The organism is Parapedobacter sp. (genome assembly GCF_035556095.1).
Taxonomy (GTDB): Bacteria; Bacteroidota; Bacteroidia; order Sphingobacteriales; family Sphingobacteriaceae; genus Parapedobacter.
In genome coordinates, this window is record NZ_DATMFT010000021.1 from 115,343 (window position 1) to 230,685 (window position 115,343).

Annotated in this window: 93 protein-coding genes (2 of these 93 running past the window's edge); 58 read left to right on the forward strand and 35 right to left on the reverse strand. The window is 48.5% G+C overall.

Annotated elements, in window-relative coordinates; genetic code table 11:
- Positions 1 to 281: the start of a TonB-dependent receptor gene (locus tag VNQ80_RS11030; protein ID WP_325638474.1), read on the reverse strand. 2,182 nt of this gene lie to the left of the window's left edge; 281 of the gene's 2,463 nt are visible here — the first part of the coding sequence; it begins with the start codon at positions 279 to 281; its stop codon lies beyond the left edge, outside the window.
- Positions 282 to 372: 91 nt separating this feature from the next.
- Between VNQ80_RS11030 and VNQ80_RS11035 the strand changes: the two genes are divergently transcribed.
- A complete protein-coding gene (locus VNQ80_RS11035) occupies positions 373 to 1,374 on the forward strand; it encodes an AraC family transcriptional regulator (RefSeq protein WP_325638476.1) in 1,002 nt (333 codons plus the stop codon).
- Here the strand turns inward: VNQ80_RS11035 and VNQ80_RS11040 are convergent.
- A complete protein-coding gene (locus VNQ80_RS11040) occupies positions 1,371 to 1,664 on the reverse strand; it encodes a DUF2218 domain-containing protein (RefSeq protein WP_325638478.1) in 294 nt (97 codons plus the stop codon). The genes VNQ80_RS11035 and VNQ80_RS11040 overlap by 4 nt on opposite strands.
- A 10-nt stretch (positions 1,665 to 1,674) precedes the next feature.
- Positions 1,675 to 2,688, reverse strand: coding sequence for an AraC family transcriptional regulator (locus VNQ80_RS11045; RefSeq protein ID WP_325638479.1), 1,014 nt, complete (start codon positions 2,686 to 2,688; stop codon positions 1,675 to 1,677).
- A gap of 118 nt (positions 2,689 to 2,806) precedes the next feature.
- Here VNQ80_RS11045 and VNQ80_RS11050 point away from each other — a divergent pair, with 118 nt between their 5' ends.
- The 3 genes from VNQ80_RS11050 to VNQ80_RS11060 all read left to right on the forward strand — a co-directional run bounded on the left by VNQ80_RS11050 (position 2,807) and on the right by VNQ80_RS11060 (position 7,536).
- A complete protein-coding gene (locus VNQ80_RS11050; protein ID WP_325638481.1) occupies positions 2,807 to 5,224 on the forward strand; it encodes a TonB-dependent receptor in 2,418 nt (805 codons plus the stop codon).
- Between the two features lie 31 nt (positions 5,225 to 5,255).
- Positions 5,256 to 6,521, forward strand: coding sequence for a DUF4374 domain-containing protein (locus VNQ80_RS11055; RefSeq protein WP_325638483.1), 1,266 nt, complete (start codon positions 5,256 to 5,258; stop codon positions 6,519 to 6,521).
- Positions 6,522 to 6,588: 67 nt separating this feature from the next.
- Positions 6,589 to 7,536 carry a siderophore ABC transporter substrate-binding protein gene (locus tag VNQ80_RS11060; RefSeq protein ID WP_325638485.1) on the forward strand — a complete coding sequence of 316 codons (948 nt, stop codon included), beginning with the start codon at positions 6,589 to 6,591 and terminating at the stop codon, positions 7,534 to 7,536.
- 69 nt (positions 7,537 to 7,605) lie between these two features.
- On the opposite strand, the gene VNQ80_RS11065 is transcribed toward VNQ80_RS11060, so the two are convergent.
- From VNQ80_RS11065 to VNQ80_RS11115, 11 genes are all read right to left on the reverse strand, one after another.
- Positions 7,606 to 8,385: an ABC transporter ATP-binding protein gene (locus VNQ80_RS11065; RefSeq protein ID WP_325638487.1), complete on the reverse strand. Its 780-nt coding sequence runs from the start codon at positions 8,383 to 8,385 to the stop codon at positions 7,606 to 7,608.
- 12 nt (positions 8,386 to 8,397) lie between these two features.
- The gene (locus VNQ80_RS11070) at positions 8,398 to 9,444 is read right to left on the reverse strand and encodes an iron ABC transporter permease (RefSeq protein ID WP_325638489.1); all 1,047 of its coding nucleotides are present in this window, start codon (positions 9,442 to 9,444) and stop codon (positions 8,398 to 8,400) included.
- 10 nt (positions 9,445 to 9,454) lie between these two features.
- A complete protein-coding gene (locus VNQ80_RS11075; RefSeq protein ID WP_325638490.1) occupies positions 9,455 to 10,567 on the reverse strand; it encodes an ABC transporter substrate-binding protein in 1,113 nt (370 codons plus the stop codon).
- 3 nt (positions 10,568 to 10,570) lie between these two features.
- The gene (locus VNQ80_RS11080) at positions 10,571 to 11,623 is read right to left on the reverse strand and encodes a YncE family protein (RefSeq protein WP_325638492.1); all 1,053 of its coding nucleotides are present in this window, start codon (positions 11,621 to 11,623) and stop codon (positions 10,571 to 10,573) included.
- 52 nt (positions 11,624 to 11,675) lie between these two features.
- Positions 11,676 to 12,728 carry a YncE family protein gene (locus tag VNQ80_RS11085; protein ID WP_325638494.1) on the reverse strand — a complete coding sequence of 351 codons (1,053 nt, stop codon included), beginning with the start codon at positions 12,726 to 12,728 and terminating at the stop codon, positions 11,676 to 11,678.
- 27 nt (positions 12,729 to 12,755) lie between these two features.
- On the reverse strand, positions 12,756 to 13,949 hold the full coding sequence (locus VNQ80_RS11090) for an alpha/beta hydrolase (protein ID WP_325638496.1): 1,194 nt from the start codon (positions 13,947 to 13,949) through the stop codon (positions 12,756 to 12,758).
- Positions 13,949 to 15,223, reverse strand: coding sequence for a hypothetical protein (locus tag VNQ80_RS11095; protein ID WP_325638498.1), 1,275 nt, complete (start codon positions 15,221 to 15,223; stop codon positions 13,949 to 13,951). Before VNQ80_RS11095 ends, VNQ80_RS11090 begins: the two co-directional genes overlap by 1 nt.
- Before the next feature lie 4 nt (positions 15,224 to 15,227).
- Positions 15,228 to 17,633 carry a TonB-dependent receptor gene (locus VNQ80_RS11100; protein ID WP_325638500.1) on the reverse strand — a complete coding sequence of 802 codons (2,406 nt, stop codon included), beginning with the start codon at positions 17,631 to 17,633 and terminating at the stop codon, positions 15,228 to 15,230.
- A gap of 281 nt (positions 17,634 to 17,914) precedes the next feature.
- Entirely contained in the window at positions 17,915 to 18,163 is a 249-nt protein-coding gene (locus tag VNQ80_RS11105; RefSeq protein ID WP_325638502.1) for an AtpZ/AtpI family protein, read from the reverse strand.
- Between the two features lie 186 nt (positions 18,164 to 18,349).
- Positions 18,350 to 18,763, reverse strand: coding sequence for a polymer-forming cytoskeletal protein (locus VNQ80_RS11110; protein WP_325638504.1), 414 nt, complete (start codon positions 18,761 to 18,763; stop codon positions 18,350 to 18,352).
- Positions 18,764 to 18,786: 23 nt separating this feature from the next.
- Positions 18,787 to 19,671, reverse strand: a complete 885-nt coding sequence (locus VNQ80_RS11115) for a M23 family metallopeptidase (RefSeq protein WP_325638506.1) — start codon at positions 19,669 to 19,671, stop codon at positions 18,787 to 18,789.
- 419 nt (positions 19,672 to 20,090) lie between these two features.
- On the opposite strand from VNQ80_RS11115, the gene VNQ80_RS11120 reads away from it, so the two are divergent.
- The 3 genes from VNQ80_RS11120 to uvrC all read left to right on the forward strand — a co-directional run bounded on the left by VNQ80_RS11120 (position 20,091) and on the right by uvrC (position 27,001).
- On the forward strand, positions 20,091 to 22,832 hold the full coding sequence (locus VNQ80_RS11120) for a tetratricopeptide repeat protein (RefSeq protein ID WP_325638508.1): 2,742 nt from the start codon (positions 20,091 to 20,093) through the stop codon (positions 22,830 to 22,832).
- A 108-nt stretch (positions 22,833 to 22,940) separates the two neighbouring features.
- On the forward strand, positions 22,941 to 25,187 hold the full coding sequence (locus tag VNQ80_RS11125; protein WP_325638510.1) for a transglycosylase domain-containing protein: 2,247 nt from the start codon (positions 22,941 to 22,943) through the stop codon (positions 25,185 to 25,187).
- A 2-nt stretch (positions 25,188 to 25,189) separates the two neighbouring features.
- A complete protein-coding gene (gene uvrC / locus VNQ80_RS11130) occupies positions 25,190 to 27,001 on the forward strand; it encodes an excinuclease ABC subunit UvrC (RefSeq protein ID WP_325638512.1) in 1,812 nt (603 codons plus the stop codon).
- Here uvrC and VNQ80_RS11135 read toward each other — a convergent pair.
- From VNQ80_RS11135 to VNQ80_RS11150, 4 genes are all read right to left on the reverse strand, one after another.
- Positions 26,998 to 27,357: a DUF4260 domain-containing protein gene (locus VNQ80_RS11135; protein WP_325638514.1), complete on the reverse strand. Its 360-nt coding sequence runs from the start codon at positions 27,355 to 27,357 to the stop codon at positions 26,998 to 27,000. The two genes, uvrC and VNQ80_RS11135, sit on opposite strands and share 4 nt — an antisense overlap.
- A gap of 127 nt (positions 27,358 to 27,484) precedes the next feature.
- Positions 27,485 to 27,964: a hypothetical protein gene (locus tag VNQ80_RS11140; protein WP_325638516.1), complete on the reverse strand. Its 480-nt coding sequence runs from the start codon at positions 27,962 to 27,964 to the stop codon at positions 27,485 to 27,487.
- Positions 27,965 to 28,055: 91 nt separating this feature from the next.
- Positions 28,056 to 29,813: a DUF4091 domain-containing protein gene (locus VNQ80_RS11145; protein WP_325638518.1), complete on the reverse strand. Its 1,758-nt coding sequence runs from the start codon at positions 29,811 to 29,813 to the stop codon at positions 28,056 to 28,058.
- Between the two features lie 81 nt (positions 29,814 to 29,894).
- Positions 29,895 to 31,379, reverse strand: a complete 1,485-nt coding sequence (locus tag VNQ80_RS11150) for an NAD(P)H-hydrate dehydratase (protein WP_325638520.1) — start codon at positions 31,377 to 31,379, stop codon at positions 29,895 to 29,897.
- 120 nt (positions 31,380 to 31,499) lie between these two features.
- Here VNQ80_RS11150 and VNQ80_RS11155 point away from each other — a divergent pair, with 120 nt between their 5' ends.
- Complete coding sequence (locus tag VNQ80_RS11155) at positions 31,500 to 31,820, forward strand: iron-sulfur cluster assembly protein (RefSeq protein ID WP_325638522.1); 321 nt, start codon at positions 31,500 to 31,502, stop codon at positions 31,818 to 31,820.
- A 43-nt stretch (positions 31,821 to 31,863) separates the two neighbouring features.
- Here VNQ80_RS11155 and VNQ80_RS11160 read toward each other — a convergent pair whose 3' ends face one another.
- From VNQ80_RS11160 to VNQ80_RS11180, 5 genes are read right to left on the reverse strand one after another with little or no spacing between them, the layout of a single operon-like run.
- Complete coding sequence (locus VNQ80_RS11160) at positions 31,864 to 32,475, reverse strand: hypothetical protein (RefSeq protein ID WP_325638524.1); 612 nt, start codon at positions 32,473 to 32,475, stop codon at positions 31,864 to 31,866.
- Positions 32,472 to 33,731 (reverse strand): cation:proton antiporter, encoded by a 1,260-nt coding sequence (locus VNQ80_RS11165; protein WP_325638526.1) that lies wholly within the window; start codon positions 33,729 to 33,731, stop codon positions 32,472 to 32,474. Before VNQ80_RS11165 ends, VNQ80_RS11160 begins: the two co-directional genes overlap by 4 nt.
- Before the next feature lie 15 nt (positions 33,732 to 33,746).
- A complete protein-coding gene (locus tag VNQ80_RS11170; RefSeq protein ID WP_325638528.1) occupies positions 33,747 to 34,223 on the reverse strand; it encodes a cation:proton antiporter regulatory subunit in 477 nt (158 codons plus the stop codon).
- Positions 34,224 to 34,272: 49 nt separating this feature from the next.
- Complete coding sequence (locus tag VNQ80_RS11175; RefSeq protein WP_325638530.1) at positions 34,273 to 34,737, reverse strand: SRPBCC domain-containing protein; 465 nt, start codon at positions 34,735 to 34,737, stop codon at positions 34,273 to 34,275.
- Position 34,738: 1 nt separating this feature from the next.
- On the reverse strand, positions 34,739 to 35,062 hold the full coding sequence (locus VNQ80_RS11180; protein WP_325638532.1) for a metalloregulator ArsR/SmtB family transcription factor: 324 nt from the start codon (positions 35,060 to 35,062) through the stop codon (positions 34,739 to 34,741).
- Between the two features lie 440 nt (positions 35,063 to 35,502).
- Between VNQ80_RS11180 and VNQ80_RS11185 the strand changes: the two genes are divergently transcribed.
- The gene (locus VNQ80_RS11185) at positions 35,503 to 36,261 is read left to right on the forward strand and encodes a formylglycine-generating enzyme family protein (protein ID WP_325638534.1); all 759 of its coding nucleotides are present in this window, start codon (positions 35,503 to 35,505) and stop codon (positions 36,259 to 36,261) included.
- 17 nt (positions 36,262 to 36,278) lie between these two features.
- Here VNQ80_RS11185 and VNQ80_RS11190 read toward each other — a convergent pair whose 3' ends face one another.
- Positions 36,279 to 40,598 (reverse strand): translocation/assembly module TamB domain-containing protein, encoded by a 4,320-nt coding sequence (locus VNQ80_RS11190; RefSeq protein ID WP_325638538.1) that lies wholly within the window; start codon positions 40,596 to 40,598, stop codon positions 36,279 to 36,281.
- A 163-nt stretch (positions 40,599 to 40,761) separates the two neighbouring features.
- Here VNQ80_RS11190 and tsaD point away from each other — a divergent pair, with 163 nt between their 5' ends.
- The gene (gene tsaD, locus VNQ80_RS11195) at positions 40,762 to 41,763 is read left to right on the forward strand and encodes a tRNA (adenosine(37)-N6)-threonylcarbamoyltransferase complex transferase subunit TsaD (RefSeq protein ID WP_325638540.1); all 1,002 of its coding nucleotides are present in this window, start codon (positions 40,762 to 40,764) and stop codon (positions 41,761 to 41,763) included.
- A 67-nt stretch (positions 41,764 to 41,830) separates the two neighbouring features.
- A complete protein-coding gene (mgrA, locus tag VNQ80_RS11200) occupies positions 41,831 to 42,862 on the forward strand; it encodes an L-glyceraldehyde 3-phosphate reductase (protein WP_325638542.1) in 1,032 nt (343 codons plus the stop codon).
- Here the strand turns inward: mgrA and VNQ80_RS11205 are convergent, their stop codons facing one another.
- From VNQ80_RS11205 to VNQ80_RS11220, 4 genes are all read right to left on the reverse strand, one after another.
- The gene (locus VNQ80_RS11205) at positions 42,863 to 44,242 is read right to left on the reverse strand and encodes a lactate utilization protein B (protein ID WP_325638543.1); all 1,380 of its coding nucleotides are present in this window, start codon (positions 44,240 to 44,242) and stop codon (positions 42,863 to 42,865) included.
- Positions 44,243 to 44,294: 52 nt separating this feature from the next.
- Positions 44,295 to 46,037, reverse strand: coding sequence for an aspartate--tRNA ligase (gene aspS / locus VNQ80_RS11210; RefSeq protein WP_325638545.1), 1,743 nt, complete (start codon positions 46,035 to 46,037; stop codon positions 44,295 to 44,297).
- 84 nt (positions 46,038 to 46,121) lie between these two features.
- Complete coding sequence (locus VNQ80_RS11215; protein ID WP_325638547.1) at positions 46,122 to 46,805, reverse strand: response regulator; 684 nt, start codon at positions 46,803 to 46,805, stop codon at positions 46,122 to 46,124.
- A 162-nt stretch (positions 46,806 to 46,967) separates the two neighbouring features.
- Positions 46,968 to 47,378 (reverse strand): hypothetical protein, encoded by a 411-nt coding sequence (locus VNQ80_RS11220; protein WP_325638549.1) that lies wholly within the window; start codon positions 47,376 to 47,378, stop codon positions 46,968 to 46,970.
- A gap of 270 nt (positions 47,379 to 47,648) precedes the next feature.
- On the opposite strand from VNQ80_RS11220, the gene mraZ reads away from it, so the two are divergent.
- From mraZ to VNQ80_RS11310, 18 genes are all read left to right on the forward strand, one after another.
- Complete coding sequence (mraZ, locus tag VNQ80_RS11225; RefSeq protein WP_325638551.1) at positions 47,649 to 48,119, forward strand: division/cell wall cluster transcriptional repressor MraZ; 471 nt, start codon at positions 47,649 to 47,651, stop codon at positions 48,117 to 48,119.
- Positions 48,112 to 49,017, forward strand: coding sequence for a 16S rRNA (cytosine(1402)-N(4))-methyltransferase RsmH (gene rsmH, locus VNQ80_RS11230; RefSeq protein WP_325638553.1), 906 nt, complete (start codon positions 48,112 to 48,114; stop codon positions 49,015 to 49,017). Before mraZ ends, rsmH begins: the two co-directional genes overlap by 8 nt.
- Positions 49,018 to 49,023: 6 nt before the next feature.
- Positions 49,024 to 49,431, forward strand: coding sequence for an FtsL-like putative cell division protein (locus VNQ80_RS11235; RefSeq protein WP_325638555.1), 408 nt, complete (start codon positions 49,024 to 49,026; stop codon positions 49,429 to 49,431).
- Between the two features lie 27 nt (positions 49,432 to 49,458).
- Positions 49,459 to 51,552 (forward strand): penicillin-binding protein, encoded by a 2,094-nt coding sequence (locus VNQ80_RS11240; protein ID WP_325638557.1) that lies wholly within the window; start codon positions 49,459 to 49,461, stop codon positions 51,550 to 51,552.
- Complete coding sequence (locus VNQ80_RS11245) at positions 51,549 to 53,006, forward strand: UDP-N-acetylmuramoyl-L-alanyl-D-glutamate--2,6-diaminopimelate ligase (RefSeq protein ID WP_325638559.1); 1,458 nt, start codon at positions 51,549 to 51,551, stop codon at positions 53,004 to 53,006. The genes VNQ80_RS11240 and VNQ80_RS11245 overlap by 4 nt, the downstream gene beginning before the upstream one ends.
- A 6-nt stretch (positions 53,007 to 53,012) precedes the next feature.
- Positions 53,013 to 54,257 (forward strand): phospho-N-acetylmuramoyl-pentapeptide-transferase, encoded by a 1,245-nt coding sequence (gene mraY / locus VNQ80_RS11250; protein ID WP_325638561.1) that lies wholly within the window; start codon positions 53,013 to 53,015, stop codon positions 54,255 to 54,257.
- Between the two features lie 4 nt (positions 54,258 to 54,261).
- Positions 54,262 to 55,635 (forward strand): UDP-N-acetylmuramoyl-L-alanine--D-glutamate ligase, encoded by a 1,374-nt coding sequence (murD, locus tag VNQ80_RS11255; protein ID WP_325638563.1) that lies wholly within the window; start codon positions 54,262 to 54,264, stop codon positions 55,633 to 55,635.
- A gap of 94 nt (positions 55,636 to 55,729) precedes the next feature.
- Positions 55,730 to 56,908, forward strand: coding sequence for an FtsW/RodA/SpoVE family cell cycle protein (locus tag VNQ80_RS11260; RefSeq protein ID WP_325638565.1), 1,179 nt, complete (start codon positions 55,730 to 55,732; stop codon positions 56,906 to 56,908).
- A 34-nt stretch (positions 56,909 to 56,942) separates the two neighbouring features.
- Positions 56,943 to 58,049 (forward strand): undecaprenyldiphospho-muramoylpentapeptide beta-N-acetylglucosaminyltransferase, encoded by a 1,107-nt coding sequence (gene murG, locus VNQ80_RS11265; RefSeq protein WP_325638567.1) that lies wholly within the window; start codon positions 56,943 to 56,945, stop codon positions 58,047 to 58,049.
- A 55-nt stretch (positions 58,050 to 58,104) separates the two neighbouring features.
- Positions 58,105 to 59,460 carry a UDP-N-acetylmuramate--L-alanine ligase gene (murC, locus tag VNQ80_RS11270; RefSeq protein WP_325638569.1) on the forward strand — a complete coding sequence of 452 codons (1,356 nt, stop codon included), beginning with the start codon at positions 58,105 to 58,107 and terminating at the stop codon, positions 59,458 to 59,460.
- On the forward strand, positions 59,453 to 60,319 hold the full coding sequence (locus VNQ80_RS11275; protein ID WP_325638571.1) for a cell division protein FtsQ: 867 nt from the start codon (positions 59,453 to 59,455) through the stop codon (positions 60,317 to 60,319). The genes murC and VNQ80_RS11275 overlap by 8 nt, the downstream gene beginning before the upstream one ends.
- A complete protein-coding gene (ftsA, locus tag VNQ80_RS11280) occupies positions 60,316 to 61,662 on the forward strand; it encodes a cell division protein FtsA (protein ID WP_325638573.1) in 1,347 nt (448 codons plus the stop codon). The genes VNQ80_RS11275 and ftsA overlap by 4 nt, the downstream gene beginning before the upstream one ends.
- A 139-nt stretch (positions 61,663 to 61,801) precedes the next feature.
- Entirely contained in the window at positions 61,802 to 63,514 is a 1,713-nt protein-coding gene (gene ftsZ, locus VNQ80_RS11285; RefSeq protein ID WP_325638575.1) for a cell division protein FtsZ, read from the forward strand.
- A gap of 219 nt (positions 63,515 to 63,733) precedes the next feature.
- Positions 63,734 to 64,978, forward strand: coding sequence for an aminotransferase class I/II-fold pyridoxal phosphate-dependent enzyme (locus VNQ80_RS11290; protein WP_325638577.1), 1,245 nt, complete (start codon positions 63,734 to 63,736; stop codon positions 64,976 to 64,978).
- A gap of 277 nt (positions 64,979 to 65,255) precedes the next feature.
- A complete protein-coding gene (locus tag VNQ80_RS11295) occupies positions 65,256 to 65,441 on the forward strand; it encodes a histone H1 (protein WP_188752434.1) in 186 nt (61 codons plus the stop codon).
- Positions 65,442 to 65,547: 106 nt separating this feature from the next.
- Positions 65,548 to 66,483, forward strand: coding sequence for a type IX secretion system membrane protein PorP/SprF (locus VNQ80_RS11300; protein ID WP_325638582.1), 936 nt, complete (start codon positions 65,548 to 65,550; stop codon positions 66,481 to 66,483).
- Positions 66,462 to 68,477, forward strand: coding sequence for a gliding motility-associated C-terminal domain-containing protein (locus VNQ80_RS11305; RefSeq protein ID WP_325638584.1), 2,016 nt, complete (start codon positions 66,462 to 66,464; stop codon positions 68,475 to 68,477). The genes VNQ80_RS11300 and VNQ80_RS11305 overlap by 22 nt, the downstream gene beginning before the upstream one ends.
- A 56-nt stretch (positions 68,478 to 68,533) precedes the next feature.
- On the forward strand, positions 68,534 to 69,676 hold the full coding sequence (locus tag VNQ80_RS11310) for a sugar phosphate isomerase/epimerase (RefSeq protein ID WP_325638585.1): 1,143 nt from the start codon (positions 68,534 to 68,536) through the stop codon (positions 69,674 to 69,676).
- A 4-nt stretch (positions 69,677 to 69,680) separates the two neighbouring features.
- Here VNQ80_RS11310 and VNQ80_RS11315 read toward each other — a convergent pair whose 3' ends face one another.
- Positions 69,681 to 70,322 (reverse strand): response regulator transcription factor, encoded by a 642-nt coding sequence (locus VNQ80_RS11315; RefSeq protein WP_325638586.1) that lies wholly within the window; start codon positions 70,320 to 70,322, stop codon positions 69,681 to 69,683.
- A 280-nt stretch (positions 70,323 to 70,602) separates the two neighbouring features.
- Here VNQ80_RS11315 and mscL point away from each other — a divergent pair, with 280 nt between their 5' ends.
- Positions 70,603 to 71,010: a large-conductance mechanosensitive channel protein MscL gene (gene mscL, locus VNQ80_RS11320; protein WP_325638587.1), complete on the forward strand. Its 408-nt coding sequence runs from the start codon at positions 70,603 to 70,605 to the stop codon at positions 71,008 to 71,010.
- Between the two features lie 36 nt (positions 71,011 to 71,046).
- Here the strand turns inward: mscL and VNQ80_RS11325 are convergent, their stop codons facing one another.
- Positions 71,047 to 71,934, reverse strand: coding sequence for a ChaN family lipoprotein (locus VNQ80_RS11325; RefSeq protein WP_325638589.1), 888 nt, complete (start codon positions 71,932 to 71,934; stop codon positions 71,047 to 71,049).
- Positions 71,935 to 72,109: 175 nt separating this feature from the next.
- On the opposite strand from VNQ80_RS11325, the gene rpmH reads away from it, so the two are divergent.
- The 4 genes from rpmH (at position 72,110) to tsaB (ending at position 73,717) form a co-directional block, all read left to right on the forward strand.
- Positions 72,110 to 72,268, forward strand: a complete 159-nt coding sequence (gene rpmH / locus VNQ80_RS11330; protein WP_325638591.1) for a 50S ribosomal protein L34 — start codon at positions 72,110 to 72,112, stop codon at positions 72,266 to 72,268.
- Between the two features lie 68 nt (positions 72,269 to 72,336).
- Positions 72,337 to 72,720, forward strand: coding sequence for a ribonuclease P protein component (locus VNQ80_RS11335; RefSeq protein WP_325638593.1), 384 nt, complete (start codon positions 72,337 to 72,339; stop codon positions 72,718 to 72,720).
- Positions 72,717 to 72,971, forward strand: coding sequence for a membrane protein insertion efficiency factor YidD (yidD, locus tag VNQ80_RS11340; protein ID WP_325638595.1), 255 nt, complete (start codon positions 72,717 to 72,719; stop codon positions 72,969 to 72,971). The genes VNQ80_RS11335 and yidD overlap by 4 nt, the downstream gene beginning before the upstream one ends.
- 47 nt (positions 72,972 to 73,018) lie before the next feature.
- Complete coding sequence (tsaB, locus tag VNQ80_RS11345) at positions 73,019 to 73,717, forward strand: tRNA (adenosine(37)-N6)-threonylcarbamoyltransferase complex dimerization subunit type 1 TsaB (RefSeq protein ID WP_325638597.1); 699 nt, start codon at positions 73,019 to 73,021, stop codon at positions 73,715 to 73,717.
- A gap of 3 nt (positions 73,718 to 73,720) precedes the next feature.
- Here tsaB and VNQ80_RS11350 read toward each other — a convergent pair whose 3' ends face one another.
- Entirely contained in the window at positions 73,721 to 74,623 is a 903-nt protein-coding gene (locus VNQ80_RS11350; protein WP_325638601.1) for a CorA family divalent cation transporter, read from the reverse strand.
- 18 nt (positions 74,624 to 74,641) lie between these two features.
- Positions 74,642 to 75,238, reverse strand: coding sequence for an OmpH family outer membrane protein (locus VNQ80_RS11355; RefSeq protein WP_325638603.1), 597 nt, complete (start codon positions 75,236 to 75,238; stop codon positions 74,642 to 74,644).
- A 124-nt stretch (positions 75,239 to 75,362) separates the two neighbouring features.
- Here VNQ80_RS11355 and gyrB point away from each other — a divergent pair, with 124 nt between their 5' ends.
- Entirely contained in the window at positions 75,363 to 77,321 is a 1,959-nt protein-coding gene (gene gyrB / locus VNQ80_RS11360; RefSeq protein ID WP_325638605.1) for a DNA topoisomerase (ATP-hydrolyzing) subunit B, read from the forward strand.
- A gap of 1 nt (position 77,322) precedes the next feature.
- Here gyrB and VNQ80_RS11365 read toward each other — a convergent pair whose 3' ends face one another.
- Complete coding sequence (locus VNQ80_RS11365) at positions 77,323 to 78,210, reverse strand: AraC family transcriptional regulator (RefSeq protein ID WP_325638607.1); 888 nt, start codon at positions 78,208 to 78,210, stop codon at positions 77,323 to 77,325.
- A gap of 304 nt (positions 78,211 to 78,514) precedes the next feature.
- Between VNQ80_RS11365 and VNQ80_RS11370 the strand changes: the two genes are divergently transcribed.
- Positions 78,515 to 80,074 carry a sodium:solute symporter gene (locus VNQ80_RS11370; protein WP_325638609.1) on the forward strand — a complete coding sequence of 520 codons (1,560 nt, stop codon included), beginning with the start codon at positions 78,515 to 78,517 and terminating at the stop codon, positions 80,072 to 80,074.
- A gap of 2 nt (positions 80,075 to 80,076) precedes the next feature.
- Here VNQ80_RS11370 and VNQ80_RS11375 read toward each other — a convergent pair whose 3' ends face one another.
- Positions 80,077 to 80,946 (reverse strand): hypothetical protein, encoded by an 870-nt coding sequence (locus tag VNQ80_RS11375; protein ID WP_325638611.1) that lies wholly within the window; start codon positions 80,944 to 80,946, stop codon positions 80,077 to 80,079.
- Positions 80,947 to 81,423: 477 nt separating this feature from the next.
- Between VNQ80_RS11375 and VNQ80_RS11380 the strand changes: the two genes are divergently transcribed.
- The 22 genes from VNQ80_RS11380 (at position 81,424) to VNQ80_RS11485 (ending at position 114,577) form a co-directional block, all read left to right on the forward strand.
- On the forward strand, positions 81,424 to 82,749 hold the full coding sequence (locus VNQ80_RS11380; protein WP_325638612.1) for a metallophosphoesterase family protein: 1,326 nt from the start codon (positions 81,424 to 81,426) through the stop codon (positions 82,747 to 82,749).
- Positions 82,750 to 82,996: 247 nt separating this feature from the next.
- The gene (locus tag VNQ80_RS11385; RefSeq protein ID WP_325638614.1) at positions 82,997 to 83,728 is read left to right on the forward strand and encodes an orotidine 5'-phosphate decarboxylase / HUMPS family protein; all 732 of its coding nucleotides are present in this window, start codon (positions 82,997 to 82,999) and stop codon (positions 83,726 to 83,728) included.
- Entirely contained in the window at positions 83,707 to 84,732 is a 1,026-nt protein-coding gene (locus VNQ80_RS11390; RefSeq protein WP_325638616.1) for a zinc-binding dehydrogenase, read from the forward strand. Before VNQ80_RS11385 ends, VNQ80_RS11390 begins: the two co-directional genes overlap by 22 nt.
- 15 nt (positions 84,733 to 84,747) lie before the next feature.
- Entirely contained in the window at positions 84,748 to 85,557 is an 810-nt protein-coding gene (locus VNQ80_RS11395; protein ID WP_325638618.1) for an SDR family NAD(P)-dependent oxidoreductase, read from the forward strand.
- Position 85,558: 1 nt separating this feature from the next.
- On the forward strand, positions 85,559 to 86,440 hold the full coding sequence (locus tag VNQ80_RS11400) for a sugar phosphate isomerase/epimerase family protein (RefSeq protein WP_325638620.1): 882 nt from the start codon (positions 85,559 to 85,561) through the stop codon (positions 86,438 to 86,440).
- A 108-nt stretch (positions 86,441 to 86,548) separates the two neighbouring features.
- A complete protein-coding gene (locus tag VNQ80_RS11405) occupies positions 86,549 to 87,496 on the forward strand; it encodes a dihydrodipicolinate synthase family protein (protein WP_325638622.1) in 948 nt (315 codons plus the stop codon).
- Positions 87,497 to 87,574: 78 nt separating this feature from the next.
- Entirely contained in the window at positions 87,575 to 88,768 is a 1,194-nt protein-coding gene (locus VNQ80_RS11410) for an exo-alpha-sialidase (protein ID WP_325638624.1), read from the forward strand.
- A 21-nt stretch (positions 88,769 to 88,789) separates the two neighbouring features.
- On the forward strand, positions 88,790 to 89,917 hold the full coding sequence (locus tag VNQ80_RS11415; RefSeq protein WP_325638626.1) for a sialidase family protein: 1,128 nt from the start codon (positions 88,790 to 88,792) through the stop codon (positions 89,915 to 89,917).
- Positions 89,918 to 90,015: 98 nt separating this feature from the next.
- The gene (locus VNQ80_RS11420) at positions 90,016 to 91,419 is read left to right on the forward strand and encodes a PhoPQ-activated pathogenicity-related family protein (RefSeq protein ID WP_325638628.1); all 1,404 of its coding nucleotides are present in this window, start codon (positions 90,016 to 90,018) and stop codon (positions 91,417 to 91,419) included.
- A 42-nt stretch (positions 91,420 to 91,461) separates the two neighbouring features.
- Positions 91,462 to 92,343 carry a glycerophosphodiester phosphodiesterase family protein gene (locus tag VNQ80_RS11425; RefSeq protein ID WP_325638630.1) on the forward strand — a complete coding sequence of 294 codons (882 nt, stop codon included), beginning with the start codon at positions 91,462 to 91,464 and terminating at the stop codon, positions 92,341 to 92,343.
- Positions 92,344 to 92,350: 7 nt separating this feature from the next.
- Positions 92,351 to 94,132, forward strand: coding sequence for a metallophosphoesterase family protein (locus VNQ80_RS11430; RefSeq protein WP_325638632.1), 1,782 nt, complete (start codon positions 92,351 to 92,353; stop codon positions 94,130 to 94,132).
- 24 nt (positions 94,133 to 94,156) lie between these two features.
- Complete coding sequence (locus VNQ80_RS11435) at positions 94,157 to 95,332, forward strand: sialidase family protein (RefSeq protein ID WP_325638634.1); 1,176 nt, start codon at positions 94,157 to 94,159, stop codon at positions 95,330 to 95,332.
- A 49-nt stretch (positions 95,333 to 95,381) separates the two neighbouring features.
- Complete coding sequence (locus tag VNQ80_RS11440) at positions 95,382 to 97,622, forward strand: hypothetical protein (RefSeq protein ID WP_325638636.1); 2,241 nt, start codon at positions 95,382 to 95,384, stop codon at positions 97,620 to 97,622.
- Positions 97,623 to 97,875: 253 nt separating this feature from the next.
- Positions 97,876 to 98,961 carry an acyltransferase family protein gene (locus VNQ80_RS11445; protein WP_325638638.1) on the forward strand — a complete coding sequence of 362 codons (1,086 nt, stop codon included), beginning with the start codon at positions 97,876 to 97,878 and terminating at the stop codon, positions 98,959 to 98,961.
- 88 nt (positions 98,962 to 99,049) lie between these two features.
- Positions 99,050 to 102,373 carry a SusC/RagA family TonB-linked outer membrane protein gene (locus VNQ80_RS11450; RefSeq protein WP_325638640.1) on the forward strand — a complete coding sequence of 1,108 codons (3,324 nt, stop codon included), beginning with the start codon at positions 99,050 to 99,052 and terminating at the stop codon, positions 102,371 to 102,373.
- A 20-nt stretch (positions 102,374 to 102,393) separates the two neighbouring features.
- Entirely contained in the window at positions 102,394 to 104,085 is a 1,692-nt protein-coding gene (locus VNQ80_RS11455; RefSeq protein WP_325638642.1) for a SusD/RagB family nutrient-binding outer membrane lipoprotein, read from the forward strand.
- Positions 104,086 to 104,234: 149 nt separating this feature from the next.
- Positions 104,235 to 104,792 (forward strand): hypothetical protein, encoded by a 558-nt coding sequence (locus tag VNQ80_RS11460; protein ID WP_325638644.1) that lies wholly within the window; start codon positions 104,235 to 104,237, stop codon positions 104,790 to 104,792.
- Positions 104,793 to 104,812: 20 nt separating this feature from the next.
- Positions 104,813 to 108,223, forward strand: coding sequence for a SusC/RagA family TonB-linked outer membrane protein (locus VNQ80_RS11465; protein WP_325638648.1), 3,411 nt, complete (start codon positions 104,813 to 104,815; stop codon positions 108,221 to 108,223).
- A 10-nt stretch (positions 108,224 to 108,233) separates the two neighbouring features.
- The gene (locus VNQ80_RS11470; RefSeq protein ID WP_325638650.1) at positions 108,234 to 109,865 is read left to right on the forward strand and encodes a SusD/RagB family nutrient-binding outer membrane lipoprotein; all 1,632 of its coding nucleotides are present in this window, start codon (positions 108,234 to 108,236) and stop codon (positions 109,863 to 109,865) included.
- 175 nt (positions 109,866 to 110,040) lie between these two features.
- Entirely contained in the window at positions 110,041 to 111,405 is a 1,365-nt protein-coding gene (locus tag VNQ80_RS11475) for a PhoPQ-activated pathogenicity-related family protein (RefSeq protein WP_325638652.1), read from the forward strand.
- Positions 111,406 to 111,465: 60 nt separating this feature from the next.
- Entirely contained in the window at positions 111,466 to 112,875 is a 1,410-nt protein-coding gene (locus VNQ80_RS11480) for a DUF3748 domain-containing protein (protein WP_325638654.1), read from the forward strand.
- 58 nt (positions 112,876 to 112,933) lie between these two features.
- Positions 112,934 to 114,577, forward strand: coding sequence for an FMN-binding glutamate synthase family protein (locus tag VNQ80_RS11485; RefSeq protein WP_325638656.1), 1,644 nt, complete (start codon positions 112,934 to 112,936; stop codon positions 114,575 to 114,577).
- 8 nt (positions 114,578 to 114,585) lie between these two features.
- Here VNQ80_RS11485 and VNQ80_RS11490 read toward each other — a convergent pair whose 3' ends face one another.
- A protein-coding gene (locus tag VNQ80_RS11490; RefSeq protein WP_325638658.1) for a M20/M25/M40 family metallo-hydrolase crosses the window boundary here: on the reverse strand, positions 114,586 to 115,343 show its final stretch. It continues 853 nt past the right edge of the window; only the last 758 of its 1,611 coding nucleotides appear in the window; the start codon falls outside the window, past its right edge; it ends in the stop codon at positions 114,586 to 114,588.

Consider the following 115,343-nt stretch of genomic DNA (forward strand, 5'->3'; position numbering starts at 1 on the left):
CGGTCCAATACCACCCGTGTTTCGATCGGTTGTATCTCCAGTGAAGTGACCATCAAAATGTATGTTCCGAAAGGAACATCAGTAAATGTATACCTGCCCTTTTCGTCCGTCATCGTAGCCCAATTGCCAGGTTTCAGCATGACCGAAGCGCTCTCTACAGGCTGCCCTGAAGAGACGGTAACAGCACCCGAGAGTACGCCGTTTTGCGCAAAGGCAGCCGTGGTGGTAAGGATAAGCAATGCGACGGATAAAAAGCGAGATATATTATTTCCAGGGGACATTATTTATATGTAGTCTAAATAACTTATATTTGGCGCAAATATAGGGTTACGTATGACCTGCAAATTATAGATAACGGAATATCACTTATAAATGGCGGAATTTTCTATGGAGTGTGATGATTTCACCCACGGCATGTTGATCGATGGAGAAACCCGTACAAAGACGTTAAGGAATGGGCATGCATCGATAAGTCGGTTTGGAACATTTAGTTACTATCAACTTCACACATCGGATGCTTATCGCGGCCGAGTCTCGGCCCAGCCCAGATCGGAGATCCGCTTAGTTTTCGTCTCGAAAGGGCAGGGTATACAGGTTGGCTGTGAGGGAATGATGCAAGCATTTTCAGTAGGTGAAAGCAATTGCTTCTTTGTGAAGGAAGGTTGCACACAGGACATCATTATTCGTAGTGATGGGGCTTGTGAACTGTTCATGTTGGTTGTAGGCGTTTCTGATATCTCATTACCAATCGCTGACAGTCAGCCGGATCTCCATCGCTTTCTGAATGCCGATAAGTGCATCTGGCTGTTCGATGGCTCAAATATGGTATTGGGAGTTCGTAAGATTACCGTTATTCAACAAATACTCCATGAAAGGAAGCCAGCGTATTTACAACGTGCCTACACCCAGTTAAAACTGACTGAATTGTTTGTGCTTTTTTTGGAAAAGGCGGACAGGTTTGGTAACAGGGGAATGGCAACGCAACTGCGCCCTGACGATTTGGAACGCGTGCGGAAGGTAAGGGACTTACTGCATGAACAGCCGGCCCAATCCTATTCATTAGTCGGATTGGCCCGTGCAGTAGGCACCAACGAATCCACGCTGAAGAAAAACTTCAAAGCCGTGTACGGAATTACCGTCTTTGGGTATCTTACTGCGCGGCGTATGGAGCTGGCAAAAGCCCTGTTGCTTGAAAAAGAACTGAAGGTGGCGGCAATCGCACAAGAAGTAGGGTATAAATATGCATCGCATTTCACCGCCGCTTTCCGGAAGCATTTTGGCGTTCTTCCCAATAAGTTACTACGCATGGTCATACCGGTATTTCCCGTGTTGGGTGAGTTCGAGGCGATCTACGCGTTTTTACTCGTTGTTTAGCCCCGACTTCCATCCTGCCACTCCACGATGAGCTGCTCCTTGTAAGCAAATTTATCCAGGTGCCTTACGAGTACACCCTTTATTTTTTCTACACTTTCGGCATTATCAGCTGCGATATCAAATGTGAGGTGGGTCGGTGTCGCCGTCATGTTGCAGGTTCCGAACGGAAATGTCGCCAGGCCGGTAGTAGGCGTATATTCAGTTTCGATTTTATGTCGGAAATGGCGACATAATTTGCCGATGTACTGGCTTGCTGCAAGCGTAGCGATTGTCGTTGTTGATTGTTTCATGTACTTCATTTTAGAGCGATCCCGGACGATAAGCAATCGCCTTCGGTCGATGGCCATAATATTTTAGAAAGGCATTGGAAAAATGGGAAATATCCCGGTACCCTACTTTATACGCCACTTCACTAACGGTGTGACCACCATCTTTCAACAAAGATAGTGCTAATTTCATTCGCTTTTGGATGACGTATTGGTAAACTGTTTGGTTGTAGAGGGATTTAAACCCTACCTTTAACTTGTATTCATTCAACGTCACCATTCTGGCCAACTCGGCGATGAGTGGTGGTTTAGCAAATCGCTCATCTAAAATACGCTTTGCCTCGCTGAGTTTGTCCATATCGGAAGGCTGCAACAGTGAACCTGCCTTTTTCGTGTGTTCTTGGTCGTGATATAAGAAATGTTCCAGTTGAATGACTAACAGCTCCTTGATTTTCGTTTCGAGCAGGAGCCGGGGTAGTAGGCCCGACCGGTTGGAGGTAATGATTTCAGCCAAAACACGCTTAATAGCCGGTGTGACGGCTAAACGGTCGGGCGAAAAATATGTATGTTCTCTTTTGCGTACCTGGTTTACAAACTCTTTGTGGAGGGTTGATTCCCGACTGATTAATTGAAAATAGAAGCTTTCTGACAGAATAACGCAAACATAATGAATTTGCTGGCCGGCTGGCATCAGGTATCGACCATCGAAATTTGGTGTATAAGAAATGGCATGGGTGGATAGCTTGGCTGGGTGTAACGGTGTGAGATTGTCCACTTCAAATGCGATGGAACCGCCCAAACCGAAATTAAGCATGATATTGCTCCCCTCGACGCGGAAAATGTCTTCGGTATCTTCCGTAAAGCTCATCCGGCAATCGGCAATGATGAGTCCCGAGGTGGTTAGGTAGTGGGCCTCCATGTATTGGACAAACGGATGCGGTAGGGTATTGATGCCTTCATCAAGAGCACTGTCGACAGCATAATCGTCTGCCACCTCCACGTTGTAAATCCAACCGGGCAATGTGGTGATGCGGGATGTGAGTTTCATTGCTTGGCTTAATATTTCCTTTTTTACAAATAATAATACCAATTGCGCAACCTTCGAGAGGTGTGAGCATGTACTTTTGCGCAAAAGTATTTAAAATTAGTCTAAATAGTAAATGAATATGGGAGAATGTTACGTGGGCTGGCGTTTATCGCACTTGTTGGTTGTCGGATGGGTCTGCGTGGTTGGACTGATGCCCGTTTTGACCCATGGGCAACAGCATGATGTTACGTTAAGTGGTGCCGTTGTTAATGAAGCTGGCGATGCATTGCCTGGGGCTACCATCTATATCAAAGGGAGCTCGTTTTCGGCAACTACGGCGGAAGACGGCGGGTTCCACCTTCGGCTACCTCAGGGCGCCCACCGTATTATCTGCTCGATGGTGGGCTATCGGCAGCAGGTGCACGTGTTGACGCTCGAACGGGACCAGCGGCTTGAGCTGGTGCTGGTCCCTGCTGAAGACTATCGGCTGGATGAAGTGGAAGTCACCGGTAAATCGGCCATCACTGAAGTTAGGGAGTCACCATTCAATGTGGTGGCGTTGGATGCCAAATCGTTGTATAACTCCACGTTGGACTTAGGGAAAATGCTCGACCGCGCGTCTGGCGTGAAGATTCGCGAAACGGGGGGTGTCGGCTCCAACATGTCCATTTCACTGAACGGTTTTACGGGCAGGCACATTAAATTGTTTATGGATGGCGTGCCCATGGAGGGGTTCGGGTCGGCATTCCAACTCAATAATATCCCGGTGAATGTGGCAGACCGTATTGAAGTGTATAAAGGCGTCGTCCCGATTGAATTCGGTGCCGACGCCATGGGCGGTGTGATTAACATCGTCACCAACCAAAGCGCCAACAGCTACCTCGACGTATCGTATTCCTATGGTTCATTCAATACGCATAAGACGAATATAAGCCTCGGGCATACCACCCGCGGTGGATTTACTTTCCAGTTGAATGCGTTCCAGAATTATTCGGACAACGATTATAAGGTGCGAACAAGTGTATTGGATGTCCAAACGGGGAATTTCTCATGGGAGGAATATTGGGTCCGTCGCTTCAATGACGCCTACCAGAACGAGACCGTGATGGCCAAAGTGGGGTTCGTTGGTAAACCTTGGGCCGACCGTCTCTTGCTTGGTATTACATTGGGGCAGGAGCGCGCTGAAATCCAACATTCGAATCTGATGAAAATCGTATTCGGTAAACGCGAGCGCAGCGGTACTACGGTGCTCCCGTCGCTGTCATACGAGAAGAAGGACCTGTTTGTGGATAACCTGCACGTTCGGCTAACGGCCAACTACAATCGGAACTACAATCACAATATTGATACAGCTGCTCGGCAATACAATTGGTTCGGCGACTTCCGGGCTACCCGCTATCTCGGCGAGTCAAGTTATACCCTTGGCGAATTCTATAATGACAATGTTTCCACCACGGCAAACATCACTTATGATATCAATGAAAAACATGCATTCGCTGTGAACAATGTGATTACCGGCTATGAGCGGAAAAATGCGGATAACGTAGCGGTGCAGGATGTGTATTCGGCCATTGATACCATGCGACGGGCGAATCTGAAAAATGTATTGGGGGCTTCTTACCGCTACCGGCATAACGCAGCGTGGAATACCAATCTTTTCGGTAAGCATTATTACCAACGTGTTGTTGGTCCCGTCGATACTTCTACCGTTGCAGGTAACACGGCCTATGCAGAGCGTATAGAGTCGTTCGGAACCACGGGATACGGCGTGGCCACCACTTATTTTTGGGATGATTTCCAATTTAAGGCGTCTATAGAAAAAGCATTCCGGTTACCGACAGACAATGAGCTTTTTGGCGATGAGGTGCTCGAAACCGGCAACACCACCCTCCGTGCCGAAAATTCCCTGAACTATAATCTCGGAATCAACATGAACAAGACCATCAGGGATGCCCATACATTATACGTCGATGTGAATGGATATTATCGAGATATCAAGGATTACATCCAACGGCTGGTGGAGCAGCGGTATGGTACCGCGGGCTACAGCAACCACGGCCAAGTGCGCAATATTGGAATAGATGCGGAGGCGCGCTATTATTATCGAAACCGGTTCATGGTCGGCGGGAATGTAACCTATCAGGATATGCGAAATAAAGAACGTTATGCGTCGTCTACTGGCAACAGGCCGAGTGTTACCTACGACAACCGGATGCGTAATGTACCGTATTTCTTCGGCAATGCCGACGCCGCTTATTATGTGCACGACCTGTGGGGCAATGGCAATGTGCTGAGCCTATCGTATACATTCAATTTTGTCGGTGAATTTTTCCTCGATTGGGAGAGCCTCGGGAATCAAAATACCAAAGCAACACTTCCCCAGCAGATTTATCACGATTTCAGTATGTCCTATATGCTTCAAGGTGGGCGCTATAACATCGCTTTTGAGGCGAGGAATTTTACCAATACAATACTCTACGATAATTTCAGCCTACAGAAGCCCGGACGGAGTTTTGCGCTCAAGTTGCGCTATTTTTTGAGGAAAAGGAATGGATAAATCAATGTACTAATATAAATAAAGAATGAATATGAAACACGTTAGAACGAAGTATGGAACTGCTTGTATACTCAGTGCCGCCCTCTTGGCGATGGTTGGATGCAGTAAAAGTGAGAACCCCGGACCGGGCGATGGTAACGGAGAAGAACACGGTGAAAAATATTTTATTGCGGCTACGGCTGGCAGCAGCACGTATTTGCTTACGGCCAATGATCTCGGCGCTGGCACGGCAACGATTGTCGGAAATGGTGTTGAAATCCCACGTACCTACAACATGTGGGTCAATAATGGCACTACTGCATCTGTAGGGCTTATCTACGCGCAAGGCGACCCCGGTATCGGTATTTCGTATGGATTGGATGCCAATGGTGTCTTGGCCCCGGTGGGCAACGAGTTCCAGATTACTTCGCGGTTTACTACCTACGGTGCATTTGACAAGTATGTTATCACCGGTGTTAGCGGGCAGACGCTGACCGATGGCAAAACCGGTTCTGTCTTTAATTTCATCGATCTGGAGAACCATAACTCGATGACACAAAAAACGGTTGTGACGGAGAATTTCACGGGCAACGGCCAACAGGCAACGTTTTCGGGTATCGTCGATTTGGGCAACGGGGAGTTCCTTACCGGATTAGTCGTTTCGGAACCTAAGGACCCCAGCCAGGGTGGTGGCGGCAGTACCGGCCCAGTTACCCATCCAGACAGCGTATGGGTCGCCGCACTTGATGCGGACCTCAATGTGAAGCGGATTTATCGTGATGATCGGATCAGCTACGCTTCTGGGCGGTTCAAGTCACAGTATTATTCGCAGATTGCGAAGGCAGGGGATGGTATGGTATACGTGTTTTCGGGTGCTTATGATGGCAATACCACCAAACCTGCAGGTGCACTGCGCATCAAAGGGGGCGCTACGGAGTTCGATGCCGATTATTATTTCAATATCGAGGCGGAATCCGGGGGCTACCGTTTCCGTAAAGTGTGGCATATTACGGAAGATTATTTTCTGTTAGAGGTTTACAACGATGTTGAGTATGGCTCGTCTACGCCAGCAACGCAATATGCGGTCGTGAAGATGAAAGAAAAAACCCTCAAATGGGTTACACAAGGGTTTCCAGCGAAAAACGACATTACCGCTACTGGGCTCCCCTTTGCCGACAATGGAAAGATTTACTTCCCTGTAACCACTGCCTCAGCACAGCCTACCGTGTATGTAATCGATCCGGCAACGGCAACAGCAAAAGCAGGGTTGGTAGTAGAAGCTGAAGGCATTGCGTCTTTATCTAGGTTTACGTATTAACTGAAAATAATTGGCCGATTAACCATCAAAGGCTCCATCTGATGACTGAAAATAAAAAAATAAACAGATGAAACGATATATATCTTATTTGTGCACCGCGGCTGTAATGCTCACAGCACTGTTTACACTCTCCGTATTCGAGGCTGCGGCCAATAACGATGAGCTCATCACCATCAAACATCGCCTCGGCGAAACCAAGGTGAAAAAGAATCCCGAAAAGGTTGTTATATTTGATATCGGCTCTTTGGAGACCTATCATGAACTAGGCATACCGGTTGCCGGTGTGACCAACAGCGTGCCAGCCTATCTGTCGGAATATAAAAGCGACAAATACGCCAAATTGGGAAGCATCAAAGGGCCGGATATCGAAGCACTTACCGCTTTTGCACCCGATTTGATTATCATCTCCGGTCGGCAGTCGAGTGCTTATGACCCGTTAGCCATGATTGCACCGACGATTTTCTTGGGCGTTGACACAAAAGATTATTGGAGTAGCTTCGAGACCAATGTGCGCCATATTGCGAAGATACATGGCAAAGAGGCGATGGCAGAGCAAAAGCTCGCTACCTTGCGTCAAAAGCGGGACTTGGTGACTGAAAAGACGAAAGATGATACCAACAAAGGTTTCACGATCCTGCACGTGCGTGGCGGCCATACATCGTACGGCAGCGGGTCGCGCTTCGGTTTCATCCACGACGTGTTGGGCGTACGCCAAGCGTTAACGGACTTGGATGACACCACGCATACGGGTCATCGGTTTAAAGTAGGCGATGGGCTGGTGGAAAAAGCGAACCCCGATTACCTCTTCCTAATTGACCGTGATTCGGCAGTGGGGGGTGAAAAGAAACCCACCGATGAGCTGCTGAGTGCCGAGCTGAAAGCAACGCCTGCTTACAAAAACGGTAAGGTGGTTACCCTGCCCGGGAATATCTGGTACGTATCTGGCGGAGGATTGATTTCCGTGGATAAGAAGATAACCGACGTTGGTGAGCAGCTTTACGGGCTGCGTTTTTAAGTTAGCGGTACGGAAGCCATATTTGGGGATGTCGTCAGTCGGCATCCCCTTTTTTTGTTCGGTTGTTTTTCAGCACTCCCCATCCACGATCAGGTTCGGCTGGCCCTGGCTGCAATCTTCTACGCGAACACGTACGCCGTAAACCGATTCGATAACTGCCGGTGTAATTGCTTCTGTAGGGGCGCCTTGACTCACAAGCTCACCGTGATGCATCACCACCACTCGATCTGCCCAGCGCATGGCCAGATTAAGATCGTGTAAGACCATCACGACGATACGCCCGTCTTGGGCAAACGAACGGGCCAAACGCATCACCTTCAATTGATGCCGCAGATCGAGCGCACTCGTCGGTTCATCCAGCAGCAGGATGTGTGGTTCGCGCACTACACTCCGTGCTAGGCTAGCCATCTGCCGCTGGCCGCCGGACAGTTGGTTAAGGGGCTCAAGGGCGAGGTGGGCTATCCCGATACGCTCCAGTACCGAGATGGCACGGTGGTGAAGGTGTTCGTTATTAACTGTTGCGGCATCAAGGGGCGACGCTTTCAGGGCACTGATAACGGCCTCCATCACCGAGAGGTTGATGTCGGTTGGCACGCTCTGCGGCATAAAGCTGACATACAATGCCCGTTTTTGGGGAGAAAGTGTGGTTAGCTCGTGTCCTTCGTACCGAACGGACCCACGGGCATGCAATAGACCGGCTATTGCCCGTAGCAGCGTTGATTTGCCCGCCGCATTGGGGCCCGTAAGCACGGTTACTTCACCGCTTACCAATGGTGGGAGCGTGAGGCCATCAATCACCTTTTTCTTGGGGTAGCCCGTATGGATATCGTTAACTTGGAGTGTTGCCATGCGCCGGTCCTCCTAACGTCTTCTTTTGTTCAAAATCAAAGCTACAAATACGGGTACGCCGATCAGTGAGGTCACAATGCCCACAGGCACGATGGCGCCCGATAGGATAGCCTTGCTGATAATCGATGCCAATGACATGATCAGGGCTCCCGATAAAATACTTGCGGGGAGTGAAAACCGATGGTCTTCGCCGATAAGCAGCTTAGCGATATGTGGACCTACCAAGCCGATGAACCCGATGGTACCTACGAAAGCGGTGGCTCCCGCTGTGAGTAAACTGATACGTATCAAGGAAAGGAAGCGCAGCCGTTTCACAGCAACGCCGAAACTTCGGGCACTTTCCTCACCGAGTCGCAATGCCGTGAGCTGCCATGCCGATGCCAATGAAAATGGGGCGATTACAGCGAACAATCCGAAGAGGAGTGGGATATTGTCCCAATTCGCTTTCGTCAACGAGCCAAGGCTCCAGAAAATAAACTGTTGCAAGGCTTCGGCACTGGCTAGGTACTGCATGATGCCTGTGAATGCATTGAACAGGAACACCAGTGCAATGCCGAAAAGCACCAAGCCTTCGGGGCCTGTGCCGCGCAACGAAGACAACGCCTGCAATAGGAGCGTTGCCCCGAAGGCGAACAGAAAAGCGTTGACGACAATCATCCAGTCGCCACTGGCCCCGGGTATGCTGAACCCGATTACGATGGCCAGCGCGGCACCAAACGACGCTGCGGCAGATACGCCCAGTGTAAACGGGCTAGCCATGGCGTTATTCATGATGGTCTGCATCTCGCATCCGGCCAGCGATAGGGCAGCGCCCACCAATAATGCCATGATGGCATAGGGCATCCGGACTTCCCAAACGATTACCCGGGTGGAGAGGTCAACGCTTTCCGGCGAAAAAATAGCCTGCAATACACCGGCGAATTCGAGTGTCGATGGGCCAACAGCGATGTCAACGAGAAAGGACAGAACAGTGGCTACAGCCAGTGTGGCCAGTAATGTTCCGCGTTTAATAAATTGTTTGCGATACCCTTTTTCAATGACCGCGGTTGATGGATACAAATCTTACTCCCTATGGTTTCAATTCCGCAAAGTAAACACCTTTAAGCGGTACAGCCAAAAATCTTTCGTTTATTTCTTTAAGTACCCCGTGCGGTTTCAACTTACCGAATAACTCGGGGTGTGTCCATTTAGCTAGGGCTTCGACAGCAGCGATATTAAGCGGGGAGTCGTAGAAAAGATGCCACATGGCGTAAACTCTGTTTTCTTTGATGGCACTGAGCGGGCTGACCACAGGGCGTGTTGCCAACTTGGCAAGGCTTTCCTGTGTTTGGTAGGTGAACACATTTTGGCCGATCACAAGCCCTTCTTCGCCGGGCGTAGCGATTCCCGTTGCAATGTAGACATCGGGCTGCTCACTGATGACATATTCCATGTTCAGCGTACCCACCTCACCCGGCAGGATGGTGCCGATGTTATTGCCGCCGACAAATTCGATATACTCACCCAGGTTGCCTTTGCCTGGCGAACCTGGAGGTACAGCACCACGAATCATCTCCATGTACACCTTGGGTCTTTTCAAGTCCTTGTGTCTGGCTAATGTACCTTGGATGTGGTTCATCCGCCGGTTATAGAATTCCACGAAAGCATTTGCTTGTGTTTCCCGCCCCAGCACCTTGCCCAGTAGTTCCATGCTCGGTACCGTGTTTTTGAAGGGGTGGAGCCGGAAGTCGATAAATACGATGGGGATGCCTGCGGCTTCTAATTGGCGGATGATGTCCGCGGATTTAGCATCGGGTCCATGCGAGCCGGCACCAAATATGGCCAGATCGGGTTTTAATGAAATAATCTGTTCGGTAGAGACCGTTTCTTTACCCGAGGTACCAATAAGAGGTATGTTGTCCAGCGCGGGGAAGTGCTTGCGGTAATCCTCATATAGCAATCCACCCGACTTAGCAAAGTCGCCCGTCCAACCTGCGGTAATCGCTACCGGGTCTGGCACGAGCAGGCTGAGGGTAATTAGTTGGCGCCCTTCACCGAGGATAACCCGTTTTGCCGGCTGTGGGATAGTCACTTCTCGGCCGACTACATCGGTAACGGTGATGGGCTGAGCCTGAAGTTGTAAAAAGCAGGCAACCCCTACAAGGAGGGCTGCCGCTTTTAACGTTATTGGATGTTTTCCCATGGTTTAAAGCTTAATCAAACTGATGGAGTCTGCATTCGGGGCTGGTACCGGTTCGGGTGCGTTTTCCCCGCGTTCGCTCACAGCCTGTTTATTAGTTACGTAAACATCGCCTGTTTTATGGTTGATGGCTACGGTATTAGGCAAAGCGCCGATTTCAAATGTCTTGATCACTTCAAGCGATTTGTCGTCAATTACGTTTACCGTACGTCCATGACGGTTCGCGACGTAGATCTTTCCGCGCTTTGGATCATGGTTTACACCCAATGCACCCTTGCCGGTGGGGATGGCTTTGATGAGCTCGCCCGTTTCGGCATCCAGCACGGTGATATTTTCGGTTGCTTGGTTGGCTACGTACAACCGTTTGTTTTTCGTATCGTGGTGTACATTAGTGGGGCGCTCGCCGTGAGCCGCAAATTTCTTCAGCACCTTGCCCGTCGCGCCGTCTACCACAACAACCTCGTTATCGCGCATGGCAGTAGCGTAGATGACATTGTTTTTTTCATCGATGTAATGACCTGTGATGGCACCGCCTAGGTCGCCGTAGAATTTCACGAACTTGTTGGTCTTGGCGTCGATGACCCAAAGACCACCACCGCGCACGCTGCTGGCGTATACGAGGTTGCGTTTTTCATCCACGCGGATTTCGCGGGGCGCTTGGCCCTCATTGCCCGTGGTGATATGCGTCTGCTCGCCCGTTTTCAAATTGATGGCGGTAACAATACCCGACCGGCTGTTGGTAGTATATAAGGTTTGCGTATTCACGCTGATACCGATGCCCATTGGTGCTGATTCGGGCACCGCAATGCTGTCGACGGTTTGCAGGGTTTTGGCGTCAATCTTGTATACCTTGCCGGTATTTCCTTGTCCATGGGCGGCTGATACATATACGAAGCCGTCTTTCGGGTTAAAGGCAGGTTGGTACACGTTGGAATTGGAGCTGATTTTTTCGGTCTTTACCAGCTCTTGGGCCAGCGCATCATTGGCGGCGATGCCGACCACGCCGATTGCTGCAAATGCGACAGCAGTTAGTTTTTGAAGGCTATTTCTTGTGTTCATGGCTTTTTTTAAGTTAAAAGTCAACAATATAATATATGAATTGCTTGATTATTTACGGCGTTATCAAACTTACCGTGTCGCCGTTTGGCAGTGGGGTGGGGGGTGTCTGCCCTTCCCGCACGCGGGTACCTACCTGTTTGTTGGTTACGTAGGCAGCGCCGGTTTTCGGGTTTACGGCTACGGTATTTGAAAGCCCATCGGTGGGTATGTCTTTGATGACCGCGTACGTTTTCCCGTCTACAACCGTAAGCGATTTGCCTTGCCTATTGGCAGTGTAAATCCGGTTGTGCTTCGCATCGAAGCTTACCCCAATGGGGTTTTCACCCACGGTTATTTTTTGCAATAGCTCGCCTGTTGTCGCATTCAAGGCAGTAAGCACGCTGTTTTTCGAATCAGTGATAAACAGACGGTTACCCTTTTTGTCGAATGTGATATTGATTGGACTTTCCGAGCCTGAGGGGAAGGATTTTACTTTTTCGCGGGTCTTGGTATTGTACACGAGTACTTCATTGTCGCCCATGGCAGTAACGTAAAGTAATCCTTTTTTGCCGTCGATGGCTAAGCCGGTTGCCGTTTTACCGGCGTTCTCCAAGGAATACAGGTACTGGTTCGCTTTCCCGTCAATTACCCAGATCGTACTCGGGTCTCCTACGTCGGATACATACACCTTGTTGTTCTTTTCGTCTACGACAATTTCCCGCGTGTGGCTTTTTTCTGCGCCGTTGCTGATTGTAGCCAGTAATTTACCGGTTTTTATATCAATGGCGTGAACGGAATTGGACCTTGTATTGGAGGTATAGAGTGTTCGGGTCTTCTGGTTGATACCTAGACCAAAGCCGGGTGTGTCGCCCAGTGCGATGCTGTCGACGGCATCCAACGTTTGCGGATTAAGCTTGTAGATGTAGGGTCCAAGTATGTCCTGTTGGCCTATTGAGGCCACATATATGTGACCGTCGTTGTGGTCTACCACGATTTCGTAAAGCCCTTTGCCTACCTTGGCCGACGTTGCAAGGGTTTGGGCATATGACAAGCCTACACTGGCGGCAGCGGCTAAAGCCAGTGCTGTGGCTCTAGGAAGCAGTTGATTGAATTTGGAATATTGCATATCAATTTAAATTAATAAAACATAGTGTTAATAAACAGCCTTTTGGGCACCTGCTATAAACCATTGATAAAAGGCTGGGAATGCTTCGCGCCAATAAAGTGCGCCATGTCTCCCTTCCTCACGTACCGACAGTTCGATTTGGGGATCGGCGGCTTTGCGCAGTAGGCCGATTGCCCGTTGTACGTCGGTATTCATGTGCACGAACGTGCCGTCGGGTTTGCGTCGATTTTCGCTCGTGCCGGCATAGAAGTAGTACCGTTGCGTATGGATGTTTGCTATGTTTGTCAGTGTAGTCAGTTCGTTTTCGATGTTGCCGTGATCCAACCAGATGGAAGGAGAGAAGATGCCCACGGCGCCAAAGATTTCAGGGTATGCCAAACCCCCATAAAAGGTGATGAGACCGCCCATCGAGCTGCCTGCCAGCGCGGTATGTGCTTTGCCGGGCAATGTCCGATAGTGGGCATCTACGTAAGGCTTAAGGGTTTCCGCAATGAAAGCAAGGTATTGGGGGCCTTCCACGGTGGGGTTGTCCTCGTTTGGCAGGAAGTAGAATTCCGGTACGCGGTCTTTGTAGTCAGCCTGGTGATTGATGGCCACGACGATGCATTTGGTTGCTGCGGCATCGACCACCTCATCCACTCCCCATTCGATAGGTCCTATACGGCCCTGTGAGGTCGCTTCATCAAAGAGGTGTTGCCCGTCGTGCATGTACAGTACCGGATACCGTTCGCTGGAAGTTTCGTAATCTTCGGGCAGGTATATCCAGATTTTGCGGTGCCTGTCTAATTGCGGTATATAAAATGCCGAATCCAGTACATGCACATTACTGGATGCCGTGGATGCCGGAAAATCATCGCGCCAGCCATCAATGAGGCATGTAATGGTCGTATCGCGGTTTAGTTTGGCTAGCCTCGGGCCAACCAACCAGCCATCGGCCGTACATTCGGAAGTTTTCCAATCACCGCGGGTGAATTTGAATTCGAGCCGGTCGCTAGGCACGTCTTTCAATAACACGCTGATGCCATAGGAGCCATCAGCGTGTTTTTCTAAAACAAGGTGTTCTTCCGCCGGATTCCAGCTGTTGAAGTTGCCGGTGATATAAATGGGGTCGTCGGCATGCGATGGCGGAACGCCACTCACATTTACCGTGAGCGTATGTTGGGCTGTACCTAACAGTGGTAAGCAGCCCGTGAATAACGTATATATACCCCTTTTGATCATTACTGAACCTCAATTTTATGGAAACCGGATACGGCGCCACCTACATTTACGCTGAATGCCAATGTAGCGGAGTGGTTAGTAGGATTGTATTGGTAATAGCCGTTTGCTCCGTCCACCGTCGACCCTCTCAACAGTACTTTTCCGTCTATTTCAACAGCGGCCATTGCGGCACCTGGGTTTGTGCCTACCGGTACACCTGTAATTTCGGTGAAGTCTTTGGACGCGATATCAACGGAGTAAAATTTCCAGATATTTGCGGAGTTGATGTTGCTTCCCGTCAATGGTTCCGTATTTACAGTCAGAATCAGTTTGCCATCTTTAGCAAATACGCCCACAAACTTTCCATTGTAATCATCGGTGAAATCGCTGATATAGTCTAATTCCCAGGTACCATCTATATCCGTCTCATTCGCTTTGATTCGAATAATTTTTGACTGGCCGCCAATTGAACTCCGGCCTTGGCAAACAATATATAAGTCACCATTCGTATCATAGTCATACATATGGTTCTCATTGATGTATGCGATGCTACCCGTGTTCTTGATAGAAATGGTTTTTTCATACGTTTCGTTCTCAAGGTCGATCACTGCGATGTAGACGTCCGGATAAAAATCGTCGAAGAACCCAACTTGGCTAGCGTCGTTCTTAGCGTAAGTTAGGTTAGCGTAGAGCTTATTACCTTTTATGGCGAGGAATTTTTGTCCAGCAGAACGGAATTTGATTCCTTCCTCATCGGTGCCGCGCTCATTCACCACAGCAGTTAGGTCGATTGAGCCCAAACTTGCCGTCATCGTAGTGGGATTGAATTTCTGGATTTTTGTGGGTTCTGCAGCATCCCAGTAATAACCAGTGTTATCGTCTTTGATTACGAAATTGCCCGTACCAAAGTACTTCGCGGCCGCCGAGGGATCTTTGGAGCTGATGAATTGGCCTGTGGTCACGGTACCATCTGCTGCGACATTTATTTTCTCGATTCCTGTTGCGTAGTCAGCCGTACGGAACATTTTGTAAATGTTGTTGCCGTATGTGCGCCAGCCACCCATGCCCTGGCCTTCCAGCGATCCGGCCGTCGCATTGGAAATCGTTCCGGTCGGCATCTCGTCAAAGGCACTGATGTAGCCGGCCTTGTTACCGCTTACGCGGTCAGACAAGGTAATCAACACATATTTGGTATCGCCATCCTGGCCAGGGGCTGGGTCGTCCTTAGTGCAGGCAGTAAATAAGGCTGCCACGGTAAAGAGCGCAGTTGCAGCGCGAAGAAATTGCTTTTTCATTTTGTTATCGCTTTTTTGTTAAATGGTAATTAATTTTTACATGGAAACTGCGGCCGGGCCGCTGGATTTTATAGTAATCGTATAATTTGCTATCGGCGACGTTCTTCACTTCTAGCCCGATGGAGACCGGCTGGCTAGCCAAGAAGTAATTGAAACCGGCGCTGAGCAGGTGCTGGTTGGGCACCACGTTGGTTACAGGTACCTTGGCCTTACCGAAGAGGCCGAGGAATCCATCTGGCTCGGCATCTCTCGGTATGTGGTTGAGGTAGAATTCGCGGATAAAATTCCAATAAACATAGGGCTTCAGTCGGTCGCTGGCCGATAGGATATCCGTGAAATTGACTACCGCACCTGCGTTGGTGAAAAAATAAGGCGTGTTCCTTAGCCGCGTGCCTTCAATCCATTGGTGCAGGCCGTCGCCGATATCGACCATCCGGTTGTCCTGCCATGTGGCATTGGCGTTCAGTTGCACCACTTGGCCAATTTGGTAATTGATATCGATATCTACACCATACCCGCGTATGCTGTCTAGGTTTTGGTATTGCGCAAAGGGTGGCTGTACAGGTATGAGCATAATCATGCCCTTGGTTTTGCGATAGAAGGTGCCGATTTCAGCAGAAAGCTGCGGTGCTTGGTAGCGGTAGCCGAGACTGATATTGAAACTCCTTTCGGGTTCCAGGTCAAAGTTGGGGGCACGGGTATCGTTATCGCCGAATAGTTCGTTTTCCCGTGGCAACCGATTGGTCAGTTCGAATGATGCCCGCAGTAGGTGATGGTCGCCAATGGTGTATTTTATGGCATTGCCGATGCCCCAATTACTTTTTTCCGAAGTTGTATAATCGTTCAAGTCGGTCGCATTTGCCATAAACCCATTGATGCCACGGGTCTTGAAATGGAAAAACTTTGCAGTCAATTGATTAACTAGCCGCTCGCTTAGCCACTTCGATTCCCAAGATATGCCAGCAATCGTTTTTGCGTAGCTGGCTTCTTTGCTCAAAATGTCGATATCCGTTCCAGCGAACCGCAGCCCATAAGGGTCAGTGCCAATTCGCTTATTGTGGTTGAATATGACGTTGACATCCAATTTATGTGACTCGCTGATACCATATGCTACGTTGGTTCGGCTGATGAGATTGTCAAAATCAATGGCCGACAATGACGGTCGTGGACTTTCGCCTACGCCGTTGTGGGGAGTGAAATCGCCGTGCCAGTTGTACGTGCCGCCCACCGTATCCACCCGCGCTCGGTTGATGGCACTGTACGACACGAATTGATCAAGGGCGAAGTTGCTGAATCCCTTGCGGTAGCGTATGCTTGGCACCCATCCCGTATTGTGCATGGTCAATGCCCCATAGGGAGTTGTCATCAAGGCCGGATGTTGCGACTCCCTATCAACACCGTAGTGGGCTAAGGAAAATTGGAGCTCATCGGTCCAGTTAGTATTGCGCACTCCAGCATAAGCTTCTAGAAAGTAATGTGAGTAGCCGTTGTGGAATAATGGTACCGTTGCGGGTACAAGGTTTGCATTTTCGTTCACGACCTCTACGTCAGCTTTGTAGTCGTTGTCCGAATAATTGTAAAACGCATCGATACCTCCGAACCAGCCGCTCGACGCTTGGTGATACGCGGATAGGTTAGCGATATGGGTGTTGAACGATGCAGCTTCATAAGAAATGTCGAGCATCGTACCAAAGTGCTTCCGTGTCACCAAATTTACCGCACCTCCCAAGGCGTCTCCGCCGAGTGATACGGGTACTACGCCTTTATACACCTCTGCGCGTTCGAGCAAATTGATGGGGACATTGTTGATGCCATAGCCACCGCCTAGGTATTCGAGCGGAATACCATCGCGGAAATACTGAACAGCGTTTCCCTGAAATCCGTTGATTGATACATCCACTGCATTCCCCAATCCGCCGCTCTGCCTAATGCGTATACCCGGTGATCGGTTCATCAATTCGGCCAAAGTGGTCGGCTGTTCGGCTACGGACCGCGTATCTACTACCACCGCCCGGATAGCCTGTTCGCGCACCTGCTGGGTTTCGCTTTTGCCAACCACAGTGACGTCTTCGAGGATGGTGGATTGTGGCGATAATTGGATGGTGAGCTCGCTTTTCCTGCCGCTGAACCGGATCTGTTCAGTATATTTGGTATAACCCACGTGGGTTATCCGCAGCGTGTAGCTGCCCGTAGGAAGATTGGAGAAGGTAAACCTTCCAGACTGGTCGGTGATTTGCGACGATACTTCGTCACTGAGGGTCACCGATGCACCTGAAAGCGTATTTCCTTGTTCATCGGTCACTACACCAGTCAATGTGCCCGATTGACTATACGCATGCAGAGACAACAATAGTGCCCATGCAGCGACCAAACCTTTTCTTGAAATAATCAATCGAACCAATTGTCTCACAATGACCGCTTAAAAACGCCGCTAATTTAGATTAATTACAAACTATAAGCAAATCAATTGCGTAAAATCCGTGTAACATTGCTATAATTAGCTTTTTTTAGGGTTTAAGAGATTGTTTCGGCATGGAGCAATCGCTTCCGCTTCTTAAGGGGTTGCTTCTCTACTAGAAGTAGCGGTTTCCGCCTCGTAAGTGATCGCTTCCGTTCCGAAAATAATGGCTTTTTTTATTAAAGTAACGCGTATCTATCGGATAAAGGCTGGTGCTCACTGTCTCGACGGGTCTATTTTTTGTTGCTTGTCACCGCCCGTATCACTGTATACATACTGATGCAAACGCCAACAAGTGCAAAAAGAGCCGTCCAAACTGGTGTTTCGGCCTCCCGGGATTGGTCGATGCGGTACCCAATATAAGTGAATACACCAATGATAGCCAGCATCTGGAAGCCGACACCACTGAAATAAGCGTATTTGCCCAGCCCTTTAGTCGGTAATCGCTTGCGGTTTTTCATCCGAGTAAATTGTTTATTCATCACTTTTTTTATCTCTAAAGGCATTCATGCTGCCTTCGGCAGTTTAAATGGCAATGAAACTTACATGAACTTTCCTATTCACGTTCATTTTTGAGCAGCAGCTCATGCAGATTTCATTCGAAGAAATTGGTCTTTAATGGCCTATGGAACCTGCGTTTCATCGCCTAATTAATAGGCATTGACATGTCAAGGTTCATACGAAATCAGTTTCACCTCGGGCTGATGTTCGGGTAACGCTAAGCTCCGGCTCGTGGTACACCGACCGTTGATGGAGGCTCCATCTTCAACAATAAACCGCATGGCTTCGATATCTCCCTGTATTAATGCCGATTGATTGAGTTGGAGGATTTCTTTAGCGATAACCTGCCCTTGTACTGTGCCTGAAATCTCGCCTGAATAGCAGGTGACGTTCCCGGTGATGTCGCCGCCGTCGCCGATGACCAATTTGGCGGTGCAAGAGACGTTGCCGGTGATGCGGCCATCGATACGCAGGTCTCCCACAGTAGAGATATCCCCCGTAATCTCGGTGCCATTGGCAATTAAGTTAAAACTGCTACTCCTTGCCTCCGGTAGTTTGTTGATTTTCTTGTTTGTAAACATGCTATAATGCTCAGGTAAATGTTTCAAAAAGCGATGTAGTCAGTGGGATTTACCGGATTACCGTTGTACCATAGCTCGAAATGAAGATGTGGGCCCGTTGTCAGCGATCCCGTATTTCCGGCAAATGCAATCACTTCACCACCACGTACAAAGCTACCAACTTTTTTGATAATTGAAGCACAGTGCTTATACAGCGATAGCAAATTATTGCCGTGCTGCACAATGACCACATAGCCAGTTTCAGGCGTATAAGACGCAAAAACCACATGGCCACTGAGGGTGGAGCGCACTGGTTCGTTCTGTTTCACCGCAATATCCACCGCGTAATGTTGTTCGCGGGCATTGAAACTCGAACTGATAATCCCCTTAATTGGACTATAGAACGTATAGGATGAGATTCCCGTACGGGCAGGGCCGGGGTTTTCAGGGAGGTCGTAAGGGGCGCCAGACTCCACCAGCTCGCGTAAGGCCAACTCGTCTTCCGAGAGGCCCACATCGGACACTCCAGATGCGGAGGGCCCCGCGACATCATTTACCGAGCGTCCCTCATTCGCTTCTGCCTCAGTTTCGCCGACATCACCACTAATGACCTGTTTGATGTTGTTGAGATACTGTTCCTGTGCTCGGGCTATTTGCTCCATTGAGTCGATGCGCGCGTAAGTGTCTAGCAGTGCGGTACGTTCGTAACTGCTAAGCGAATCCCCAATCACATACTCGCGCAATGGTGTGGACCGGATGAGGACAATCGTAAACACCACGAGTACGATAATCGCCGATAGGGTACCACTGATCCAATACCACAACTTACCCCGGAAGGCCGCTTTTTCCTCAAATGTGTCCTCGTGCAGCACAACTACCTTGTAACGAGCGTTGAGTATTTTCGAGAGCTTATTTTTTTGCTTAGCCACAGAAACTCTTTTTTAAGTACGTGTATGACGAAATGGAAGAAAGTATCAAACCATCACAATCGTACAGCGGACGGAATAAATTGATAGCTTCATCACCGTTAAAAAACAAAATGCGCAACATTTATTGATGCCATTAAAAACGAACAATGAATCAATAATTATACACAGATGAAACCTACCATGTCAGCGTCTGGCACGAAAGGCGAAGAAAATGCAGGTTCCATGAGGCCTTTAAAGAACAAATTATTTTCGAATGAAAATAAATGATATTTTTGCATGTGCATTCCCAGCAAAGATATTCATTTTTGCGGCACTTGTCCGCCTTTTCGGCCCCGCGTATTGTCGTTTGGGGGCTGATGTGTTGTATGGCGGCAGGGTGTGCGGCAAATAGGGAGAAAGAAAATGGGACCAAATACGACATGATGGAGAATCTGACAGCGAGGTTCAACATTGTCTATCACGGCCGCAAAATCATTTCAGACGCAATCCGTGAGAATTTTGAGTCACACCGCGATAATTACCAACAGTTGCTCCCGGTGCTGATCGAGCCCACAGCGGCCACCTCATCGGCAAATACACAGCTGATGGATTCGGTTATCGGCAAAGCATTGGATATCATCAACAGAAAAAGTAACAGCAAATATATTAACGAGGCGTACCTGCTTACGGGCAAAGCAAATTACTTAAAGGGGAACTACTACAACGCCGTCGAGTTTTTTACGTATGTGGCCAATACGTTTGCCGATATACCTGAGTATCGACAGGCTGCGCTGGTCTGGAAAGCACGCTCCCAAATGCAATTGGGTAATCTTACGAACGCCGGTTTGCTATTGGACACTGTTTTTGCGGGCCTCGAATCCGAGAAGGAATCCGTTGGGCTTGCCTTCGCCACCCAAGCTAAGTATTACCTCCTTATGCATGATGACACATCTGCAATTACAATGCTTGAGCAAGCCATTGAGCACACCCGATATAAACCCACCAAGCTGCGATGGCATTTTCTGTTGGGGCAGCTGTTGCAGGAAAACGATCGTAAGGAAGAAGCCTATAAACATTACGGCAAAGTGGTGAGTAGCAATGCTCCATACGAAATGTCGTTTCACGCCGGGCTGAATCGTGTGTTTTTGGCAACGGCTGAACATGCGACCGGTGAGCAGCGAGCGAGGCTGCTACGGCGTATGCTGCGGGATGGTAAAAACAAGGAGTTTAAAGACCAGATTTATTTCCAGATAGCTGCCGTATTTTATGCCGATGGTCATCTGCCAGAAGCATTGGCCAACTATGAACTAGCGTTGAGGCAGGAAAGTACCAACCGCTATCAAACTACGCTGACTTATCTGGAATTGGCAGACCATCACTTTCGTGCCGCCAACTATCAAACTGCCAAGCTGTACTACGACAGCGTAGGGATGGTATTGCCCGTGGATTTTCCTAATGCGGGCGAAGTGCAGCGGAAAATTGCCAATTTAGATGGCTTGATTGCACAATTAAGGATTGTGGCGCATCAAGATAGTTTACAATACCTCGCTGGGCTTAGTGAGGTTCAACGCCAAATGGAAATTGATAGTCTCATTACTCTCCGGTGGACAAACCGCCAAGCGGAGAAACAGGGAACGGCGGTAAAAAAGACGTCGCAATCGGCACGCGTTTCTCCGTTTGACGATATGCTAATGGCTATGCCGGAATATACCGACAATCGGTTTTACTTCAATAACCCGGATGCGATGGGAATGGGACAGGCCGAATTTCGGCGACGGTGGGGTAACCGTCAACTAAAGGATAACTGGCGGTTTAGTGATATGGCTGGGAGTGTTAGCGCGGACGTTGCAGTTATAGGAACTGCTGAAGCCGCGGAAGCGTTGGCCGACGGTGCCGTTGAGGTGGACAGCGCTACGTGGGTTGCCGAACTGCGGCGAACTTACCTGGATGGACTGCCCGACACTGATGAGAAAATAGCGGCTTCGGATACACTAATACATGGAGCTCTTATGCGGATTGGCAATACCTACCGCGATGAGTTGCTCGACAAAGAAGCGGCAATACGTACTTATGAGGAACTGTTGTCCCGCTACCCGGCTACGGGAGATGCACCGCTATTGTATTACAACCTCTATCGCTTATATACCGATATCGATGCGGCTAAAGTGGCACATTACCGCGAAAAGCTATTGGCCGATTTTCCGGATTCGCGTTATAGCCATATCATCCGTGATCCGACTTATCTGGCCAAATTGGAGCAACGGCAACGAGTGTTGGACCAGACCTATGAATCCATATATTCGCGATACATCGAACAACAATATCCGGAAGTGATCGACGAAGTGACGCGCATACTCGATGGTGGGGCAGGACGCCAGCAGACGTTGAGCCAACTGGCCTACCTGCGTGCATTGGCATTGGGCAGGATGTCGTCGATCGATACGTTTGAAAACGCATTGAGGGAACTCGTGGCGGACTTCCCTGGCGACAGCCTGATTACCCCGCTGGTTGCCCAACACCTGGAATTTATCGAAGCCAATCGGGATACGCTGGCTACACGTCGGTATGCCTTGCAACCCATTGCTGAAGGCCGGGAACGGTTTGTTGATGAACCCACGATGACGCTATGGCCTCAATTGGTGATCGCTCGGGGCCCTGAGCCAGTAAGGCCACGCCGAGAGCTGGCTGTTACTACGGCAGCGCGTACAGACATCGTAGGGGGCGGCGGACTGGGAAATGCCCAGGGAATAGCACAGCAGCAGCTGGCCAAAGTGGCGGATGTTGGTGAGCTGAGCCCCAACGTGTATCGCGATTTGGAATTGCTACCGGATTCGGCAACTTACTACTTCGTTGTCAACGTAATGAACGGTCGTGTTAACCTGGCACCCTCACGTTTCGGCATCGGCCAGTTTAACCGTACACGCTATACCGGACAGGCAATCGCACATCAGTTGAAAATGGTAAATGACGAAAACCAATTGGTTTATATCGGGCCATTTAATAGCTATAGTGATGCCAAACAGTATGAAATGCGGATTTTGCCGCTCATGGCCGATATCATGAAGATCCCGAGCGAGCTTTATAATACCTTTGTTATTACAGCGACAAATTTTGGCACGTTATCTGATTTCGATAAAGTAGACGATTACCATGCCATATATCAAGAGCAGCTGGAAAGGTAAGCACGCTAAGCATGTGTTTAAAGTAAAAGGATGAAGCCAGCCGTGCCAGTGCCTAGCTACTAATGAAGATGCAAGTCACACGAGGCCATTAAAGAATAGATTTTTCGAATGAACAGAGAAAGGAAGAATAACAACAAGTTAACGAAAGAGGAAATCAGTCGGTATACCCGTACATTTTGGAAGATACTTATCGGTCTCATTCTAGTGGGCTTTTTATTTATCTTTTGTGTGGGTGTGGGGTTGTTTGGTAAGTTGCCGACGTTCCGTGACCTGGAAAACCCGAAGAGTAACTTGGCGTCTGAAGTCATCTCGGAAGATGGTAGTGTGCTGGGTACTTACTATGTGCAAAACCGGTCTAAGGTGAATTATGATCAGCTATCGCCCCATTTAGTGCAGGCACTTATTGCCACGGAGGATAAGCGCTTTTACCGTCATTCGGGTATCGATTACCGGCGCACATTCACGATTATCTTTCACAACCTGATCGGCAATCGCCAAGGGGCGAGTACCATTACGCAGCAATTGGCGCTCAACTTATTTTCTGAAGGTCGCGCGCGGAATACTGGCAAGCGCATCATCCAGAAATTCCAGGAATGGATAACCGCAGTACGCCTTGAGCGTAACTACACCAAGGAGGAAATCATCACGATGTATTTCAACACGGTTGATTTTGGTGCTTACAATACATTCGGTATCAAATCGGCCGCGCGTACATATTTCAATACAACGCCTGACAAGTTGGACATACCGCAAGCCGCAATTTTGGTGGGTATGCTCAAGGGACCGGGAATCTATTCGCCGGTACGGTATCCGCAGAATTCCATCCGGCGCCGGAATGTGGTTATCGAAAGTATGCGAAGAGCCGGTTATATTAGCCGGGAAGAGTCGTTAGAGTTGCAGAAAAAGCCATTGGTGTTGGATATGAACGTATCGAATTACGGCGATGGATTGGCCCCCTATTTCCGGGCGGTGATGAAACGGGAAATCCAACGAGAATTCAATGAATTGTCGATTACTAAGGCTGATGGCACGCCTTGGGACCTGGACCGTGATGGCCTCAGGATATACACCACTATTAATTCCAAAATGCAGCTGTATGCCGAAGAGGCGCAAAAGGAATGGATGAAAACCGTCCAAGCGTCGTTTGATAGGCAATGGAAAAGCCGCGATCCGTTCCGAGGCGAAAAAGCGAAGCTATTGGAGACTGGTATGAAGCGCTCGGACCGCTACCGGATGCTGAAACAGGCCGGCAAATCGGAAGCCGAAATTGAAAAAGATTTCGATACGGCTGTGCCGATGACGATATTCACTTGGGACGGGGATAAAGACACCGTGATGACGCCAATGGATTCCATCAGGTACAACAAACTGATCCTTCGAAATTCATTTATGTCTATGGAGCCCCACACCGGCTACGTGCGTGCATGGGTAGGCGGAATAAATTTCGAGCATTATAAGTACGACCAAGTAAAGATGGGGACAAGACAGGTAGGGTCTACAGCCAAGCCGTTTACTTACGCGGTGGCTGTCGATAACAGCTATTCACCTTGTTTCAAGGTGCCAAATGAACCCCTTACCGTAGGTACCGGCCCGAATGCTTGGTCGCCCCGCGGTGACAACTCTGCCGGCAGCCCCATTACCTTGCGTACCGCGTTGGCCAACTCGCAGAACTATGCAACCGCCTACATGATCGATGAGGTGGGAGCGAGACCTGTGGCCGCCCTGACCAAGCGCATGGGTATTACCTCCGATGTGCCCGAATACCCATCCATAGCGCTCGGGGCTTATGAAGCATCGGTATACGATATGGTAGGCGCTTATTCCGCATTTGTAAACCATGGTGTATGGGTAGAGCCAACCTATATCCTCCGCATAGAAGATAAAAACGGCATGCCCATCTATGAAAAGGCGCCCCGTGTTACCCAGGTGTTGAATAGTGAGACGGCTTATATTATGGTTGATATGCTTAAAAGCGTGGTGGCTAACGGGTCGGGGGGGCGTATACGTTGGCGCTACGGCCTAACCAACCCCATTGGCGGTAAAACCGGGACGACCAACGATAATGCCGATGCGTGGTTTATCGGTATCACACCCGAACTGGTAAGCGGCGTCTGGACAGGTGCCGAAGACCGGGGCATCAGCTTCGCTTCCATGGCTGAGGGGCAGGGAGCACAAGCGGCGTTACCGGTATTTGCGTTATACATGCAAAAGGTGTATGCCGACACGACATTGAATTATACAAAAGAGGATTTCCCATTGCCGGAAGGCGGCCTCACCCGAGAGTTGGATTGCAGCAAGTACCAAGAGTTTGAACCCGTGGAGGAGCCACAGTTGGACGATCGGCTTGGGTTTTGAACATGACCAAATTTGACTACCGTAAAGCACTTGAGCAGATACCGCACCGGCCGGGAGTATACCAGTATTGGGATGTTGAGGGTGAGCTCATCTATATCGGTAAAGCGAAGGACCTCAAAAACCGGGTAAGCTCCTATTTCGTTAAGACCAATCAGCTGAACGGTAAGACCCGTGTGCTGGTGCGAAAAATCAACCGCATTACCTTTACCATCGTCGACACCGAGATTGATGCGTGGCTGTTGGAAAACAGCCTGATTAAAAAACATCAACCACGGTACAATGTCATGTTGAAGGATGATAAGACTTATCCTTGGATTGTCATTAAAAATGAACCGTTTCCACGTGTTTTCCCTACGCGCAAGTATGTTAAAGACGGATCCAAGTATTTTGGTCCATACGCCTCAGTAGGAATGATGCATGCCATCATGGATACTATCCGCGAGCTTTACCCCCTGCGTACCTGCAACCTGGCACTGACACCTGAGAACATCGCAAGCGGTAAATTCCGGGTATGCCTGGAATACCAGATTGGCAATTGCAAAGGGCCCTGTGAAGGGTATCAAACGGAGGAAGATTATGAGCGTAGCCTGAAGGATATCCGCGACATCCTCAATGGCAAAATCGGTGTAGTTATCCGCCGGTTGAAAGCCCAACTGGATACAGCCGTTGCCGAATTGAATTTTGAGTATGCCCATCATTTGAAGACCAAGTTGGATTTGCTAAACCGTTATCAAAGTAAGTCAACCGTGGTCAACTCCTCCATCACCAATGTGGATGTGTTCAGTATTGCTTCCGACCGGAATCACGCGTTTGTCAACTACCTGAAGGTGATGAATGGGGTCATCATCCAAACACAGACGGTCGAGCTTAAGAAAAGGCTGGACGAAAGCGAAGCTGAATTATTGAGCTTGGCAATCTCGGAAATACGTGGCCGATTCAATAGTACATCCAAAGAAATCATCGTTCCGTTCACGTTAGACGTCGATACGGAAGCTCTCCGATTTACGGTCCCGAAGCAGGGGGAGAAGAAAAAACTGTTAGAGCTCTCGCTTAAGAACGCATTGTACTTTAAGAAAGAGCGGCTCAACCAATATGAGAAGCTCAATCCCGAGCTGAAGACTGAGCGTATTCTCACTCAGATGCAACGCGACCTGCGTATGAATGCGTTGCCCCGTCACATCGAATGCTTTGATAACTCCAACTTCCAGGGAAAATACCCCGTATCGGCTGTGGTAGTGTTCAAGGATGCGAAGCCATCGAAAAAAGACTACCGCCACTTTAACGTCAAGACCGTAGAGGGGCCCAACGATTTTGCTACAATGGAAGAAGCCGTGCATCGCCGGTACCGCCGGCTGCTGGACGAAGGGCAGACACTACCCCAACTGATTATAATCGATGGCGGCAAGGGGCAGCTGTCTTCGGCGCTGAAGAGCTTGAAGTTGCTGGGTATCGATAAGCAGGTTACCGTTATTGGCATCGCAAAGCGGTTGGAGGAACTGTATTATCCAGGCGATCAGTACCCGATGTACCTCGATAAGAAGTCGGAGACGTTAAAGGTCATCCAACACCTCCGCGATGAAGCGCACCGATTTGGGATTACCTTCCATCGCAAACAACGGAGCCGTAATACATTCCAGACCGAATTGGAGCACATCCCTGGAATCGGTAAGGCATCTGCTGAACGGCTGCTGAAAACGTTTAAATCGGTGAAGAAGATTCGCGAGGCTAGCTCAGATGAGTTACTGCAGGTGCTCAACCGAAAGCAAATACAAGCCCTCCAGACTTATTTCGACCCATCAAGAACCATTAGTTAACTCTTCGACGATCCGATTTTACCAAGATGGGTATCCTGGAAGCTCGTGGTGTACTTGAGGCCATAGCCAAACACCCGATCCATGGCGCTATGCCCGAGCAGAATAATGCCGGCAAGTAATACATAAGGTTGGCTAACGTACCAACCAATACCGATTACAACTGCAGCAACACCCTGGTGATGGAACAGGTTATAAAGCACGGCGCCACACTTGTTATTCACCGCATAGCCCACCATGCTGATATCCGGAAGAAGTAAAAGAGCAAGGAACAGCCACCACGGATGGCCTAGCTGGATACTAACGATATAGCATGCGATCAGCAGTGCTGCCTGTTCAAGTTTGAGTATTCGGTTCATAATGATTGGATGTGCGTTCGGTGATTTTGTTATATGGCCGCCAACCGACAGTAAGTGTGCTCCGAAAGGTAAGAATCGCCGACGTAACACTTCCTTTTTAAGCGGCTCAACGTGTATCTTCAAGCGCTCAAGAAAACCACATTGCACCCAGCACCGCACCCAGTACTCCGAAGACGATGGCAACGCCGTATGTAGCCAAGACAACAATCATCAGGATACCCCAAAACTTGTAAAAAGATTTCAATTTGGCAAAAGCGTATACAAGCGCTTCCTGATTTTGGATGGACAGGGCCTGGCGCGCATAGGTCGAAAAATCATATAAATACTTGGCGGGAAAGTAATATAATAAGCCCATGGCCACATAAATAACGCCAATCATGCCCGTAAAAACGAATGGTGTGGGCAGTTCGGCGGTAATCGTCGATCCAAAAAGCATGAATGCAATACCTATCAAAATGATGAGAGCGGCCATTATAAAACCAACAACTGCTAAAAACTTACTCCATTTACTGATTTCGGATAGAAAGAAACGGATTTCGTTGTTTATAACCAACGATGGCTCCGATGGTACATTTGCGGCAGGCACTACATTGTTGTTCTCTTCCATAATATCAGGTGTTGTTCGTTATAAAGGTAGCAATTTACGGGAAACCAACGGGCTACAACAATAAAAAAGCCCGGTAGTTATAGCCATCTATCTATCGACTTAGCTTTCCGAGTACTGCCTTCCCATGGTTAACCAACGCGGCCGTGGTAGAATCCGGAGCCGACTTCGTATTGAATTTCGCCAATTCTTCATCAAGTATCGCCAATTTTGCGGTATCAGTAGTTGCCATGAATTTTTCACGCAATATCCTTATCTTTTCCGCATCCTGGACGCCTTCGCGGATACGCTCAAATCGAATGGAGCTACGTCCATCGGGATAGATGACATAGGTGTCTCCAGCAGGCCAGGTGCGGAAACGGGAATCGGTCAGCGGATTTTCGGTCCACGAGTTATATGACCAGTGTAAATAACCATCAAGGCCGGAAGCGCGCGTATACCAACCCATGAAGACGGCCTCGGACGGATCGGAAAAGGTGAATACATTTGGGAATTCGTCGGCACAGCATACGTAATAGGTGCTAATGAGTCCGTTTTCTTTTCTGAAGTTTAGGTCCTTTTCATCAAAGTCGGCACCGAATGCCACACAAATATCCTTTAACATGGGGTACTGCTGGTAGCTCTTGTGGTTATCGGCCAATGCTACACCCAATTCGGGGACCACCTTTTCCAGCAACGCCAGTGCAATTTTCATTTCTTCGGGCGAGCGTTCATCCATGGCGATGTTCGTAAATGCCAGCCAATCTTTGGCTGCCAAGTGGTCGCGGAAGTTAGTAAGAAAGGGCGTCCAGAGTTCCGTGAATTCGGGACTTCCCGGTTTTGCACTGACGTTGACCGTGTCGCCGGTTGCTTCGTCGATATAATGGACTTCATGGTTCCACGGCAGCAGCGAATAGCAATTTATCAACCTGTTTACGCCAAGATCCAGCATGAAGTTAACCCAACGATCAAAGACGGCATAGTCGTATTCCCATTGACCATCCGCTTTCTTTGTCCAGCGTATCATGTCTTCATAAGGGTCAAAGCACTGGTTATTCCATGGATCTTTATTCAGATTGACAGTGATAACCTTCTGCCCTGCATCGGCCAGCATCTTCATGGGTGTTTTCATCAGCTCCCAATGTTTTTCCGACCAAACTTCAACGCCGTGTACACGCGCAACAGCTGAGGGATGCTGCCACATGTCCAAATGGAATGCCCATTCGCTTGGCGGTGGTAGCGTCTGCGGAAGTACTTCAATGGACAAGTCGAGTTTTTTTGTTTCTTCACCTTGGGCGTGCAGATGCAATGTGCCGGTATAGGTGCCAGGTGAAGCGTCCGACGGGATATCAAAACTCAACCATACCGGTAGGGTCGTGGTTTCCGGCATGTCAAAACATTCGATATTGTCTAACACGTCTGCCGATAAAGATACCGGGAAATCTTCAGGATTACGATAACCGCAACCCGGCGCAAAAATATCGGTAAGCACATATCGTACGAATCGCACCGTGCCGATCGAGCTCTTCATGGTCGAACCGTCTTCAGCGGTGAAAGGGGAGAATTCGAATTCGATTTGGCTAACGGGCCGGTCCGACCACAAAACCAGCTGTGCGGATATGCGTTCCCCGCGCCAGCCATTGCCCTGCCATTGGATAGATGGTGCGAGATCGGGTATATCAGATTTGGCGTACCGCTTATCGATTGAGCCAAAGGCATAGTTCAGGCCATTTACGGCGGACCAGTCGACCAATGTGGTATCTGGATCCGGGGCTTCTGCATACGTTTCGCATGATTTCGCGGGGCGTGACTGGTGGTCACACGCCGTTAATGCCGTCAAGCAGGATAGCAATAGGATATAATTCGTGTTCATTTGTTCAATACTACGGAATGCTTATGGGTTTTGCAACGGTTTTAAGCATGCAATCGATTGTTTGATTTTGCCCGGATTGGGTTAAGTGTGTAATGAAGCAATGGCATAAGGTAACTCCTTGATAATCCGCGTTGCGGGAACGACCGCCATACCGTCGTTACGTAATCGGTCGCCTGCCAGTCCGTGCAGGTAACAACCGAGTATTGCGGCTTCCAGCGGAAGATAGCCCTGTGCCAAGAACGAGACCAGCACGCCGGTCAAGACATCGCCCGTACCGCCACTGGCCATGGCTGGATTACCGGTAGGGTTTATGGCCACATTCCCGTCAGGTAGTACGATGAAAGTATACCGGTTTTTCAGTATAATGATCAATTCGAGGGCGGCGGCCTGTTTCTTTGCGGTTTGTACACGGTCCCACCAGCTGCTGTGTGGACCAAACAATCGGTCGAACTCCTTCATGTGGGGCGTGAGGATGCTCCGTTTGGGTATTTTTTGCAGTAACTTCGGGTTTTCGGAAAGGAAAATGAGCGCGTCCGCGTCCAGGACGAGCGGTTTTGACGGGTAGGCAAGTATGGTCTTCAAATTATTGCGGGCTTGACCGAGCCCTGGGCCTATAGCTACTGCGTCAAATCTGTTCCACGCCTTGGGAAGTTGTTCCCAATTGCAATACATCACCTCGGGATAACGTGTATTTAAAGCCATTAAACCTTCCGGTGAAATCGTTGCGGATGTGAGCCCAGCACCTGCATATAAACTTGCGCCGCAAGCAAGGAGCGCTGCGCCCATCGTGTTCACGTTCCCTGCGATTACCAACACATGGCCATACGTTCCTTTATGGGAAAAAGGTTTCCGGTGGCGGTATATTTGCTGGACGTCGGCAGCTTCCACCAGTCGGTATGTGGTGGGCAAGTGCTCAATAAAATCATCGTCAAGTCCGATGTCGACTACGTGGAAGCGAGCCATTGCTCGGGCCGATTCGGGAAAGAAGAAGCTAAGCTTAGGTCTATGGAAGGTAATCACATTATCCGCATAGATCGAAAACTCGTTTTGGGATATCATACCGTCCGTCTGCAGGCCGGATGGAACATCTACGGCAACGGTCTGGCATTGCGCTTTGTTGAGATGCCGTGCTAGTCTCAGCCAATCGCCATCCAGCGGCTTGTTTAACCCCGAACCTAACAGCGCGTCAATGATAACGTCCTGGCGGATATCCGCAAATTCATCTGTCGGGAAAAACTCAGTAATAGGGATGGGTGTGTGGTGGAGGCGGGAGAGATTTGCAGCGAAATCGTCAGTTTCCCGGTCGCTAAACCGTGCGATCCATACAGCGATTGCATCATAGCCCTGCGATTGCAGCAACCGTGCAATAGCCAACCCGTCACCGCCGTTATTTCCGGTGCCGCAACACACCAATATGCCGGTATGCTTGTCGGGATACAACTGCATAAATGCGGCTATGAAAGCCAATGATGCGTTCTCCATCAAGTCGAGTGACGTAATCGGCGTTTGTTCAATGGTGTGGCGGTCGGCCTCGCGCATTTGTGCCGCGGTCATAATTGTTTTCATCTTCCACGCACTTGGTATGGTTAAAGGTACAGTTTTATGGGAGCAATGTCAAGAAAGGTGGGCAATGTGGTGAAATCGCATAAATACGTTAAATTTGTAGTGTCATAATACAGGAGAACCATGATTGTAAACGACCCCTTACAGTTAGCCCCGGCCATTACCGATGCGTTGGAAACCGTCTTTGACCCGGAAATACCAGTTAATATTGTTGAATTGGGCTTGGTATACGAATTGATTACCAAAGAGGGCGGTATCGCTAAAGTGGTAATGACACTTACGGCCCCCGGATGTCCGGTAGCAGGCGACATTATCGACGAAGTACAGCGCAAGGTCGGAGCGATAGAGGGTGTGGGCCAAGCCTTGGTGGAACTCACGTTCGATCCCCCTTGGGATAAAAGTATGATGAGTGAGGTAGCTAGGCTGGAACTTGGCTTTATGTAGCTGCGATTTCGGCCTGCAAGCGGCAACATTGTCAGCCTATTGGCTATTCACCAAGGGAATGGACAATCTGCGAGCGGTATTGCATATCTTTTTCCTGGAAGCCGATGGTTTTTTTGAATGTGTCGAATGTAAAGAACACTTCCCCCGGTACCGGTGCATCAGGAGCGAAGAACAGTTTGAAGCTATAAGTGAATGACTTGTCGTGATCTACCGCAATGCGGTTTGACGAGAATACCAACGGTTCGATTGGGGTGGTTTTCATTCGGGTCACGTCGTCAATATTCCACAATTCAGCCAATGCAGCTACGAATCGGTCGCTTTCAGGCCCAGACCGCAGCAATTTAATGGCTCCTGATGTAAATCCCTTTTTTTCATTTACCGATCCATCGGCGTTGATACCGGCAGCGATTTGGTCGTCCAATTCGATATGGAAACCAACGGTGTCCTCTCCGTATAGTCCTTCGGCAACATAGGTTATGGATGTGTCGCCATCTACCCGATCTACCAGCCGTAAAGAGATATGTTTCGGGTGTTCGGGGTTATTGACAATTTCAAAAAGTGGAATGGAGTCGGCATTGCCGTTAGGTGCCTTGGAGGAATTGCCACATGAAGCCAGAATCATCGCTAGCAACAGAAGAATGGGGACTTGTTTCATGATGATGTATTTTCATTATCAGTTGCCTGTTTTTCCAGATCGCTTAATGTCTTCACCGGTTTCTTCTCGATATTCCCTTTTCCAAACAAGGCGTTCCAAATGGCGCGCGATTCTTTGGTAAGCAGTGGTGCAACAATAGATAGTATCAATACGTATACCACCACAAACGACTGGATTACAGGGAGTAGTTTACCTGCTTTGCCAATATTGGCCATGATGATCGAAAACTCCCCACGGGCAGCTAGGGTAAATCCGATATCTACTGAATTCCGTTTCTTCAAGCCGGAGAAATGCGAAGCGAAATATCCTGAGGCGACGTTGCAAATTATGGTTACAAACGCAGCGATAGAAGCCCAAAGTACCGCGCCACTCAATGTTGTCGGGTCGATGGAAAGTCCAAAACTAAAGAAGAACATCGCGCCGAAGAAATCCTTGAAGGGTAGGACAAGTTGTTCAATGCGTTTGATGTATTGCGACTCGGCAAGTACCAATCCTGCCATCAACGCCCCGATTGCTTCTGCTACATGGATCGTTTCCGAAAAACCGGCCACGATAAATAGTAATGCAAATATGACAAGAACGAAAAGTTCGGACGTTTTATCTTGGAGTACCCGATCGATTGCCGGTACTAGTTTGCGGCCGAGAATCAGGAAAGCAAGAATAAATCCCAATGCGAGTAGCGACGTGCCGGCGACCGTCCAGAAGGAACTGCTACCCGTTAGTATCAGCCCTGAAAGGAATGAGATATGCATGGCGATAAACAGATCATCGAACATGATCATACCCATAATCACTTCCGTTTCGGGGTTGGCTGTCCGCTTTAGGTCAGTTAAGACTTTGGCCACGATCGCAGTCGACGAGCTGGTCATGATACCGCAGAGTACCATGACTTCCTTAAAGGGCAACCCCATCAACCAACCAATCAGTAAACCGGAACAAAAATTAAGTACCACATAAAAGGTACCTCCGGTGAGGATGGATTTACCCGATTTAATAAGCCTGCCAACAGAAAATTCCAGCCCGAGATAGAAAAGGAGGAAAAGTACGCCCAAGCGCCCCATGAAGTCGATAAACGGCTTGCTTTCGGTAAAGGTGAGGTCAATGTTACCAAACGTTGGCGCATGTTGGCCGAGCACCATCCCGATTAATATGAAAAAAGGGATGACCGAAAACCGGAGCCTGTTGGAAATCAACCCAACGAGTGCTACTAACCCTACGGCGATGCCGATTTCAAATATCAGGGTGTGTGACGTCATCCGCTTTTTTTCCTGCTATAGTATTTCTTTAATCAACTTGATGTGGTTCCGCTTACCGGCTACGACCATAGTGGTATCGGCGTTCATTACATAATCCGGCCCTGGATTGATGATGCTATCACCTTCCTTGATCGCGGCGATGATGGATGCGCCTGTGCGCTTACGCACTTCCAGTTCGCCAATTGACTTGCCGATACTCGGAGAATTCTTGCTAACTTTTATCCATTCGATACTAAGGTCGTCGAGGGCAACCTCGATGGTCTCAAGCGCTTTGGGTTTGTAGGATAATCCGCCGATGATGCCGGCTACTTGACGCGACTCTTCATCAGAAAGGGTCATCACGCATCTGGACTCACTTTCTTCCTGGTCATAACGGTAGAGCTCCCGCCGCCCGTCGTCGTGGATAACCACTACCATGTGATCGCCCGCCTCGGTTTCAATCTGGTACTTCTTGCCGATACCGATCAGGTCTGATTCTCTTACAATTGACATAGTTGTCTCTCCCTAAGTTAAAAATCATACAAAGATACGATTTTCTCGGTTATTTTAGATTTTCCACTACCTGTTGCAATCGGTTGTGTGCCATGTCAATGCCTTGTTTAAACGGTAGCATTAGCATCTCGTCACGTGCTGCCACTGACCTGAAAACCATCTTCATGGTCAGCTTGCTCACATTGGCTGTGAGCGATTCAAACTCGAGGAACTCGAGTTGGACGGGGAAGGGTGTCTGTTCCATCTCAAACGTGCGGATAATGGTTTGATTGGGCACGACATCATGGATGGTGCCGTTGAATCGGTGTTTATTCCCGTATGGATCGGTTGTTTCGAATTGATAACTGCCGTGGCGCTTGCTTTCGAGTTTAAGCACGTTCGTGCCCATCCATTGTGCAACAATTTCAGGCATTATATACGCTTTGAATAGTGATTCGACCGGGAGATCGAACTCCCGTATGATCACGAGTTCCTGTTTGCCGTCTTCGGCAATGATGTTTGTCTTGCGTTTCATACTATGAGTTGGATTGGTGATTTTTCATGATAGCCTCCAGCTTGTTAAACCGGTCGTCCCAAAGGTTGCGGAAAGGCTCGATAAAATCGGCGACCTCACTCATTTTTTTTGCATTGATGTGATAGTGGATTTCTCTGCCGCTTTGCTGCGGTGTTAGCAACTCACATTCCGTAAGTATCTGCAGGTGCCTTGATATCGTTGGTCTGGCCGTGTTGAACTTCGCTGCTATGGCACCAGCAGTCATCGACTGCGATACTAGCAACAACAAGATAGTCCGTCTGGTCGGGTCGGCTATCGCCTGGAATACATCCCGTCTTAAATTCATTTCGTAGCTATTTGACTTCAAATATACGGGTGGTTATTTGACTACAAAATAATTTTTGATTTTTCGGCAGCATGTGTATTGTTGCATCACCACCGTGGCGCTGCCGATACGTAAAACGAAAGCCGGTGACTTTCTGACAGTAATGGTCGGTGTAATTGTTTGACTATGAGTAGGTAGTATGCTTTTTATGAAGTGTGCTGTAATAACTTTAAATAAATGATATAATACGATATTAATCAAATGTTTATTGATGACTATATAAACAGATTCATTTGATAAATGTAAGTGCGGTACATCCTGTCTTTTAAGTAAACAGCCGATGAAGAATACCTAAAAATTGGTATTTAGCGACTGTGTTAACCTTGCTATTTTTGTCGGTAGGATGGTGATGTAATAGGCCATGAATCGCGCTTTCACGCGATGAGTTAAGCTAGGAAAATATGAAACCGAAATCATTCATGTTGGCTACAGTGATGTGGAAAGCCCGTAGCGACGCAGCATCTGTCGAAATTGCAGCGACTCCTGAAATGGTACTGGTAGATGGGGGTGTTTTTCAGATGGGAGACTATGTTAGCGAAGGCGAAGAGCCCGTGCACCGCATTACTGTTAATACGTATCACATCGGGAAATACCCAGTTACTGTGCGGCAATACCGGTCGTTTTGTGCAGCTACAAGGAGGGATATGCCCTGTGGTCAGGATGGCTGGGACTGTAATGACCAAGCGCCCGTTGTCAACGTAACGTATAATGATGCGCTAGACTACTGCGACTGGTTGAGCAAAAATTACGGGGGTAATTGGAGACTGCCCAGCGAAGCGGAGTGGGAATATGCAGCACGCGGCGGAATCCGAAGCATGGGGTATATGTACAGTGGAAGCGACAATTTGTCAACTGTGGGTTGGTTTGGGGGGAATATCAATGGGGGAGCGGTTGGCATTGGGCGAAAGCAGGCGAACGAATTGGGTATCTATGATATGAGTGGCAACGTTTGGGAGTGGTGCCGGGATTGGTATGATATCGAATACTACGGCCTAAGTCCCGCTTTAGACCCAGAAGGGCCCGTATCTGGCACCCGGCGTGTATTGCGTGGAGGTGCCTGGGATGAGATTCCGCTTGCCTGCAGGGTGGCTTATCGTGGTCACCTTACCCCGCAGGCCCGATGCGCCAATTGCGGCTTCCGTGTTGTGCTTTCACAATGAATATGCCCGGGGGTTGGTTAGTCCTCCTCTTCTGCTTCTTCCCGCTCGTTCCGGATGGTTACAAGACGTTTAAAGAATTCCCGAAACGTGTAGAATTCCTGCCTGTAAACCAACCCCAGCGCACTGACGTAATTTTCGTTGATGGTGAGCGGGAGAAAGTTCCGGCTATTTAACCTGTTGGAGCCCCGCAATACCAATCGGCCATCTTTCCGGATAAGGTAGCGTAGTTCAGCATCGGTGACGATGCGGTCGCTGAATACGTTGAGATCATTGACATTCCGCATATCAGCGACGCCGCCTGTAAAAATCAATCGATCATTGAAGAAGCGAAGCGAAGCACTGGCGTCGTTGAGCGACCGTATATTTAAGTCGACGAATTTAATGTTCAACGATTGTGAAATCAGGTTGTTTAATTGGTTGAATGCCAGTTCTGTGCCAGCGCTGAGTAACGTGTTGTTTAGTTCTCGGCTGAAATCGGTTGCCGATCCGGGTGAAAAACTCCTTCGCACAATAAGGCTCAATGCCTGCTGGTTTACGTTGTTCGCATCACTTAGGTAACTCTGCAACTCGTCGTTTACGTACGGATCGTTCGGGAAGTTTAGCCCAAACGTGATATCGGGACGCATGAGATTGCCATTGAGGTTCATCACCGCATGGGCAAGTACTCGTTGCTCAACGGTTTCTCGCCCGGCAGCATTATACAACGGGGCAAGGCTGGTCCGTTGGCCATACACAGCAGCAAGGTTAATGGTGGCATCGGTGGGTTGCCCTGTCCAACGGATGGTCCCACCTTCATTGATTTCGAATATCTTGTTAATGAAATCCTGTGCCGTGAACGTGAACTTACCAGTATTGATAGCGTAGTCACCAAACATTTCGAAGTCCCCTAGGCTCGATATGCGCAGAGAAAGCGTACCTTCCCCGCGCCCGGTCAGTTCCCCAAGATCGGTATAGAGGCTGGTTTCAGCATCGGGGGTGATCTGCAGATCCATGTTCATGCTAAGCCCTTGGAATAGGCGGGGGCGTGCTTGTGGTGTATTCAATGTGTCATGACCTACAAATCGGATGAAGTCATTGTCACTGACTGTGCCTACCGCATTGAGTGGTATATGGAACCGTGTGGATGCGTTGGTACTTGCCTGAATGCTAATTTGCATTGCGTTGGTAGGCCCATTGAAGGAAAATCTACCCGTTCCATACGCGGTGCCGTAATAGGAAGGGTTATCCCGGAATGTGGTGTTCAACACCAGGAAATCGGTCGCGTCCACGGTCACTTGGATGTCGGGAACCAGTGGATTGCGCATATCGACGCGGCCGTTGGCGATGGCTTTGTTGTTCCGGCGATCGGTAATCACCAAACCGTCCAAATTGATGGTACTATTGTTCAGTACGAAGGCATCGTCTATTCGATAAGGAGTTTTTAGGTAATTGACGGTGAATCCAGCATCATGCAACCGGCAGCTGCCGCTAACCCTTGGGGCTAGGGCCGAGCCGGTAACATGGAGGTCTGCCGATATGGTCCCGCTGACGTCTGACACGAGCTTTCCGAGAAACGGCTGTAAGAGAATCAATTCGCTGCGGTTGAAATGTGCTTTCACGTTCAGTTTGTCATTTTCAGCAGAAGCATCGTATGTACCCACTGCGCTGATGGTTTTCATCCCATCGCGTTCGGCCATCACATTGACGTTTACCAATTCGCTGACGCGATCAAAGTCCGCTCGAAGTACGATATCGCCTATGATCGTTTGATTGACGCGGACATCGGTTGCAACCATATCGGCGACGGCAAACGGATTATCCAAGATAGAAGAAACATCCATATGGCCGTTGAGGATACCCGCTAGGCTAAGGGATGAAGACGCCATCAACGGATTAAATGTGCTGAGGTTGAAGTTTCTGAAAGTGAATGAAACATCGCGATCGTTTTCGGCCGAAATGATGCCCTCCAAACGGGCGGTTTGCCCCTGATTGGAAATTTCGAGGTCACGGACATCAATATCGCCATCCGTAATATAAGCCGTCGCGTTGTTACTAAATTGCCACGGTTCATTGTTGAGTACCAGTGCAGAAGGTAAAAGCCGTATTCGAGTAGGTAAGCCTCGCTGAAAATTTACCATTCCATTCAAATCCAACTGATTGCTTGCTGTAATGTCGGCCAATTTTAGGTTAACATGGAGACTGTCGCCGGCCATCACATTCGAAAGATTTACGTTGTTGACGTATAGGCTATCCGTAACGCTGATTCGGTCGGCAGTAACCAATAGTCGCAAGGCACCTTCGTTGGCCGACTCATCCACAATCAGTCGTTCTACGTCAATCGTGCCATAAGATAGTTTCGGAACGATGAAGTTGATAGTCGCCGTACGTTCCGCAGAAGAAAACCGTGCGTTCATCAGCGCACCTTCACCCAGTGTGAGTTTTGGCGCTAGTACAGCAGTGATTGGTTCAGTCTCCTTGAGTTGGAGGTTCAGGTCGAAGGCCTGTTTTCCAATTGGGCCAACTGCCAATGCAAGAGATGGTGCATACTGCATGGCTATCGATTTGAAATAGCTTCGAAGCGTCGTTAGGTCCATTTCGCCATTGACCGTTGCATCTGCAAGGTCCGAGCGCAAGCGAAGTAAGCGGTGGGCTTCATTGCCGCTAGCCTGGAGTACCAGTGAATCGACAGCATATTGCAATGAATCCGCGTTGAAACGTATGTCATAGAGCGCGAGGTCGCCTTGCATGTTGTTCAATGCATTGCCGTTGAAATTGCTCGCAATCGTCGCGTTTTCAATTACAATAGGTGACTTACTATACAGATCGAGGTTATTTAGGTTTGCGTAGGCAATCGTTGCATCAAATGCATACTCGGGCTGTTCCGGATTAAAGTTGATGCCACCGTCGAAGACCAACTGCAAGTTGGGGTCATCGACCGCGATATTCCCTTTAAATTCCATTTCAGAAAATTCACCCGCTAAATCGATATTTGCATAGCGGTAACCCCTTAAATCCAAGTATGACACATTGCCATCCACGTGACTGTTGATGTCGTCGGGCCTAAATCCATTGCCTGCAATGTTCACGTTGAAACTTCCACGGCCAATTTGAGGGTGTTGGAACAACGTGCCCAGATCGAATTCGGGGGTCGTGATCTTTCCCGAGTAGCGGCCCCCGTTACGGATGTTTAGGTTGATTGCAGCGTTGGCGGCACCAAGTTCGGTTGCGAGGGCCCCTGTGGCCTCAAAATCATAGTAAGTACCCAGCAACACACCTCGATAGGCAATGTCGCCCATCCGGTCAAATACCGGCGGCAATCCAAATGGCTTTGCTTGGCGTAACTCACCAACCAATGATTCGATGTCTGCACTGTTAGTGGCTAGCTCGTGGAGTTGTATATCGAAAATCGTCTGCTCAATATCAGGTAAACCGCGGATATCGAAATCGCCCGATAATTGGGTGCGATTACCCATTCGCATCAAAACGTTTTGGCCCGAAATATTAGACACACTTCCCGTGAAGAGCCCTGATACGGAAACGTCAAAATGAGTGACGGCAACCTCCGGTGCAAAAAACTCAATGTCTTTGGAGTTGATCCGTGCTCCGTCAAGCACCAGCTCGAAGGTCACCGCCTCCATGAAATTCTCAAATGCCGAAAATTGCGAATATTCGAACCGGAGGTAATCACCTATTCGGCTCCGATTGGTTTCCAGATAAAGATTTTGCAATTCTAGGTAATTCGTATCTATTTCCGCAACCGCCTGCATCTCGTGAACATAGAATCCACTCTTTTCACGGAACGTCAGTCCTTCGATAGTAGATTTGAAGATGTGGCTGTCAAAGTTGATATCGCTGAAATGACCGGTTAATTTGGTGAGACTGATATCCCGATAATTGATGCCCTTGATTGGGCTGCTCTCGCCGTTTCGGTAGCGGAGAGAAATATCGGACAGGTCAACGCTGCCGACATCAAGTGTGAGCCATTTTCGGCTATTCGAAGATTGGCTGGTCATTTCAGGTCGGAAATAGTTGGCAATGAACGAGACATTACTGCTATCTCCTCGCCGATGGAGGTAGAATGATCCGCCCGAAAGTGCCAGTTTGTTGATGGTAATCCGGCGATCACGTATTTTCCACAAGTTTACCGACGCCGTCAACCGATGGGTGTAGAGTAAGGTGTCGCCTGCTAAATCAGCCACATATAGGCCATTGAGAACCAAAGACGAAAACGGTTTGAAATAAAGACCTTCCAATGATACGGTGGTGCCGAGTTCGCTAGAAAGATAGGCTGCCGCCCGCTTGGCAAAATAGGTCTGTACGGGGCGGTATTGGAGGGCATAGATGAGTCCAATGAGCAAGAGCGTTAAAGCGACCAGCGACCATAGCGATATTTTTAGTGTTTTTTTGATATTTTCTTTATTAAAAGTACTCGCTCAACTTTTTATCCAACGCAATTTTGGTTTGTATTTCGAAGCAACTTTAGCTAAGTTTGCTCTCATAAAATGCAAAACGTTAACTGCTATGCCTGTCATTCTTGGCATTGAATCTTCCTGTGACGAAACGTCTGCTGCTATCAGCGTTAACGGTACAGTTCGTTCGAACGTCATCGCTAATCAGACCATCCATGAAAAATTCGGCGGCGTAGTGCCCGAACTGGCTTCGCGCGCGCACCAACAGCATATTATTCCCGCTGTTGACCAAGCTATCCGCGATGCAAAAGTACATAAAAATGACATAGATGCGGTAGCGTTTACACGCGGGCCTGGACTGTTGGGGTCGTTATTGGTTGGAACATCCTTCGCTAAGGCGTTTGCGCTTGCCCGGGCTATCCCGCTTATCGAGGTAAATCACATGCAAGCACATATTCTTGCCCATTTTATCGAAGAACCGGTTCCCGAATTCCCCTTTTTGTGTCTCACGGTTTCGGGGGGGCACACGCAACTGGTGTTGGTGAAAAGTCACTTTGAAATGGAGCTGCTCGGCCAAACGCTCGACGATGCGGCAGGCGAAGCATTCGACAAGACTGCGAAAATCCTCGGGCTCCCTTATCCGGGCGGGCCGTTAATCGATCGCCATGCCCAGCATGGCAACCCTCGGGCATTTACGTTCCCCGAGCCGCAGGTGCCTGGACTTAATTTTAGTTTCAGTGGACTAAAAACCGCTATCCTTTATTTCGTGCAACAAAGGCAAGGTAAGCAAGCTGATTTCCTAAATGTGCACCTCAATGATGTATGCGCATCGGTACAATCACGTATTGTCTCCATCTTGCTCAATAAATTACGAAGGGCAGCCCGTGACACAGGCGTGTTTCATGTAGCGATCGCGGGGGGCGTTTCAGCGAATTCGGGTTTACGGAACGGGTTGATGGCAATGGGCGAGCAGGAGGGATGGCAGGTGTTCATTCCACGCTTTGAATATTGTACCGACAATGCGGCGATGATTGCCATTGCCGGCCATTATAAATTCCTTGCCCACGAATTTGTAGGACAGGAGATTGCTCCGATAGCCAGGTACGCAATTTGACATACGAACTGCCGGAGAGCAAAAGCTGATACCGGACTGATGACATATAACTTGAAAGGAAGAAACGATGAATTGGAATCCCAATCCCGAACGGTATAAAAAAATGACCTATAACCGTTGTGGTCGCAGCGGACTGCAACTTCCGGCCATATCCCTTGGGTTATGGAACAACTTCGGTGATGACGTACCGCACGGTATCAAACAATTGATATGCCGGCAGGCGTTTGATCTGGGTATCACCCACTTCGACTTGGCTAATAATTACGGCCCGCCCCCGGGAGCTGCGGAATCTGCCTTTGGGCGCATATTGAAAGAAGATTTTGCCGGCTATCGCGATGAACTGATCATCTCTTCGAAGGCCGGATACGATATGTGGCCGGGTCCTTACGGCGAATGGGGAAGTCGCAAGTATTTAGTATCGAGCTGCGACCAGAGCCTCAAGCGGCTCGGCCTCGACTACGTTGATATTTTCTATTCCCATCGGTTCGACCCGCAGACACCGTTGGAAGAGACCATGATGGCGCTGGATCACATTGTCCGTTCCGGTAGGGCTCTGTATGTTGGTATTTCCTCATACAATACCAAACGTACACGAGAGGCTGAAGCGATTTTACGGGAGCTCGGTACGCCCTGCCTTATCCACCAGCCGAGCTATTCGATGCTCAACCGTTGGGTGGAAACAGACGGTTTACTCGATACGCTGACCGACCTGGGCGTAGGTTCTATCGTGTTTTCGCCGCTTGCTCAAGGGATGCTCACCGACAAATATCTGGGAGGTATTCCAGCCGATAGCCGTGCAAAAAAGAGAGCTTCTTTCCGTTCTGGGTTTCTGAGCGGGGAAAATGTGGAACGTATTCATAGACTGAACGCGATAGCACAACGCCGTGGACAGACACTTGCCCAAATGGCCATTGCGTGGGTGCTGCGGAGAGGTCGTGTAACCTCAGCATTGATTGGTGCCAGTAGGCCTGAACAGGTCGTGGATTGCGTTGGCGCACTCGACAATCTTGGTTTTTCTGAAGCGGAACTGGCGGAAATCGATCAGTACGCGAAAGATGGGTCGATCAACATCTGGGCGAAATCGGCGGAATTGGAGTAATCACTTGTTGTGTTCTTTCCACTGCTGGCTGAACGACTTCTCAGCGATATGCGGAAGCTGACGGTGTTTGCCCCACGCTTTTTTGAAGAAATTCCGCAGCAAGAAGTTTTTGAATCTGCCGCTGAAAAAGTCGACAAGCCTGCGCTTGGTGATTGCATAGGTAAAGCCTTTCCATGCAAACCGTTCCGTTTTGGTAGGGAGGTGGCTAGCTACTGCGTCGCGCCGATTGAGTAGCAGCATCTTGTGTATGTCGATTTTAACCGGACATACTTCAGAGCACTTACCGCAAAGGCTGGAGGCGTAGCTCAGGTGCTTGAATTCGGCCATGCCTCGAAGGTGTGGCGTAATCAGCGATCCAATGGGGCCGCTATAGGTGGTGTTGTATGTGTGGCCGCCAACATTTTTGTAAATAGGGCATGCGTTGAGGCAAGCACCGCAGCGGATGCAATACAATCCTTGGCGCTGATCTTTTTGGGCCAACAGCTCGGTACGGCCATTGTCTAGCAATACCACATACATTTCTTCGGGACCGTCGGTCTCATTTTCCTGTCGTGGTCCACTGATGACGCTGTTATACACCGTGAGGCGTTGTCCTGTACCGTGGGTTGAAAGTAATGGCCAAAACAAATCCAGGTCATTAAGCGATGGAATGATTTTCTCGATGCCTACGACGGCTATGTGGATTTTTGGAAAAGTGGTAGAAAGCCGGGCGTTGCCCTCATTTTCGGTAATGGCGATACTTCCGCTGTCGGCTATCAGGAAATTGCCGCCGGTTATGCCGACATCTGCCGTGGTGTATTGTTCCCGAAGTAGTTCCCGGGCCTTCAGCGTCAGCTCTTGGGCGGTAGCCTCGGGAGGGGTATCGAAATGCTGGTGGAATAGCGCTTGGATATCCCGCAAGCTGAGATGCATGGCCGGCGTTACGATATGGTAAGGTTTTTGTCCAAGCAACTGTACAATATATTCACCCAAATCCGTTTCAATGGCCTTTATATTGTTTTCGGCAAGAAATTCGTTGAGTTCGATTTCTTCCGTCGTCATCGATTTGGATTTTACCACTGTTTTGGCACCTGCACCTTCCAAGATCTTACCTATTTCCTCGCGGGCTTCTGCCGCATCGTTGGCCCAGATAACTTTACCCCCCCTTCGGAGGAAATTGGCCTCGAATTCGGGTAACAGCTTATCCAGGTTTTCCATTACCCGCCACTTGATGATATGCGCTTTCCGTTTGGAGTTTTCGAGGTGATGGAACACCGGAAGCCCCCGTTTCACCGCGTCGTCGTACTTGTCAATATTGTAGTTGATAATTTCGCGGTGACGAGGCTCGAAAGCCTTGGTTGCACTTTCTTTAAGGAATACGGTCTCTCGTGTAGACGCCATACGCAAGGTGTTACTATATAATAACGTAAAAAAGGCTTAAGTGTTGTGGTGCCTAACGTAGCGTAATGCCTAGTTCAGATAGCTGTGCATCGGCGATTGCCGAAGGCGAATCAATCATCACATCCCGGCCAGCATTGTTTTTCGGAAAGGCAATCACGTCGCGGATGCTGTCAAGCCCCGCGAATACGGCAGCCAGCCGGTCAAATCCAAAAGCGATACCACCGTGTGGGGGAGCACCATACGTAAAGGCTTCCAAAAGGAAGCCGAATTGCTTTTGAGCTTCCTCCGGGCTGAACCCCAAATGTCTGAACATCAACGACTGCAAATCCCGGTCGTGTATCCGTATGGAACCCCCACCGATTTCGGTGCCGTTGATGACCAAATCATACGCATTAGCTCGAACGCTGCCCGGCTGCGTCTCCAACAACGGAATATCGGCTATTTTTGGTGATGTGAAGGGGTGATGCATGGCATGGTACCGCCCCGATTCTTCGTCCCATTCAAGCAGCGGGAAATCCGTTACCCACAGCGGCGCGTAGGTGTTTTTATTGCGTAATCCCTGTTGAGAAGCGACTTCTAATCTAAGTTCGCACAATTGTTTCCGTGCCCGGTCTGTATTTCCTGCCATCACGAGCAGTAAATCACCCGGTTGTGCGTCAAATGCGGCTGCCCACGAGGCCAGTTGCTCGGTATTGTAGAACTTATCGACCGATGATTTGAGCGTACCATCCTCGTTATACCGCAAGTAAACCAATCCCGAGGCTCCGACCTGCGGGCGTTTCACAAAGTCTGTGAGCGCATCAAGTTGTTTCCTCGTATAGGATGCACAACCCCGGGCATTGATGCCTACCACAAGTTCCGCCTGGTCAAATACCGAAAATCCGGCGCCCTGAAGAAGTGTGTTGAGTTCAACGAATGGCATACCAAAACGGATATCCGGTTTGTCGGAACCATAAAGACGCATTGCTTCGTCGTAAGGCATGCGAGGGATGGCACCCAAATCGATATTCTTTAGTTGCTTGAACAGGTGCTTTATCAAACCTTCGAAAAGTTGGAGGATATCTTCTTGTTCCACAAAGGCCATCTCGCAATCGATCTGGGTGAACTCCGGTTGGCGATCTGCCCGTAAATCTTCGTCGCGGAAGCATTTGACCAGCTGGAAATAGCGGTCAAAGCCCGATACCATCAACAATTGTTTGAATGTCTGTGGCGATTGTGGTAGCGCATAGAACTCACCTGGATTCATCCGGCTCGGCACCACGAAATCCCGGGCTCCTTCCGGAGTGGACTTGATGAGTACCGGCGTTTCCACTTCCAGAAAATGATGGCGATCAAGGTAGTTGCGGGTTTCCTGCGCAAGGCGATGCCGTAAAATGAGGTTATTTCGTACCGGGTTGCGGCGAAGGTCGAGGTAACGGTATTTCATCCGTAAATCATCACCGCCGTCCGTATCGTCTTCAATGGTAAAAGGGGGAAGTTTCGCGGCGTTAAGTACATCGAGTCTGGCTACCTTGATTTCAATCTCACCCGTGGGTATTCTCGTGTTCTTGCTTTCGCGTTCGATAACCCTGCCGGTCACTTTTATCACGTATTCACGGCCGAGGGCACGGGCTTCGGCACGCAATGCCTCATCGTCGGCCGGGTCGAACACCAATTGCGTCACGCCATAACGATCCCGTACATCTATGAATGTCATCCCGCCCAAATCGCGCGACTTCTGCACCCAACCACTAAGTACGACTGTTTTACCTAAGTCCGAAATAGTTAGTTCTCCGCAAGTATGTGTTCTATGCATGCTCTTTTTTATCTAGAACCGCAAAAATAGCTGTTTTTTCCGAACAACAGACAGCTGTTCGGGGAGTTTTTCCAATGGTTGGGCTTAGCAGAGGCTCCCAACGTATGCGCGGCCTAACGGCAGGTTGTCACCGTTGTTCAGCAAGATGTTGGATGCACTGCGTGCCCGGATAGCATCTGTATTAATTAGGTAAGATTTGTGGATCCTCACAAACTTCTTATTATTTAGGATAGTTTCTGCGACTTCCTTAAGACATTTGCGCAACACGATTTTCTTAGTTGTGGTGATAAAGGTCGTGTAGTTGCCCTCGGCATGCGCATAAATCATGTCGTCCATCGGTATTTTGGTCTTGTGCTTTCCGTCGGGCAAGAAAATGCTCTGGCTCTCTTCTTTTGTTTCAACCTGGTTAAGTGCAATTTCAATGGATGCATAAACGTCGTTTCGGTTAAAGGGTTTCACGATGTAGCCGGCAGGATTGGTTGACTTCGCTGCCTCGATCGTGCTACGGTCCGCATGCGACGTGAGGAAGATAAACGGGGTATGGTGGCTGACGTTGATTTCATGGGCCAAATCAATCCCTGTTTTTTCACCATATAAAATAATGTCAACCAAAATAAGGTCAGGTTTTGCGGTTTTAATGGCTGATATCGCATCATCGTAATTCGTGCAAATACCGCAAACATCGTAGCCTAATTCTTGAAGCATGTACTCCAAATCCATGGTAATGATAAGCTGATCTTCTACGATAAGTATTTTTTTCTTTTTCATCCGACTGACATTGTTATGGTGAAGTTACATTCCAAGTTCAATACGAACCGGTGATGATGGAACAAAAGTAGTATGATTGGCTTATATGGGATGTAGTAATATGTCTACATCGTTGTAAATCACTTATAATTAGCGTATTGTATGTGTTTATTGCGGTTTTTTTTATCGACAGGTGCCGTCTTGTAAAACCCATACCCTCGATACGCTACTGCTCAATACATTAGGCGTATGCGGATCGCTGTTGGTGTCGTATGTCAATACAATAGCCCCCGTGCCCGGATTACCCTCAACCTGCAGCGCAATGATTTCTCCTTTTGCCAATTGAACGGTTGTGCTGAACGGCAAGGAAGGGTGGTTGGTAGTTACAGGGCCATCATTCGTATGGTAGGTAACCGATGAGACGAATGCTTCGTCATGCGCAGCAACTTGATAGGTGACCAAGCTGTGCTCGGATAGCTGTATGCCATCGATATCGCAGTTACACTGGGTAGGGTTTAGCTCCATGCGTTCTTCGCATGACTGTAATGTGGCAGACACAGCGAGAAATAAACTGAAAATAACGGTCAAACGCATAATCGATTAAGAAGTTATCACCCAAATCCATGCAAATATGGCCGATAATAGGAACTGTAAGGCAATAAACCCTTTGGATTTTTTGATTTTGTAGCCATTCTACTACATCCGGTGGCGGGCGCGACAGGATAGCATAACAATGTACCAACGTCGAATATCAGAAGTCAATGTGGGGAATAGGGAGTGTGGAAAACTTTTTTGTGGGAAAAAGTGGGGGAAAGTGGAGTAAATTCCTACTTTTACATCATATTTATTGCGAGAAGTGTATTTATGGGCCATTTGATAGGCGAATTTGATTGTAAGCTAGACACCAAGGGAAGGATGGTGTTGCCAGCTGCGCTCAAAAGGCAAATGCCTGATGCTGAGCGTTCTGGGCTTGTCGTCAATCGTGGCTTTGAAAAGCATCTCGTTATCTATTCGAGGGGCGAGTGGGATAAGATTACCGATAAGTTGGCAAAGCTGAATACCTATAAGGCTAGGAACCGGAAGTTTATCCGTGATTTCACCCGCGGCGCTACTGAGTTATCATTGGATTCGGCGGGGCGGGTTTTGTTGCCTAAGTCGCTGCTTGAATATGGTGAGATTGAAACAGAGGTTGTGCTGTCTTGCCAGTTCAACAAGATTGAGGTTTGGTCGAAAACGGCATATCATAAATTGTGGGAAGATGAAGAGGATGATGATTTCGCTGCATTAGCGGAGGAGGTGATGGGTGATGAATTAATGGGCGAAGAAGATGAATAGCGGATACCATGTACCGGTGATGCTGCACGAATGTATAGAGGCATTGGCAATTAAGCACGACGGCACGTATGTAGACGCCACATTTGGAGGCGGTGGGCATGCAGGGGAAATCATGAAGTATTTGGGAGGGGAAGGAAGGTTGTATGCCTTTGATCAAGATCCAGACGCGTTGCGAAACGTGATAGATGATGAGCGATTCGTGTTCATACATCAAAACTTTCGCTTCCTGAAAAATAACCTCCGGCTCTGCGGGGTGAAGGCGGTTGATGGGATTCTCGCAGATTTAGGGGTGTCGTCACATCAGTTTGATGACGCACAACGTGGATTTTCCACACGTTTCGACGCCGAGTTGGACATGCGTATGGATCGAGCCGGTGCATTGGATGCAAAGCAAGTGCTGAATACCTACTCTGAAGCTGAGCTGCATCGCATCTTCGGCATGTATGGAGAGCTTCACAATGCGCGTACGTTGGCAAAAACCATCGCCACGGCACGCCTTATGCAGCCCATCAATACGGTGGGGACGCTGAAGGAAGCCGTAAAAAACATAGTGCCTCGTGGTAAGGAGTATAAATACCATGCGCAGTTGTTTCAAGCATTGCGCATTGAGGTGAATGGCGAGTTGGATGCCCTGCAGGAGTTTTTGCAGCAAACCGTTGCTGTGCTGAATCCCGGTGGGCGGCTGGTGGTGATGTCTTACCACTCACTTGAAGACCGGTTGGTGAAGAATTTCATCGCCAAAGGTAAATTTAGGGGAGCGGTAGAGAAAGATTTTTATGGTAATGAGATCAAGCCATTGAAATCGATCAGTCGCAAAGCAATTGTTGCGAGCGATGATGAGGTGGCTCTTAATAGCAGGGCGCGCAGCGCTAAACTCCGAATAGCAGAGAAAGTTTAAGCAAATATGGCAAGGAACGCATATAAACGACAGCCGCTGAGTGAAGAACAGCAAGCCGAGTTGCAGGAAACGGTAGAAGAAAAGGCGGATGCTACCCGCAACTTTTTCCAATCTATATTTTCCACGAAGCGGTTTTCGTCGTCTGCATTTGTAGGCTATATTCCGTTCATTGCGTTTGTGGGATTATTGGCTATCCTTTATATCGCCAACCGGCATTATGCCGAACGGACGGTCCGGCAGATTGATCATTTGGGTAAAGAGGTGAAAGAGATGAACTGGGATTACAAGTCGCTTTCGGCCGACCTAATGAAGCTCACCACGCAAACCGAGATTGCCAAACGGGTGGATACCATGGGGTTGAAAGAGCGAAAGGCGCCGCCCAAGAAAATAGTGGTTGTAAGAGCCGCGCATTGAGCAAAAGTTAGCTAAATATAATAACACATGAATATCAGAACCGACATATTGCTAAGAGTCTATCTGTCATTCGGGCTGATTGTGCTTTTTGCCATTGCCGTGTTGGCGAAGCTTTTCCATCTTCAGTATGTAGAAGGCGCTGAATGGCGGGCAATGGCGGATAGCTTGTCTACCCGATATGTCGATGTGGAAGCCGTGCGTGGCAATATTTATTCGGACGACGGCAGTTTGTTGGCAACGTCGGTTCCCGAATACGACCTCCGCATGGACTTGCTGGCGCCTGGCGTCCAATCCGATGACGTTTTCTTTGCTAAAGTCGATTCACTGGCAGCGGAGCTGTCTGCTTTCTTTAAAGATAAATCTTCTGCACAATATTCGCGACTACTCAAACAAGCGCGGAAGGAAGGGAATAGGTATTGTCTGCTCAAGCGTGATGTGGGGCATCAGGAACTAAAGGAAATTAAGCAGTTCCCCATTTTCAACTTGGGCAAATATAAAGGTGGGCTTATTGCTGAACGAAAGAACAAGCGTATCCTTCCATTTACAAATCTTGCTGCGCGCACCATTGGCTATAAAGTTCCGGCGGAAGATGTGCGTGTGGGTTTAGAAGGGGCATACGGAGAGTATATCGATGGTAAGAGCGGCAAACGGCTGGTAAGGCGCATAGCTGGGGGGGTATGGATGCCGGTGAACCGGGAGATTGAAGTGGCACCGGTTGATGGCGCTGACATCATTTCTACCATCGATGTAAATATGCAAGATATGGCGCAACGTGCCCTTGAGAAACAGTTAATCGTGAGTAATGCCGACAATGGCTGTGTTATTTTGATGGAAGTTGCCACCGGGGAAATACGGGCTGTCGCTAATTTTACGCGGGTTGAAGAGGGTGTTTACCGCGAAAAGTTCAACTATGCAATCGCCCAAAGCGCTGAACCAGGTTCGACATTTAAACTGGCGTCTTACCTGGTGGCACTTGAAGACGGGAAAATCGATACGGGTACCGTTGTCGAGACTGGCAACGGCACCTATAGGGTACATCGGCACACCATCCGAGACACCCATGCTTACGGCACGCTGTCTGTAAAAAAGGCATTCGAAGTATCATCTAACGTAGCCATTACCAAAATTATCAATACGTATTATAAAAATAATCCGGCTGCGTTCACTAAACGGTTGCATGAGTTGCACCTCAATGAACCCTTAGGGCTGCAAATACCGGGCGAAGGCAACCCATTGATTAAGACCCCTGATAGTAGAAGCTGGAGCGGCCTGTCTTTGGTACAAATGGCCTATGGTTACGAATTGAAATTGACGCCATTGCAAACGTTGAGCCTGTACAATGCTGTAGCGAATGACGGTAAGATGGTGGCACCCCTCTTTGTCAAAGAGATTCGGCGGCTGGGTAATACGATCGAGCGCTTCGACACCCGGGTCATCGACGAACAGATAGCATCAAGTGCTACCATTGCCAAATTGCAAGATATGTTGGCGGGCGTGATGATTGAGGGTACCGGCAAGCGGCTGCGTAATCCGGAACTTTCAATGGCTGGCAAAACAGGAACTGCGCAAATGGCAGATGGGGCGGCTGGTTACCGCACCCGCAAATATCAGTCTTCGTTTGCCGGTTATTTCCCGGCGGATAACCCCAAGTACTCGATGATTGTGGTGGTGCAAAACCCTCGCAATGGATATTACGGTGCGTCTATAGCAGGGCCCGTATTTCGCGAGCTTGCCGATATGGTATATGCCAATGATCTCGATTTGCAAAATGATTTCGATCGTATGCGCTTTGTTGGCAATACCGAATTGCCTTCCTCGCTGAAGGGATCGAAAGCTGCCACATTGCACGTTTATGATGCGTTGGGCATCAAAGCCACGTACGCATCGGCAGAGCCCATCCACCATATAGATACTGTAAAAGGAGTGCCTTTTTCGGATGAGACGGTAAAAGCAGGCATAGTGCCAGATGTCAAGGGGATGGGACTCATCGATGCGATGTATGCCCTCGAAAATTCGGGATATCGTACTGCCGTAAAAGGGAAGGGAAAAGTGGTCACCCAATCGTTAGCCGCTGGACAAAAGGTTGAAGTTGGAACTCCAATTGTGATTGAGTTGAAATGAAGGCATTGAAAGACATACTTCACGGCATTCCGGTACGTCACGTAGTGGGTAACCTCAACGTGGGGATAACTGGCCTTTGTTCTGACTCGCGCAAAGTTATTCCTGGTAGTATGTTTGTAGCGGTTGCGGGTACGCAGGTCGATGGTCATCATTACGTGGATAATGCGTTGGCACTAGGCGCTTCTGTAGTGCTTTGTGAACAGCTACCTAAAGCCACCAAAGATGAGATAACTTATATCCAGGTTGAAGACACTGCCTTTGCATTGGGCGTAACGGCATCAAATTTTTTCGGCAATCCGTCTACTAAATTGAAGCTTGTAGGAATTACCGGGACCAATGGTAAGACCACAATCGCCACCTTACTCTACAAGCTTTTCAGGCAGCTCGGGTACGAGGCGGGGCTGATTTCCACTGTTCAGAATCACGTGGGCGACCGCATCGAGACTGCAACACACACCACACCCGATCCGATCGCATTGAACGGATTGTTACAGGAAATGGTCGAAGCGGGATGTGATTATTGTTTTATGGAAGTGAGTTCACATGCCATCGTACAGCAACGGATAGCTGGACTTAATTTCGCAGGCGGTATTTTTTCCAATATTACCCACGATCATTTGGACTTTCACAAAACGTTTGACGCGTATATCAAAGCCAAGAAGCGTTTTTTCGACGATTTGGGCCGTTTTGCTTTTGCGCTGTCCAATGCCGATGATAAAAATGGTGCCGTGATGCTGCAAAATACGTTTGCACATAAAAGAACGTATGGGCTAAAACGCATGGCCGACTTCAAAGCAAAGGTTATCGAGAGCCATTTCGATGGCATGTTACTACAGCTCGATGGACACGAAGTATGGGTGAAGTTGGTTGGTGGATTCAATGCCTACAATATTGCAGCGGTTTATGGTGCGGCTATCTTATTGGAACAGGAAACAATGAAAGTGCTCACCGCCTTGAGTAATATCTCTGGCGCAGAAGGTCGCTTTGATACCGTCATTTCAAAAGGTGGGGTCATTGGTATAGTTGACTACGCACATACTCCTGATGCGGTTCGAAATGTACTGGAAACGATCCGCGATCTTCGCAAAGGCAATCAGCAGATTATCACGGTACTCGGCTGCGGGGGCGATAGGGACCGTGCAAAGCGTCCTAAAATGGCTGCGGTAGCCGCCGAGAATAGCGATAAAGTGATTATATCTTCGGATAACCCACGCACAGAAGATCCACTGAAGATTATAAAGGATATGGAGGCGGGTGTGCCCCAAGAGAAGAAACGAAGTACGTTTTCCATAGCCGATAGGCGGGAAGCTATCCGGGCTGCATGTCACCTTGCGCAATCTGGCGATATTGTACTGGTAGCTGGTAAAGGGCATGAAAAGTATCAAGAAATTAATGGTCAGCGGTACGATTTCGACGATCGCGAAATATTGGTTAAAGCACTGGACGAACGATAAAACGCTATGTTATACTATTTATTTACTTGGATAGAAGACTATATCCACGTTCCAGGATCAGGATTGTGGCAATACATCTCCTTCCGTACGGCTATGGCGGTTATCGTGTCATTGATTATAACCACCGGCTATGGGAGCCGGTTGATCCGTATTTTACGCGCCAAACAAGTAGGAGAAACCATCCGGGATCTGGGTCTTGAAGGGGAAAAGGAAAAGCAGGGTACACCAACAATGGGTGGACTGATTATCATCGCGGGAATTTTGGTACCTACGCTTCTTTTCGCTAAACTGGAGAATATTTACATTATCCTCATGCTGGTCACAACCGTATGGATGGGGACAATCGGGTTTTTGGATGACTACATCAAAGTATTCCGTAAAAATAAAGAGGGGTTGGCCGGTCGCTTTAAGATTGTTGGCCAAGTGGGGCTAGGTGTCATCATTGCCTGTACCATGTATTTTCATCCCGATATTGTGGTGCGTGAGACGGTGGCAAACCCAACATCGAGCGCAACCCTGGAAAAGCGTGTCGAGAGCGATACCGGGAAAACGTATTATACGAAGGATGTGAAATCGACGAAGACCAATATCCCTTTTTATAAAAACAACGAATTCGATTATGCCAAGGTGTTAGGCATATTTGGTGGTAATCAGTCCACCCTTACATTCATCCTCTTTTTGGTCGTTGTCGTTTTCATTGTGGCTGCCGTGTCCAATGGTGCCAATATTACAGACGGGATCGACGGGCTAGCGACGGGAACTTCCGCAACCGTAGGAGGTACGCTAGCCATCCTCGCTTACGTATCGGGCAACGTGATTTTTTCTGATTACCTCAACATCATGTACATTCCCAATTCGGGCGAGCTTGTCATTTTTGCTGGAGCGTTCGTTGGTGCTTGTACCGGATTTCTCTGGTACAATTCATATCCTGCCCAGGTATTCATGGGCGATACGGGCAGCCTCGCTATCGGTGGGATCATCGCCGCATTTGCGGTGTTGATTAGGAAAGAGTTGCTCATTCCGATTTTATGCGGCGTGTTCCTCGTCGAAAATCTATCGGTCATCATGCAGGTATCTTATTTTAAATATACAAAACGGAAATATGGCGAGGGCCGCCGGATATTCAAGATGTCGCCCCTTCATCATCACTACCAGAAAAAGGGATATCACGAGGCCAAAATTGTCACACGGTTTTGGATTTTGAGCATCCTGCTCGCTATTCTCACTATCGTGACGCTGAAAGTTAGGTAACGAAATGGCAGCAATACCCACATATCATTATCCACAACAAGGAAAGCTTACGGTGCTCGGCGCCGGTGAGAGCGGTGTGGGTACGGCCATACTGGCCCGCCAAAAAGGGTTTGACGTATGGGTGTCGGACAGCGGACGGATTGCAGACCATTACAAAGCGTTGCTGCGCGAAGCAGGTATACCGTTCGAAGAAGGTGTCCATACGGAATCACGCATATTGGATGCTGCTATTGCCGTGAAGAGCCCCGGAATACCCGCCCATGTACCCATTGTGCAAAAATTGAAAGCACAACGGATACCCGTAATTGCCGAGATTGAATTTGCGGCACAATACACCAACGCGAAGTTAATCGGCATCACCGGCTCTAATGGGAAGTCAACCACGACCATGTTAACCTGGCACATGTTGAGTCAGGGCGGTCTCAATGTCGGACTTGCCGGTAACATTGGGCGCAGCTTCGCATTGCAGGTAGCCCGCGAGCAATATGATTATTATGTGCTAGAGCTAAGTAGCTTTATGTTGGACGACATGGTCCATTTTCGCGCCGACGTGGCGGTGTTGCTCAATATTACCCCTGATCATCTAGATAGGTATGGATATAAGTTGGAGAATTATGTGGAGTCGAAATTCCGTATCGTCAGAAATCAACAACCCGGTGACCTCTTTATTTACTGTGCTGACGATCCGGTTACGGTCGCGGCGTTGGCGAAGCATTATACCGCAGCAAAGCTGTTGCCATTTAGTCTTCATACACAGGTAACGCATGGTGCTTACTTGAATGATAACAATGAACTTGTAATTAACGTACCAAACCAAGATAAATTTACGATGGATATTAACGAACTTTCTCTTCAGGGTAAACACAATGTGTACAACAATATGGCCTCCGGACTGGTGGCCAAGGCCCAGGAACTACGCAACGCTTCAATGAAGGAGAGCATGGGGTCGTTCAAAAACATCCCGCATCGGCTGGAGTTTGTGGCGTGTATTGCTGGTGTCAATTACATCAATGATTCCAAGGCAACCAATGTTAATGCTGTTTGGTACGCATTGGAAAGTTTTGCACCCCAAGTGGTCTTGATTATGGGCGGCGTGGATAAGGGCAACGATTACGAGATGCTGCGCGACTTGGTGAAAACCAAAGTACGGGCAATTGTATGTATCGGCAAAGATAATTCACGGATATACGATTCATTGGAAGATGACGCAAAGATTATCGTCAATAGTTCGAGCATGCGCGATGCCGTTGAAATCGCTTCGCATTTAGCCCAGAAAGGCGATACGGTGCTGCTATCGCCAGCGTGTGCGAGCTTTGACTGGTTTCGGAATTTCGAGGATCGTGGCAACCAATTTAAGGTAGCGGTGATGGATTTGTGATTTCGAATGTGCTGATGTGGCGATTTGTTGATGTGGCGGTTTGCAGCCGAATCATCAAATCTTCAAATTTTCAAATCATAAAATTGAAAAATAAATGGAACAAGCATTTTCAAAATTGAAAGGAGACCGATGGCTGTGGATCATTATCATCGTGCTGTCGGTATGGTCATTGCTTGCAGTGTATAGTTCGGTTGGCACCTTGGCTTACAAAGAAGGTAAGGGCACGGAAGTGTACCTTATTAAGCATACCTTGCTTATATTCGGTGGTTTTGCATTGATGTATTTTTCGCACTTGCTAGACTATCGTTGGTATGCCGGTATATCCAAAATACTGATGGCAATTACTATTCCGCTATTGCTTTATACGTTATTGTTTGGAAATACAGTAAATGAAGCCAACCGCTGGGTAACTATACCGGTGATCAACCAAACGTTCCAAACGTCCGATTTGGCGAAGTTGGCACTGATTACATTCCTCGCACGGACGTTGACGCGTAAGCAGGAAAATATTAAAGATGTCAAAAAGGCATTTCTGCCCATTATGGGGTCGGTTTGTGTGATATTCGTTCTAATAGCACCCGCGAACCTTTCCACAGCGTTGATGTTATTTGGCGTCAGTGTATTGTTATTGATTATCGGCCGCATCAGTATCAAGCAAATTGCGTATGTCTGCTTGGGTGTCTTCGTATTGCTGGTGTTGGTGGTGGGATTGGGACCAAGGCGGGAAACGTACATGTCGCGGGTGGAGACTTACATGAGCGGCGAACAAGCGGATTCGGATAAATCTTTCCAAGCAAACCACGCAAAGATTGCCATAGCATCCGGCGGATTGTTCGGGAAAGGCCCTGGTAACAGCACACAGCGGAATGTATTGCCCCACCCTTACTCTGATTTTATATTCGCTATCATCATTGAGGAATATGGTGCGGTAGGGGGCGTGATATTGGTTTGCCTTTATGTGGCGCTGATGTTCCGATGTATACGGATCGTGACCCTAAGCCCCAAGGCGTTCGGCGCGTTGTTAGCGGCCGGGCTCGGATTCAGCCTCGCATTGCAGGCACTGGGCAATATGGCTGTAGCCGTTGGTTTGGGCCCAGTAACCGGTGTCCCACTTCCGCTCGTAAGTATGGGGGGAACATCGATATTGTTTACCAGCCTTGCTTTTGGCATTATCTTGAGTGTAAGCCGCAATATCGATGAGATGAAAGGAGTAGGGCAGTCAAACGAACAAAATAAAAAAGTGGTTGTAGGGGAAATTCCGGCAATGGGCTAGTATGAGCAAATAGCAAAGGAGCAAGGACAGCGATATGGGTAAACGGATCATCATAAGCGGAGGGGGCACCGGAGGACATATCTTCCCGGCCATCGCCATTGCTAATGCATTGAAGCGTTTGGCTCCTGATACCGTGCTATTGTTTGTGGGGGCCAACGGGAAAATGGAGATGGAGAAAGTACCTGCCGCAGGATATGAAATCGTCGGCCTCGATATTCAGGGAATCAATCGAACGTCGCTTTGGAAGAACCTGGCGCTGCCTTTTAAATTGTACCATAGCATCCGTAAAGCGCAGCAGATTGTCCGTCGTTTCCAGCCAGACGTGGCGGTGGGCGTGGGGGGATACGCTTCAGGACCGCTATTGTACGCCGCCGCACGTATGGGTGTGCCTTGCCTAATCCAGGAGCAGAATTCCTATGCGGGTATTACCAACAAACGGTTAGCAAACAAAGCAGACAAGGTATGTGTAGCGTTTGAAGGTATGGAAAGGTTTTTTCCGAAGGATAAGATTTTGTTTACTGGCAATCCGATTCGCCGCGATGCAGTGACTATACAACATAAACGTGCCGAAGCGATAGCGTCGCTGGGACTTTCGCCAGAAAAGAAAACCATCCTACTGACTGGCGGTAGCCTTGGTGCACGAACGTTGAACGACAGTATGCGGGAAGGATTGGGCCGCTTGGTTACATCGGGCGTACAGGTGATTTGGCAATGTGGAGCATATTATTATGATTCGCTACGCGAATCCATTGGCACGAAATACGAGAGCTCGTTGAAATTAACCGCTTTCCTGCATCGCATGGATTTTGCTTATGCAGCTGCGGATATCATCATCGCGAGAGCAGGAGCGGGAACCATTGCCGAACTCTGTGTAATTGCCAAGCCGACGATATTGGTACCGTCGCCAAACGTGGCTGAGGATCATCAGACTAAGAATGCACAGGCGTTGGTAAATAAGAACGCGGCGCTGATGGTGACTGATGCAGAAGCACCGCAGCAACTGATAGGCACCGCATTGGAATTGCTGAGCAACCAACAGGCGTCCGAAGCGTTGTGTTCAAACTTGAAAGAATTGGCTGTCTTGGACGCTGACGACGTGATAGCAAAGGAAGTGTTAGCGCTGGCTGGAGACGCTAGATAAAAGACAATAGACTACAGCCAACAAGCAAAAAAGCAAATTACAAAAAAGCAACAGAATGAATATAAACAACATCAGGCAAGTATATCTCATCGGAATCGGAGGCATTGGCATGAGTGCCCTAGCACGCTATTTCCGCCATTTGGGATGCCTGGTGGGAGGATATGATAAAACGGAAACCGAGCTTACACGGCAGTTGGTGTCAGAGGGTATTGCCATAAATTACACCGACGATTTTGATGTGATCAACGATGAGTTCAAATCGCCCGATGAACACACCTTAATCATTTATACGCCGGCCGTCCCCAGCGAATTGGGTATCCTCAACAGGTTCCAAGAATTGGGTCATGCGCTATTCAAACGATCGCAAGTACTGGGACTAATCAGCCAGAATAAGTTTACTATCGCGGTGGCAGGCACCCACGGTAAAACCACTACCACCGCGCTTATAGCGCATATTCTTACGGAAAGCGGTTTTGGATGCTCGGCTTTTCTAGGAGGACTGAGTACAAATTACAATACCAATGTGCTATTTTCCGACAATGATGTCATGGTCGTGGAAGCTGATGAATTTGACCGATCTTTCCTCACGTTGTATCCTGATATTGCAGTGGTAACTTCGGCCGATGCCGACCATTTGGATATCTATGGTGACAAAGGCCAGCTTCATGAGTCATTTAGGTTGTTCTTAGGGCAATTGCATGAACATGGGACACGTATTATTCGTGCAGGCCTGCCGTTCGAAGCCGATACTTATTATTCGGCAACGCAAGCTGCCGAAGCTTACGCGGACAATGTTCGCGTAAAAGGCGGTGATTTTTATTTTGATTACATCTATAACGGGCGACGAATTTCAGACATACGGCTTGGCATACCTGGACGCCATAATGTGGAAAACGCAGTTGCGGCGACCGTTGTTGCCCAAGTGCTGAAAATTCCCATGACTAAGATTACCCATGCGCTGTCGTCATTTGCAGGGGTAAAGCGCCGGTTTGAGTATATTGTTAAAACAGTAGATACCATCTTCATTGACGATTACGCCCACCACCCCGAAGAGTTGAAAGCGTTTTTCTCGGCGGTAAAGCAACTGTATCCGAAGAGGAAGTTGACAGCGATCTTCCAGCCACATTTATATAGCAGAACACGTGATTTCGTGGCGGGCTTTGCCGAAGCACTTGCTATGGTAGATACGTTGTTATTGATGGAGATTTATCCGGCGCGGGAAATGCCCATAAAAGGTGTTGACGCGCGGATGCTTCTTGAAAAAATCGCTATCAGCGATAAGCATATTTTGGATCACGACAACATAAAAAACTATGTCCGCAACACAAGACCCGAATTGCTTGTAACGGTTGGTGCAGGGAATGTCGATTTGTTGGTGAAACCATTGAAAGCCATATTGGAGCATGAATAGTATTGCATCATATCGGTTTAATTGGCGCAACGTGTTGTACGGCGCAATGGGAGCGGTATTGTTCGCCGGAACCATTATGCTGATGGGGTTCATCAGCACTAAAAGTAGCGAGCAGGCTTGTACATCGGTACGGATTATCCTATTGGGTAACGAGTCGTTTATCGAACAGAAAGACATTGCCGCCCTATTGATTGAGAAATTTGGCGAGTTGGAAGGCCGCACGCTGGAAAGTATTCCAGTTCATCAAATCGAATACGACCTACGTCAAATTCCCTACGTGTTTTCAGCGATTGTGACAACGGATATGGATGGATTGCTGACCGTGCGCGTTAAACAACGGGAAGCGGTAGTTCGGATCATCAATCGCGATGGGCCAGATTTTTATATCGACCAGCAAGGCCATAAAATGCCTGTTTCATTGAAGTACGTGCCACGTGTACCAGTAGTGAATGGTTTTATTTCGGAGCCGTACGATGGTACGCTCGATAGTACGAAAAGTCGCTTGGTAGCTGATGTTTTCCAAACGGCTCAATATATCAGTAGCGATAGCCTATGGAGCAGCCAGGTAGTACAGCTTTATGTGAATGAGTACCATGACATCGAGCTGGTGCCCCGGGTAGGTGACCAGCGGATTATTCTGGGCAATGCCGATTCGTTGGAAAGAAAGTTCGACAAGTTGCTGTTGTTTTACCGTAAGATCGTTCCCAAAACGGGCATCAATGCTTATAAGTCGGTAAACCTTAAGTTTGCCGGACAGATCGTCTGCGAACGGAGTGAAGATTTCAACCCTGACGATATCGTGATTATACCGGATTCAACTCAACATAGTTCAATAAATAGCAACAATACACAATTATGAAAGCAAAAGTAACAACGGAAAAGGACTCGCCAATCATTGTGGGGCTTGACATTGGTACGACGAAGATATGCGTCACCGTGGGCCGGCGGAGTGGCACGAACAAAATTGAAATTCTCGGTGTGGGAAAAGCGGAATCCTCCGGCGTAAGCCGTGGCGTGGTTGCCAATATACAAAAGACCGTGAACAGCATTAAGCAAGCTGTAGAAGAGGCGGCAGGGCAGTCCAACGTAGACATTAAGGTAGTCAATGTAGGTATTGCCGGCCAGCATATCAAAAGTATTCAACACAGAGGTATTCTTACGCGCAAGGACGACGGCGAGATTAACCGGTTGGACATTGAGCGGCTTATCGAAGATATGTATAAACTGGTACTCCCCCCGGGCGAAGAGATCATCCATGTGTTGCCTCAAGAGTTTACCATAGACAATGAGCCGGGTATAAAAGACCCCATTGGCATGGCAGGGCGCCGCATGGAGGCGAACTTCCATATCATTTCCGGACTTGTAAGCGCTGTCAAAAATATCAAAAAGTGCATAGATAACGCCTCGTTGGAGGTGCAGGACTTGATTCTTGAACCGCTTGCTTCTTCCGAAGCTGTACTTGACGAAGCCGACAAGGATGCCGGTGTAGTGCTGGTTGATATCGGTGGTGGCACTACCGACGTCGCGATATTCCATGAGGGGATTATTCGGCATACTGCGGTAATCCCGTTGGGTGGCAATATCGTAACCGAGGATATTAAACAAGGGTGTTCCGTTTTGCGCAATCAGGCTGAACTATTGAAAGTCCGTTTCGGATCGGCCCTTGCTGATGAAAACAGAGAAAACGAGGTAATCAGTGTGCCCGGACTGCGCGGCCGCGATGCGAAGGAGATTTCAGTAAAGAACCTTGCCTATATCATCCAGGCGCGAATGGAAGAAATTATCGAGCATGTTTATTATGAGATTAAATCATCAGGTTATGAAAATAAGCTGATCGGCGGTATTGTCATTACTGGTGGTGGGGCGCAATTGAAACACCTTGTCCAACTGGTTGAATACATTACGGGCATCGATTGCCGTGTTGGATTTCCCAACGAACACCTGGCTAAAAATGAAATTCTCCCTAAGAATAGTTATGACGAACTTAAAAGCCCGTTGTACGCTACTGGGATTGGCTTGTTAATTAAGGGGATACAGGCAGAAGAAGAACAAGAAGAGATGAAAGAAGATAAGTCGGACCGCATATCCATTAAAGATATTGCCCAAAGCGGAAGTAAGGAAAAAGGACTTTTCAAGTGGTTCAGGGATATCATCAAAGATGGAAACGAAATTGATGATGCATCCTACCTTGGGAAGCGATAGTTTTCAACAACCGCTATTTTTTCCACATTGTTAACAATTGTGGAAAACCATTGTGTAAAAAGTGCTATTATTACACTACGAATATTGAATCGAAATGAGTTTTGTATCACGCTCTTTTGGAGCAAAATACGATTGAAATATGTCTTTTAAATTTGAAATGTTAAAGGAGCAATCGGCAATTATCAAGGTAATTGGCGTAGGTGGAGGTGGTGGAAATGCGGTGAACCACATGTATAAGCAGGGAATCAGCGGTGTGGATTTCATCGTTTGCAATACGGATGCGCAGGCGCTGGAGCTAAGTTCCATACCGAATAAGGTGCAGTTGGGGGCAAGCCTGACGGAAGGGATGGGGGCAGGTGCCGATCCCAGCGTCGGCGAAAATTCGGCCATCGAAAGCATTGAAGACATCAAGCGCATGTTGGGCTCCAATACAAAGATGCTGTTTATCACGGCCGGTATGGGTGGCGGCACCGGAACCGGTGCCAGTCCGGTACTGGCCAAGGCGGCTCGGGAGCTAGGTATCCTCACCGTTGCCATTGTCACCACTCCCTTTGCTTTTGAGGGCAAAAGGCGCCGTATGCAAGCCGAAGACGGTTTGGGCGAGCTGACGAAATATGTAGACTCGTACTTGGTAATTTCAAACGACAGACTGCGTGATATTTTCGGTAACCTCACCATGACCGCCGCGTTTGCGAAAGCCGATGACATCTTGACCACGGCCGCGAAAGGCATCGCTGAGATCATCACGATTCCGGGATATGTAAATGTCGACTTTAAAGACGTGCGGACCGTCATGAACGATAGTGGTGTAGCCATTATGGGTAATGCAATTGCCGAAGGTGAAGATCGTGCACTGCGTGCAGTTGAAGGGGCATTGGCTTCGCCATTACTTAAAGATAACGAAATAGAGGGCGCGCGTTACATTTTGCTCAACATTACTTCCGGAAAACAGGAAGTAACGATGGATGAAGTAACCGTTATCACGGATTATATCCAAGATAAAGCCGGTTTATCAGCCGATTTGATATGGGGTAACTGTATCAATGAGTCGTTCGAAAGTGAGTTGTCGGTAACCATTATTGCTACGGGATTTCAAACATCGGAAGAACGGATAAAAGAGAAGGAGAACGAACGCGTCCAAATCCCACTTACGCCGGAAGAGCCGAAAACGCCTTATGTAAAGCCAATTAATCAGTTTGTGTTGAAGGCCGATGACAACGCAGAAACACCCGAACCGGTTATTAAACCCGTTGCCGAGCGAAGCGGAATCAATACTACCGCGCAGCAAGCCGACTTATTCAGTGCGTCGGCACCCAAGCCGCAATTACGTAATAATACGCCAGACCGGGACGGCATCATCCGTCATACACTGACTCCCGAAAACCAACAGCCCAGTGAAGCTAAAGAAAAAGAGAACGATGGATACGAGGTGAGGACAACGCCATCTGCATTCCATTTTGAACTGCCAGCAACGTTTGGCGAAGAGGCATCCAGTGATGCGGAGGCTGCTAGCGATGCTAGCTATTCCGATGAGGATCATGATGATAAGTTTCGGGCGATGGAAGAGGTAAAGCGTGGAGCCGATGAACATAAAACACCCGAACATGTAGAAAAAGAATTGCTGAAAACCAAGGAACGTATATTGAGGCTCAAGGAATTGAGCATGAAGCTCAAATCCGCCAATGGCTTGCAGGAATTGGAGACGGAACCTGCATATCGCCGTAAGCAAATGGCGCTGGATGATGTGCCGCATTCGTCGGAGTCGCAAGTGTCGAGGTTTACCTTGTCTACCGAAGAAGGCATTACGGAAATCAGGCCAAATAACTCATTTTTGCATGACAACGTAGATTAAATACGTCTCGACTGTTCGGTTTTTTTATATCAGAATGAAAGAACTGCTTGGTAGGGATGCCTAATCAAGCAGTTTTTGTTCGTTTAGCGCCTTATAATGTAAATTTTGTGTCAATTACAGATGCGGGTTCACTTCGCGATGACATCGACATATTGGTAGCTTTTGATTTAAAGTTTATCTTTGCAACGATTTTTGTCTCATTAATACGCAACATATATATTGGACTTATTTGATAAAATAGCGAAAAACCTAGGACCAATAGGTCAGCATTATGAATGGTCGCATGGTTATTTTTCGTTTCCGAAGCTAGAAGGTGAAATTGCACCCCGCATGACATTTAACGGGAAAGAGCATTTGGTGTGGAGCCTCAACAATTACTTGGGCTTAGCCAATCATCCAGAAGTGCGGGCAGTGGATGCACAAGCCGCGGCCGACTTCGGTATGGCGTATCCCATGGGAGCCCGGATGATGTCGGGCAATAGTGTTCACCATGAAGAACTGGAGCAGGACCTGGCCGCTTACGTGGGCAAGGAGGATGCATTTCTGCTTAACTATGGGTATCAAGGTATGGTATCCATTATCGATGCCCTGGTAGACCGGAACGATATTATCGTTTACGATGCGGAATCACATGCTTGTATCGTAGATGGTGTACGACTGCACATGGGGAAGCGATTCGTATACCAGCATAACGATCTGGAAAGCTGTGAACGGCAATTGATACGGGCGTCCAAATTGGCCCGTATGAACGGCGGATCGGTGCTGTTGATTACTGAAGGCGTATTCGGTATGTCGGGTGCGCAGGGGAAGTTGAAGGAAATTGCGGCCTTGAAAGCCAAGTACCCCTTCCGGATGCTGGTTGATGATGCACACGGGTTCGGCACGATGGGCCGAGGAGGGGCCGGTACCCACGAAGCCCAGGATTGCATACCTGATGTAGACATTTATTTTGGGACATTCGCCAAATCGATGGCTGGGATTGGTGCGTTTGTAGCCTCTACAAAAGACGTGATTACTTATCTCCGATACAATATGCGGTCACAGACGTTCGCAAAATCACTTCCTATGCCGATGGTCATCGGGCTGAAAAAGCGCTTCGAATTGCTAAAAAATAGCCCCGAGCTGCGTGAGCGGCTTTGGGTGGTTGCACAGACGTTGCAACGCGGGCTGAAGGAACGCGGATTCGATATTGGCGCTACCAATACGATGGTGACACCGGTTTTCTTGAAAGGAGATTTACATGAAGCGACGGCACTTACACGCGATCTGCGGGAGACCCATGGGATATTTTGCTCGATTGTGGTTTATCCGGTCATCCCAAAAGGCTTGATTGAATTGCGGCTTATCCCCACTGCGGTACATACTCGGGAAGACGTGGAATATACCTTGGATGCATTTACAGCTGTCAGTGAAAGATTGCAGGCAGGCGCTTATAAGCAGGTTGTTTCTTTACAATCCGAGTAATTTAGGAACGAAAGCGATAAAAAAGAACGGATTACTCGCGACAGAGAGGCGGCGAGATTTCAACGATGTGTTTTTGATTATTTTGCTGTGTATCAGCAATATGTGATGATAACCGCTAATGCAGGTAACTCAATAAAATAGAAGATGTGGAAAAAAAAGTGCGTTTAAAGCCTGTTCGGGGTGTTTTAAAGTTTTTTTTTCCGAAAAAAGATTCTACTTTTAACCCACTGTAGATTATTAACTTATTTAAATTAAAAACTAAAAAGGAGTATTTATTATGGCAAGTATCCAAAAATTTAATGAGCTTAAGAGTTTGATTGAAGGGTTAGATGGGGACGCAGACAAATTCTTCAACAAGGGCAACAATGCAGCCGGTACTCGGGTAAGAAAAGGCCTGCAAGATGTGAAGAATCTAGCTCAAGCAATCCGCTTGGAAATTCAAGAAGCAAAAAATGCAAAATAAGCATACTGTTTGACTCAGTCAAATAGCTAAAAGCCCTCTCGCCTTAGGCAAGAGGGCTTTTTTATGGAATAATTTGTGTAAATTCGTATCTCCGATTATCGATGCCATGATAAATTGTGGAAAGGTGCTGTTGTTGCTTATACCTTGCCTGCCTGTGACGGTAATGGCTCAACAGCAACCGCATTATACCATGTACATGGCAAATAACTTTGTGCTCAATCCAGCAGTGGCAGGAATAGCTGAATATGCGGAGTTGAAGCTGTCAGCCCGTTCACAGTGGACGGGGATTGCCGATGCGCCCAAGACGTTATATGCTACGATGAATGCTCCACTGAACAGGCGGGATGGCCGGAAAAGCAATCTTGGCCTCGGCAGCAAAGTCCTCGTTGATCAAACCGGGCCCATATTGTTTTCATCGGCCGAGCTGAATGGCGCCTATCACTTACCGCTTAACGAAACCTACCGGTTGTCACTCGGAATGGGAATAGGCGTGAACTATCGGCGGGTTGACTTTTCTAAGGTACAGCTAGCGGAGCCCAACGACCCGGTATACGGGACAGATGATTTCAGACGGGCAACCCCGACAGCGAGCGCAGGGTTATGGCTTTATACCAACGATATGTACTTAGGGGTATCGGTACAGAACCTGTTGGACGATGGGTTCGGATCTTCACCCCTAGGCGGGCTAACCATGGCTATGCAGCAGCATTATTTCGCGACTTTTGGCTATCGGTTTAGGATGGGCGATTTTTACCTTACCCCATCCGCGATGTTGAAGCTTGTCCAACCCGCCCCGATGGCATTCGACATCAACCTGAAAGGGCAGGTAGGCGATGCCTTTTGGGCCGGGATTAGTTGGCGGCACCAGGATGGCGTAGCAGCGATGGCGGGCTTTTTCATCAGCTCCACGCTAAACGTCGCCTATGCCTATGATTTCATCAACTCCGACCTTCGACAGCACTCATTGGGCTCGCATGAAATCATAGTGGGTATTAATCTCAATAACCAAAAAGGGCCGAAATGCCCAACTATCGTATGGTGAAAAGGCTCTTATATTACCTCAAGGGAATCATTGGGCTGATGTTGGCCGTATTTACCGCAGTTGCAGGCCGCGCACAATGCGGATCGTCGGGCGATCCGATTGTTAATATTACGTTTGGCACGGCCGACAACCCGAGTTTAGAAGGAGGCACGACCACATATGACCCGGTCTTGCCGGGGCAAACGCCCAACGGCGAGGGGTGGTATAAGTTGGTGTCTAATATAAATCACGGGCTTGGTTCCTGGCATAATCTTCGTGACCATACTGGTAATGCCGATGGTATGATGGTTGTTTTCAACGCCGATGATTATCCGGGTGAATTCTATCGTATTCGGGTGTCGGGGCTATGTGAGAACACACGTTTCCGTTTTAGCGCGTGGATTGCCAACGCCAATCGTGCAGAAGAATGCAACGGGAACCCGATACCGCCCAATGTGCGTTTTGTGATTGAGGATATGGACGGAAACCAAGTAAATGCACCTTATGCAACGGAAAATATAGCCCCTACCTCCTCGCCGCAATGGCTACCGTACGGTTTTGAATTCAATACGGGAAATCAAACGGTGTTTGATTTGGTGCTCATCAACGACAACCCCGGTGGCTGCGGCAACGATTTGGCTATCGACGATATTCAATTCACGCCCTGTGGACCTCCGATTTCATTGGACATGGATGAGACATTGAAACAGGGCGACACCTTATTTTTCTGCGATGGGGGCACTGTCCCCATACGGCTTAGCGGCCTCATCGCACCTGACGATAGCTATGCAGCAGAGCCGGTATTCCAATGGCAGACCCGGCGAGGCGTTGACGCTCAATGGACGGATATTCCCGGTGAACGCCGCAACGAGTTGGATATAATACCTATCGACAACCAATGGTACCGGCTGACGGCTGCTGCAAGTGCCGATAATTTGAGTGAGCCGTTGTGTCGTATTTCTTCCGAACCTATCCGCATAGCGCAGCTCGTTCCACAGGCAGACGTAACCGATATCGATGAAACGGCACCGTTATGTGAAGGAGGTTCCATTTTGTTAAATCCGCCCGAGTACATTAGGGCAAGCGCCGGTCCCATCACTTACCAATGGCGGCTCGACGACGGTAGCGGACTGCCCATAAACATACCCGAAGCGAATTCGCGTACCTACGAATTCATCGCCACAGAAGCAGGTATATTTCACCTCATTCGTCAGGCAGTCAACGGATGCGGCGATCGCTTCGCTACCCACATTTTCGAAGTCCTGGTGAATGAACCGATCCGTACGTCATTGACATTGTTGCAGCCCGCGCTGTGTGCGGACGATGACCCGTTGCCACTTGCAGGCGGTGTGATCGTCAATGGGAGTGTCGATATGGTAGATACGTATAGCGGAATCGGCGTGGTTGACGGCGTTTTCTACCCCGCCGTCGCAGGCGTGGGGCAACACACCATTACCTTTTCACCACCACAAGGCACACCTTGCCCGTTACCATCCCAAGCCATCATCACGGTGTACGACACAATATCCATCGAGCCGATGTTGGACGTGGTCATGCTTCCGAACCAACGAATTACGCTACGCCCCCAAACCAACGCCTCCCAATTTAGATGGAGCAATGAACCAGGTCTGGACAATTACCATATGCAATATCCGGTTGCGTCCCCAGCCCAAACAACGACATACACGTTGACTGCCAGCAATGCCTTCGGATGTGAGAAAACAGAAACAGTCACGATTACCGTACTGAATGATCTCATTGTACCCAACGGCTTCACACCAAACGGAGATAACGTAAACGATACATGGGAAATTGAGGGATTGCGTGCCTATCCGAATGTATTTATACAAGTGTTCAACCGATGGGGTACGCTGGTGTTTTCTTCAAAAGGATATACGGAACCGTGGGCCGGACAGTACAACGGTGCACCGTTACCGACCGGCACCTACTACTATACGCTATCGTCTGATATATTAGAGCAGCCGCTATCCGGGTCCGTGTCCATTTTTAGATAGACAGCAACTTTACCATATCTGTTATTTTTCGTATTATCGCTCCAAACAAACGTGCTATGACGACTAACAAACGAAATAACCCCATTTGGGTGATGAGTTCCGCATTCGATAAATTGACATTGTCTGAATTGGTGGATACCACGGTAGGGATCGGTGCGCAAGGCATAGACCTTTGTGTTTTCCGACGCGACGGAACGCGAAAGGATCACACGGCTACCCATTTAGCGTACGAGCATTTCACACCGGACTCGGCAAAGGCACTTATCGATCGTTTTAATAGCGCTAACTTGGGATTGTCACTGGGGGCTTTCGAAAACATGATAGGAGGGGAACCGGCAGAACGTATAAAAAACCAGAACCACCTGCTTAAGCTGATACGGATCGCCCATCTACTGGGCGGTGATGACAACAACGTGAAAGTGGGCACCTTTGTCGGGTATAACCACGAGCTTGGCGTTCAGGCAAATGGTTTTCAAAAGAACTTGGATGAATATAAGCGGGTGTTTGCACCCATTATCCGGTATGCAGAAGATTTAGGGGTAACGATATTGTATGAAAATTGTCCGATGGAAGGATGGCGCCCGGCATCTTATACAAGCACATATAATAACCTGCCCGGGGTGCTGGCGGCACGTAAACTCATGTACGCGCTTATACCTAGTCAGGCACATGGCGAGATATACGACCCGTCACACGACGTGTGGCAGCATACCGATCCGGTGGCTGTAATATCGCAGACTGACATGTCGCGTGTGCATCGTATCCATGTGAAGGCTACACGGAACCTTGAAACGACTGCACGCATCGACTGGGGCGGTATGTATCCCATGCAACTGGTGGATGCTGGTTTGGCTAAAAGGGCAGGGGTAGCTGTGCCGGCCAATGAATGGGATCGACATCATTATGAGGCTATGTTGCCCGGATTTGGTGGCTCGGACAGCATGGATTGGCGAGCATTCGTTGACCGCCTTATTGAAAGAGGATTTAACGGACCCTTTGAAATCGAGAACGAGGCCAAAAATTCAAAGGATACAGGCAATCTTGCCGCAACGGTACAAGGCTATGAGGCAACTATAAAGTTTTTAGCACCGATGGTATGGGGGCTTCAGGAAGACGTTGGTTATACGTATTTCAATGGTTCGCCTCTTACGACGCCGATGTCACGTGATATCCCGGTGACCACGATCGACAAACTGTAACTCTTTAAGCACCCGAGTGCAGTCGGAACTTTTCAATCAATTCTGCGATATTTTCAACTTGGAGTTTCTCGAAAATTCGCGTTTTATAGGTGCTTACGGTCGACGTGCTGAGGTTGAGTGCTTTGGATACGTCCATAATGCCCAATCCCTGTACGAGGTATTTTGCCACATCAACCTCCCGGTTAGAAAGATGGTTTAACGGGTTGTCTGCTTTTAGTACCGATTTCCCCATGGTGAGCGTATTGTAGTACAACTCTCGTACTTCCGGGCTCATGTATTTTCCCCGTTGGATAACCGAGAGAATAGCTTCTTTCAAGTCCGCTTTTGAGGTGTTTTTATTCAGGTAACCTGCAGCGCCCGCCTGGAGGTAACGGAGCGCATAAAGCGTTTCGTCATAAGACGAAAACACCAATATTTTGATGTTTGGTTGAACAAGCAATACTTTTTCAACCATTTTGATGTTATTGCCTCCCGGCATATTGATGTCGAGCAGAAGAAGATCATAGGGCTTTTCCGACAACAACTTGACCATTTCATCAAAGTCTTCAGCCTGGGTAACCCGTGCAAGCGGCAACGCCTCTTTCACCACAATTGATGTGCCCAGCCTAACGATTCCATGATCATCTGCTATCAATATCTCTGTCATCTGTTAAATGTTTATCATAGATGCCCCCTATCCAGGCAGTTGGTTATTTCATAAGTAAGTCACGTAACTAATGCAAATATAAGTTAAAATATAATTGCAACAGTGTTTTAGATTAAATTTAATAACAATTAGATAGAAAGGGTATGCCGGAAAGTTAATTCCAATGACTCAGCCTGATTAACGCAGGGCAACTTAAATAAAAAAAAATTTGTTTAGCCGTTGAAAATGTCCAATTTAGGCGTTGGGAAATATTTAATTAACAAATTAACCTTATTGTTTTATGGGATTTATAAAAGAATTCAAGGAATTTGCCATGCGCGGCAGCGTGGTAGACCTTGCTGTCGGTGTGGTCATCGGCGGGGCCTTTGGCAAAATCGTTACCTCTTTGGTCAATGATGTAATCATGCCCCCCATTGGTTACCTTACAGGAGGTATCGATTTCTCGGAAATGAAGTATGTCATCCAACCCGCTGACGAAGCCAATGAGATCGCTGAAACAGCTATTAACTATGGCAATTTCATTAATGTGATTATTGAATTCCTTATTATCGCATTTTGTATTTTTCTTGTCATTAAAGGTCTCAACGCACTGAAGCGGAAAGAAGAGGACGCTCCGGCAGCCCCACCTGAACCTTCGAAAGAAGAGGTATTGCTTACCGAAATCAGAGACTTGTTAAAGTCAAAGTAGTAAGGGATAAATAGGGGGGCGTACTGTAAGCGCCCCCTAAAATGTCTTGGGTATCACCGGATCCGTAAGGATAATAAAGTCTCCAAGATGGCTGAATGATTCCCAATCGGGTTCATTATAGCCGTTGTCGGGGAAACAAGAGATAGTAACAACGGAGGTTCGCCGTGACACATAGTTACGAAGCTGGGCTACCGTACCCAATCGCTCATCGCTATGGAACCGACCATTGAGATGTAGGACTTTCTGGATATTTTTCCCCTTGGAGAATCTACTGATGCGGTAAGCCATGGTAGCATCCCAGAGATTTTGGCTTTGATATATTTTTAGGCCACCCATGCTCTCATGGCCGCCCATCAGCGCAGTAAACTTCTCATGGTAGCGGCCCGTCAACGTATCGATGGGTAAGGGAGCAAGCAAGTGCTTAGCTGATTTATCAAGCGCGTTCAAGCTCTCCAGCCCCGACCGGGTAACACGATTCGTGTATCGGCTTGGCGCGTTGGCCGCTAACACGGGCAGCCCATTTTCCCTGGCGTATTCCACCATTGGGCGGTAATCGGTATAATTATTCCACAATACCGCATCCTTGTTGAAGTTTCGTTCTGTTATGAGGCCTGATAGGTATTCGTCCAATACCAACTGGTCGTCACTCACGAGCATTTCCATTGAAAGCGCTACACCGGCGTAGCGCTCGTCCATTGCTTTCAGTAATTCAAATTGCAAAACATGAGCTATCGAGTCGTTATGCTCTTCCCCGAAAAATACGATATCGGCATGACCAATTGAAGCCGTCAATTCCGCGAATGTGATTTCCGCTTTTCTCTCCGTATCATAGATGATATATAGTGAGCGATCCGCTTGGGCATGTGTTGTGAATGTCCGAATAAATAACGCAGTGCAAATTACCGCGGCTTTCGTGATGTTCATGCCCCAAATATAACGCTTATATTTTTGTGTCATCTGCTTGCTGGTGTAGTCATCGATTTTCGGCTACGGTGAAGATAGGTGTAAAAATTAAGTGCATATATTTGATAATTATCTGTTTTACCCGTACATTTGCACTTTCATTTTTGGCTAATAACAAAAAAAGATAGCAAGCGTCATGAAGAGAACATTTCAGCCGTCGCAACGGAAAAGAAGGAATAAGCATGGGTTTAGGGAGCGCATGAGCTCTGCAAACGGCCGTCGCGTATTGGCATCAAGGCGGGCAAAAGGGCGGAGACGCCTTTCCGTATCAGACGAAGGCCGTCACAAAGCCTAACCGTCGACATTGCCGGTGACCGCTCGCACCCGGGGCTCTCGACCGGATTCGGGGAGAGCTTATCAGCAATGAAAAGAAAAACATTTTCGAAAGAAGAACGATTGTGTAGTAAAAGGTTGATAGATAGCCTTTTTCATGATGGTTCTTCTTTTTTAATTTACCCTTATCGTGTTGTATTTATGCGGGTTGAGGGGGCAGCGTGGCCTGCTCAGGTATTGTTGTCCGTATCCAAGCGTCGCTTTCGGCATGCAGTACATCGCAACTTATTGAAACGTCGCATGCGAGAATGCTATCGTCTGCAGAAAGATGAGTTGTTGTATCCTGCCGTTGAAGGTAGGCCGTATGGTTTAGCCATTGCGCTACAATACGTGGGTAACGAAGTGCTAGACTTTCCCTTGATGCGGGAGCGAATGGCCGATGTGTTGAAAAAGCTGCATGATCAAGTATTATGAAGCTGCTCCGCTACATTTGGAATAACGTAATCAAAGTGGCGATATCGGCAATATTTCTCCTGTTAATCAGGGGCTATCAGGTGCTGCTTTCGCCGATGCTTGGGGCCTCCTGCCGCTACTCACCCACCTGTTCGCAGTATGCTGTTGAAGCGATACGCAAATATGGCCCGTTCAAAGGTGGCTGGTTGGCCATCAAACGCATCGGTCGCTGTCATCCCTGGGGGGGGCACGGTCATGACCCTGTGCCTTAGATGCTTGCCTTAACCACCGATAAAAATCATTAACTTTGCTTTCCGTTATGTCCACCCATTACATCCTACAAATCGAAACCGCGACCCAGGTGTGCTCAGCTGCTCTGTCGGCCAATGGCGAGACAATAGCTTGCATCGATGTGGATGAGCCGAATGTACATGCTTCCCGACTCACGCTTTTGATCGATGAGCTCTTGCGGCGAACAGGACTTTCTTTTGGTGATCTTTCAGCCGTGGCCATCAGCAAGGGGCCGGGGTCTTATACGGGGTTGCGTATAGGTGTTTCCACCGCCAAGGGCTTATGCTACGCTACCGGGCTACCGCTTATTGGTGTCGATACGCTGGCGGGAATGGCGACGGGCTTCGCCGCCGACAATCCGGTGGACGGTAATACCCTGTTGTGTCCTATGGTAGATGCGCGTCGGATGGAAGTGTATACTGCCGTTTTTGACAGTCATCTGAAACTCATTACACCTGCTGCTGCGGTGATTGTAGACCCTCGGTCGTTTGAATACCTTGGGAGCAGCCAGTCCATGGTTCTTTTTGGAAGCGGCGCGGATAAGCTGGCGGCGTTGTTTGCGGCCGAAAAGCACATTGAAGTAATAGCCGGTTTCAAAAACTCGGCCAGCTACCTAAGCCGGCTGGCCAATCACGCGTACCGCGAGGAGCGTTTTGAAGATGTCGCTTATTTCGAACCCTTTTACCTCAAAGATTTCATAGCAACTACGCCAAAACAACGGGCGTGATCGTCATAACCATCCTTTACGTTTAAACCAGAAATAGATACCCACCGAAATGCCTACCATGAGTAACATCACCGCTGGATACCCATAAGGCCAGCTCAGTTCAGGCATGAACTTGAAATTCATTCCGTAAATGCCTACGATAAACGTAAGTGGCATAAAGAATACCGAAAAAACGGTCAGTACCCGCATCGTCTCATTGGTGCGCTGTGAGGCAATTGAGAAGTAGATGGATAGCAACTGTGCGGTGTTTTCCGATAGGTTGTCAAAAAGTGTCTGCGTACGGATATACAGGTCGCGCAAATCGCGGGTATAGACATCACTGCGTTCCTTCGAATCAATGTTGTCTATAATTTCATACGAGAGAAGCATCAGTCTGCGAATTACGTCGATCTTACGTTTCACGAAATACAACCCCCGGAGGATCGGTGACTTTCGTTGCCGCAAAAATACCCGCTCTTCGTAATAGTCCAATGATTCGGAGAGCCTAATACCCGGCTGCTCGAATGTCAGGATCGATTCGCGAATCAATGAATTGAGGAGGTGGAATGTCGAATTGCATCTACCCGTGTCAATACGTTTGGCTTTAACCAAATCGATCAAATCGCCTTCGGCTCGGTGAACGGTAATCAGGTGGTTTTCGGTGAAAAAAATAGATACCTTGTTGGTTAGTTCTTGTATGGTGTCGGCCTCGTGGCCATGATCGGCGGCAAACACCCTCAAAATCACAAACGTGTAATTGTCAAATAGCTCGTATTTGGGCAGATGGTCGGGTTGCATGCAGTCCTTAATCGATGCCTCGTGTAAGGCATACGTTTCAGCCACCTGCTTGATTTCGTCATTGTTCGGAGCGGAAAGATCCACCCAGTCGAATCCATTTTTGTTTTTTGACGCCAGCAACCGAATCATGGCTCTCGTCAAAAACCGCTATTTTTTATCTTTAGCATATTCCGCATTCAGTGCCGTCAGCACCTCATTGGTGATTTCGAGGCTTTCGTCTGCGTATAGTACACCCGGACTGGCCGCCGAATAAGTAAGCACGAACTTAAATCCGTTTTCTTTAGCGTGTTTTTTCAAGTATTCGGTAATCCGTCCATACAGTTTTTCATTTTCCGAAGCTTCCTCCTGCGCAAATGATGTACTCGCATTTTGGTTGTGGCGGGCGAGTTCATCTTGTTTACGGGCAAGGCGCTCCTCGGTAGTTTGCCTATCGGATGCGCTCATCGTAGGTGCTTTCTGCTGATAGTCGGCCACCTCACGCTGGAATGCGTTGCTGCGTGACTGGAGATCCGCTTGGGCCTTCTTTGCCTTTTCCTCTAATTTGGTTCTTATATCTTTGAAATATTCGTATTTCTCGAGCAACGTATCCACGTTTACATAGACAATCTTTTCCGTGCTTGTCTGTGTGGAGTCACCCACCGACGAAACCGAAGCAGGAGTCGATCCTTGCTGATTACACGACACTACCGCCGCTACTAACACCCCTATCCCAGCTTTTGCAATCCATGCGAATGCTTTGTTCATAGTTTTCTAATTTTTTGTTCAATCAAAGCGCAAACCTAAGATAAAAAATCGATATTTCCGTATTCCTTCCCGCTCTTATGTGGTACTTTTTTCGTATCTTTGGGCGACGAATTCAAAAACGATAATGAGCGAAGAAAACAAGCAAAATTCAACGTATTCCGCAGATAATATTCAGGTATTGGAAGGATTGGAGGCCGTTCGTAAGCGGCCTTCCATGTATATTGGCGATACCGGCGTTAAAGGTCTTCATCACCTGGTGTACGAAGTGGTGGATAACTCCATTGACGAAGCCGTGGCTGGTTACTGCGACGATATCCAGGTCATTATCCACAAAGACAATTCCATTACGGTAGCAGACAATGGCCGGGGGATTCCAACCGGTATCAACAAAAAGGAAAATAAATCGGCACTCGAACTGGTCATGACCGTCCTGCATGCCGGTGGTAAATTTGATAAAGACACGTACAAGGTGTCGGGAGGGCTCCACGGTGTGGGTGTGTCTTGCGTGAATGCACTGTCTACAGTATTGACTGCCGAGATTCACCGTGATGGGAAAATATTCACCCAAGAATACCGGCAGGGAAAGCCGCAATTTGATGTGAAAGTCATCGGCGAAAGCGACCGTACGGGTACGACGGTCACGTTCCTCCCCGACCCTGAAATCTTTACTACCACAACGGTATACAACTACGACACACTGGCCAGCCGGTTGCGTGAGTTGGCATTCCTCAACAAGGGGATAAGGCTTTCCCTGCTCGATGAGCGCGAAGATCTGGAAGACGGCGCCCTGCGGCAAGAGACATTTTTTTCCGAAGGTGGGTTAAAAGAGTTTGTTCGGTTTCTGGATGGTACGCGCCAGCCACTCATCCCGGATCCTATCCATGTAGAAGGCATCAAACAGGGGATTCCGGTTGAACTTGCCCTACAATATAACGAGACCTATTCGGAAAACGTTCATTCGTACGTCAACAACATCAATACCATTGAAGGCGGCACCCATGTGGCCGGTTTCCGCCGCGGACTTACCCGTACCCTGAAAGCGTATGCCGATAAGTCGGGCCTGCTCAAGAACATGAAAGTGGAAATCACAGGTGACGACTTCCGGGAAGGGCTTACCGCCGTCATTTCGGTGAAGGTAGCCGAGCCTCAGTTTGAAGGGCAGACTAAAACCAAGCTGGGCAATAGCGAAGTGATGGGAGCCGTGGATGTGGCCGTGGGGGAGATACTGAACAACTATTTGGAAGAAAATCCAAAAGAAGCCAAAACCATCGTGCAGAAGGTAATCGTAGCCGCTCAGGCGCGCGCCGCAGCCCGTAAAGCCCGGGACCTTGTACAACGCAAAAACGTGATGGGCGGCAGCGGCCTGCCCGGTAAACTAGCCGACTGCTCCAATAACGACCCTGCCAAATGTGAAATATACCTCGTGGAAGGGGATTCGGCGGGAGGCACAGCCAAACAGGGACGCGATCGTGAGTTCCAGGCCATTTTACCGTTGCGCGGTAAAATCCTTAACGTGGAAAAAGCGATGGAGCACAAAATCTATGAAAACGAGGAAATCAAGAACATGTTTACGGCTTTGGGTGTGAGTGTGGGTACCGAAGACGATGCTAAAGCGCTGAACCTCGACAAACTCCGTTATCATCGGGTAATCATCATGACGGATGCCGACGTGGATGGATCGCACATCACTACATTGATCCTTACGTTCTATTTCCGGTATATGAAAGAATTGATCGAAAACGGATATGTCTATATTGCCACGCCACCACTTTACCTTGTAAAGAAAGGGAAGGAACAGGAATATGCCTGGAACGAAGACCAGCGGGACGCGGCCATACAGCGCCTTAAGGGGGCGGGCAAGGAAGATAGCGTGCATGTACAGCGGTATAAAGGTCTTGGCGAAATGAATGCCGAGCAGTTGTGGGATACCACCATGAATCCCGAAACCCGGACGCTACGGCAAGTGACCATCGAGAACGCCGCAGAATGCGACCGGATTTTCTCCATGCTTATGGGCGATGAAGTGGCCCCACGGCGTGAATTCATCGAACGGAATGCGAAATACGCTAAGATTGACACATAGGCTAAAAGCCGACGGCCACCTTGCTGTTGAGGTACTTTTTCTTATATTCTAATGGCGTCATATCGGTTATTTTCTTGAAGTGCCGGTAGAAGTTGGAAACGTTGTTGAAGCCACATTCGAAACAAATCACCTCAGTGGGTAAGATATCCTCTACAAGCAGCCTACATGCATGGCTAATGCGTATTTCAATCAGGAAATCATAAAACGTCTTCTTGGTCATCAGTTTGAAGTACCGGCAAAACGACGTGACACTGAGGTTGGCGATAGCGGCAATCTCCTCCAAACTGATTTCCTTTTTATAATTGCTTAAGGTATATGTGCAAACTTTGTTGATGCGCACAGCATCGACTTCATTTGGTTTGAAAAATGCATGGGCTGAAGTGATTGTTTGGTATTCGTCCGTTTCGGCCATCGTTTTGAGGATAGACAACAATATAATCAGCCGTTCCATATCGGTGGCTTGGGTGGCCTTGTACATCAGTTCCACTAGTCTCGCCCGGCTTCTTCCCGTAAACTTCATTCCTTTTCGTGCGTTTTCGAATAGTTTAGGTAACAGGTACATCTCAGGAAGGTTCATGAAATCCCGACCCATACAATCCGGTAGAAATTGGATGACGATTGCTTCCACTTTCCGTGTGGGGTGGTCTTGATAATATTCTTCATTGCACTGCCACATGTGCGGCAGGGTGCTGCCCAGTAAAACGACTTCCCCGGTCGAGAAGTTGCCGATGTTATCACCAATAAACCGTACGCCCTTGCCTTGAATAACGTGGTGAAGTTCCAATTCCGGATGGTAATGCCAAAGCGATCCGAAATTGGACTGTACATCGTGTCTCGCACTGAAGGAGGCTTGGATTTGGGTGGGTACTTTGTGGAAAAGTGGTTTCATAATTCATATTCATTGGTTTTCTTTTATTAAAGTACGAAAGAAGAACAGGGTTATAATAGTCTTGTCCGTTATGAATATCGTTCCATCCCTTTTAATGTGTACTAACATACGAAATTGGAATTCGACATGCAAACGAATGATAATATTGTACAATAACAAGGTAATAAATTCCAATGGTGACTCCGCTCGGGAGTTAATGACGGATAAGTCAATATCCTATAATCAGCGGCAAAAATAGTAGAGCGAGTTCTCAGATACAGCAGTTATCTTTGCTTCTTAATTGCAGTAGCCAAAATAAATCCAGATGAAAAATCTTCCCCTTATTGACATCGCCGTTATTATCATCTACCTGTTGGCTATGGTATTGGTAGGTATTTGGTTTTCACGTAAAAATAAAAGTGCCGAACAGTTCACTAAAGCTTCGGGAATGATTCCGGGCTGGGCGGTAGGGATTTCGCTCTATGCCACATTCTTGAGTAGCAACACGTTTTTGGGCGTGCCGGGCAAAGCGTTCGGGGACAATTGGAATGCTTTCGTGTTTAGCTTATCAATGCCGTTGGCAGGTTGGGTAGCCGTGAAGTATTTCGTCCCGTTTTATAGAAGTGCCGGCGGGATATCTGCCTACACGCACTTGGAACATCGTTTCGGCTCTTGGGCGCGTACCTATGCGATGACGTGCTTTCTGCTTACCCAACTCGCTCGTATGGGTTCCATCTTCTTTGGTATTGCCCTAAGCCTTCAGGCGTTGACTGGGTATGACATGGTGACAATCATGATTGTGACTGGCGTTTGTATTGTGGTGTATACAGTGATGGGGGGTATAGAAGCCGTGATTTGGACGGAAGTCGTGCAAGGCGTTATCCAGACATTCGGTGGGCTGCTCATCATGTATCTTTTATTCGTAAGTGTGGATGGAGGTGTAGGAAGCATTATCGACATCGGTTTGAAAGATGATAAATTCAGCTTGGGCGACTTGGGTTTCGACTTTGTCGGCTCCTCTTTTTGGGTGATTTTGCTGTATGGGTTTTTTATCAATCTAAACAATTTCGGAATGGACCAAAATTATGTACAGCGCTATCATACGGCGCAATCGGCCAAAGAGGCTGCGAAATCCGTATGGCTATGTGTGAAACTTTATATACCCATTTCGTTGATATTTTTCGTTATCGGTTCAGGGTTGTATGCCTATTATTATCAGAACCCTGCACTTACCGAGACCATCCGCTTACAAACTGCTGCCGAACGATTACCCTTGGGTGCGGCTCAACAGGAAATCGCTGCATTGGCCGCAACCCTCTCACCCGAAGACTTCGGAGATAAAGTCATGCCCCATTTCATGGTGACCATGATACCCACTGGATTGGCTGGTCTTGTGATTTCGGCGATATTGGCAGCTGCGATGAGCACCATCAGTTCGGGGATGAACGCATCGGCAACGGTATTCACTGAAGACATCTATAAACGTTATTTTAAACGTGACGCTACGAATAAGCAAGCATTACGCATGCTATTCCTCGCCACAGGTGTCTTCGGGATGCTTGGCATTGTTACGGGCATCAGTATGATCGGTGTACAGAGTATCCTGGATCTATGGTGGGAACTGTCCGGCATATTTGCTGGAGGCATGCTTGGTCTGTTTCTGTTGGGCCTTATCAGTAAAAAGGCCAACAACAGCGACGCCGTGATCGCTGTCATTGCGGGTGTTTTGACCATCTTATGGATGACCTTCTCGTATTTGATTCCGGACCAATACAGTTACCTGCGTTATCCATTACACGCCAACATGATTATCGTAGTAGGTACATTGATGATTTCGCTGGTTGGATCGGGTTTGGCGAGGATTCGGAGCTCATCCGCATCGTGATTTCATCGCTGTTTATCCGCAATTTTCTGCTTGAACCGGGCGATGTTTTTCAGGATGTCATTGGTATTGTTGCTGAATTTGCCTATCGTGCTGGTTGCACGTGCGAAACCTTCCTTTTTCGCCAGGTCGGCCATCTCTTCCGTTACATGGTATGCATCCAACATCACAGTAGGGTAGAATGCCTTGTCCGTAGTTTGTACCTGTCGGCCCACCCAGTTGGTTGACAAATAGCGCAGCGAGAAGGTGACAACGACAACGACCCCCAACGGCAACAGCTTGCTGCTCGACCAGTCAATCGCAGCCCCTTGATTGATGTTTTTGAAGTCGAATACCGCTTTATCAATCACCCGGACATATTCTTCACGGAAGTGAAAAGCGGTGATTGCAATCAGGAAGCTGGGGTCATAACGTACACCATCCCGAGGATAGTGGATATCTTTCATCAGGTTGAAGTGCGGTAGGCTGAATTCAAATTTACCGTTGGGAAGAACTCCGAAACTTGGCTTTACCACAAGCAACTTTTCGAATGGCGCATGGTTATTGAACTCAAAGCCTTTCAATTGATCCAGACGCACGTCGTGAAGATTCCGATCGCCGATATCCCTCTCCGAAGAACGGATGCAAGCCGCTACAGCTGCATTCAGTCTCGCCGCCATTTTGCCGTCTGCTTCCTCATATATGTCCCTCAGGACGTTGCGCAGTACTTTGGCTTGTGCGCTGGCCAGTCCGAATTCCAACGCATTCAATTTAGTAGCGTAGGTTTGCTTCACCCGTGCCGGGGCAATTTGCATAACCTGTTTGTCGCCTAGTTCACGATAGACGATGTTGTTGATTTTTCCTTTTATTTTACCATTTCTGTCTTTCGTAGCCATAATGTGGATTGTATTGGGTTTTTTGTTCAAAAATTCTTAACTTAGTCGTTCCGAACCGCTTATTGGTCCTTCGCCTTTCTTTTGCTTCAAACATTCTCCATAACAGGGTGATACATGGCCCGTACCTGCTTCGCTGTGGCCCTGCATTGACTTCGTGGTAAGTCCAAGGTGAGTCCGGGTTTTCTTATGAAAACCCGGACTCACCTTGGACCCATGTTGGACTCACCCTGGACTCACTCCGAAGAAGGTATAAGGAAGGTGTCTGTTTGGTATGATGTTATCATTAGTTATTCATTGACTGACTAAGGTATTAATTAATTGGTTCAACCAAAAATACTGTTTTCTACCAGAAAATCAAAATAGAACCACTCTCGAAGTGTCGAGAACGCGCTAATATCCTACAATGCCCGGCAAATTTGATACATAAGCAGGAAGATTTAATGGGATATCTTTGAATGCATTCAAATGATAAGTTCAATGGTTGCTCTTAGATTAAATCGGCAGAAAGGTAAGAAGTATGGTCTTTTGATAAGTTGTCTTTTTATCGTGGTTGCCTGTGTTTTTTCGCAGGGCGTCGGCCAAGAACTGACGGATTCAGTGCCAAGGCGAATCATCGTCAACGTGACCGAAGATCTGTCGTCTTCCATTGCGATTAATTGGCAGACAAGTCGCCACGTCAAGGAAGGGTTTGCAGAGATCGCGATTGCCGATGCAGACCCACGGTTTGTAGATAAGGCCATCCGGAAAAAGGCTGAAACCGAATGGGTGGGTTTGGGAGATTCCGTCTCATCCAACTACCATTCGTTGGTTTTCGGTGACCTTATCCCTAATACAAAATATGCCTACCGCGTCGGTCAGGGCAATCAATGGAGCGAATGGTTCCACTTTGTTACGAGCAGCGATAACCCAACAGATTCGTTCCAGTTTATTTATTTCGGCGATGTGCAGACAAATATACGGTCGCTTTGGTCGCGCGTTATACGGGAGGCTTTCGCGAAAGCGCCGAAAGCGCGACTGCAGCTGTATGCAGGTGACATCATTAACCGTGCTAACCAGGACGAAGAATGGGCCGATTGGTTCGAGGCGGGAGGTTTCATACACAGCATGATACCGGGCCTTCCTTCGCCGGGCAACCACGATCACTTTAGCCTGCCGAATGGAGAAAGGGCGGCATCGGTCTTTTGGAGACCACAGTTTAACCTGCCGTTAAATGGACCCAAAGGACTGGAGGAAACGTGTTATTTTGTCGATGTACAGGGGGTACGGTTCATATCGCTGAACTCTGACCAAGCTGAAGAATCGGATTACTACCTGGAAGCCCAACGCGAGTGGCTAGACGGTGTATTGCAAAATAACCCGAATAGCTGGACTGTGGCTATCTTTCATCACCCCATCTATTCGCCCAAAGGGACACGTGATAACAAGCGGATGCGGGAGACGTTTAAGCCGCTTTTCGATCAGTACGGAGTGGATTTGGTATTGCAAGGCCATGATCATACCTATGCGCGGGGCATGAGCGAAATTCCGATGGACGGTTTAAGGAAATCATCTGGGACGATGTATGTGGTTTCGGTAAGCGGCCCCAAGATGACTGGCAGCCACGTGGAAAAGAAATATTGGATGGATCGCTCTGCAATCTATACGCAGTTGTTTCATATTATTGATGTAACCCCTCAAAAGCTTTCGTTCAAAGCCTATTTGGCGACGGGCGAGCTTTATGACGCGTTCGATTTGATCAAGCAAGAAGGAACCCTAAATAGATTGGTTGAGCGGGTGCCGGAAGATATGCCGGAACGTCTATGAGACAACGCCCTAGTGCATAGTAGCGGCTGTGAGTCTCGTGTAATCACGGTGTCGGATGGGCAACAATTAAAACTGTGCAGGATACGTAAAAATGTGCATCTTTATCTTTCCAAATAAACTTGCCGTATGATGACTCAAGTGCATGGTCGTTCAGTCTCACTAGACGTTCTTTGGGTCAGGTTGGGTAGTATTAGCATCATCGTCCTAACCCGGTCAGGATCTAGATTTAGCGTTAATTTAGAAGTATATGAAACCGATTGTTCAGATATCATTGGATCTTACGGATATTGAAGAGGGGGTGAACACCGCCCATGTCGCATTGCAGGCGGGTGTAGACTGGCTGGAAGTCGGCACGCCCCTAGTGCTGGCAGAGGGCCTGCATGGGGTGCGCAGGTTGAGGAGTGAATTTCCTGATATACCGCTGGTGGTTGACCTGAAGACTATGGATGGTGGTTACCTGGAAGCGGAGATGATGGCTAAAGCAGGAGCAACACATGTAGTGGTTATGGGGAGGGCACATGCGGAAACCATTAAGTGCGTGGTACAAGCTGGGCGTGATTTCGGCGTGAAGGTGATGGGCGATAACCTGGCATGCGACTCGATGATAGACGGCGCGAAGTTTCTGGAAGACCTGGGGTGCGATTATGTGATCCACCACATCGGTTACGACGAACGGCGGGGCTTGGTTGCCCAGGGCTTGCCCTGTCCCAGTCCGCTGGACCAGCTTACTGAGGTTGTGGAAGCAGTAAACATACCTGTTCAAGCCGTCGGCGGGCTGTCCATTGATCAGGCCATCTCATGCCCGTCTTACGGCGCACCGCTGGTGGTGCTTGGAGCGCCCCTCACGATTGATGCCGACTCGTTCAAAACGTCGAGCAGCAATGACCTTCCAAGTGTATTACGGACCATCTGCGAAAATATCCATTCGCAGCAAGTAAAAAAGACATATAAGCAACCATGGAGTTTTTATCAGTCGTAAATTTTGATCGCCAAAAGGGTTCGGTGGAACTTCGGAAGGTATCCCGTCCCACGCCGAAAAGCGGCGAGGTGATCCTGGAAGTAAAGGGCGTGGGCGTATGCGGCAGCGATCTGCACCAATGGACGTCCACCCATAGCTGGGAGGTGAATTATCCGGTTATCTTGGGCCATGAATTCGCGGGGATTATCGATGAGATTGGCCCGGATGTGAAAAACTGGAAAGCCGGTGATCGGGTAGTCAGCGAAACCGCCGCGGTCATCGATCTGGACAACCCACTGTCGAAGGTAGGACTGTATAACCTCGATCCCTCGCGGAAAGGGTTCGGTTACGGTGTCAACGGTGCGATGACCAAGTACGTTGCGGTGCCCGCCCGCTGTCTGCATCGTATACCGAATACCCTTGAGTTTGAAAAAGCCTGCCTGACCGAACCGTGCAGCGTGGCCTATAATGCGGTGGTAAACAATGCCGATATCAAGCCCGGAGACCGGGTGTTGGTCATCGGCCCCGGCACCATCGGGATGCTCTGCGCGCTGATGGCCCAATTGAGGGGTGCGGACGTGGCCATTGTGGGGCTGGAAAGCGATCGGGTGCGGCTTGACATTGCCGCGACCTATGGAATACGACCCCTCACCGATAATGCAGACGCATGGGCAAGGGAGCTGGACGGAATGGGGGCCGATTGCGTAATCGATTCCGCGGGAATCAGCCATACCCTCCAGCATGCAGTCGACTGGGTACGGCCCAACGGACAGGTGGTTAAAGTAGGTTGGGGGCCGCAACCCATCGGGTTTTCACTGGATCCCATTGTGCAGAAGAACGTACGTATCCAGGGCAGTTTCAGTCACAACTGGCCGGTATGGGAAAAAGTAATCCGGCTGTTAGATACAGGCCGCTTGGACATTAGCAAAATCATCGGCGGTATGTGGCCATTGGAAGATTGGGAAGTGGCTTTCCGCAAAATGAAGGATGGCGAAGTCATCAAAAGTGTGTTGATACCGAAATAATAAAGGGTGAAAATCATGCAAAACGATTTATTAAAAGACAAAGTAATTATTGTCACCGGCGCATTCGGTGGAATTGGCCTTGCAATCGCGAAGGCTTGCCTGAACGCCCGGGCGAACATACTGCTGCACGGGCGAAGCGAACGAAACTTGGCCGACGCGCTAGGCTACCTGGGTGGTGGGGAGCGGGTCGAACCGTTCATTGGTGATGTGACGCGCGAGGGCTTTGCGCTGGATCTGGTGGAAACCACGGTACGCCGTTTCGGCAAAATCAACGGCATCGTCAATAATGCGGCCTATGTGGTCTCGTCCAACGTGAACGATACGACGCTGGCGTTGTTCCGGGAAGTATTGGAAGTAAATTCATTGGCACCGTTTGCCATCATCCAATCGGCGCTGCCCCATCTGGCCGAAACCAAAGGGGCGGTGGTCAATATCGGTTCCGTGAATGCCTACGCCGGAGAACCAAGCTTATTGGCGTACAGTGTGTCAAAAGGAGCATTGATGACCCTAACTAGAAACCTAGGCGATAGCCTGCACAGAGACTTTGGTGTACGGGTAAACCAACTGAACGTGGGATGGGTACTAACGGAAAAGGAGCAGGAACGGAAAACCGGTCACGGACTGCCTGCCGATTGGTATAAACTGATTTCGCCGATGTATGCCCCTGCCCGTCGGCTGCTGGACCCCATGGAAGTTGCCAATTCTGCGGTATTGTGGCTTTCGGATTCGCTGGGTCCGATAAGCGGCCAAGCCGTGGAACTGGAGCAGCATCCGATTATTGGACGGAATCCAGAAAAAAACTTAGACGCGCTAGACATCGATTAATATGCCCAAATTAGCTGTATTTCCGAAGGCTTTCATGAAGGAGCTTTGTGTAACGGGAGAAATGTCGCTCGACGAATGGATTGATCTAACGTCGGTACTGGAAATTGACGGGCTGGAGTGGTACGCCGGCTTTCTAGAGATGGAGAACCCTAACAACTGGGATCGCTATCGCCGCCGGGTCAGCGATGCTGGATTGGAGATACCGATGATGTGCTGCTCGCCCGATTTTACCCATCCCGACCCGGTGTTCAGAAAGGAACAGATCCAGAAGCAGAAACAATGGATCGACATGACATATGCGCTTGGCGGCCACTATTGCCGCGTCCTGTCGGGCCAGCGGCGACCAGAGCTATCCATTGATGACGGCGTGAAATTGACGGTAGATTCGATTCTGGAATGCGTTGCGTACGCAAAGTTGCTCGGGATTACTTTAATCCTCGAAAATCATTACAAAGACGACTTCTGGAAATTTCCTGAATTCGCACAGAAATCTTCGGTGTTCTGCCAGATTGTCGAAGCAATCGACGACCCTTATTTCGGGGTGAACTATGACCCGAGCAACACCTTTCTTGCTGGTGAAGATCCGTTGGAACTACTGGAGAAGGTGAAGTACCGCATCAAGACGATGCATGCTAGCGACAGGTACCTGGTAGGCGGAACACTCAAGGACCTGCGGAAGATGGAAGATAACAGCGAAGGATATGCCTCTGTGCTGAGGCATGGTGAAATCGGCAAAGGTCTTAACGATTACGACGCTATCTTCACCACCCTTAAATCCGTTCATTTCGATAGCTGGATCAGTATCGAAGATGGGGTGGAAGGGATGGATCAATTGAAAAGGAGTGTGGATTTCGTGAATCGGAAAATCAAGCAATACTGGTAACCTAGAGGGCAACATCCTATAATATCCCGCCAATTTGATATAGAACGGCAGTATCACCATAATCTATCTTTGCTTATTGTCATTTTAGAAAAATTACCAAAGTTATCAATGAGCAAAAAAAATAAGGGGTATATCCCTGTCATGCTAACCCCGTTCACGGAAAGCGGAGCGGTCGATTTTGATGGACTGACGAAACTCACATCGCTTTATCTCCGTGCGGGTGCTTCGGGCCTGTTTGCCAACTGCCAATCGAGCGAGATGTTTAGTTTATCGGGCGAGGAGCAGCTTGCGGTCACTAATCATGTGGTGCGTATCGCAGATGGCTCAGTACCGGTAGTTGCTACGGGGACTTTCGGTGGACCGTTACAAAAACAGGCTGATTTTGTGAAGCGGATATACGACACCGGTGTTGAGGCCGTGATTGTAATCACCAATATGTTAGCCGGGGAATCGGAAAGTGCGGAACTGTTTGATGAACGTTTCGGAAAATTGCTGGATGCCACGCCAGGCATTCCGCTCGGATTCTATGAATGCCCGGAACCCTTCAAACGTGTGCTGACCGCTGAGCAACTAAAGCGCTTCGTTGGTACGGGCCGGGTTATTTACCACAAAGATACCTGTTTGGATATCGAGCAGATCAAGGCAAAACTCGAAGCGACAAAGGGAGTCGCTAATTTTGGCCTGTACGACGCTTATATGGTCCACGCTGTGGAATCATTAAAGGCCGGTTCCGCTGGCCTTTCCTGCATCCAGGGAAATTACTATCCCGAGTTGATTGTTTGGTTATGTAACCATTACGATAACGAAGCGCTGGCCGATCAGGTTGAAATGGTACAACGGTTCTTTATCGATCATATGGATATCATGCACAACGTTTATCCGGTTGTGGCCAAATATTTTCTCCAAAAAAGAGGACTGCCTATTTCGACGTTCACGCGGAAACATGCGGGTGTATTCGACGAAGCCGTTAGAAAGCGCATGGATTCGTTCTATTTCCAGTTTCGGCAGTTATTGGAGCGGATTGAGTTAATCCCTGATAGTATTGCACTATCGTAGATTTCCGTGAAGATATGATTTTTCCAGCATGGTCTAAAATTAGTTGATATTTTTGAAGCTGGACCAATGGATAGGATTATGAAAAGATTTTTGTGGCTATTGTTGATGAATTTCGGGTGGATTGTTCCGTCCATTTCGCAAGACAAGATGTTGTCGAATCTGAATGGGACCATTGTGGCCCATCAACCCGCTTCAACCCAGCAGTATATCGGTTCGCCGAGTATCGCTATTTTACCGAATGGCAATTACGTCGCTTCCCATGACCTTTTCGGGCCTGAAAGTTCGGAGTTTGTCCAAGCCGTGACGCACGTCTACCGCTCATCCGATAAGGGAAAGACATGGCGGCGGATCAGCGAAATCCAAGGTGCATTTTGGTCTAGCTTATTCACCCATCGCGGTGTGCTGTACCTGCTTGGCCCCGATCGGCACCACGGCACGGTACTAATCCGCCGTTCGGAAGATGGTGGGGCGACATGGACCGATCCAACCGGTACAGCGAACGGACTGTTGCTGAAAGGGATGTTCCACTGTGCGCCCATGCCGGTAATCGAACACAACGGGCGCTTATGGCGCGGGATGGAAACCGCCCACGGCCCCATACTGGAGTGGGGCAAGCGCTATGGTGCTATGATGATGTCGGCGCCTGTCGACGCCGATCTGTTGAAAGCCAGTAGTTGGACCACCAGCAATTCATTACTTTATGACTCGACTTACCTGAATGGGAATTTCACTGGTTGGTTGGAAGGAAATGCCGTTGTGACACCAGATGGCGGAATGGTGGACATCCTTCGGGTGGACGACCGCACTACGCACGAAGAGAAGGCCGCATTGGTGAGCATAAGTGCCGACGGAAAGGAAGCTTCGTTCGATCCGGGCACCGGATTTATACCATTCCCCGGAGGCAGTAAAAAGTTTGCGATCCGGTTTGATGAAAGGTCCGGCCGCTACTGGACACTGAGCAATAGCATTCCCGAAGAGTTCCGTAAACAGTACCCGAAAAGAAACGCTGCCAGTTTCCGGAATACACTGGTATTGATGAGTTCGGTCGATTTGCGCAGTTGGCAAATCCATGAGCTGGTCTTACAGCATCCTGATGTGATTAATCACGGTTTCCAATACGTCGACTGGCTTGTCGAAGGCGAAGACATCATCATGGTGAGCCGGACAGCCTATTCCGACGGAGCGGAAGTCGCCAACAACAACCACGATGCAAACTTCCTGACATTCCACCGTATTGGAGGGTTCCGTGAAAAAGCAAAACGAACATTGTAAACGTATACAAAACAGATAGCCATGAAGAAGCAAGCAAGGTTTTTTTTATCCGTTCTCGCCATCTTTTGCCTGAAGTGTTCCCCGCCCGATCGGGCTGCAGAACGATTAGACTTGCCACCAAAAGCAGATGCTACTACCGCTGGTTTTGTAAGCGGCGAACTCCTTTACCCATTGGACAACAAACCTACTCCGGAATGCCATGCATCGACCCTAGTCGAAACGCCAGACGGCTTAGTTGTAGCTTTTTTTGCAGGTACATACGAAAGCCATCCCGATGTGGGCATTTGGGTATCCCGTATGGTGGAAGGCCAATGGGCATGGCCAGAAGAGGTGGTAGACGGTGTACAGAACGATACGTTGAGATACCCCTGTTGGAATCCCGTCCTGTTTCAACCCGAGGGTGGTGATCTTATGCTGTTTTACAAAGTAGGACCCAGCCCACAAACCTGGTGGGGCATGGTGATGACATCGAAAGATTATGGAAAAACGTGGTCGGAGCCCCGCAAATTGGGCGAGGATGCCAAGGTGGGCCATCTGCTTGGCCCCATCAAAAACAAGCCGATCCAATTGGCCAATGGAACAATCATAAATCCGACGAGTATCGAATACCCGAAGGGCGATGGTGAAGACCAAGATTGGCGCGTTTACTTTGAAATCAGCAAAGACCTTGGGCAAACATGGGACGTAGTAGGGCCGATTAACGATGGGGTGGAGTTTGACGCCATCCAACCGAGCATCCTAACCTACCCGGATGGGAAATTGCAGGTAATTTGCCGTAGCCGCCAGGATGTGTTGGCGCAAAGCTGGTCTGAAGATCAAGGACAGACGTGGAGCGAAATGTCTGCGATGGCGTTGCCCAACCCGAATTCCGGGACCGATGCCGTGACTTTAAGTGATGGACGGCAATTGCTGGTGTACAACCATTCCACAAAGCAAGGTGAGGAGCCCAAGGGAAGGAATATCCTGAATATTGCATTATCAAAAGATGGGAGTACGTGGGAACCCGTGATGACGCTGGAGAATGAGCCCATTGAAGATGGTTACGCGTATCCTGCTGTTATCCAGTCGTCCGATGGGTTGGTTCACGTGACTTATACCTATGATAGGCAATCGGTAAAGCATGTAATTATCGATCCAAAGGAGCTTTAACATCAATTATTTTAAATGATAGTGTCGAATTAAACAACCATTAACAAGAGATCGCTTAATTAGCATCCGATGGCATGAGTTGTTATACTTTATTGACAATGACTAAGTTTAAAACGAATAGAAGTAGAATCAGCGCCAGCCGGCTATGGTTGGTCGTTTGGCTGGCTATTTTATGCCAGAGCACGGCTTTTGCCCAAGGAAGTTCACCGGTGACACCAGCAACTGCGTTACAACGTTACCTCGAGAATGGTGACACTTCTTACAAATGGGAAATCAGGGATAGTTTGGTGTCCGATCAGGGAACGATTTTCCAGGTGTTGCTTACGTCCCAGCGCTGGCGGGAACATACGTGGGCACATCAACTCAACGTAATCGTGCCCAAGGAAGTAGCCTATGATGGTGGTTTGTTGTTTGTGAGCAGCGGTCGTATGCAGAAAGACAATCCTGCCATGCCCGAGTGGCATAATCTTGCGGAGGATGGCCTCATACAGGATATCGCCGGAATTGCTGTGGCAAACCGAGCCGTGGCTGCTGTACTCCGGCAGGTCCCCAATCAACCACTTTACAATGGTTTGGTTGAAGACGAGCTGATATCATACACGTTGCATCAATTCCAACAGGATGGTGATTATACGTGGCCCTTGCTGTTTCCAATGGTAAAAAGCGCGGTGCGCGCGATGGATGCGATGCAAGAGATTGCTGAAAGCCGTTCTTCGACTCTCATTGAGCGGTTTGTCGTATCGGGTTTATCCAAACGTGGCTGGACAACTTGGCTGACCGCTTCACAGGACGCCCGGGTGGAAGCGTTCGCGCCGATGGTCATTGACATCCTCAACATGCCGGTGAATCTTAATTACCAAGTCGAAGTGTGGAAGACGTATAGTCCGCAGATACAAGATTATGTAGCGCTTGGTCTTGTACAGGATATTGAAAGCGACCGCGGCCGAACACTCGCTCAGATGATCGACCCCTATGCCTACCGGCAGTTGCTCAATAAGCCAAAAATGCTTTTTATGGGCACCAATGACCAATATTGGGTAATCGATGCCGTGAAACATTACATCGACAGCATTCCTGGACCGGATTACATTCATTACGTGCCCAATGAAGGACATGGTCTTGGTGACAAGAAGCAGGCTTTCCAAGCTCTTTCGTCCTTCTGGGGGTTTACCCTACAGGAAAAACCCTACCCGGCCACCGATTACAAAGCGATTGAAAGTAACGGGAAACTGAAATTGAACATCAAGGCTACAAAACCGAGGTTGGAAGGCGCGGTTTTGTGGAGTGCAGTTTCGGAAGACCAGGATTTCCGAGATGAAACCTGGGTGAGCGAGGATTTACAGATTGCACATAAGCGGAAGTTCAAGGTTACAGCAGCCTTACCCCAATCGGGTTATAAGGCGTTTTACGTTGACTTGAAATATCGCGATGCCAATAACGAACTTTACACCCAAAGTACACGGGTTTTTGTCGGCGATAGTAAGTCATTTTTCATTCACTAGTTAACCCATTTGCATCGTGTGCATAGGCCAAATTTGAGACAGATGAAACCGGGAATCGGGTTATTTACTTACCTAATATTGTTGGTCACGGCGGTTTCTTGCACGGTACAACGAACACGGGTAGACCATATTTGGCAGCGTTATCACCACGAGCCAAAAACGGTATTGGTAGCCGCACACCGCGGAGCACACCTTTCCGTTCCCGAAAACTCGTTGGCATCGATCGATAAGGCCATCGAGGCAGACGCACATATCGTAGAATTGGATGTGAGGCAAACCAAGGATGGTGTGTTCGTTTTGATGCATGACAAAACCATAGACCGCACCACAACCGGAACGGGTGAAATTAAAGACAAAACTTACGAAGAACTAAAGCAAATCAGGCTGACCTATCATGGCGAAGCGACTGCTTATCACATACCCACACTGGAGGAAGCACTATTGCGTGCAAAAGGCAGGATACTCATGGATATTGATTTCAAGGCAGACGGTATGCAGGCGCGATTTGATGTTTATCAACAGATTGCTGAGCTAGACGTTACGGACCATGTTATTTTTTTCCTATATGACTATACTGAAATGGCGGCGTTGCATGCTTACGATCCACGTATCAAAATCATGCCCCGCGCATACGATGTGGAACAATTGAATGAAATCATAACATCTGGTCTTACCGATATCGTCCATATCGACGCTTCTTACTACAGTGATAGCTTGTTTAGCGATATTGCCCAGCGTAGTAAGATACGCATTTGGGCAAATGCATTGGGTACACCGGATAAAGAGGAAGCAGCCGGTCAAAGGGGGTACGCAAAGCTATTTGAGCGGATGCAGTACATCAACGTTGTGCAAACGGATTTTCCCGAGAAGATGGTTGAATTTATACGGGAAAAGTTCGAATCGGAATCACAACAAACCAATTGAATCAAATATGCATTGGATCTGTCGTTTCTCGTGGTTTTTGGCGATAATAATAACTGTGGGTATAACGGGTTGTGTCCCGGTACAGGATCCGCATCGCGATTCTGTGGCGGGCGTAATGAGCGATGTGGTTACACGATTGTATGACCAATTGACTCCGGCGGAACTGGATACCATCAGCAGTGCCTTCATACTGGGATTTATTTCGCCAAAAGAGAAAAAGATCCTCGCAACTACGTATTGGAAGTTCGAAGTGAATGTCTCCGCCGTGGTATCCGTGATGCGAGATAGCGCACAAAGGGAGACGCCGTTCTGGCTGGCCGATCAAGGGTTCAATAAAACCGAACTCGTGGTACGCAATGAACTGTACACCTATGAAGTGTGGCAAAAGGAATTTGCAGCAGGTGAGGTGGAACTAGGCATTAACGGATTCGACAAGCACCGCCCAGTCTACTTCGTCGGTGTTACTCCGGTAAATCCCAACGATATCTTGAAAATACGCCCGCTTTTCCCGCATGAGCAGATGATCAGTGTACTGGACACCGGTGCGTTCACTTATTTGGATTGGGATGGTCTGGTACTGACAACGGTTCCCAATGAATTGCGTGGCCAAAAATTGTTACCTACCATACGTGGGCGCGCCCGGGAGGCCCATGTGGTGGGAGGCTTTCGATATACCGATTTCCCATCGGGAATCGTACCTGACCAGATTACAATTACGCTGCCCGAAGATCCTGCGACCGGGGCAGTCGTACAGTGGCGCTGCGATCGCACGGTAAGCCATTCGTGGATAAAGTATTGGGCTGCGAGTACAGCCGATACCACCACCATGGAGGCTGAACGCCAGCTATTGGAAGACCGACAATTGCAGAATGATCGATACACCAGCCGTTTCACGGTAACATTGGAAGGGTTGGTGCCAGGCATGACCTACACTTATTTGGTGGGCCACGACGATGCGGTATCTGATACGCTAACTTTCAAAACTGCAAATGCGGATAATCAGTTTGCGTTTACATGGTTTGGAGATGTGCACAACGATAAAAATTGGGGTGCCTTATTGCGGCGCGCCTCCGTGCGGTACCCAAACACCGCATTCTACATCATTGCGGGCGATGTAGTCAATACGGGTTTGCACAAAGACGATTGGGATGCTTTTTTTGGATATTCAAACGGCGTGTTCAGTCAAGTGCCGCTGATGGCTGTACCTGGTAACCACGACAGCCAGGACGGACTTGGCGCGTCGCTTTATCAAAACTTGTTGACCTATCCCAAAAACGGCCCGCCGGGCCTTCCACCGGGCCTTACGTATGCCTTTCGGTATGAGAACGCCTTATTCCTCATGATCGATGTGGTCAGTTTCCCGGCTGCAGAGCAAAGGGATTGGATTGCCCGTCAATTGGAGGCAACAGATGCAGTCTGGAAATTTGTTGTATTCCACTTTCCGCCTTACACGTCGGAGGAACCGTATCCCGATATCGTCAGTAACTGGGTGCCGCTGTTTGATAAATACCAAGTGGATATGGTGATGAATGGGCATTTTCATTATTACCTGCGAACGGATCCATTAAAGGAAGGAAAACCTCAGCCAAAAAAGACCGATGGCACGACGTACGTCATGTCGGTTGGAACCAAGGGAAAGAACGAATCTGGTAACATGGAGCCTTACGCGGCAAAACGCATAAATGAAGGCTATCTATATCAGCATATCCAAATCAAGGATCGTGAGCTGGACTATGTATGCCTCGATTCGACGGGTAGTGTGCGGGATCGTTTTAGTATCCATAAATAATCGATTGCAAAACTGAATTAAACGATGAAAACACTAGCATTGACATTTTCTTCCTTGATTGCCGGTTTGGTGTTAGCGAATGGGCAGGTGGCCGATACAAAAGTAGCGGTAGTTGATTCGGTATTGGTATTCCCGCTGCAAGCCCAGCATGTGCACGGGAGCAGCGTAGTGGAATTGCCTGATGGCGACTTGCTGTTGGCGTGGTTTCAGGGAAGTGGAGAGCGTACGGCAGACGATGTGCGGATCATGGGGGCCCGCAAAAACAAGGGAAGTGGGAAGTGGAGCGAGCCATTTGAATTGGCGGATACGCCGCACCTGCCGGATTGCAACCCGGTTCTGTTTATGGTGAAAAATAAGCTTTTCTTGGTTTGGATTGCTGTACAGGCTAACAAATGGGAACACTCCATACTGCGTGTACGATCCACAATAACCTATGCAGGCAAGGGAGCGCCGACATGGGAATGGCAGGATAATATACTTCTTAAACCCGGTGAGGAATTTGCGGAAAGGGTCGCTGCAGCGTTCAAAGAACTTCCGCCTACACATAGTGGCTGGTCTGAGTATGCTCCTAGGTACGACAACATGATCATGGATGCCAGCACCGATGCCACAAAGCGGAGTGCCGGATGGATGAGCCGCATTAAACCGCTTGTAACCACAGATGGCCGAATTTTATTGCCTCTCTATTCGGATGGCTTCAATTTCTCCATGGTTGCGATTTCGGATGATGGGGGGAGCTCTTGGTTGCCCAGTTTGCCGATTGTCGGAAGAGGCCCCATTCAACCGGCGTTGGCTCAGCGAAAGGATGGCAGTATGGTCGCATACATGCGAGACTCCGGTGATGCGCCGACGCGGGTGCAAGTGAGCGAGTCTTATGATGGTGGAATGAGTTGGACAGCAGCCCGCAAAACAGCTATTCCCAATGGCGCGAGTGTGGACGTATCGGTACTGGCGGATGGTAGGTGGGCGATGCTGGGTAATGATGTGGATGACGGGCGGTATCGGTTGAGCCTTTACATGTCAGACGATGAAGGAAAGACGTGGTCCGTGAAACATCCCATAGAATATGATATGACAAAATTGGGTAGGTATTCTTATCCTTCACTAATCCAAGGACAAGATGGCCGGCTCCATATGACCTACTCGTTTCACCTGAATGACAATCGGAAAGCGATTAAATATGTTGTGGTAAAACCTTAGGGGGTTATCGGACCGACAGTATTTTTTGTAATAACTTAATGATGAAAAAATGAGACCTAATTTACTAGTCCTATGTTTGTTCGCATTTGGAATGTATGCATGCGACAAGCCGAAACATGGCAAGGGTACGGCTTACGCTGATAGCATTTTTATGCAGGATTACAGTGTGAAATATGATTTTGATGGAGATGGCGCGCAGCTATATAGGGTAAAGGCTAATCGTGATGGAAAAGTACAGTTGTTGGCATCCGATGGGCTTAAACACTTACGCGGCGGGCAGTTTTTGCACCCAGGTAGTGTAGTGACCGACAACACCTACCGGTTTATGTCGGTGAAAGCAATCGTGGATATAGCGCTTTGCAACGGTGAGTTCGTTTACCTCGATAAACACGTTGTCTTTAGCAATGCGTGGTCGGGAAGATTGTTCGTCGAGCACCAGTTGGAAAAACCCACGGTCTTTGCTGCCAACGAAGTGCAGGAATTCCTGGTGACCGACGGGATTACTGTACATTTCATTCAGGGTAGCGCGGTAACATGGAAAGGCCAGGTTTCGGGAAAGGCGGTCACGCAATTGGTCAATCATCCGAAAGATCAGGAACGTTTCTTTTTACTTGCTCCAGACGCCGTTTACCAGTTTACCACCACTACGCATGCGTTGGAGAAAATCCACGGAGATGAAGGCTTGACGTCATTCGATGTTGATGCACGTCACAACCAATTGGTCGTGGGTACTTCCGACGGTTACTTCCGTTTTGATTTGGGGCACGGTAAAGTGGTTGGAGAGATCCAAAGGAAGGTTCCGTGGACCGAAATCACAGCAGTGAAAGTGATTGACGACGCTCCATGGTTCGGCACACCTAAAGGGGCTTTCGTAGTTCGTCAAGGAGGTGATATTGCTTACTACGCGAGCCAGCGTTGGTTACCAAGTGACCACGTTGTCGATATCGCAATGGGGCACGACTCCTCGGTGCTGCTATTGACCGACGGTGGGCTTGGTCAGATCTGTTTCAAAGAAATGACATTGCATGACAAAGCGACATACTATGAACGGCAGGTGCGTGATAGGCATATCCGGAATGGGTTCAATGCGACACTCGTAGGCATGAAAAGCGGGGATTTAAGTACTGGATATTTAGGGGATTCCGACAATGATGGATTGTGGACTTCGTTATACTTGGCGGCGGAAGCATTCCGTTACGCGACTACGGGTGAACAACAGGCGCTGGATTATTGCATGGAGTCGCTGGATGCAATGAGCCGATTATACGATATCAATCCGGTAGCCGGCTTTCCGGCACGTTCTTTCGAACGGCGTGGAATGGGCGATACGCGAAACGTGCTTTCCGATCCTGAGCGCTGGCAACTTGCGGCCGAATCTGATTGGTACTGGAAAGCGACTACGAGCAGCGATGAGGCCATCGGGCATATCTTCGCCTTTGGCGTGGTGGCGGAGCTGGTGGATCATCAAGAAACGCGGGAAAAAGCTATCCGGCTTATTGATACATTGATGGGGCATATCGTGAAAAACAACCTCTATCTGGTGGATTACGATGGTCAGCCCACACTGTGGGGAAAATGGAACCCGGCCTATGTAAACGAATTTCCCACCAACGTCGGGGACCGCAAACTAAACTCGTCGAATATCATCGGCATGCTGCAGACAGCCTATCATTTTACGGGCAAGGCCATTTATAAGGAAACCGCTTTCGACCTGATCGACAACCATGGTTACTTGGAAAACCTCCTGCGCCCGATGGTCGAAATCGGAAAGGCACCGGAAGGCGCCGACGACTGGAGCCAGATGCTTTCCAGCGCATGGAACCATTCGGATGACGAGATGTATTTTGCGGGTTATTGGGGGTTATATCGGTACGCGTTCAATGATACACTTAAAGCAAAATACGGCGTAGCAATCCGTGATCATTGGGAGGCAGAAAGACCGGAAAAAGAGGGGGCGTGGAATATTTTTACGGCCATTACCGGTACCGATGACATCGATTTGGATGAGGCGATATGGTATTTGAAAGAATATCCGCTCGATCTGATCCAATGGACCGTTACCAACAGCCATCGAAAAGACATCGAACACCTAACCCCCAATTTCCGAAGGCAGACCATCGCAACGGTATTACCTCCTGACGAACTTAAGATATCTCGCCACAATGCCAACCGTTTCACACTGGACGGGGGTAGTAATGGTACTGGTGAAAACAGCGCGGGTGATATCTGGCTATTTCCGTATTGGATGGGTAGGTACCTTGGCGTTATCGAAGCTCCGATAAGTGAATAATCGCCGGGAAGCTCCATACAATTTCATCATTTGTTAATATAAGGATTACGTACGAGTAATCCTTTTTTCATTCTGTAAATCAGCTATTTGGTTCTTCGCAAGATGCTAAAATGCGCTATGCAAATGATAATATTGTATAAAGAAAGTAGGCATACTTCGTCTATTTTTGAGTAGTTGAATCATGATAATGCTTTTCAACAATAACGAAGCGTAGATGTTCAGACACTAACCGATTATTAACAAAACGATACCAATGACACAAAAGAATGGGATTCGGCGTTTGCTTTCCTTAGATGCTTTCCGGGGGTTTACCGTAGCGGCAATGATTATTGTAAACACACCGGGTTCATGGGATCACGTATACGCCCCGCTTCTACATGCTTCTTGGCACGGCATTACACCTACCGATTGCATTTTTCCGTTTTTTATCTTTATCGTGGGGATATCCATCACACTTTCCTACGGTAAGCTATTGGACGGGGGCCGCCCGAAGGCCACGCTGGTGGCCAAAACCTTGAAACGAGCCGCCCTTATCTTTCTTATTGGTATTTTCTTGGGGTTGTTTCCAGATTTCAATTTCGCGGAAATTCGGATTCCCGGCGTGTTACAGCGGATTGCCGTCGTTTTTTTGGTATGTGCGTTGTTGTTCTTATACACTAACTGGAAACAACAGGCCGTGATTGGCGGGGCTTTACTCTTGCTGTATTGGATAGTATTGATCGCCGTGCCTGTGCCCGGAGTGGGCAATGGTATACTGGAGCCCGGCAGGAACCTTGCCGCTTGGATAGACAGTTTGCTTATACCCGGCAAAATGTGGCAGGGCACATGGGATCCTGAGGGTCTCCTCAGTACCTTTCCAGCCGTAGTCACCGGCCTGTCGGGCATGCTGGTCGGAAAGCTTTTGGCTATTGATAGGGTGTCGTACGAACGGAAAGTGATTTGGCTTTACCTGGCTGGACTATCAGCTTTCTTGCTTGGATTTGCTTGGGGATGGGTGTTCCCCATCAACAAAAACCTCTGGACAAGTTCATACGTGTTATATACCTCGGGATTGGCTTCCATGATATTTGCGTCGCTTTTCTTCGTTATGGAGGTGCTGGGATATACTGTATGGGCAAAAATTGGCATCGTGTTCGGAGCCAATGCGATTACGGCTTACGTTATCGGGAGCCTATTGCCTGAGTTTTTAGGCCCATTGAATGATTGGTATGTTACGCATGTCGTGGAGCATGGGGAAGGTGCGAAAATGGCATCGCTGATTTGGGCAATAACCATTTGCTTGTTGACTTATCTACCTAGCTATATTTTATATAAGAAACGATTATTTATAAAAATTTGATGGAGGCAGCTGTAATCCGGTTGTGTTCTAATACTAACTAATAGCTAATTAAATACAATATGATGATTTTAATTTATACCTGAAGATTATGAGAACGTATGTTATTAACACGAAAAAAAAGCTGGCCCTATCCTTATGCTTTATCCTTGCATTCGGTGGGCTTGGCTTCGCTTCACACCCGTCGGTAAATATGGGTGTGCAGGATCGGGAAATCACCGGGACCGTCCGGTCTGCCGAAGATGGTAGCGTCCTCGCAGATGTAAGCGTCTCCGTGAAAGGAACGGCTATTGCCAGCCGTACGAGTGCTTCGGGCACCTATGCAATTCGCGTCAGCGGAGCGGATGTGGTGTTGGTTTTTTCTAATGTTGGCTATGAACGCCAGGAGGTGCGGGTAGGCAGCAGGTCGGTGGTGGATGTTTCGCTGGCTGTGGCTGAGAAGCAACTGGATGAGGTCGTGGTAACGGCCCTTGGTATCGAAAGGGAAACCAAATCGCTGGGATATGCGGTAGGAAAGGTAGCCGGGGAGGATATGGTGAATGTACCGCAGGAAAATGTGATGAATGCACTTGCGGGGAGAGTGCCGGGTGTAACGATCAATCAAACAGGTGGTCCGGGATCATCCGTGAGTATGGTCATCCGGGGTGCGACGTCGTTGAGTACCGACAATCAACCGTTATTTGTGGTAGACGGCATTCCGATGCAGAATACCTTGAAAAACGCGAACAGCAGCCGCGGTGATCGCAATGAAGTGGACTACGGGAACGTGATTTCAGACATCAATCCGGAGAATATCGAAAGTGTATCGATATTGAAAGGACCCAGCGCTGCGGCACTCTACGGGTCGCGCGCCGGCAATGGTGTGGTGCTGATTACCACGAAAGCCGGGAAGAAAAGCGACGGTCTGGGCGTTCATTTCTCCACGAGCAATGTTTTTGAGGTTCCTTACCGCTTCCTCGATTACCATTATAAATATGGTAATGGAAACATGAGCGGCGGCGGAGATACCTATAGTGAAGGCTCTGCGTATTGGGGAGGCCCCCAACTGGATGTTGGCATAAAGGCACCGCATTTTATGAGTCCGCTCGATGAAAACGGGAATAAAATTCCCATCGATTTGAAATCCTATCCAGACAATGTTAAAAACTTCATGGAGACTGGGGTCACTTCTGTCAACAACCTGGCAGTTGCAGGCTCGAACGCGCTGGGAACTTACCGGGTGTCTTATGATATGATGCGACACAACGGGATGGTGCCTAATTCCGATTTAAAGCGGGATGCCTTATCCGCCGTTGCAGAGTTCCAAATCCGGCACGACCTTCGGGTTAGCACGAATCTCAACTTTCTAAGGTCGTCATCCCCCAATCGCCCGGCCACCGGTCGCGGGTCCAATCCGCTCATGGCGGCATACAATTGGCCGGCAATTGATATTCATGATATGGAGGACTATTGGCAAGACGGGGCTGAGCATATTCGCCAGCGTAGACCGGCAGAAGGCATGGATAATCCTTATTTCCTCACCTATGGCTTGACCAATGCTTTTACTCGTGACCACGCCTATGGCAATGTGCGGGTCGATTGGTCGATAGCACCGGGGCTCACTGTGTTCGGAAGGATTTCGCACGACATGTTTAATGAAGCGCAAGAAACCAAAATTCCCTGGAGTTATTCGCGGATGAATAAGGGTGGGTATTTTCTGGACGACTTTGTGAATCAAGAAACCAATATGGATGTCTTGGCCACATACCGGAAAGCTGTCAGCGGTTTCGATATATCGGTTACTGGAGGCGTTAATTCCATGTACCAGCAGCATAAGATACAGTCGATGGGAGGACCGGAGCTTTCCGTCCCTGGGTTGTATCGGATATCGAATATCCCTACAAGCAATCGTTCTACTTGGAATAATACCTCCATGAAGCGGATATACAGTGTGTTGGGTACCGCTTCCATAGGTTATCAGGAAAAAATCTATCTCGATCTCACCGCCCGGAACGACTGGTCGAGCACATTGCCTATTGAAAACCGATCGTATTTTTACCCATCGGTTTCCTTGAGTTGGTTGGCGAATAACACGTTTAAGCTGCCTGAGCAGGTTTCGTTGCTTAAACTTCGTGGCGGTATTGCGCAGGTGGGTAACGATACCGGACCGTATGAGTTATACAATGCGCTGGGAATCGGCAGCTGGGGGGATTTGGTTACCAACAATATCCAAGACATCTTGAAAAACCCCCAATTGAAACCCGAGATATCTTCTTCATATGAAGCAGGATTGGATCTCTGGATGTTCAACAATCGGATTAAATTTGAGGGGACCTATTTTTACACGGAGAATCGAAATCAGATATTGAATGTGAACACGGCACCTTCTTCCGGTTTTGTAGCCGCAAAAATAAACGCCGGTTTACTTTCTAGCCGGGGCTTCGAACTTGCGTTGATTACCAATCCAATCCGCGACCGTAACGGTTGGAACATGGATGTAAGCCTGAATTGGTCCCGCACCCGGACAACCCTTGATGCGTTGACCGGCGACCTGCAATACCATCAGTTCTGGTCAGACAACAACGGTGGTGCCTATACTTGGGTAGGCGAGGAAATCGGCAACCTATATAGTCGCGGATACCTGCAAGTCACCGATCCCAACAACCGGTTTTACGGCTGGCCCATCCTTGACGAAAATGGTGAATGGCAGGCAGACAATACGATAACAGCGATGGAGAAAGTGGGTAACTGGAACCCCGATTTCTTGATGGGGGGGCAGTTATCACTGCGCTACAAACGATTTAATCTGACCACAAGTTTCGATTGGCGATCTGGTGGACAATTCATGTCGTGGACTTACCGGTATGGCGAATCCGATTGGAAATCACAACGTCAGCTGGATATGCTGATACCCGGCGGAAAATACAATTCAAGTGAGTTGGCGGAAATGCTACGGTCGGATCCCGAAAGGTATATCATTCCGAAAAACGGAAATTTCCCGCGCGTTGGCGGGCATACGCAAGAGACCGGTGGTTTCCAACTTCCTGACGGCCTATGGGATGGCGGGTTTATCCCCGGCGTTATCCAGCAGGAAGACGGGTCTTATGTAGAACACCTCGGCGAGGACGGTACCAATTTCCTTCGGATTACGGATATGTTCCCGTGGAGCTATAATAAGCAGGTGACATTCGATGCGGATTTCTTTAAAATCCGTGAAATTTCATTGGGTTATTCGATCCCCAAGATCGGTGGGCTCCGTAATGTCAATGTTTCCGTATATACACGGAATCTGATTATCTGGACGAAAGCTAAAATCGGTATCGACCCCGAACGGGCGTTTCGGGTGGACGGTGATGGCTTCCGTCAAGGGATAGAATGGAATAATGTTTTGCCATGGACCATGCCTATTGGCTTTAAGTTAAATGTCAGTTTGTAGGCCCTATTAAATTCACTATCATGGACGCACTAAAAAAATTGCATAGAATATTGATCGCACTGGTCGTTGTCAGCCTGGCATCATGCAGTGATAAATTAACGGAGACGAATATCGATCCGAATGTGGTTGACCCCGCTGTGGGCAACCCCAACATGATTATGCCCACCGTCCTTGCCACCGCGGCGACGGATTACCTAAGCAAAGGCTGGGACGTAACGGCGGGAGTGGTGCAGCATATCCAACACGACGGTTGGTTTGGAGGCATCAACACGTACGAATGGGGTCCCGAAAACTGGGCTAACTATTACGGTATGTTGCGGAATAACGCCTATTTAATGAAAAGCAACCAAGTGTTTCATCAAGGCGTAGCTTACACGATGAAAGCATTTGTTTTTGGAATGATTACCGATTTATGGGGCGATGCACCGTACACCGATGCGCTGAAAGGGGAGGAGGGATTGTTTGAACCGGTATTTGACTCTCAGGAAACTATCTACCGCGGTATTTTGAGCGACCTGCAACAAGCTGCCGAGTTGTTTGCAACGGGCGACAACTCGGGCTACCTGGCTGGCTATGATACTTATTATGGCGGCGACCCATCGAGATGGCACAAGTTTGCTAACAGCCTGGCGTTGCGGTACGCAATGCGGATTTCGGAGAAACTGCCCGACTTGGCGAAATCGACCATCGAAAGGGTGTACAGCTCCGGTGTGTACATCGACACACCTGCTGATGATGCGACCATCAGTTTCGTTGGCTCACAGGCGAGTAACGGCTGGCCCTACAATTTCATGAATGATGACACGGGGAGAAGTAACTTCAGAAGGCGGAAACCGGCCGAGACGCTGATGGATCAATTGTTGTCGACAAATGACCCTCGGCTCCCGGTTTGGTGGGCCCCCGTTCACGTACAGTGGGTGGCTGATGGTTCGCTGACGCAGTATATGGACAATGCCATTCGCCGAGACGGCGAACGCTTATCCGTTGTTTCGCTACCGGACCTCACCTTAAAGGCGGAGATTGATGCCGGACATAAGTTTACCCGCCATTTCAACCCGGCGTTGAAAGGTGCTAATGATCCGACCCTCAACACCAACCTGTACGTCGGTGTCCCCGTGGGTGTTCGGCTGCCCGACTACCACAACGGTAACCCCACGCCGGGCCAGGAGGTGGAAAACCAGCATGTTTCCCAGATGTCTGACCTATATCGCTACAATACGGATCAAGATATGTTAAAAGCTCGGATCATTTCGGCGGCGGAAGTAAGCTTTATTTTTGCTGAAGCGGCTTTGAAGGGTTGGGCGGTAGGAGCCGATGCTGAAACACATTATTATGATGGTATTCGGAAATCGTTGCAGACATGGAAAGTAGACGGCCAATATAGCAACTTCATTGCTGGCGATGGCGTGCGTTTTAATAGCGCTATAGCATTGGAACAAATCATGACCCAGAAATGGATTGCCAGTTGGACGGGAAGCACGGAAGCATGGATGGATTTCAGGAGGACAGGGTTGCCAGCACTGACAGCCGGCCCCAATTCCCCGCAGCCTGTGTTGCCCGTACGTTTCATCTACGGAGATGCAGAAGTCTTCGCGAATATTAAGAACTCGCAGGATGCGATCGATCGTTTGGAACAGAATGCCTATTCGAATCAGGCAAACAGCCAGTGGTCGAAACCGTGGATTGTACAAGGTACAGGCAAACCGTGGTAACAGTTTGCCTAAATTTTGAAAAATGATGATTGCGTTGAGGTTATGGGCCCGTTGATTCAAACGGGCCCTAAAACCCGTTAATGTTGGGAAAGTAGTTCCTTGCACGGCATATCGGAATAAACCAGATAAATCATTAAAAGTCACACAGAATGAAGTCTATTTTAACACTCAAAAGGGCCTGGGTAACCACGTTGTTCCTATGCCCCCTGTTTTTCTTCGGTTCGTGCACGAAAGAAGAGCATCCCGAAAGCGACTACACCGCCATAAAGAAAGGTTGGCTAATCGGGAATTGGAAACAACAGGACATTACATTGGGGGTATCCACCTCGGTAAACTTGCCTGATGGGACAAAACTACCATTGATTGCGGGTAGCAGTATGATCAGCGATCCCTCGATCAACGCCCTATTAAGTGCTTTGCTGGGGGGAAATCCTTTTTTGGCAACCGTTAACAACAGTTTCACATTCGGGGCCGATGGTGCATACAGCATTGATGGAGCGACGGATCTCATTATGCCACAAGCCGGAAAAACGGGGAAATGGGAACTGGAGGTATATGGGGCAGTTATCGCTTTATACCCGTCTGCAGATGTCAGGGCACCCTATTGGGTCAATTCAATGTACGAGAAGGAAATGAATGTCGGGTTGATCGTTAAATTTCCCGGATTAGGGGATGTACCGCTCAACTTGTTGCTTGAAAAACAGTAGCAGTTAAAAAACTAGACGATATGAAAAGATATTACTACTTATTTAGCATCATTGTGCTCGTGCTTTTTGGCTTGGAAGCGGGAACGGCAGCACAACAGACGGTCTTAATACGAGGTAGCGTCCATGACGATAGTGGGCCCATTCAGGGGGTTACAGTAGCCGAAAAAGGGACGGACCATGTTACGGTTACTGCTGCCGATGGAACCTTCGAGATCCAAGTGGCGACCAGACAGAGCGTGCTGCGGTTCTCTGCGGTGGGCTATGAGTCAACTGAAGTGATTGTGGGGGAACAAACCAGTCTCCGGGTCACGTTGGTGCCCGGCTCGCACCAATTGGATGATGTTGTGGTAACGGCATTGGGGATCAGCCGGGAAAAGAAGGCGCTCGGCTATTCCATTGAAGAAGTTTCCGGGAAGGAATTGGTACGGGTACCGCAGGAAAATATATTGACAGCGATGGCGGGTAAAGTCGCCGGCGTCGCCATTAACCAAACCAGTGGCGTGGGGTCTTCTGTAAGTATGGTGATTCGCGGAGCTACTTCATTGAACAACGATAACCAACCGCTAATTGTGGTGGATGGAACACCTTTAAATAATACCATTAATAATGTTTCCCAGGTCAATGGTGTGGATAATCGGGTGGATTACGGTAATTCCATCTCCAGCATTAATCCGGACGATATAGAGAATATTTCGATCTTGAAGGGGCCTAGCGCTGCGGCATTATACGGTTCCAGGGCGGGCAACGGTGTCATACTCATTACCACTAAAAGTGGTAGACAAGCCCAGAAACTAACGATAAATGCCTATACCAACACGGTATTTGATCAACCATATCGTTTTCTAAAAGTGCAATCAAAGTTTGGCAGCGGGCAAATATCTGCTATTCCTGTTTCGGTAAGCGGCAACCTACTTACAAATCCCTTCGGTGCTTTGGTGCAGGATTGGGTGAACGGCTATTATGGTGCTGAGCTGGATAAAGGATATGAAGAAGTGCAATGGAACAGCCCAGTGGACGAGAACGGCAAACAGATAAAAACGCCGTTGGTGTCGCACCCTGATAACGTCAAAAACTTTGTACAAACAGGCATTACCAGCATTAACGGAATATCTGTAGCTAATAATAATAACTTGGTAAGTTACCGGCTTTCTTACGCTAATATGCAAAACAAGGGTATTATACCCAACTCCGATCTGTTTCGGAATACCTTTAATCTTGCAGCAGACGTCAGAGCCAGTAAAAATTTTAAAATAAGTACCAACCTGGACCTGAGCCGTAATAATTCCAACAACCGCCCTGCCGGGGAAAGGGGAGCTAACCCACTGCAATGGGCTTACTCTGTTACACCCAGTACCGATATCAGGGATATGAAAGATTACTGGATGCCGGGACAGGAAGGATACCTGCAGCGATCCCAGGATGCGGCGCGGCTGGCAGCAAGCGGCAAACCGCCTACCTTTAATAACCCGTATTTCTTAGCCTATGAGATCAATAATGGCTTTATACGGGATCGGGTGTTTGGAAACATCAGGGCCGATTGGCAGATATCAAATGAATTCTCTTTTATGGCCAGGTATTCATTAGATAATCTGGCGGAAGAGCGCGAAACCAAATTAGGCAGAAGTTATTCAGAGGATCCCTACGGCGGATATGGATTAATGAACCTTAAAAATTTTGAAAATAATGCCGACTTTTTACTGACCTACAAAAAAGGGTTGAGAGATTTTAATTTATCGGTGTCCGTTGGCGGTAACCATCGCTATCAAACCGGGAGCAACGCAAATGCTTCTTCCATCAATGGACTTATTACGCCGGGGGTTTATACGCTTTCCAATATCGCAATGGGTAATCTCGTATCGTCAAGTTCCAGATTTGAAAAAGCCGTTAACAGTGTATATGGCTTATTGAACCTGAGTTACAGGGACTACTTGTTTTTAGATATATCCGGCCGTAATGATTGGTCTAGTACGCTTCCTGATGCTGCCGGCTATTTTTACCCTTCCGCTTCTTTAAGCGTGCTGTTAAATGAAATACTGGGAATGTCACCCGAGGTAAACCTGTTTAAGTTAAGAGGCGGTGTGGCTCAGGTAGGTAACGATACGGAGCCTTATAAATTAATGGCGATGTTGGAAAATGCAGGCACATTTGCGGGTGTACCCCAACTTGCTACCTCAGCGATACTGCAAAATGCCCAGCTAAAGCCTGAGATTGCGAGTTCGTACGAAGGAGGAGTAGACCTGGCGATGTTTGGTGGGCGACTACGCTTTGCGGGTACCTACTATATGGTTGAAAATAAGAACCAGATTTTAAGTACCGAAACGCCCCCTTCATCGGGTGTCATCCGGAAAAATATTAACGCCGGCCTGTTAAGAAGTAAGGGTGTCGAAATGACTTTTGGCATAACACCCATTGAAAACAGAAACCTGCGATGGGATGTTAACGTGAATTTTACCAGAAACCGGACAAGGTTGATTGAACTGTCTGACGACCTTCCTTATTTCACGTCGTGGAATGAAGCAAAAGGCGGCGCCTGGACGTATGTAGGTGATGAAATGGGAGATATCTATGATGCCCAGATCGTAACGGTAACCGATAAAAATAGCAAATATTACGGTTATCCCATACTGGACAACACGGGGAAATGGCAGAGCATCGATGCCGTAAATACAAAAAATAAGGTAGGAAACTATAATCCGCGTTTTGTTTTAGGGGCACAAACATCGCTTACTTATAAGGGATTCAGTTTGAGTATGACAATTGACTGGCGCAATGGTGGTGATTTTATGTCGCAAACGTACCGGTATATGGAAGAGGGAGGCCTTTCGCAACTGGCTTACGATCGACTGATCAACCCCGGCGTTCGTCAGGGACAAGAATTAAGAGATTACCTGGTCGCCAATCAGGATAAGCTGATTATCTCGGATGGTCGTACCATGCCACTCGTGGGCGGGCCTACTCCGGAATACAACAGTTTTCCCTTTGTTTACGGACCTTATACCGTGCCTTATGGCGGCGTGTTCATTCCGGGGGTATATCTTGATGATCAGGGACAATACGTAGAAAACCTGGGAGAAAATATAGGAGAGGAAGGCGGTACCAAAACACTCCCCCTTGCAGGTGCAACACCTTGGTCTTTTACCCGTACGGCTACATTCGACGCATCCTACCTGAAACTAAGGGAGATTTCGCTGGGCTTTAGCCTGCCACAGAAAGTTGTACAACGAGTGAAGGCGCAGGATGTGAACATTTCTGTTTTCAGCAGAAATATCATGTTGTGGACAGCAGCTAAAATAAACATTGACCCCGAAAATGCGTTTCAGCCCAGGGTAGGTGATACGCGGGGTGGTATGCAGTTCGCCCAAGGTATTGAACGATATAATGTAAATCCCTGGGTAATTCCGGTTGGTTTTAAAGTTAGTGTAACTTTCTAAATACTAAACTATGCTACGCAATAAAATAATAAAAATAGTCTGCGCTATTGTTTTAGCAGTCTCATTTTTAGGTTGTAAAAAGTACCTAACGGACCTGAATATTGATCCGAACGGCATTCAACCCGAAACGGCGAATCCCAATCTGGTGTTAACAAAAGTACTTTCCTCAACAGGGATGGCCTTTACAAACCTGGGCTATCAGGATGTTGCCGGGGTCATGCAGCATACGCAGAAAGACGGCTGGGCCGACGGGCATAATAATTACGACTGGGGACAGAGTAATGACTGGTCGATTTATTATGATATTTTAAGAAACAATAAGTTTGTATACGAACGGGCGGAACAACTGGGATACGATTTACAAAAAGGTGTATCCCTGGTGATGAAGAGCATGGTGTTCGGACTTATTACGGATTTATTTGGCGATGCGCCTTATACCGCTGCACTCAATGCGGATGAGGGAGGGAATGAAAATATGTTCCCTGTTTTTGATAAACAACGAGATATTTACCTCGGTATACTGGCCGACCTGGAAACGGCTAATACCTTGCTATCAAAAAGTAAAAACGAATACAACAGCAGTATCGAAGCGGCTGATATTTATTACCAGGGCGACCCGGCTAAGTGGCGCAAACTGGCCAATTCTCTGCGTTTGAGATACCTTATGCGGCTTTCCGTCAAAGAGCCTGCTATCGCAAAGGCCGGTATCGAACAAATTGCCGGAGATCCGGCCAACAATCCGATCATCACAACCGCGGCAGATGATGCCAATATGCCTTCATGGACGCCTGTATATGATGTAAGTGAAAGTGAATACAGGAGAATAAAAATGTGTCAAACGCTTGTGGAAGCCATGCGGGCCGGTAACGATCCCCGTCTGGGCGTGTGGGCTAAAAGAGTGGAGATACCTATTGTGATGGATGAAACCCTTCCGGACGGTACAGACAAAATTGAAGACGGCAAGCGGTACATTTCCCCGGATATTTTATCAAAGAAAGGAGTCACAGTAGACGATATCAGCCTCAATCCCGACTACGTTGGGCTTCCTCCGTCTTATACAGCCCCCGCAGCATACAATTTAAGCCCAGATGTGAATCAGGCTGCATTTAATCCACATGTATCCTGGTTGAGCGATATGTACAGAACATTTAATAGTCCGCTACTGAAATCGAGGCTTTTATCGGGTTCGGAAGTGAATTTCATATTAGCTGAAGCAGCGTGGCTGGGCTGGTCTTTGCCCGAAACTGCTGAAACCTATTATAACAATGCCATAAAGGCGTCGCTTGAAACATGGGGAGTAGGCGATGCATATGCCGACTTCATAGCCCAACCCGGTGTTGCATATGATGGCACTCAAAAGCAAATCATTGTTCAAAAATGGATTGCCAGTTGGCAGGCGGCTACAGAATCGTGGGCAGATTATAAAAGAACCGGCTTTCCTGAATTGCATGCCGGCCCTATGGCAATAAAAGCTGCCGTGCCGGTTCGTTTTTATTATATGCTCAGTGAACGGAATCTGAATAAAACGAATATCGAAGCCGCTATGGAGAATCTGGAAGAAACACCCTATTCTCAATCAGAAGGGGCGAATAGCGCCTGGTCAAAACCCTGGGTCATTCAGGGAACCGGAAAACCGTGGTAGGGGAAAAGTAGTCAGTTTCATCTCTCACACCTTTTAAGCGCTACGCTTATAGCTCGCGCATCAGTCTGGGGGAGATGATTGGCAAAATCTATCTAGGCAAAGCGTTGGCCCTAGTGGATGAGCTTGATCGTTAACGATGTTGAAATTAATTAAATAGTTGCAGAATAGAAGAAAAATGAAAAGAGTCTTGTTGAGTTTATTGTGGATAGGGGCGTTGTCTATTGGTTTAAGTTATGGGCAGGCTGCATTGGAAGAGGTTTCTCCCAAAAATGCCTTGTACCATTACCTAGAGTCGGAAGACACTTCTTACACCTGGGAGTTGAAAGACGTTATCAAGGAAGGTCCCATTGTGGCTTATGACGTGTTATTGACCTCGCAAACCTGGCAGGGGCACGTGTGGAAACATCAGTTGACCCTGATTGTGCCTAAGAAGGTTAAACGTAAAACCGCTTTACTTTTCATTGATGGGGGCAGTGTCAACAACGAGGGCGAACCCAATTGGCGGGATCCCCGGAAGAACGACGTAGCCTTGGCGCTGGCAAGTATCGCATTGGAAAACAAGGCAATTACAGCGGTATTGAAACAGGTGCCTATGCAGCCTTTGTATGGGGGCAAACGGGAGGACGCACTCATTTCCATGACCTTACACAATTACCAGCAGGATAACGATCCCACCTGGCCCTTGTTGTTTCCGATGACCAAAAGCGCCATCCGGGCGATGGATGCCATACAGGAATTGGTGACGAAACAGCTAAATAAGCGGGTCGAAGATTTCGTAATCTCTGGAGCTTCCAAGCGGGGTTGGACAACCTGGTTGACCGGTGCTTCCCAAGACAGCCGTGTGAAAGCCATTGCTCCGATTGTTATTGACATCCTCAATATGCCGGCCAACTTGAATTATCAGTTGGAGGCGTACGCAGAATACAGCGAGGAAATCAAAGATTATACGGAATTGGGCATTCCCCAGGCAATGGACTCAGAGAAGGGACGCAACATGGTGACCATGATCGATCCATATTCCTATCGATCGGTACTGACCATGCCTAAGATGATTTTCATCGGTACGAACGATCCTTACTGGGTAGTCGATGGTGTTAAACATTATTTCGATAGCATCCCGGGGAAGAACTTCCTGCACTATGTACCCAATGCGGGGCATAACCTCGGTGGGGGAAAACAAGCGTTTAAGGCGCTGGGTGCATTTTTCGGATTCACTGCTGAAGATGAGCCCTATCCGGCTACCCAATGGAAAACAACCGTAAACGGACAACAGGTATCTTTGGATATCGAGATTACACCAAAGCGCCTGAAAGGGGTGAAGCTATGGCGTGCATACTCCGAAGATCGGGACTTCCGTGATGAAAGCTGGACGTCAATGGACTTGGCCATGCCACGCACAGCGTCTGTTTCGACCACAATCCCGTTGCCCACGGATGGCTACCAAGCATTTTATGTCGATTTAATTTATAAAGACGCTACCGGAAAAAATTACAGCCAGAGTACGCGGGTGTTTGTAACGGATGGTAACGGGATATTATGATTCGGCAACGGCTCTTGTCGAAACTAGAGAGACAGGAGAAACAAATATCGAGAACTAAAAATGGCCAAGCAAGTAAAACCGATGGTGCATATGCGTATTTTCGGCGCTGCAGCGTTGGGTGGTACCCTATTCGGTCTGTCAACTTGCGGCCCAAAAGAACCGATTCAAATGAATTTCAGCGAAACCCAACTTACCAGTGCCGTGCAGGGGCACACCATCCATAATACACAGGTGTTTTCAAAGGATGGCCGCTGGGTGGTGTATGATACGCGGAATGACGACAACAAAATCGGCAGCACAGGCAGTATCGAGATAGTTAATACGGAAACTGGTGAGGTCAGGGTATTGTACCAAACGACAAATCAAACCGGAGCCGGACCTGGAGTGGGTGCGGCTACATTTTCTCCAACGCAGGATAGGGTGTTGTTCATCCATGGTATCCGCAATGCGGACGCATCCCGCCCGTATGGGATGACCCGCCGTACAGGCATTGGGATAGATATTGACCGTCCGGGCGAACCTATTTTCATGGATGCGCGCGATATTGTACCGCCATTTACCGAAGGTGCACTGCGGGGCGGTACGCATGCTCACTCGTGGAGCGGTGACGGGAAATGGATAAGTTTTACCTATAACGACTATGTGATGGAGCAACTGGCCAAAACGGATACAGCTATCAGCGATTTGCGTACCGTAGGCATCATGGTGCCGCATCCCGTGGAGGTTGGTGAAGATAGCACATTGGAAAATAACACTGGGGCATGTTTTTCGGTAGTCGTGACTGATGTTGCTGAAAAACCGAAACCGGGAAGCGACCAAATCGATAGGGCATTTGACGAGTGCTGGATTGGCAAAAGCGGTTATCGCAAGGCTGACGGATCATGGCAAGTTAAAGCCATCGCTTTTCAGGGGAATGTACGAGATAACGCGGGAAAGACCATCACCGAAGTTTTTGTGGTGGATTTGCCCAAGAACCCGATGAAAGCGGGTGATAGACCATTGCAAGGCACACCCACTTCACGACCCGGCGTTCCTCGCGATGTAGTACAACGACGCATTACCCATACGGCCCGTGGGATAGAAGGACCGAGGCACTGGTTGCGAACCACGCCTGATGGTCGTCTGGTCTGTTTTTTAGCTAGCGATAAACAGGGCGTTATACAGCTTTTTGGGTTGTCACCCAACGGGGGAGAAATTCGGCAGATTACAAGCAACGATTTCTCCATACAGGGGCCGTTCAACATCGATCCTACGGGGGGATGGGTGGCTTATCCTGCCGATAACAGTGTGTTCATCACAGCGCTGGCAACGGGCGATACGTATCGGATCACCGATCGGTTTACCGATGAAGGGAAACCGATCGGTGCACCAAATTGGTCGCCAGACGGCAATGCTATTGCTTACAACCGCTATATTGGGGCAGGTAACAATCGGTTCCTTCAGGTGTTTTTGTTGCGAAAGGCCGACTAGATTTTGTGTCCGTCGGTTCCGGTTTGATTTACTGCTTAATTTTTCGCAGCTTTGACTTATGCGGAAAAAATTCGTTTACAGTGCCGTGTGGCTCGTTGCCATCATCGGAATAATTAGCGTTTGGTGGCAGCCGATATTGTGGAGCTTCGTCGTTGTTGTTCCCCTCATAGTGATGGGTATATTGGATATCGTACAGACCAAGCAGGCCATCCGGCGCAACTTCCCTTTGTTTGGGCGGTTGCGGTATCTTTTTGAAAGTATACGTCCAGAAATACAGCAGTATTTTGTGGAAAGTGACACGACAGGCCGTCCCTTCAGCCGGATGTTTCGGAGCTTGATTTATCAACGTTCCAAGAAAGTGTTGGATACCACCCCATTTGGTACCCAGCTGAATGTCTACGACAATAACTACGAGTGGTTGAGCCACAGCATTACGGCGGTCGACTATTTCAAGATTAACGAACACCCACGTGTTACCGTGGGTGGCCCATACTGCGAAAAACCCTATTCCAGCAGTGTATTCAATATCTCAGCGATGAGTTACGGGTCGTTGAGCAAGAATGCTGTGATGGCGTTGAATGAAGGGGCGAAGATTGGCGGCTTCTATCATAATACCGGTGAAGGGGGGCTCACCGATTATCACTTGGAGGGTGGCGGCGATGTGGTGTGGCAAATCGGTACTGGCTATTTTGGTTGCCGTCATCCCAATGGTAATTTTAATCCAGAGGCTTTCGCCGAAAAATCTGTGCATCCCAGTGTCAAAATGATTGAAATCAAGCTGTCGCAAGGTGCAAAACCGGGCCATGGCGGTATCCTGCCAGCGGTGAAGGTTACCCCTGAGGTTGCGCGCATCCGTTTGGTTGAGGTGGGGAAGGAAGTCGACTCACCACCTTTTCACCGCGCATTCTCGACGCCGGTGGGATTATTGCAGTTTGTAAAACAGCTGCGTAAACTTTCAGGCGGCAAGCCGATTGGATTCAAGTTGTGTATCGGCCACCGAAGCGAGTTTCTAGCCATCTGTAAAGCCATGGTGGAAACCGGGATACAACCTGATTTTATCACGGTAGATGGAGGCGAAGGCGGAACAGGTGCCGCTCCATTGGAATTCAGCAATTCGGTGGGTATGCCGTTGCGTGATGCGCTCGCATTTGTTTACGACTGCCTCACGGGCTTCGGGCTCAAACGGTATATCAAAATTATTGCGGCGGGGAAGATTGCAACGGGATTTGATCTGGTGAAGAATTTCGCCTTGGGTGCCGACATCTGCAACAGCGCGCGGGGGATGATGATGGCGCTTGGCTGCATCCAAGCGTTGCAATGCCATGCCAATACCTGCCCGACCGGCGTGGCGACACAAAATCCCCAACTGGTGAAGGGGTTGGATGTTGCCGATAAGCGTGTGCGGGTAGCAAATTTTCACCACGAGACAGTGAAGGCTGCGGGTGAACTGATGGGGGCGGCAGGAATCAAGCACCCCGACGATATACACCGGGTATACATCCACCGACGGGTATCGCCAAACAAGGTGGAAACATACCTGGATTCTTTTCCCTATATACCGTCGGGAAGCCTGATGGAAGCGCCTTATCCGAAGTCGTTTGAATTGCTGATGAAAATCAGCCGCGCGGACTCCTTCCAACCGGATTTCTCGGGTATCGATTTTGTGGAGTATGCCTGGGCCAAGAAGCCGATGACGGGCTAGGGAGGGGATTAATATCCCACTCCCGAGCGCCGGGGTTGGCGGATGACCGGCCATTGGCTTGGTTGGCCGTCTCTTCCTAATGGCATCACGCGTTTTTCGCGATTTACCAATTCGGGTTCCTCGCTGGCTTTATAAGCAAGTGTCGCGATGAGGATAACATTCGATTTCAGATCATCGAAGATGAGCTTATCGTATGTGTCGAGATTGGTATGCCAGGTAATCGTTCCATAACCCCACGAGAGTGAACTCATCATGAAAGCCGGGATGCCGGCAGCGATAAACGACGCATGGTCAGATCCTCCACTGCTGGGTGAACCAGGGAAGTCGGTGTCAATGTCGCTCGTGATTTCGCGCGGTGCGGCAGCCATCCATTTTCCCATGAAATCGTAAGCGTGTAGGAAGCCTGATCCGTTGAGGTTGGCAACCCGTCCCGTGCCGTTATCTTGGTTGAAGACCGCTTGTGTCTTTTGCACGATTTCTGGATGGTCGAGCACAAAGGCCCGCGATCCATTGAGTCCTTGTTCTTCGCTCCCCCAATGACCGATGAGGATGGTACGTTTGGGATTGGGATATACCTTTTTCAGGATACGTGCTACTTCCATCATCGTAATGGTACCTGTGCCGTTATCGGTAGCACCCGAACCCCCTTCCCACGAGTCGAAGTGTGCCGAAAGGATGACGTACTCGTCCGGCTTTGTTGTTCCTTTGATTTCGGCGATGGTGTTGAATGTAGGTACGGTGCCTAAGTGCTTGGAGTCGGTTTCTA

What these genes read in the sequence shown, in the direction of transcription:
- murG (WP_325638567.1), top strand. Translation starts at nt 56,943, where the DNA reads ATGGGTAAACGGATCATCATAAGCGGAGGGGGCACCGGAGGACATATC.
- VNQ80_RS11260 (WP_325638565.1), top strand. Translation starts at nt 55,730, where the DNA reads ATGGAACAAGCATTTTCAAAATTGAAAGGAGACCGATGGCTGTGGATC.
- murD (WP_325638563.1), top strand. Translation starts at nt 54,262, where the DNA reads ATGGCAGCAATACCCACATATCATTATCCACAACAAGGAAAGCTTACG.
- VNQ80_RS11460 (WP_325638644.1), top strand. Translation starts at nt 104,235, where the DNA reads ATGAAGTCTATTTTAACACTCAAAAGGGCCTGGGTAACCACGTTGTTC.
- tsaB (WP_325638597.1), top strand. Translation starts at nt 73,019, where the DNA reads ATGTCCACCCATTACATCCTACAAATCGAAACCGCGACCCAGGTGTGC.
- VNQ80_RS11480 (WP_325638654.1), top strand. Translation starts at nt 111,466, where the DNA reads ATGGCCAAGCAAGTAAAACCGATGGTGCATATGCGTATTTTCGGCGCT.
- VNQ80_RS11065 (WP_325638487.1), bottom strand. Translation starts at nt 8,385, where the DNA reads ATGGCAACACTCCAAGTTAACGATATCCATACGGGCTACCCCAAGAAA.
- VNQ80_RS11305 (WP_325638584.1), top strand. Translation starts at nt 66,462, where the DNA reads ATGCCCAACTATCGTATGGTGAAAAGGCTCTTATATTACCTCAAGGGA.
- VNQ80_RS11335 (WP_325638593.1), top strand. Translation starts at nt 72,337, where the DNA reads ATGAAAAGAAAAACATTTTCGAAAGAAGAACGATTGTGTAGTAAAAGG.
- VNQ80_RS11325 (WP_325638589.1), bottom strand. Translation starts at nt 71,934, where the DNA reads ATGAACATCACGAAAGCCGCGGTAATTTGCACTGCGTTATTTATTCGG.
- VNQ80_RS11410 (WP_325638624.1), top strand. Translation starts at nt 87,575, where the DNA reads ATGAAAAGATTTTTGTGGCTATTGTTGATGAATTTCGGGTGGATTGTT.
- VNQ80_RS11240 (WP_325638557.1), top strand. Translation starts at nt 49,459, where the DNA reads ATGAATATCAGAACCGACATATTGCTAAGAGTCTATCTGTCATTCGGG.
- VNQ80_RS11385 (WP_325638614.1), top strand. Translation starts at nt 82,997, where the DNA reads ATGAAACCGATTGTTCAGATATCATTGGATCTTACGGATATTGAAGAG.
- VNQ80_RS11110 (WP_325638504.1), bottom strand. Translation starts at nt 18,763, where the DNA reads ATGTTTACAAACAAGAAAATCAACAAACTACCGGAGGCAAGGAGTAGC.
- VNQ80_RS11060 (WP_325638485.1), top strand. Translation starts at nt 6,589, where the DNA reads ATGAAACGATATATATCTTATTTGTGCACCGCGGCTGTAATGCTCACA.
- VNQ80_RS11050 (WP_325638481.1), top strand. Translation starts at nt 2,807, where the DNA reads ATGGGAGAATGTTACGTGGGCTGGCGTTTATCGCACTTGTTGGTTGTC.
- VNQ80_RS11390 (WP_325638616.1), top strand. Translation starts at nt 83,707, where the DNA reads ATGGAGTTTTTATCAGTCGTAAATTTTGATCGCCAAAAGGGTTCGGTG.
- VNQ80_RS11485 (WP_325638656.1), top strand. Translation starts at nt 112,934, where the DNA reads ATGCGGAAAAAATTCGTTTACAGTGCCGTGTGGCTCGTTGCCATCATC.
- rsmH (WP_325638553.1), top strand. Translation starts at nt 48,112, where the DNA reads ATGAATAGCGGATACCATGTACCGGTGATGCTGCACGAATGTATAGAG.
- VNQ80_RS11415 (WP_325638626.1), top strand. Translation starts at nt 88,790, where the DNA reads ATGAAGAAGCAAGCAAGGTTTTTTTTATCCGTTCTCGCCATCTTTTGC.
- VNQ80_RS11145 (WP_325638518.1), bottom strand. Translation starts at nt 29,813, where the DNA reads ATGAACACGAATTATATCCTATTGCTATCCTGCTTGACGGCATTAACG.
- VNQ80_RS11445 (WP_325638638.1), top strand. Translation starts at nt 97,876, where the DNA reads ATGACACAAAAGAATGGGATTCGGCGTTTGCTTTCCTTAGATGCTTTC.
- VNQ80_RS11135 (WP_325638514.1), bottom strand. Translation starts at nt 27,357, where the DNA reads ATGAACCGAATACTCAAACTTGAACAGGCAGCACTGCTGATCGCATGC.
- VNQ80_RS11370 (WP_325638609.1), top strand. Translation starts at nt 78,515, where the DNA reads ATGAAAAATCTTCCCCTTATTGACATCGCCGTTATTATCATCTACCTG.
- VNQ80_RS11095 (WP_325638498.1), bottom strand. Translation starts at nt 15,223, where the DNA reads ATGAAAAAGCAATTTCTTCGCGCTGCAACTGCGCTCTTTACCGTGGCA.
- ftsA (WP_325638573.1), top strand. Translation starts at nt 60,316, where the DNA reads ATGAAAGCAAAAGTAACAACGGAAAAGGACTCGCCAATCATTGTGGGG.
- VNQ80_RS11310 (WP_325638585.1), top strand. Translation starts at nt 68,534, where the DNA reads ATGACGACTAACAAACGAAATAACCCCATTTGGGTGATGAGTTCCGCA.
- mraZ (WP_325638551.1), top strand. Translation starts at nt 47,649, where the DNA reads ATGGGCCATTTGATAGGCGAATTTGATTGTAAGCTAGACACCAAGGGA.
- VNQ80_RS11180 (WP_325638532.1), bottom strand. Translation starts at nt 35,062, where the DNA reads ATGAATTTAAGACGGGATGTATTCCAGGCGATAGCCGACCCGACCAGA.
- VNQ80_RS11160 (WP_325638524.1), bottom strand. Translation starts at nt 32,475, where the DNA reads ATGAAACAAGTCCCCATTCTTCTGTTGCTAGCGATGATTCTGGCTTCA.
- ftsZ (WP_325638575.1), top strand. Translation starts at nt 61,802, where the DNA reads ATGTCTTTTAAATTTGAAATGTTAAAGGAGCAATCGGCAATTATCAAG.
- VNQ80_RS11350 (WP_325638601.1), bottom strand. Translation starts at nt 74,623, where the DNA reads ATGATTCGGTTGCTGGCGTCAAAAAACAAAAATGGATTCGACTGGGTG.
- VNQ80_RS11475 (WP_325638652.1), top strand. Translation starts at nt 110,041, where the DNA reads ATGAAAAGAGTCTTGTTGAGTTTATTGTGGATAGGGGCGTTGTCTATT.
- VNQ80_RS11165 (WP_325638526.1), bottom strand. Translation starts at nt 33,731, where the DNA reads ATGACGTCACACACCCTGATATTTGAAATCGGCATCGCCGTAGGGTTA.
- VNQ80_RS11450 (WP_325638640.1), top strand. Translation starts at nt 99,050, where the DNA reads ATGAGAACGTATGTTATTAACACGAAAAAAAAGCTGGCCCTATCCTTA.
- VNQ80_RS11400 (WP_325638620.1), top strand. Translation starts at nt 85,559, where the DNA reads ATGCCCAAATTAGCTGTATTTCCGAAGGCTTTCATGAAGGAGCTTTGT.
- VNQ80_RS11155 (WP_325638522.1), top strand. Translation starts at nt 31,500, where the DNA reads ATGATTGTAAACGACCCCTTACAGTTAGCCCCGGCCATTACCGATGCG.
- VNQ80_RS11220 (WP_325638549.1), bottom strand. Translation starts at nt 47,378, where the DNA reads ATGCGTTTGACCGTTATTTTCAGTTTATTTCTCGCTGTGTCTGCCACA.
- VNQ80_RS11040 (WP_325638478.1), bottom strand. Translation starts at nt 1,664, where the DNA reads ATGAAACAATCAACAACGACAATCGCTACGCTTGCAGCAAGCCAGTAC.
- VNQ80_RS11055 (WP_325638483.1), top strand. Translation starts at nt 5,256, where the DNA reads ATGAAACACGTTAGAACGAAGTATGGAACTGCTTGTATACTCAGTGCC.
- VNQ80_RS11175 (WP_325638530.1), bottom strand. Translation starts at nt 34,737, where the DNA reads ATGAAACGCAAGACAAACATCATTGCCGAAGACGGCAAACAGGAACTC.
- VNQ80_RS11355 (WP_325638603.1), bottom strand. Translation starts at nt 75,238, where the DNA reads ATGAACAAAGCATTCGCATGGATTGCAAAAGCTGGGATAGGGGTGTTA.
- VNQ80_RS11185 (WP_325638534.1), top strand. Translation starts at nt 35,503, where the DNA reads ATGAAACCGAAATCATTCATGTTGGCTACAGTGATGTGGAAAGCCCGT.
- gyrB (WP_325638605.1), top strand. Translation starts at nt 75,363, where the DNA reads ATGAGCGAAGAAAACAAGCAAAATTCAACGTATTCCGCAGATAATATT.
- VNQ80_RS11470 (WP_325638650.1), top strand. Translation starts at nt 108,234, where the DNA reads ATGCTACGCAATAAAATAATAAAAATAGTCTGCGCTATTGTTTTAGCA.
- VNQ80_RS11315 (WP_325638586.1), bottom strand. Translation starts at nt 70,322, where the DNA reads ATGACAGAGATATTGATAGCAGATGATCATGGAATCGTTAGGCTGGGC.
- murC (WP_325638569.1), top strand. Translation starts at nt 58,105, where the DNA reads ATGAATATAAACAACATCAGGCAAGTATATCTCATCGGAATCGGAGGC.
- VNQ80_RS11440 (WP_325638636.1), top strand. Translation starts at nt 95,382, where the DNA reads ATGAGACCTAATTTACTAGTCCTATGTTTGTTCGCATTTGGAATGTAT.
- mgrA (WP_325638542.1), top strand. Translation starts at nt 41,831, where the DNA reads ATGAATTGGAATCCCAATCCCGAACGGTATAAAAAAATGACCTATAAC.
- aspS (WP_325638545.1), bottom strand. Translation starts at nt 46,037, where the DNA reads ATGCATAGAACACATACTTGCGGAGAACTAACTATTTCGGACTTAGGT.
- rpmH (WP_325638591.1), top strand. Translation starts at nt 72,110, where the DNA reads ATGAAGAGAACATTTCAGCCGTCGCAACGGAAAAGAAGGAATAAGCAT.
- VNQ80_RS11420 (WP_325638628.1), top strand. Translation starts at nt 90,016, where the DNA reads ATGACTAAGTTTAAAACGAATAGAAGTAGAATCAGCGCCAGCCGGCTA.
- mscL (WP_325638587.1), top strand. Translation starts at nt 70,603, where the DNA reads ATGGGATTTATAAAAGAATTCAAGGAATTTGCCATGCGCGGCAGCGTG.
- yidD (WP_325638595.1), top strand. Translation starts at nt 72,717, where the DNA reads ATGAAGCTGCTCCGCTACATTTGGAATAACGTAATCAAAGTGGCGATA.
- VNQ80_RS11090 (WP_325638496.1), bottom strand. Translation starts at nt 13,949, where the DNA reads ATGATCAAAAGGGGTATATATACGTTATTCACGGGCTGCTTACCACTG.
- VNQ80_RS11080 (WP_325638492.1), bottom strand. Translation starts at nt 11,623, where the DNA reads ATGAACACAAGAAATAGCCTTCAAAAACTAACTGCTGTCGCATTTGCA.
- VNQ80_RS11205 (WP_325638543.1), bottom strand. Translation starts at nt 44,242, where the DNA reads ATGGCGTCTACACGAGAGACCGTATTCCTTAAAGAAAGTGCAACCAAG.
- VNQ80_RS11405 (WP_325638622.1), top strand. Translation starts at nt 86,549, where the DNA reads ATGAGCAAAAAAAATAAGGGGTATATCCCTGTCATGCTAACCCCGTTC.
- tsaD (WP_325638540.1), top strand. Translation starts at nt 40,762, where the DNA reads ATGCCTGTCATTCTTGGCATTGAATCTTCCTGTGACGAAACGTCTGCT.
- VNQ80_RS11375 (WP_325638611.1), bottom strand. Translation starts at nt 80,946, where the DNA reads ATGGCTACGAAAGACAGAAATGGTAAAATAAAAGGAAAAATCAACAAC.
- VNQ80_RS11295 (WP_188752434.1), top strand. Translation starts at nt 65,256, where the DNA reads ATGGCAAGTATCCAAAAATTTAATGAGCTTAAGAGTTTGATTGAAGGG.
- VNQ80_RS11395 (WP_325638618.1), top strand. Translation starts at nt 84,748, where the DNA reads ATGCAAAACGATTTATTAAAAGACAAAGTAATTATTGTCACCGGCGCA.
- VNQ80_RS11085 (WP_325638494.1), bottom strand. Translation starts at nt 12,728, where the DNA reads ATGCAATATTCCAAATTCAATCAACTGCTTCCTAGAGCCACAGCACTG.
- VNQ80_RS11430 (WP_325638632.1), top strand. Translation starts at nt 92,351, where the DNA reads ATGCATTGGATCTGTCGTTTCTCGTGGTTTTTGGCGATAATAATAACT.
- VNQ80_RS11140 (WP_325638516.1), bottom strand. Translation starts at nt 27,964, where the DNA reads ATGGAAGAGAACAACAATGTAGTGCCTGCCGCAAATGTACCATCGGAG.
- VNQ80_RS11125 (WP_325638510.1), top strand. Translation starts at nt 22,941, where the DNA reads ATGAACAGAGAAAGGAAGAATAACAACAAGTTAACGAAAGAGGAAATC.
- VNQ80_RS11435 (WP_325638634.1), top strand. Translation starts at nt 94,157, where the DNA reads ATGAAAACACTAGCATTGACATTTTCTTCCTTGATTGCCGGTTTGGTG.
- VNQ80_RS11105 (WP_325638502.1), bottom strand. Translation starts at nt 18,163, where the DNA reads ATGAATAAACAATTTACTCGGATGAAAAACCGCAAGCGATTACCGACT.
- mraY (WP_325638561.1), top strand. Translation starts at nt 53,013, where the DNA reads ATGTTATACTATTTATTTACTTGGATAGAAGACTATATCCACGTTCCA.
- VNQ80_RS11245 (WP_325638559.1), top strand. Translation starts at nt 51,549, where the DNA reads ATGAAGGCATTGAAAGACATACTTCACGGCATTCCGGTACGTCACGTA.
- VNQ80_RS11150 (WP_325638520.1), bottom strand. Translation starts at nt 31,379, where the DNA reads ATGAAAACAATTATGACCGCGGCACAAATGCGCGAGGCCGACCGCCAC.
- VNQ80_RS11380 (WP_325638612.1), top strand. Translation starts at nt 81,424, where the DNA reads ATGGTTGCTCTTAGATTAAATCGGCAGAAAGGTAAGAAGTATGGTCTT.
- VNQ80_RS11425 (WP_325638630.1), top strand. Translation starts at nt 91,462, where the DNA reads ATGAAACCGGGAATCGGGTTATTTACTTACCTAATATTGTTGGTCACG.
- VNQ80_RS11170 (WP_325638528.1), bottom strand. Translation starts at nt 34,223, where the DNA reads ATGTCAATTGTAAGAGAATCAGACCTGATCGGTATCGGCAAGAAGTAC.
- VNQ80_RS11120 (WP_325638508.1), top strand. Translation starts at nt 20,091, where the DNA reads ATGATGGAGAATCTGACAGCGAGGTTCAACATTGTCTATCACGGCCGC.
- VNQ80_RS11235 (WP_325638555.1), top strand. Translation starts at nt 49,024, where the DNA reads ATGGCAAGGAACGCATATAAACGACAGCCGCTGAGTGAAGAACAGCAA.
- uvrC (WP_325638512.1), top strand. Translation starts at nt 25,190, where the DNA reads ATGACCAAATTTGACTACCGTAAAGCACTTGAGCAGATACCGCACCGG.
- VNQ80_RS11465 (WP_325638648.1), top strand. Translation starts at nt 104,813, where the DNA reads ATGAAAAGATATTACTACTTATTTAGCATCATTGTGCTCGTGCTTTTT.
- VNQ80_RS11275 (WP_325638571.1), top strand. Translation starts at nt 59,453, where the DNA reads ATGAATAGTATTGCATCATATCGGTTTAATTGGCGCAACGTGTTGTAC.
- VNQ80_RS11075 (WP_325638490.1), bottom strand. Translation starts at nt 10,567, where the DNA reads ATGGGAAAACATCCAATAACGTTAAAAGCGGCAGCCCTCCTTGTAGGG.
- VNQ80_RS11045 (WP_325638479.1), bottom strand. Translation starts at nt 2,688, where the DNA reads ATGAAACTCACATCCCGCATCACCACATTGCCCGGTTGGATTTACAAC.
- VNQ80_RS11365 (WP_325638607.1), bottom strand. Translation starts at nt 78,210, where the DNA reads ATGAAACCACTTTTCCACAAAGTACCCACCCAAATCCAAGCCTCCTTC.
- VNQ80_RS11455 (WP_325638642.1), top strand. Translation starts at nt 102,394, where the DNA reads ATGGACGCACTAAAAAAATTGCATAGAATATTGATCGCACTGGTCGTT.
- VNQ80_RS11215 (WP_325638547.1), bottom strand. Translation starts at nt 46,805, where the DNA reads ATGAAAAAGAAAAAAATACTTATCGTAGAAGATCAGCTTATCATTACC.
- VNQ80_RS11300 (WP_325638582.1), top strand. Translation starts at nt 65,548, where the DNA reads ATGATAAATTGTGGAAAGGTGCTGTTGTTGCTTATACCTTGCCTGCCT.
- VNQ80_RS11035 (WP_325638476.1), top strand. Translation starts at nt 373, where the DNA reads ATGGCGGAATTTTCTATGGAGTGTGATGATTTCACCCACGGCATGTTG.